We start from the raw sequence: 114,064 nt of genomic DNA on the forward strand, positions 1-114,064 counted from the left end.
GTATCAGCGCCGCTTGGCAATTACTCGGTGGCGATCCAGCATGTCACCGCGATCGCGCGCGCCGTCGATCTCTCCGCGCGCGTGCTGATCCTGGACGAGCCGACCGCGAGCCTCGACCGCCATGAGGTCGAGATCCTCTTTCGCATCATGCGTCAGCTTGCCAAGCGCGGCATTGGCATCGTCTTCGTCAGCCATTTCCTCGACCAGGTCTACGAGATCTCCGATCGAATCACCGTTTTGCGAAATGGTCGCCTTGTCGGCGAGCGCGAGACCGCGTCGCTGTCGCGGCTCGAGCTGATCCGGATGATGCTCGGCCGCGAACTGGCCGAGACCACCAGCGCGCGGGCCGCGACGCGCGACCATCAGGCCCGCGAAGTCTGCGCAAGCTTCGAGAATTATGGCAAATCAGGCTATGTCGCGCCGTTCAATCTCCAGCTGCGCCATGGCGAGGTCGTCGGCCTCGCCGGCCTGCTCGGTTCGGGCCGGACCGAGACGGCGCGGCTGGTGTTCGGCGCCGAGCGCGCCGATGGCGGGCAGGCGAGGGTGGAAGGCGCGCCTGTCCGGCTTCACTCGCCGCGCGACGGCGTGCGCCACGGCTTTGGCTATTGCCCTGAGGAGCGCAAGACCGACGGCATCGTCGCCGAGCTCACCGTGCGCGAGAACATCGTGCTCGCGCTCCAGGCCAAGCGCGGTCTACATCGGCCGCTGTCGCGACGCGAGCAGGACGAGATCGCAAGCCGTTACGTCAAGATGCTCGACGTTCGCCCGCCCGATCCGGAGCGTCCCGTTGGCCTGCTGTCCGGCGGCAATCAGCAGAAGGTCCTGCTGGCACGGTGGCTTGCGACCTCGCCACGGCTGCTCGTGCTGGACGAGCCGACCCGCGGCATCGACGTCGGCGCGCATGCCGAGATCATCCGCCTGATACGCGAGCTCTGCGACGACGGACTTGCGCTGCTCGTGATTTCCTCCGAGCTCGACGAGATCGTGACCTATTCCGACCGCGTGGTGGTGCTGCGCGACCGCGCTCATGTCGAGGAGCTCGCCGGCGAGGCCATCGACGTCGGCAGCATTCTCGCCGCGATCGCCGCCGATGGGGCCAGTGTCGCGCATGAGGGCAGGGCATGACCGCGCTGTTGCCGCGCCGCGGCCTTGCCCAGATCCTCGCGTTGATCGTCATCCTGGCGGTCGATCGCGTGGTATCGCCGCAATTCTTCGATCTGCGCCTCCAGGACGGCCGGCTGTTCGGCAGCCTGATCGACGTGCTCAACCGCGGCACGCCGGTGGCGCTGCTCTCGCTCGGCATGGTCCTGGTGATCGCGACGCGCGGCATCGATCTGTCAGTTGGCGCTGTGATGGCGATCTCGGGCGCGATCGCGGCGAGCCTCGCCGACAACCACAGTCTGGTCGTGGTGCTGGCGGCTGCGCTCGGCACCGGCCTGATCTGCGGGTTGTGGAACGGATTTCTCGTCGCGGTGCTCGGCATGCAGCCGATCGTGGCGACCCTTATCCTGATGGTTGCGGGGCGCGGCATCGCCCAGCTCATTACCGAGGGCCGCATCGTGACCTTCTCCTCGCCCGATCTGGTCTGGCTCGGCAACGGCTCCATCCTCGGCGTGCCGGTGCCGGTCGCGATTGCGCTGGGCATGCTGATCCTCACCGGCGCGGTGGTGCGCGGCTCGGCACTCGGATTGCTGATCGAGGCCACGGGCGGCAATGCGCGGGCAAGCGAACTCGCCGGCGTCGGCACGCGCGCGATGATTTTGGCGGTCTATGTCTGGTGCGGCGTTTGCGCTGCGCTTGCCGGCGTCATCGCGGCGGCCGACATCATGGGGGCGGATGCCAACAATGCCGGCCTCTGGCTCGAGCTCGACGCCATCCTCGCGGTGGTGATCGGCGGCACCTCGCTGTTCGGCGGCCGCTTCAGTCTCGTGCTGGCCGTACTTGGCGCGCTGATCATCCAGACCATGAACACCGGCATTCTGCTGTCGGGCTATCCGCCGGAGTTCAATTTGCTGGTCAAGGCGGTGGTGGTGCTCGCCGTGCTGCTGCTGCAATCGCCGAAGCTGTCCGGCTTTGCCGGCGTCGTGACGCGGCTGCGGAGGACCAAGGCATGAAAGGCCTGCCGCCCGTCCTCATTACCGCGGTCGTGCTCGTCGCGGGATTTGCGCTCTGCGCGATGCAGTTTCCCAACATCGCTTCCACTCGCGTGGTCGGCAATCTCCTGACCGACAATGCCTTCCTCGGCATCGTCGCGACCGGTATGACCTTCGTCATCATTTCCGGTGGCATCGATCTCTCCGTCGGCTCGGTAATCGGCTTCACCACGGTGTTCGTCGCGCTGGCGATCGAGCGCTGGGGAATGCCGCCCCTGGTCGCCTTCGTCGCCATTCTCGCGCTCTCGGCCGCCTTCGGAGCGGCGATGGGCGCGGTGATCCATGTCTTCGATTTGCCGCCTTTCATCGTGACGCTCGCCGGCATGTTCTTGGCCCGGGGTGCCAGCTTCCTGCTCTCGACGGAATCGGTGCCGATCACAGCACCTGTCTATTCCACCGTGTCGGACTTCGCACTGCGACTACCCGGCGGTGGACGGCTGACGGCGGTCGCGATCATCATGCTTGCGATCGTGATCGGCGGCGCATTGCTGCTGCAGCTCACCCGGTTCGGCGCCAATGTCTATGCGCTCGGCGGCAGCCGGGCGACCGCTAGCCTGATGGGGGTCGCCGTCGGCAAGATGACGGTGAAGATCTACATGCTGTCGAGCCTGCTCGCCGGCATCGCCGGCATCGTCTTCTCCTTCTACACCAGCGCCGGCTATTCGCTGTCCGCCGTCGGCGTCGAGCTTGACAGCATCGCGGCCGTCGTGATCGGCGGCACGCTGCTCACGGGCGGGCAGGGCTCGGTGATCGGCACCTTCCTGGGCGTGCTGATCCAGGGCATGATTCAGACCTATATCAATTTCGACGGAACACTGTCGAGCTGGTGGACCAAGATCGCGACCGGCGTGCTGCTGTTCGCCTTCATCGCCTTGCAACAGGGGTTGGTCGCGCTCGCGCGCCGACCCGTGGCAAAGCGCCTGGGAGCAGTCTCATGATCACCTCGCGCATCCTCGTCATCCCGACGCGCCGGGCGCACTCCAATCACGCGGAGGTGGCCCGCTCGATCGGCGTTGACATCATCGCCGGTCGCTACGCGGAGGGAACGCGCCTGCCTGGCGATGCCGAAATGATCGCGATGTTCGGGGTGTCGCGGCCGGTACTACGGGAGAGCGTCAAGACGCTGGTCGCCAAGGGCCTGCTCACCACCAAGGCCCGCGTCGGCACCGTCGTGCGCGAACGCGTCGCCTGGAATATGTTCGACGCCGACGTGCTGGCCTGGCACCTGGACGCCGGGATCGACAAGCGTTTCCTCAACGACCTGGCCGAGATCCGCCTCGCGGTCGAGCCGCGCGCGGCGATGTTGGCGGCGGCGCAGCGGTCGGAGCAGGATCTATCCGAGCTTCGGCGCTGCATGGAGCGGATGCGACTTGAAGCCTCCGACTCCGTTGGCTTCGCCGATGCCGACCTCGCGCTCCACGTCGCCGTAGCGCGCGCCTCCGGAAATCTGTTCATGCGCTCGATCGGGCACGTCATCGAGGCTGCGTTGCGCGCCTCATTCCTGCTCAGCGCACCGGTCGAACCGGAGGACCGCGACACCGTTCTGCTCTGGCATCAGAAGATCGTCGATGCCATCGCCGCCGGTGATGCCACGACTGCGTCGGAGGCGATGGTCTACGTCATTCACAACGGCATGCGCCGCCACGAGGGTACAGTGATCGAGACTGTACCGGCCGAAGCGCTGCCGTCCGCGGAAGCTGGAGAAACATCGTGACTGAACTTCGCATCGCCATCGTCGGCTTCGGCAAGATCGCGCGCGACCAGCATGTCGGCGCCATTGCAGCGGTTCCCGGCGCGACGCTGGCCGCCGTCGCCAGCCGCAATGCCTCGTTGCCGGATCTGCCGCATTTCGCGACCATCGAGGAGCTGCTGGAAAAAGGTCCGCCGATCGACGCGGTGTCGCTCTGCACGCCGCCTCAAGTGCGCCGCGCCCAGGCGGTCGCAGCGCTGAGGGCCGGCAAGCACGTCATGCTGGAGAAGCCGCCCGGCGCCGGCGTTGCCGAGCTCGATCCGCTGATCGCGATGGCGGGTGAGACCAAGCGAACGCTGTTTGCGACCTGGCATTCGCGCCATGCGCCGGCAGTCGAGCCGGCGCGCGAGTGGCTCGCCGCGCGCCGCATCCGTTCCGTGCACGTCAACTGGAAAGAGGACGTCCGCGTCTGGCATCCCGGGCAGGCATGGATCTGGGAGCCGGGCGGGCTCGGGGTGTTCGATCCCGGCATCAATGCGCTGTCGATCCTGACCAGGATCCTGCCGAAGCCCGTGTTCGTCAACGCGGCCGAGCTCGCCTTCCCCGCCAATTGCCAGGCGCCGATCGCCGCGAAGCTGACGCTGACCGACATCGACGGCCTACCTGTGACCGCCGAGTTCGACTTCCGCCAGACCGGGCCGCAGAGCTGGGATATCCTCGTCGAAACCGACCAGGGCCGGATGACGCTATCACGCGGCGGCCGGATCATGGCGATCGACGGCAAGACCGTTGCCGAGGCGCCCGATGAGGAATATCGGGAGCTTTACCGGCACTTCGTCGCGCTCGCCGCGACAGGCGCGAGCGACGTCGATTTGGCGCCGCTTCGTCTCGTCGCGGACGCCTTCCTGCTCGGCAGGCGCACGATCGTCGAACCGTTTGTGGGTTGATCATGGCTGGATCGAAAACAGAAAGAGACGTGTTCGGAACGCTGCCGGACGGCCGCAAGGTGGACCGCATCGTGCTGCGCGGCGAGGGCGGGTTCGAGGCGCGCATCATCACCCATGGTGCAGTCTTGCAGGCCTTGATCGCGCCGGACGGCAAGGGCGGCCACGACGACGTCGTGCTCGGCCATGATGGGTTTGCCGGCTATCTCGCCGAACGAAAGTTCTTCGGCGCCACCGTCGGCCGCTACGCCAATCGCATCGCCAACGGACAATTTTCGCTGGACGGCGAGACGGTGCAGCTTCCCGTCAACAACGGTCCGAATGCGCTGCATGGCGGCCTCGACGGCTTCGACCGCAAGCTCTGGGACATTGCGGAGGTCGACGATGGCGCCGAGCCCGCGGTCACGCTGACCTACACGAGCTCGCATGGCGAGGAAAACTATCCCGGTCGGCTCGATGTGCGCCTGACCTATCGTGTTACCGGCCCGGCTGAGCTATCCCTGATCATGGAGGCGCGGACCGACCGGCCGACCATCGTCAACCTGACCAACCACAGCTTCTTCAATCTGGAGGGCGCGACATCAGGCACGCCCATACTCGATCACAAGCTGACGGTCGCGGCCGGGCATTTCCTCGCGATCGACCCCACGGCCATTCCGTTGCCGGAGCCGCCGCGCAGCGTTGCCGGCACGCCGTTCGATTTCCGGGAGCCTCGGCCGATCGGCGAGCGCGTCCGCGAGAGCGACCAGCAATTGCGCAACGGCAGGGGCTACGACCATACCTACTGTCTCGCGCGCGACGGTAAGCTCAGTCTCGCGGCGCGACTGGAGGCGCCGCGCTCGGGGCGCATCATGGAGCTGTTCACCGATCAGCCCGGTCTGCAGGTCTATTCGGGCAATTATCTCGACGGCACGATTTCGGGCAAGGGCGGCAAGCTCTACCGGCAGTCGGACGCGATGTGCCTGGAGCCGCATATCTGGCCGGACGCACCGAACCGGCCGGATTTCCCGAGCCCGCGCCTAGCGCCCGGCGAGGTCTATCGCCATCATACGGTCTATCGCTTTGCGGTGAGGACGTCCTGATGGAACAGGTGCCGACCTCGGTTCTTTCGGACGATCCTTGCCATCTCGGCGAGGGGCCGACCTATGACGTGACCACGGACACCGCCTGGTGGTTCGATATCCGGGAGGGGCGACTGTTCGAGGCGCAGCTCGGCAGCGGCAGCATTCGCGTTCATGCGCTGGGCCGGATGGCGAGCGCGCTTGGGCGGATCGATGCCGAAAGGCAGTTGATCGTCGCGGAAGACGGCCTCTATATCCGCAAAATTGCCGACGGCGCGATGAGGCTGCTCTGTCCGCTTGAAGCCGACAATCCCGCGACCCGCTCCAACGATGCCCGCGTGCATCCCTCCGGCACGTTCTGGATCGGCACTATGGGCCGGAAGGCGGAAGCAGGGGCAGGCGCGATCTACGCGTTCCATCACGGCGAGATATCGATGCTGTTTCCGCGCATCAGCATTCCCAACTCGATCTGCTTCTCGCCCGATGGCGCCACGGGCTACTTCGCCGACACGGCGCGCGCGGTGCTCTACGCGGTGCCGCTCAATCCCGTCACCGGCCTGCCGCGCGGCGAGCCGGAGGTGCTGCTGCGCCACACCGGCGTTGGCGGCCTCGACGGTTCGGTGTGCGATGCCGACGGGCAGATTTGGAACGCGTGCTGGGGCGCGAGCCGCATCGACGTCTACTCTCCGCAAGGCGAACGCCTGCGTTCGCTGAGCGTGCCGGCAAAGCAGGCGAGCTGCCCCGCTTTTGTCGGTCCTGGTCTGTCGCGTCTCCTCGTCACCTCGGCCTGGCAGGACATGGATGCGGCGGCGCGTGCCGCCGATCCGCAAGCCGGCTACACCTTCCTGTTGGAGGCCACCGCGCGCGGTCGCGCGGAGCCTGACGTCAAGCTCGCATAGGAGGCTAGAAGCCGCACACCAAATTTCTCGACGACACGAAAAAACAGTCTGACATCCAAGGGAGTGAAACATGTTGAAACTGAAGACCACCTTCCTCGCGCTGGCGCTGGCCGGCGCTGCGACGATGGCCGCGGGCGTCACCGCCTCGGCCCAGGACAAAGCAACAGTCGGCATCGCCATGCCGACCAAATCGTCGGCGCGCTGGATCGACGATGGCAACAATATGGTGAAGGTGCTGAAGGAGCGCGGCTACAACACCGACCTGCAATATGCCGAGGACGACATTCCGAACCAGCTCTCGCAGGTCGAGAACATGGTGACCAAAGGCGCGAAAGCGCTGGTAATCGCCGCGATCGACGGCACCACGCTCTCCGACGTGCTCAAGCAGGCGAAAGCAAAAGGCATCACCGTGATCGCCTATGACCGCCTGATCCGCGGCACGCCGAACGTCGACTATTACGCCACCTTCGACAATTTCCAGGTTGGCGTGCTCCAGGCCGAATCGATCGTGCAGGGCCTCGGTCTTAAGGACGGCAAGGGCCCGTTCAACATCGAGCTGTTCGGCGGCTCGCCCGACGACAACAACGCCTACTTCTTCTACAACGGCGCGATGAGCGTGCTGAAGCCGTACATCGACAGCGGCAAGCTCGTCGTCGTCTCCGGCCAGACGGGCATGGATAAGGTCGCGACCTTGCGCTGGGACGGCGCCACCGCGCAGGCCCGCATGGACAATCTGCTCAGTGCCTACTACGGCAACAAGAAGGTCAACGCGGTGCTGTCGCCGTATGACGGCCTGTCGATCGGCATCATCTCCTCACTGAAGGGCGTCGGTTATGGCAGCGCCGGCCAGCCGATGCCTATCATCTCGGGCCAGGATGCCGAGGTGCCCTCGATCAAGGCGATGCTGCGCGGCGACCAGTATTCGACCATCTTCAAGGACACCCGCGATCTCGCCAAGGTGACCGCCGACATGGTCGACGCTGCGCTTGCCGGCAAGCAGGTCACCGTGAACGACACCAAGACCTACGAGAACGGCGCCAAGACCGTGCCGTCCTATCTGCTCAAGCCGGTCGTGGTCTACAAGGACAATTGGGAGAAGGTCCTGGTCGACAGCGGCTACTACAAGAAGTCGCAGTTCCAGTAGGCTTCTTTTCTTTTCCCTCTCCCCGCTTGCGGGGAGAGGGTTAGGGTGAGGGGAAGCCTCCGCGAGGAAGGAAGCAGTGCGTCTCGCGGAGACTCCCCCTCACCGGATCGCATCGAACGATGCGATCCGACCTCTCGCCGCGAGCGGGGAGAGGTGATCTAACACTGATTGAGGGACGTGAAATCATGACCGCAATGCTGGAGATGCGTAACGTCAGCAAGAGCTTTTCCGGTGTGCAGGCGCTGCGTGATGTCAACTTCTCGGTTGAAGCCGGGCAGATCCACGCCCTCGTCGGCGAGAACGGTGCCGGCAAGTCCACGCTGATGAAGGTCCTCAGCGGCGTCTACCCGGCCGGCAGCTACGAGGGCACCATCATCTTCGATGGCGAGGAGCGCCGCTTCCGCGACATCAACGATTCCGAGGCGCTCGGCATCATCATCATTCATCAGGAGCTCGCGCTGATCCCGCTGATGTCGATTGCCGAAAACATCTTCCTGTCGCATCCGCCGTCAAAGCTTGGCGTCATCGACCGCGACGAGGTGTATCGGCGCACGCGCGACCTGCTCGCGCAGGTCGGCCTCAAGGAATCGCCGGATACGCTGATCACCGATCTCGGCGTCGGCAAGCAACAGCTGGTCGAGATCGCCAAGGCGCTGTCCAAGCGGGTGCGGATGCTGATCCTGGACGAGCCGACCGCGAGCCTCAACGAGGCCGACAGCGCCGCACTGCTGGAGCGGCTGATGGCGTTCCGCGCGCAGGGTATCGGCTCGATCCTGATCTCGCACAAGCTCAACGAGGTCGCCAAGGTCGCTGACCACATCACGGTGCTGCGCGACGGCCGCACCGTCGACAGCATCGATTGCCACGCCGAGCCGATCCAGGAAGACCGCATCATCCGCAGCATGGTCAACCGCGATCTCGCCCACCGCTTTCCGGAGCGCAGCGCAAAGATCGGCGAGCCCGTTCTCACCGTCGAGAGCTGGTCGGTCTACCATCCCATCCATCCCGAGCGGCAGGTGATCAAGAACGTCGATTTCAGCGTGAAGCGCGGCGAAGTCGTCGGTATTGCCGGATTGATGGGCGCCGGCCGCACCGAATTCGCCATGAGCCTGTTTGGCCGGTCGTGGGGCACCACGATCAGCGGTCGCATCCGGCTCGAGGATCATGAGATCGTGCTGCCCAACGTGGCGGCCGCGATCGACGCCGGCCTTGCCTATGTCACGGAGGACCGCAAGCAGCTGGGACTGATCCTCGCCGACGACGTCCGCAAGAACATCACGCTCGCAAGCCTCGACCAGGTCGCTCCTCGCCACGTCATCGACGACATCGCCGAGCTGAAGGTCGCCAGCGACTACCGCAACCGGATGCGCATCCGCTGCTCCGACGTCTATCAGGAGACCAGCCAGCTCTCCGGCGGCAACCAGCAAAAGGTCGTGCTGTCGAAATGGCTGATGACCGACCCCAAGGTCTTGATCCTGGACGAGCCGACCCGGGGCATCGACGTCGGTGCCAAATACGAGATCTACTGTATCATCAACGAGCTTGCAGAAGCCGGCCGTGGCGTGGTGGTGATCTCCTCGGAGATGCCCGAGCTACTCGGCATCTGCGACCGCATCTGTGTCATGAACGACGGCGCCTTCGTCGGCGAGTTCAAGGGACGTGATGCGACGCAGGAAAAGATCATGCGCGCCATCATGCGCAACGACAGAAATTATGGAAGCAGCGCCCTTGCGGGTGCGGAGATGGGAGGATCACAGCCATGACCGACAAGACGGTTTCGCTGCCCGAGGAGGGTCGGCACGGCAGCTTCATCAAGAACAATCTGCGCAATTACGGCATGCTGATGTCGCTGATCGCGATCATGCTGTTCTTTCAGGTCATGACTGGCGGCACGCTACTGCAGCCGCTCAACCTGACCAATCTGGTGCTCCAGAACAGCTACATCGTTATCATGGCGCTCGGCATGCTGCTCGTCATCGTCACCGGCCATATCGACCTCTCGGTCGGCTCGGTCGCGGGCTTCGTCGGCGCGGTGGCTGCCGTGCTCATGGTGACCTACAAGGTCGACTACACGCTCGCCTTTATCGCCTGCCTGCTGCTGGGCGCGGCAATCGGCGCCGCGCAGGGCTATTGGGTGGCCTATTTCAAGATACCGTCCTTCATCGTGACGCTGGCCGGCATGCTGGTGTTCAAGGGCCTCGCGCTTGCGGTATTGCAAGGCCAGTCACTAGGACCGTTCCCGGCCACCTTCCAGAAGCTGTCCTCCGGCTTCATTCCGGAGATGCTGCCCGAGGCCGGCACGCTGCATCCGACGTCGATGCTGGTCGGTGCGGTGCTCGCGCTCGGCCTCGTCTACGCCAGCTCCAAGGGGCGCTCGCGCGAGCAGCTGCACGGCATCGAGGTCGAGCCTTACGCGTTCTTCCTCGGCAAGAGCATTCTCCTGGCTTGCGCTGTGCTCTATTTCACCTATCTGATCGCCTCGCATCGCGGTCTGCCGAACGTGCTGGTCATCATGACCGCGCTGATCGCGCTGTACGGTTTCGTCACCCGCCGCACCGTCATCGGTCGGCAGGTCTACGCGGTTGGCGGCAATGCGAAAGCGGCAAGCCTGTCGGGCATCAAGACGGAACGGTTGACCTTCCTCACCTTCGTCAACATGGGCGTGCTCGCTGCGCTCGCCGGCCTCGTTTTCGCCGCGCGCCTCAACACAGCAACGCCGAAGGCGGGCCTCGGCTTCGAGCTCGACGTCATCGCGGCCTGCTTCATCGGCGGCGCCTCGGCCTATGGCGGTGTCGGCCGCGTCGGTGGCGCCGTGGTCGGCGCCATGATCATGGGCGTGATGAACAACGGCATGTCCATCCTCGGCATCGGCATCGACTATCAGCAGGTCATCAAGGGCCTGGTCCTGCTCGGGGCGGTGTGCATCGACGTTTATAATCAGCGGAGATGAGGCCGCCGACTACGATCGGCTTCAGTGAGCTATTGCTCAACAGGTGAGCATATGATCGAATGGCCGGATGGATCCTGGTCAGTTCGATCTCATTATCTTCGATTGCGACGGTGTGCTCGTCGACAGCGAGCTGTTGAGCTGTCAATGCCTGTCGGACGAGCTGTCCGAATCCGGGATATCGCTGACACTTGCACAAGCGCTGGAGCTGTTCCTTGGACGAAGCACGAGCGCAATTACTCGGCATTATCGCGAGCTCGGCCACGCAATGCCGGTCGATTTTCCGTCCCGGCTGAAGTCGCGCGTGTTGATGGCGTTCGAAAAGGCGCTTCATCCGGTTTCTGATGTCGATATGATCTTGTCGGGCCTGCGGGCACCATTCTGCGTGGCTTCCTCCAGCGACATCGACCGTGTCGCGCTCTCCCTTGACGTCACCGGCCTGCGGGCGCATTTCGGCGACCGGATCTACACCGCGCAGATGGTCAGGCACGGCAAGCCGGCGCCCGATCTCTTTCTCTACGCGGCCGAGCAGATGGGCGCGAAACCTGCGCGCACGCTGGTGATCGAGGATAGTGCGAGCGGCGTGCAGGCGGGCAAGGCGGCCGGCATGACGGTCTGGGGATTTGCCGGCGGCAGCCATTATCGCGGACGCGACGGGCAGGCTATATTGTCGGGTGCGGGGGCCGACCGGGTCTTCGCGCGCATGATCGATTTCTGGAAGGATGACTGACGCCTGCCATGGCCGCCGAGAACGAAAAGTCCAGGCTCGACGACGCCGCGCGTGCCGGCTGGCTCTATTTCATTGCCGGTCACACCCAGGACGAGATCGCGAAGATGCTCCAGGTGTCGCGCGCGTCGGCGCAGCGGCTGGTGTCGCTATGTCTCGCCGAACGGCTCATCACCTTCCGGCTCGAACACCCCATCGCCGCGTGCATGGAATTGGCGGCGCGTCTGAAGGAGCGTTTCGAGCTTACCTATTGCGAGGTGGTGCCGGCTGATCCCGCCGCGCCGCAGGCCACAGCGGGCATAGCCGAACGCTGCGCCAACCTGCTCGATTCCACTCTGCGTTCGGAAACCCCCGTCATCGTCGCGCTCGGGACGGGACGCGCCGTGCGCGCCGCGGTCGAGCGCGTCACGCCGATCGACCGGCCCAATCACCAGATCGTCTCGCTCGTCGGCAACATCTCCGCCGACGGTTCTGCGAGCTTCTACGATACCGTCGGCCGGCTCGCCGATCGCACCGGCGCACGGCATTACCCGATGCCGCTACCGTTCCTGATGTCGTCCGAGGACGAGCGCAACAAGATGGTCCGGATCGAGCCGATCGCGAAGGTGAAGGCCGTCGCGGCCAAGGCGGATTTGCGCCTCGTCGGCATCGGCCAGATGGACCAGAAGGCGCAGGTCCATGTCGACGGCTTCGTCACCCGCGACGAATTGTTCGAGATGATGCGGCAAGGGGCGATCGGCGAGATCACGGGCTGGGCCTATGATTCCAAGGGCCGCCTGCTGAAGGCCGGCACCAACAAACGGTTGACCAGCATTCCGCCGGAGGTCCCGGCGAAGACCACGACGATCGGCGCCGCCGTCGGCGCAGCCAAGGTGCCGGCGATCGCGGCGGCGCTGAATGGGCGGCTGATCAACGGTCTGATTACGGACGAGGCGACCGCAAGGGCGATTCTGGAGCGCTGAGGCGGTTCGTCGTTTCCGCGCGGGGCGCGAGGCAGGGATTTCGCCACCCACGCCGCTGTCGTCGTCCGCGACCCGGCTACGCCAAGGCTTCGCCGGGGTTGAGGTCTGGGGGCGCCGAAGGTTTAGCGAAGGCGGCAGGCGGACGATCCAGGACGCCGCAGCGCCGCTGAGGCAAACCGACAGACGGCACGGAGTACTGGATGCCCCTTCGCGGGGCATGACGGGGAGGGCGACGCACGAGCTCCCCCGCGTCGCAGCACTCATAAGTTGCCGAAACGTCCGCGCGCCTGCTTGACAACGGCCCGCCCTCAGCCGAACATACGCCCAACGCGTGGGCATATGCTCAAAAGCGCGAGCTTAGGGAGGTCACCGTGAAACACGTCCTCGGCGCCGTCTGTGGCGCGTCTGTCCTGCTGGCTGTCCCCGCGATGGCCGAAACGACCCTGACGATTGCCACCGTGAACAACGGCGACATGATCCGCATGCAGGGGCTGACGGGTGAATTCACCAAGAAGAACCCCGATATCAGCGTCAAATGGGTGACGCTGGAAGAGAACGTGCTGCGCCAGCGCGTCACAACCGACATCGCCACCAAGGGCGGCCAGTTCGACGTCCTCACCATCGGCACCTACGAGGTGCCGATCTGGGCCAAGAAGGGTTGGCTGGTGCCGCTCGCCAATCTCGGCGCCGACTACGACGTCGCCGACCTCCTGCCCAAGATCAAGGATGCGGTCTCGGTCGACGGCAAGCTCTACGCCGCGCCATTCTACGGCGAGAGCTCGATGGTGATGTACCGCACCGACCTGTTCGACAAGGCCGGCCTCAAGATGCCGGAAAGCCCCACCTGGGATTTCGTCGTCGACGCCGCCAAGAAGCTCACCGACAAGAGCGCCGGCGTCTACGGCATCTGCCTGCGCGGCAAGGCCGGCTGGGGCGAGAACATGGCGTTCCTCTCCGCCATGGCCAATTCCTACGGCGCGCGCTGGTTCGACGAGAAGTGGCAGCCGCAGTTCAACACGCCGGAATGGAAGGCGACGCTCACGACCTATGTCGACCTGATGAAGCAGGCCGGCCCTCCCGGTGCGAGCTCGAACGGCTTCAACGAGAACCTCGCGCTGTTCAATGCCGGCAAGTGCGCAATGTGGATCGATGCCACCGTCGCGGCGTCGTTCGTCACCAACCCGAAGGACTCCAAGGTCGCCGACAAGGTCGGCTTCGCGCTGGCGCCCAACACCGGGCTCGGCAAGAACGCCAACTGGCTGTGGGCCTGGAGCCTCGCAATTCCCGCCGGCTCGAAGAAGGCCGAAGCCGCCGAGAAGTTCATCGCCTGGGCCACCAGCAAGGATTACACCAAGGTCGTGGCTGCGAAGGAGGGCTGGGCGAACGTGCCGCCGGGCACCCGAACCTCGCTCTACCAAAACCCTGATTATCTGAAGGTCGCCCCGTTCGCCAAGCTGACGCTGGCCTCGATCGATGCCGCCGATCCGAACAAGCCGACGGTGAAGCCGGTGCCCTACGTCGGCGTGCAATATGCGGCCATCCCCGAATTCCAGGGCATCGGTACGCAGGTGGGCCAGCAATTCTCGGCCGCGCTTGCGGGATCGATGACGGTCGATGCCGCGCTCACCGCGGCGCAATCTTCAACCGAGCGCGAGATGAAGCGCGCGGGTTACATCAAGTGAGCTCGAGCTCTCCCTCCTGAGCTCAGACTTGCGGCCATCCACCGCTCCAGGTGGATGGCCGCCTTCTTCCCGCAAGCGGAGAAGCCAAGAATGGCAACCCGGCAGACGCAGCTTCTCGCACGGACGCTCCTGACGCCGGCCGTCGGGCTGCTGTTCATCTGGATGATCGTCCCGCTCGCGTTGACGATCTATTTCTCGACGCTGCATTACAGCTTACTCGATCCCGGCTCGGAAGCGTTCGTCGGGCTGGAAAACTTCCGCTACTTCCTCACCGACCCCGCGTTCCTCGCCTCGCTACAGAACACGCTGGTGCTGGTCGGCTCGGTGCTGGCGCTGACCGTCCTGCTCGGAATTCCGCTGGCGCTATTGCTCGACCAGCCGGTGATCGGCCTCAACATCGTGCGGTTGATGGTGATCGCGCCGTTCTTCGTGATGCCGACGGTGAGCGCGCTGGTCTGGAAGAACCTGCTGATGCATCCTGTGTCCGGGCTGTTTGCCTGGATCGCCTCGCTGTTCGGGTTGACGCCGATTGACTGGTTTACCGACGCGCCGCTGCTCGCCGTGATCCTGATCGTGTCCTGGCAATGGCTGCCGTTCGCGACCCTGATTTTGCTCACCGCGATGCAGTCGCTCGACGAGGAGCAGAAGGAAGCCGCTGAAATGGACGGTGCCAGCGCGGTCTCGACCTTCATCTACATCACGCTGCCGCACCTCGCGCGCCCCATCACGGTGGTGATCCTGATCGAGACGATCTTCCTGCTCACCGTCTTTGCCGAGATCTACGTCACCACGGGCGGCGGCCCGGGACTCTCGACCACCAACATCGCCTTCCTGATCTATTCGCAGGCACTGATCCAGTACGATGTCGGTACTGCCTCGGCAGGCGGCCTCGTCGCTGTCGTGATCGCCAACGTTGTTGCCTTTTTCCTCGTCCGTATCGTCGGTCGCAACCTGGAGGCATAAGACATGGCGCGTACGGCGACGAGGCAGCGGGTGGTGGTCTCGACCATCGGGGCGTGGTTCTTCGGCTTCCTGATCTTCTTCCCGATCCTCTGGATGGTATTGGCGAGCTTCAAGACCGAGCTCGAGGCTTTCGCGATCCCGCCGTCCTTCCTGTTCTTCCACTGGACCACGGAAAACTACGCGACGGTGCAGGAGCGCAGCGATTATGTCCTCCACGCGATGAACTCGATCATCATCGCGGGCGGCTCGACCTTGATCGCGCTTTTGATCGCGATCCCCGCGGCCTGGTCGATGGCGTTCTCGCCGACCAAGCGCACCAAGGACATCCTGCTCTGGATGCTCTCGACCAAGATGATGCCGCCGGTCGGCGTGCTGGTGCCGATCTACCTGATCTACAAGTCATTCGGCCTGCTCGATTCCCGCATCGGCCTCGTCTTCATCCTGTGTCTCGGAAACTTGCCGATCGTGATCTGGATGCTGTTCACATATTTCAAGGAGATTCCGCGCGACATCCTGGAAGCCGCGCGCATGGACGGCGCCACCATCGGCCGCGAGCTGATCTACGTGCTGACGCCGATGGCGATCCCGGGGCTCGCATCGACCATGCTGCTGAACCTGATCCTGGCCTGGAACGAGGCGTTCTGGACGCTCAATCTGTCGACCTCGAACGCTGCGCCGCTCACCACGTTCATCGCGTCCTATTCGAGCCCGGAAGGGCTGTTCTGGGCAAAGCTGTCGGCGGCTTCCACGTTGGCGATCGCGCCCATTCTCGTCCTCGGTTGGTTCAGCCAGAAGCAGCTCGTGCGCGGGCTCACCTTTGGCGCGGTAAAGTAGGAAGGGCTGCCGGATCATGGGTCAGATCACACTTCAGGACGTGCAGAAATCCTTCGGCCCCGTGCACATCATCAAGGGCGCGGACCTGGAGATCGCCGATGGGTCGTTCGTGGTGTTCGTGGGGCCGTCGGGCTGCGGCAAGACCACGCTCTTGCGGCTGATCGCGGGGCTCGAGGACGTCTCCGGCGGCAAGATCCTGATCGACGGCAAGAACGTGGTCGACACGCCGCCGGCCAAGCGCGGGCTCTCGATGGTGTTCCAGTCCTATGCGCTCTATCCGCATATGAGCGTGCGCGGCAACATCGGCTTCGGCCTGAAGATGGCGGGGCTGGCCAAGGACGAGATCAACCGTAAGGTCGAGGCCGCCGCCGCAACGCTGAACCTCACGCCCTATCTCGATCGCAAGCCGCGCGAGCTCTCCGGCGGCCAGCGCCAGCGCGTCGCGATCGGGCGTGCCATCGTCCGCGAGCCCAAGGCGTTTTTGTTCGACGAGCCGCTCTCCAACCTCGACGCGGCGCTGCGCGTGCAGATGCGGATCGAGGTGACGCGGCTCCAGAAGCAGCTCGGCACCACCGCGATCTATGTCACCCACGACCAGGTCGAGGCCATGACCATGGCCGACAAGATCGTGGTGCTCAACGGCGGCAAGATCGAGCAATACGGCTCGCCGCTGGAGCTCTACGAGAAGCCGGCCAACCTCTTCGTCGCCGGCTTCATCGGCTCGCCCAAGATGAACTTCGTGACCGGCGAGCACGCCTTGCAGAAGAGCGCAGCAACGATCGGCGTACGGCCTGAGCATCTCAAGATCGAGCGCGACGGTGCCGGCGGCTGGCAGGGAACGATCGCGGTGGCCGAGCACCTCGGCAGCGACACCTTCCTTTATGTCGATGCCGGTCAGCTCGGCATGCTGACGGCGCGCTACATCGGTGAGTTGAGCCTGCACGCCGGCGACCATGTATCGCTGCTGCCGGAGCCCGCGCGCATCCATCGCTTCGACGCAAGCGGCAGCGCCATCCGGGGCTGACAAGAAACGGCAAGAATCGGAAAAAGCAACATGTACCTGGAAAAATTCAAGCTGAACGGCAAGACCGCTTTCATCACCGGCGGCGGGCAAGGCATCGGCTTCGCCTGCGCCGAAGCGCTGGCTGAAGCCGGCGCCAGGGTCGTCATCGGCGATCGCGACAGTAAGGTCGCCGACAGTGCAAAAGCCAGCCTGAAGGCGAAGGGGTATGACGCCGAGACGGCGATCATGGACGTCACCGATACCAAGCGCGTGGCGGAAGTGGCCAACGACGTCGTTGCCCGGCACGGCAAGGTGGACATCCTCGTCAACAACGCCGGCATCGCCCGCAGCGAGACGCCGGCGGAGACCGTGACCGACGAGCACTGGCTCAATGTGATCGACGTCAATCTCAACGGCACCTTCTGGTGCTGCCGCGAGTTCGGCAAGCACATGCTCAAGGCGAAGAGCGGCGCCATCGTCAATGTCGGCTCGATGTCCGGCTTCATCGTCAACAAGCCGCAGGAGCAGTGCTTCTACAATGCGTCCAAGGCCGGCGTGCACCATCTGACGAAATCGCTCGCCGCCGAATGGGGCGCGCGCGGCATCCGCGTCAACGCGGTGGCGCCGACCTATATCGAGACGCCGCTCAACGCCTTCGTGAAGAGCAATCCGAGAATGTACGACGCCTGGATCGGTGGAACCCCGATGGCGCGGATGGGGCAGGTCGAGGAGATCGCCTCCGTGGTGCTCTTTCTCTCGTCCGAGGCCGCGAGCCTGATGACCGGCAGCATCGTGCTGGTGGATGGCGGCTACACTTGCTGGTAGGCTTGCGTCAAAACTGACGAGAGCTTCCGGGGGCGACAATGCCGCGAGCGTATATCGGCGTCGATGTAGGGACCACAAGCACGCGGGCAGGGGTGTTCGACGAGGCGGGCACCTTGCTGGCTATCGCACGGCATCCGATCAGGATATGGCCCGAGGCCGGTGACATCGTCGAACAGTCGTCCCAGGATATCTGGGACGCTTGCACGGCGTCGGTGCGGGCCGTGATGGCGGAAGCTGCAATCGCGCCCGACAGCGTCGGCGGTATCGGTTTCGACGCCACCTGCTCCCTCGTGGTGCTCGACCGGCAAGGCGAGCCGCTCACCATCAGCGCCTCCGGCGACCGGCAGCGCAACGTCATCGTCTGGATGGATCACCGCGCCACGGCCGAGGCGCGGCTGATCAACGAAACCGGTGATGCCGTGCTGCGCTATGTCGGCGGCTCGATCTCGCCCGAGATGGAGATGCCGAAACTGCTGTGGCTGAAGCGGCACATGCGCACGAGCTTCGACGCCGCAGGGCACTTCTTCGATCTGGCGGATTACCTGACCTGGCGCGCCACCGGCTCGTTGCAACGCTCGACCTGCACGGTCACTTGCAAATGGAACTACCTCGCGCATGACGGCGGTGGCTGGAGCGCGCCATTCTTCAAGCGCATCGGCCTGTCGGACTTCGTCAACGAGAAATACGCCCGCATCGGCACCGAGATCGTCGCGCCTGGCACGCGGCTCGGCGCCGGTCTAACCGGTACGGCAGCTGCCGATCTCGGCTTGTCACCGGGCACGCCGGTCGGAGCGTCCCTGATCGATGCCCATGCCGGCGGCATCGGCGCCATCGGCGGCCGCGATGAATCGGAGGGCGCGACAGATGTCTGCGACCGCCTCGCCTACATCATGGGAACGTCGGCCTGCATCATGGCGACGACGAAAGAACCGTGCTTCGTACCGGGCGTGTGGGGTCCTTACTATTCGGGCATGGTACCAAATTTCTGGCTCAACGAGGGCGGGCAGTCGGCTGCGGGCGCTGCGATCGACCATCTTCTCAAGTCGCATCCCGGCCACGCCGAGGCGAGCGTGGCGGCGCGCAGCGAGGGCCTCGACCTCATCGAGTTTCTCGAGCGCCGCATCATCGCGCGCGCAGGCGGCGCCAGCCGCGCCGTGCTGCTGGCCCGCAACGTCCATGTGCTTCCTGAGTTCATCGGCAACCGCTCGCCCTATGCCGACCCTGACACGCGCGCGGTGATCGCGGGCCTCGATCTCGACACCGACATCGCCTCGATGGAACGGCTGTTCGTCGCCGGTCTGTGCGGGCTCGCCTATGGGCTTGCCGAGGTGATCGAGGCCTTTACCGCGCATGGCGTCCATTCCAGCATCATGATCATGGGCGGCGGCGCCAGCCGCAGTCCGCTGGTGCGGCAGATCATGGCGGATACGACTGGCCTCACCGTGGCGCTGCCGCAGACCAGGGAGCCCGTGCTGCTCGGCGCCGCGATGCTCGGCGCAGTCGCCGGCGGCGCCTATGCCTCGATCGGCGAAACCATGGCCAAGATGTCGGCGTTGGGACGGAAGAGCGAGCCCACTACGCCCGACATTGCCGCCTTTCACGCCCGCAAGCGCGAGGTCTACAAGTTGCTGCGCGAGGTCGATCGCGGCAGCCGCGCGGCGATGCGTGGAATGGCCGGAGGTTGAAACGGATGTTGATTTCCTGCGGCGACGCGCTGATCGATTTTGTCCCGACGCGAAATACCGACGGGCGCGAAGCGGTGATGCCGGCGGTCGGCGGCTCCTGCCTCAACGTCGCAATCGGCATGGCGCGGCTCGGCGCGCCGACCGGCTTTGTCGGCGGGATCTCGACGGACATGTTCGGGCGCATGATCGCCGACCACGCCGCTGTATCCAATGTCGAGCTCGGTCTCGCCACAAGCAGCGATCACCAGACCACGCTCGCCTTCGTGCGTATCGTTGCGGGAGAGTCGCATTATGCTTTCTACGACGCCGAGACCGCGACGCGGAATTGGACCTACCGGCGCGGCTCTATTCCCTTCGATACGGTCGAAGTTCTCCATGTCGGCTCGACCACGCTGGTCAATGACCAGGGCGCGAGCGAGACCATGGCCCTGATCGTGGACGCACGAGCGTCCTCGACAATCTCCTTTGATCCGAACTGCCGGCCCAACCTCGTGAAGGACAAGCCGGCTTATCTCGCCCGCATGGCCGAGTTTGCCGGCTGTGCCGATCTCATCAAGATGTCAGACGTCGATTTTACCTATCTGTTCGCCGACGAGCCGTATCACCAGCGTGCGAGCACGCTGCTTGCACGCGGCGCGAGCCTCGTCGTCATCACCCGTGGCGACAACGGTGCGATCGCGTGGCATGCGGGGGCAGGACAGATCGAGGTCGCCGCCCCCAAGGTCGTGGTCGCCGACACCATCGGCGCGGGTGACAGTTTTCAGGCGGCGTTGTTGTTCGCCCTGCACAAGCAGGGACGCCTCGCCCGACAGCAACTGAAGGATATCGGCGCGGACGAGCTTCGCGGTGCACTATCCTTTGCTGCCAATTGCGCCGGTCTCACCTGCACCCGTCCCGGTGCCGATCCGCCGTGGAGTCACGAGATTATCTGGAGCTTGTAGCGTCGCGTCACAGCGGTGCCACGACCTTCTCGGCGCATTTGAGGAAGGTCCGGATCAGCGGGCTGTGAGAATCCCGCCGCCAGCAGACCGCGATGTCGATGGAATCGGTCGCATCCCGCAACGGCCGGAACACGATGCCGCGCGGCGCCCCGAGCTGGGCGCAGGCGGGCAGGATGGCGAGGCCTTCACCGGCGAGAACCAGGTTCATCGCCGAATGCACTGTCTCTACCCGGCTCGCAATCGGCATCACGATCTGATGCCGCCGCAGCAGGGCCGCGACCGCGGAGGAGGAGGGGTCGCGCTCCGGCGGCGGCAACGCGATCAGCGGACGGCCTTGTAGTCGTGTCATTGACACCGCGCTCAGGCGCGCAAGCGGCGAACGGTTTCGCACGGCCAGCACGAACGGCTGCGCGCCGATTCGGGCCACCTGGATCTCGGGATGGTGGATCGCCGGCATGCACAGCGCGACCGTGACGCTACGGTCGAGCAGACGCGGCTCGCGCGTCGTGGCACTGAGCTCGGCGAAATCGAGATCGACGCCGGGAACGGATCGCCGCAACTCGGGGATGAGACGCGGCAGCATCGCGTTCGCCAGTACGAACATGTAGCCGACGGACAGCCGACCACGGCTGCCGGCCGCGACCGCGCGCGCGGCCTCGATGCCGTCGGCCGCCAGCGCCAGCGCCTCGCCGGCGCGCGCCAGCAGCGCCTGGCCCGCTTCGGTCAAATCCATGCCGCGCGTGCCGCGGCGGAACAGCGGCGCGCCGACCTCGGCCTCCAGCTTGCGGATTTGGACCGAGAGCGGCGGCTGCGCCATCCGCAGCCGCTCGGCCGCCTTGCCGACGCTGCGCGCCTCGGCGACGGCAACGAAATAGCGGAGCCGGCGAAGATCCATTGGCATACCGAAATCGTATGGGTTGGTGCTCAAAATCGTATTGGACGGCGAGTTAACAAAACTGTCATCCTGGCTGTCAATGCTATCGGCCAACGGCGGCCCGCTTCGGAGCGATGTGACGATGAACGGCGATCCTTGCCTGCTATCCGCAACCGTGCTGCGCGGTCTCATCGCGACAAAGCAGATCTCGCCCGTCGAGCTCACCCGCGCGGTGCTCGCCCGCGCCGAAGCGCTCCAGCCTGAGCTGAACTGCTTCATCACGATCTGCGGCGACGAGGCGCTTGCCGCCGCGCGCGAAGCCGAGCGCAAGCTGATGGCGGGCGAGCCGCTCGGCCTGCTGCACGGCATCCCCGCAACCGTCAAGGACATCGTCAACACCAGGGGTGTCACGACCAGTTTCGGCGCCATTCCCTACAAGGATAATGTTCCGAACGAGGATGCCGTCGCGGTTGCAAGGCTGCGTGCGGAAGGCGCCATTCTGATCGGCAAGACCACGACGCCCGAATTCGGCAGCAAATGCCTGACCGACTCGCCGCTGTTCGGCCGCACCCGCAATGCGTGGAGCGCCGAGCGCTCGTCGGGCGGCTCCAGTGGCGGCGCGGCGGTGGCGGTGGCGAGCGGCATCGCGCCGCTTGCGATCGCAACCGATGGCGGCGGCTCGACGCGGATTCCCGCCGCTTGCAACGGCGTGGTCGGGCTGAAGCAGAGCAATGGCGTCATCCCGCATAGCCAGGCGCTGGACGTGTTCGGCAACCAGACCTATGTCACGCCGATGACGCGGTCCGTCCCCGACACCGCGCTGATGATGCAGGCGATGGCCGGCGAGGATTCTTGCGATCCCTGGTCGATCGGCGTTCCCGTGCCCGACTTCATCGGCACGGCCGCCCCGCGTGGCGATCTGCGTGGGCAGAAAATCCTGTATTGCCTGTCGCCACCCGGACGCCCGGTATCTGTCGACGTCGAGGCCGGCTTCAAGGCGAGCCTCGATCGACTTGCGGGCCTAGGTGCCGAGCTCGAGGAGTTTTCGGGCGAGGGGTTCGACATCGAGCCGATCTGGCGCGCCATCAATCACACGGTCTGGCGGACGCGCTTTGCAAAATTCGCGGCCGAGCATGGGGACGCGCTGAGCGAGGCCTTCCTCAGGCAGCTTGCGCTCGCCACCGACTTCAGTGGCGTTGCCTATCAGGAGGCGATGTTCGCGCGCACGGCGCTGTTCCGCCGGGTGCAGTCCCTGCTTGCGCATGGGCATCTGCTGGCGATGCCGACCCTCACCCGCACCGCCCTGCCGATCGATCAGGACCTGTTCGGCACCATCGAGATCGACGGCAAGCAGTTTGACAGCGTCCGGCCGCACTGGTTCCCCTGGACCATGCCGTTCAACATGACCGGACACCCCGCGCTCAGTCTGCCCTGCGGCTTCGGCCGCGACGGCCTGCCGATCGGCTTGCAACTCGTCGGCCGCTTCCGCGCTGATGCGGACTTGCTGCGCGTGAGCGCGCTGTTCGAGGCGTCGCATGACCTCCTGTCCCGCTGGCCCGGCTGAGGTGAGGCACATGCCGCAAGGGACTTGTTCGCAAAGCACTTGCCTCCGATGCTCGGACATGTTGATCGTGCTGCGGATGAGCCCTGAATCCGAGCGCGCATGAGCGTATTTGTCCTCCGACGTGTGCTGACCCTGCTGGCGACGCTGGTCGGCGCGTCCGTGATCATTTTCCTGGTGCTGGATGCGCTTCCGGGCAACGCCGCGCAGATGCTGATGGGCGCCGACGCCTCGCCAGATGCGGTCCGCGCGCTCACCGTCAAGCTCGGGCTCGACCAGCCGCTGGCGGTTCGCTATCTGCATTGGATCAAAGGGCTGCTCGTCGGCGATCTCGGCAACTCCTATGTCTACGGCACACCGGTCGCCAGCCTGATCGTGGAGCGGCTGGTGTTGACCATTCCGCTCGCGATGATGTCCATGCTGATCACGGTGACGCTGGCGCTCTCGGCCGGCATCTACACCGCCGCCAACCACAACAAGCTCGGCGACGTCGGCGTGATGTCGCTGACGCAGATCGGCATCGCGCTGCCGAATTTCTGGTTCGCAATCCTGCTGGTGCTACTGTTCTCGGTACGGCTGCAATGGCTCTCCGCGGGCGGCTTTCCCGGTTGGGAGGACGGCGTCTGGCTCGGCATCAAGTCGCTGCTGCTGCCGGCGGTGTCGCTTGCGGTCGTGCAGGCCGCGATCCTCGCACGCGTCACGCGCTCGGCTGTGCTGGAAGTGCTGCGCGAAGACTTCGTCCGCACGGCGCGCGCGAAGGGCCTCGGCAAGCGCGAGGTACTGTGGAGTCATGTGCTGCGCAACGCCATGATCCCTGTGATGACGGTCATGGGCCTGCAATTCGCCAATCTGCTCGCCGGCACCATCGTGATCGAGAACGTGTTCTATCTGCCGGGGCTCGGCCGCCTGATCTTTCAGTCGATCGCCAACCGCGACCTCATCGTGGTGCGCAACTGCGTGATGCTGCTCGCGACCATGGTGGTCATCGTCAATTTCGTGGTCGACGTGCTCTATGCCTTCGTCGATCCCCGCATCAAGGTCCACGATCTGTGAGCGCGCCGTTGACCACCCTCGTCGACGCGCCGGCCGTAGCGCGCCCTCTGCCGGCCCGGACCTTCTGGCGCCGCGCGCTGCGTCATCGCAGCTTCGTGCTCGGCGGCGCGCTGAGCCTGCTGGTTCTCGCCTCGGCGCTGCTGTCGCTGGTGTGGACGCCCTGGTCGCCCTATGAGATCGACATCGCGTCAAAGCTCCGGCCGCCCTCGGCCGCGCACTGGCTCGGCACCGACGTCTTCGGCCGCGACATCGTTTCGCTGCTGCTCGCCGGCGCCCGCTCCACCATCATGGTCGGCATCATCGCGGTCAGCATCGGCCTCACCTTCGGCGTCTGTCTCGGCCTCATCGCGTCGGCCAGGCGCGGCTGGACCGAAGAGATCATCATGCGCTTCTCCGATTTCACCTTCGCCTTTCCGGCCGTGCTCTCGGCGATCATGCTCGCCGCGGTCGTCGGGCCCGGCATGGTGACCTCGATCGTCGCCATCGGCATCTTCCAGATCCCGACGCTGATCCGGCTGACGCGCGGCTCGGCCAACGCGATCTGGGCGCGCGAATTCGTGCTGGCCGCGCGCGCCGCGGGGAAAGGGCGCTTTCGCATCACCATCGAGCACGTGCTGCCCAACATCATGTCGATTCTGATCGTACAGGCGACGATCCAGTTTGCGCTCGCGATCCTTGCCGAAGCCGCCTTGTCGTATCTCGGTCTCGGCACGCAGCCGCCGCAGCCGTCCTGGGGACGGATGCTGAACGACGCGCAGTCGCTGCTGTTCCAGTCGCCGATGCTCGCCGTCTACCCGGGTGCTGCGATTGCAATCGCGGTGCTCGGCCTCAATCTGCTCGGCGACGGACTGCGCGATCTGCTCGACCCTCGACTGGCGCGGGAGCGATGATGATGAGCGAGCGCTCGTCCATGCCGTTGATCGAGGTTGTCAATCTCGGCGTGCGCCTCAACACCAGCCGCGGGCCGGCGCAGGCCGTGCGCGGCGTCAGCTTTGCGCTGAAGCGCGGCGAGACGCTCGGGCTCGTCGGCGAATCCGGCTGCGGCAAGTCGGTCACCGCGTTGTCGCTGATGGGGCTGCTGCCGGATAGCGCGTCCGTCACCGGCAGCATCAAGCTGGATGGCGGCGAACTCGCTGGTTTGTCGGACGCGGAATATTGTCGGCTGCGCGGCAATCGCATCAGCATGATCTTCCAGGAGCCGATGACCGCGCTCAATCCGATGCACACGATCGGCAACCAGGTCGCCGAGCCGCTGCGGCGTCACAGGAAATTTTCGGCATCGCAGGCGCGGCGAGAGGCGATCGCCTTGCTCGACCGCGTCGGGTTGCCTGATCCGGCCAGGCGCGTCGACGCTTATCCGCACCAGTTTTCCGGCGGCCAGCGTCAGCGCGTCACGATCGCGATGGCGCTCGCCTGCGAGCCCGACCTTCTGATCGCGGACGAGCCGACCACGGCGCTCGACGTCACCATCCAGGGCCAGATCCTCGACCTCATCGCCGATCTCGTCGAGGAGCGCGGCATGTCGATGATCCTGATCTCGCACGATCTCGGCGTCATCGCCGAGAACGTGCAGCGCATGATGGCGATGTACGGCGGCACGATCATCGAGAGCGGACCGACCGACGAGGTGTTCCGCCGGATGGGCCATCCCTACACGCAGGGCCTGTTCCGCGCCCGACCGAAACTCGGCGCACGCAAGGGGACGCGGCTGACGACGATATCGGGCACGGTGCCGGAGCTCGCCGATCTGCCTTCCGGTTGCACCTTCGCCGATCGGTGTCCGCTCGTGATCGAGCAGTGCCGGGCTGCGCTTCCAGCAATGGTGGACGTCGGACCGGGCCATTTCGTGCGCTGCATCCGGACGGACGTGTCGATGGCCGAACGCGTCGGAGCGCTGACCGTATGAGCACGGCGCCTCTTCTCGACGTGAAGGATCTCGAGCAGCGCTACACGTTGCCGCGCGAAAGCGTGTTCCGCCCGCCCGGGCAGGTGCGCGCGCTCAACGGTGTCAGCGTGCGGGTCGACGCCGGCAAGAGCCTCGGCATCGTCGGCGAATCCGGCTCCGGGAAGTCGACATTCGCGCGGGTGGTGATGGCGCTGGAGCGGCCGACATCGGGGCAGGTCGCGCTGCTCGGCCGCGACCTCAACCGCATCTCCGCCGACGAGTTGCGCCGCGCCCGCCGCGATTTCCAGATGGTGTTCCAGGATCCCTACGGATCGCTCGACCCGCGCCAGACCATCGCGCGCATCGTCGCCGAACCGCTCACCGTGCTGGAGGGGATTGATCGCACGACGCTACGTGCCCGCGTCTCCGCAGTGCTACGGCAGGTGGGTCTGCGCGATGCCGACATGGAGAAATATCCACACGAGTTCTCCGGCGGCCAGCGCCAGCGCATCGCCATTGCGCGCGCGCTGATCACCCAGCCGAAGCTGATCGTCGCCGACGAGCCGGTCTCCGCGCTCGACGTTTCCGTGCAGGCGCAAGTCTTGAACCTGATGCAGGACCTCCAGGAGCAGTTCGGCCTCAGTTACGTCCTGATCAGCCACGACCTGGCCGTCGTCGACTATCTCTGCGACGAGGTCGCGGTGATGTATCTGGGCCGGATCGTCGAACAGGGCAGGCCTGAGGATTTGTTCGAGCGTTGCGCCCATCCCTATACGCGAGCGCTGCTGGAGGCCGTGCCGCGGGTGCGCGCCGGCGGAGGCCGGCGGCGGCGCGGAGCCCAGGCGATCGCCTCGCAATCGGCGGCCGCGACCGGCTGCCCCTATGTCTCGCGGTGCGCGCTAGCCGACCAGCATTGCCGCGAGGTTCTGCCTGAGCTACGCAAGGTGGGCGAGACGCATCTGGCCGCTTGCCACAAGGCGGAAGCCGTGATGGCGTTGCCGCAATTGCCCGTGGAAGGTTAGCGTCCGCGGCAGGATTGGCGTAGGCTTGAGACAAGACAAGGCCGGGGAGTTACGCATGTTCAGGAAACTATCGATCGTCGCATTCGCCGCCGCACTTGCCGCTGCTCCGTTGCCGGTGCTGGCTCAGAGCAAGAAGGACAGCGTCGTCATGGCGATGGCGCTGGAACCGCCGGGGCTCGATCCCACCAACGCCGCCGCCGCCGCGATCGCCGAGGTCACGCTCTACAACATCTATGAGACCCTGACCAAGATCAACGAGGACGGCACCACCTCGCCCCTGCTGGCGGAGAGCTGGACTGCAGCGCCCGATCTGAAGACCTATACGTTCAAGCTGCGCAAGGGCGTCAAGTTCCACAACGGCGAGCCGTTTGACTCCGCAGCCGTGAAGTTCTCGTTCGAGCGCAACGCGGTCCCCACCAGCACCAACAAGGACAAGAGCCTGTTCCAGAGCTTCGAGAAGGTCGATGCGCCCGACGCCGACACGGTCGTGATCAGCCTGAAAAATTCCGAGCCGAACCTGCCGTTCCTGCTGGGGCAGGCGAGCGGCTCGATCGTCGAGCCGAAGAGCGCTGCCACCAATATCACGCAGCCGGTCGGGACCGGGCCCTATCAGCTGGGCGCCTGGGCCAAGGGCTCCTCGATGACCCTGACCAAATGGGCTGACTATCGCAACGCCGCCGCGATCAAGCTCGCGAAGGTGACGATCCGCTTCATCTCCGATCCGTCCGCACAGACGGCGGCGCTGCTGTCGGGCGACGTCGACGCGTTTCCCCGGGTGTCGGCCCAGCGCACCATCGCGCAGTTCAAGGCGGATCCGCGCTTCAACGTTATGGTCGGCGGCTCCAGGGCCAAGACCATCGTCGGTATCAACCATCGCAAAAAGCCGCTCGACGATGTTCGCGTGCGCCGTGCCATCCTCGCCGCGATCGATCGCAAGGCGATGATCGACGGTGCGGTCGACGGTTTCGGCACGCCGATCGGAAGCTTCTACGTGCCGGGCGCGCTCGGCTATGTCGACACGACAGGCATCAACCCCTACGATCCCGAGAAGGCCAAGAAGCTGCTGGCCGAAGCCGGCGTTACCACCCCGCTCGAGCTGTCGTTGAAGCTGCCGCCGCCGTCCTATGCGCGCCAGGGCGGCGAGGTCCTCGCGGCCCAGCTTGCCAAGGTCGGCATCATCGCCAAGATCGAGAACGTCGAATGGGCGCAATGGCTGTCGCAGGTGTTTGCCGGCAATGGTCCGCATAATTTCGACCTCACCATCGTCAGCCATGTCGAGCCGTTCGATCTCGTCAAGATCACCGAGCCGGACTACTATCTCGGCTACAACAACGACGCCTTCAATGCGCTCTACAAGCAGATCGTGTCGACGCCGGATGAAGCCGCCCGTGCCAAGCTTCTCGGCGACGCCCAGCGCATGCTGGCCACCGATGCAGTCTCGGGCTATTTGTACCAGCCGCAGCTGATCACCATCACCAACAAGAAGCTGAAGGGCGTCTGGAAGGACGTACCCCAATACGAGAACGATTTCTCGACATGGGCGTGGGAGTAGGGCGCGCATGTCGATTGCGCGATGTCGGTGACGATCTCTCCCAACGGAAGAGATCGTCACGAGACCGGTCCAAACAAAAAACCTGAAGAACAACCCCATGCACAGTAGCCGAGGGTAGTGATTTCAATGACTTGCGCGCGACGCGATTGATGAGTTGCGCGTCGCGCGATGCCGTTGACGCGTCGGGCAAAACACTGGCATGATGGCATCATCGAAGAAGGCCGCGCCCGCTTGGTTTGATTGGGCCGCTCGATGCTCCCCCGACTTTTGAACGTTCGGAACCCTCATGCGTTAGCTCGGCGCAGGATGGCCGCAGGCCGTGCGATCCGGCGCGAGGGTATGCGGAGTTCGGTTCTTGCTCAAACTATACAGGTGGCCATCCGACGACTGGCAGAAGATCGGCGCGGAGATGCCCTCCGAGATCATCTGGGCTGATCTATTGGACGCAACCGCGGAGGAAAAGCAGTTCGTCGAACGATTGCTCGGGATACGCGTTCCGTCCGAGGATTCGCTCAGCGAGATCGAAGCGTCGAGCCGCCTGATCCTCGACAACGGCACGCTCTATCTCAGCTCGCCGGCGGTCCGGCTCAACGAGAACAACGAGGCCGAGATCACGCCGGTGGGATTCGTCATCGGACCGCACGTGCTGGTGACGGTGCGTTTCGCGCAGCTGCCGATCTTCGAGGACATCGGCAAGCGCATCGGTTCCGATGACAGCCTGGAGAACGGCATGTGCGTGTTCACCAGCCTGATCGAGGCCATGGTCGACCGCGGCGCCGATGTCCTTGAGCATCTCGGCGCGAAGGTCGACAGGCTCTCGCGGGACGTCTTCAAGGGCGGGCTCGTTCGCAGCAAGCGGCCGGTCCGCTCCAGCCGGCGGATGCGCGAGGCGCTGGAAAACATCGGCGAGTTGGCGGATCGGCTCGCCAAGGCGCGCGATGTCCTGCTTGGCGTTGGCCGCATCGCTTCATTCGCCGGCGATGTCGGGGGTGAATGGATCACCGCCGCGTCGAAGAAGCGGCTCGAAGCCGTCTCCAAGGATGTCGCTTCGCTCGGCGATTACGAGACGCGATTGTCGGACAAGGTCCAGCTTCTGCTCGATGCCGTGCTCGGCTTCATCAACATCCAGCAGAACGAGCTGTTCAAGATCTTGACGATCGTCTCGGTCGTCGGCGTGCCGCCCACGATTCTGGTCGGCATCTGGGGCATGAACTTCAAGCACATGCCGGAGCTGGACTGGACCTTCGGCTATCCGCTGGCGTGGCTCGCCATCATTGCCAGCGGCGTGCTGCCGCTGATTTGGTTCAAGCGGCGTGGCTGGTTCGAATGAAGCCGCGGCGCACCGTTCGAAATCGATGCGCCGCTTCTTCTGTCAGGCGACTTCGGCGGCGAATTTGCCGATCCAGTCGCGGGCAAGCGTCAAATCGGCCTGCGATAATTGATGGCCCGCCGGCAGGACCTTGTGACCGACCTGCGCGCCCGCTTCGGAAAGCAGTGATGCGAGCCGGGCCGAATTGCTCGCCGGCACGATCGGATCAGCCTGCCCGGACAACAGCAGGATCGGCTTGCCTGCGAGGTTGACCTTGGGCGGATCCGACAGCGGCACCATGGCGCGGAGCAGGATCGCACCAGCAAGCGCGTCCGGCTTCAGCAACAACAGCGCGGCTGCGATGTTGGCGCCGTTGGAGAAGCCGACCGCGACCGGCGCGGCGAGGCCATATCGCTGCCGCGCTTCCGCAACGAAGTCGCCGAGCTCAAGGGCGCGGCGGCGCACGTCGTCCTCGTCGAACACGCCCTCAGTGAGGCGGCGGAAGAAGCGCGGCATGCCGTGTTCGAGCACGCGGCCGCGCGGCGATAGCAGGGCCGAGCCGGGCGAGATCATCTTGCCGAGCCCGAGCAGGTCGTTCTCGTCGCCGCCGGTGCCGTGCAGCAGCAGGAGAGGAGGAGAGCCCGCGTCACGCGCGGGCTCGAAACGATGGATGAATGAACTCTCGGTCACGACACCCTCTCTTCCAGGTTCGGCAACACGCCCTCGATCTGCTTGCGCTGTGCTTCGAGGAAGCTCGGCAGCTTCAGGTCGTGTCCCAGCGTTGCCACGGGCTCGTCGACGGCGAAGCCTGGGATGTCGGTCGCGATCTCGAACAGCACGCCGCCGGGCTCGCGGAAGTAGATCGAGCGGAAGTAGTTGCGGTCGCGCTGTTCGGTCGGGTGCAGGCCGTGATTGCTCACGAGCCTTTGCGCCATCTTGCCCTGCTCGGCGTCATCGGCCGCGCGGAAGGCGATGTGATGCACGGAGCCGCCACCTTGGTGTCCGCGCAGGAAGCCCTTGGCTTCGTAGATGTCGACGACGCTGCCTTCGGCATCGCCCGGTGCCTTGAAGCGGATCACCGAGCCTTCGCGCGCCGTCTCCTTGAAGCCGAACACGTCGGTGAGGACGGCAGCCGTTTTTGCCGCGCTGTCGAGCAGCAAGGTCACGCCATGGAAGCCGCGGATCGCATGCTCGGCCGGCACCTCGCCATTGCTCCAGCCGGGCTCGCTCTCGGCGCCGGGGATACCGACGAGCGCGAGCGCCATGCCATCAGGGTCTGTGAACGGCAGCACGGACTCGCCAAAACGCTTCTCCAGCGCCTCATAAGCGATGCCCTTCTCGACGAAGCGTTGCGTCCAATAGCCGAGCGAGCTTTGCGGCACGCGGAAGGCGGTCTGGTGCGTCTCGCCGACGCCGCGGCGCCCGGCCGGCACGCCGGCCCAAGGAAAGAACGTCAGGATGGTGCCGGGGCGGCCGGTCTCGTCGCCATAATAGAAGTGATAGGTGCCGGGATCGTCGAAATTGACCGTCTTCTTGACGAAGCGCAGACCGAGATCACGGGTGTAAAAGCCGAAATTCCTGATGGGGTCGCCCGCGATCGCGGTCACATGGTGCAGTCCAGACATTGTCGGTCCTCCAAAGCTCGGGGAGCGGTCTTGCTCTGCAGGGAAATATCGTTCCGCTTTGGATTGGAGACAATCCATGCAAATATGACGGCTATGTCTACGATTTGGAAACAATCGCCGGCGCCAGCCCGTGGATAAGGTCGCCAGCCTGCGAGCCTTCGTAAAGGTGGTCGAAAGCGGCAGTTTTGCCGAGGCGGGCCGGCAGTTGCGGCTGTCACGCTCGGCGATCAGCAAATACATCGCCGACCTCGAAGAAAGCCTCGGCGTGCAGCTCCTGAACCGGACCACGCGCCATGCGAGCCCGACCGAGAACGGCCAGCGCTATTTCGAGCGCGCGGTCGTGATCCTGTCGGAGATCGAGGCGGCCGACCAGGCCGTGGCGCAAGCGCAATCGGCGCCGCGCGGCCTGTTGCGCGTCAACGCGCCGATGTCGTTCGGCACCCTGCGGCTCGGGCCGGTGCTTGCCGATTTCATGGCGCGATATCCGGAGCTGCAGCTCCAGCTCGTGCTCAGCGACGACCTGCTCGATCCCGTGCAGGACGGTTTTGACGTGACCTTGCGCATCGCGGAATTGGAATCGTCGAGTTTGATCGCGCGAAAGATCATCCCGGTGGCGCGCATGATCTGCGCTTCGCCCGATTATCTGGCGCGTCACGGCACCCCAAAACATCCGCAGGATCTGCGCGAACATGTCTCGCTGACCTACGGCTTCCTGCTCACTGGCAATCAGTGGAAGCTCACGGGAGCGGGCGGCGACCACTGGATCCAGCCGGCCTGGTCGCTCTGCGTCAACAATGCCGAGGTGCTGCGCGATGTCGCGATCAAGGGCAGGGGGCTCGCGCTGCTCCCGGAGTTCATCGCCGCCGACGCCTTGAGGACAGGCGAGCTGCGGACGGTGCTGGACAAGTATTCTGCGCCGCCGCTTGCGCTCTATGCGGTGTATCCGCCGACCCGACATCTGTCGGTGAAAGTGCGGCTGTTCATTGATTTCCTGGTCGAGCGCTTTGGCCGGGAGGGCGAGGCGTCAACCCGATCAAAATGACCCGCGCGGAAGGGCTGAGCCGAGATATGTCGGCTCCGCGCGGCTCGCTGCTCTATTTTTTGGTATCGAGGAATTGGCGTAACGCCTTCACGGTCACCGCCGGTTGCTCTTCCATCAGCCAATGACCGGCGTCCGGAATGACCAATTCGGTGACGTCAGTCGCGGCGTTTCGCATCACGACGGCCTCTGTCGCACCGAAGGATTTTTCGCCCCCGACAGCCAGCACGGGAATGGTCAACTTGGTCGCGATCGCCTTCTTGTTGTCCTCGGCGTCGGTTCGGATCGACCTGAACTGGGCGAACGCAGCACGCATGGCGCCCGGCCGCGCATAGAGCGCTGCGTAATGACGGCGTGTTGCGTCCGCGATCCTGGAAGGCGTCCCCGCGAAGTCATTCCAGAAGCGGTCGAGGTAGATGCGCTCGCGGCCCTTGACCAGCCGCTCCATGTCCGGGCCTCCGAGATCAAAATGCCAAAGCTGCGGGCTGCGAACCACCTCGTCCCATGGCGGCACCCCAGGCACCGGGGCATCCATCACGATCAGCTTCTCGGCCAGGTCGCGATAACGGGCCGCGTAGGCATAGGCCACCATGGTTCCGATGTCGTGGCCGACGACGACGGCCTTTTCGATGCCGAGCGCTGCGAGAACGGCCCGCATGTCGGCAGCCTGGGTCCATTTGTCGTAGCCATTGTCGGGCTTGCTCGAGAGGCCCATACCGCGAAGATCGGGCACGACAACGGTGTGGTCGCGCGCGATATCAGCGGCGAGCTTGACCCACATGTCGCCGGTATCACCAAAACCGTGGATCAGGATCACGACAGGCCCCTGACCGCCGACGCGAACATGAATCTGCGTGCCGTTGGCCGCGATGGTTTTGGTCTTGAAGCCGGACGGAAACTGTTCGACCTCGGCGCGCGCGGCAGGGGCGAGCAGCATGAGAAGAATGGCGAGACATCTTGCGCGCACCGGCGCCTCCGATCATCTTGTATTTCAGTCCAGTGACCGAACGCTGTTAGGCCGGCCGGAGCAGATCGTCCAGCGCGCTCATCGAGGCCTCTCGAAGCGCGGCGAGTTCGCGGGCGGCTCTCTCGCATTCGGGCCGGGACATCGTGACTGCCGCCAGCTCGACCTCACGGCAGAATTCGAAAAGGCGGACGAGGCCGAGCGCACTCGCGCCGCTGCCGAGCTGGTGCGCGCAGCGCGCGAGCTGCGCGGGATCGTCAGTCGCCGCAGCCTTGGCAATCTCCTCGACCAGCTTTTCGCTCGTCAGTTCCAGCAGGTCGTGGAGTTTTGCGATCTGCGCCGCGCCCAGCAGCTCCTTCTGGTCATCAAGGAAATGCCGGTCGATCAATGCGCCTGCGGCGAGTTGCGGCGCGGCCGGCTGGTTCTGGGCATCGTCCTCGATCGCCTCGCGCAGCGCATTGATCAGGATCGGCTTGCTGACGATCCTGGCAATGCCTGCCCCCGCGAGCCGCTCGCGGGCGCGGCCCGACATGTCCGCGGTTACCGCGATGATGCGCGGCATGGTCGGCAGACCGAGCTTGCGGATCCGCGATGCCGCCTCGACGCCGTCCATGTCGGGCATGTGCAGATCCATCAGGATGATGTCGAACGCCTGATCGCGGGGGAGCGCGACGGCCGACGCGCCGTTCGTGGCGATGGTGGCGCGGTGGCCGAGCCTCTTCAACATCGCTTCACCGACCTCGCAATTGACGGGGTCGTCGTCGACCAGCAGCACGCGAAGCTGCCGCGATGGCGGCTGAACCGCGCCTTGCGCGATGTCGGTGGTGGCGAGGCCAAGCGGTACCTCAAGCATGAAGGAGCTGCCCGTACCCGGCGTGCTCGCCACCGTCAGCTCGCCGCGCATCAGGCGGGTGAGGCGCCGCGCGATCGCCAGTCCAAGGCCGGTGCCGCCGAACCGCCGCGCGATACTGTCGTCAGCCTGGACGAAATCCTCGAAAATCCGCTCGTGCATGTCGGGCGCGATGCCGATGCCGGTATCGCGCACGGTGATGCGCAGCAGGACATGATCGTCATGTCTCTCGGCGGCCGCGCTCAAGCCGATGCCGCCGCGCGGGGTGAACTTGATCGCGTTGCCGATCAGATTGAGCAGGATGCGATTGAGCCGCACCGGATCGCCGTGCACGGAGGTATTGACCGTCGCATCGCAGGCGAGATCGAAAGTCAGGCCCTTGTCAGAGGCCTGCGGACGCATCAGATCGGCGGCCGTCTCGATGAGCTGGTCGAGGCGGAAATCGCGGGTCTCCAGAGTCTCGGCGCTGGCCTCCAGGCGCGCATATTCGAGGATGCCGTCGACCAGCGCGATCAGCGTTTCGCCCGACGCGGCCGCGGTCGTGAGGTGGCGCCGCTGCGCTTCGCCGAGACTGCCGTCGTCGAGCAGTTGCAGCACGCCCATGACGCCGTTCAGCGGCGTGCGCAGCTCGTGGCTGACGACCGCGAGAAAGCGCGATTTGGTCTCGTTGGCCGCGACCGCCGCGCTGCGCGCACGCTCGGCGGCATCGTGCTCGGCAAGGGCCTGGTCGCGGGTCTTTTCCAGTTCGGAGGTGCGCTCGATCACCTTGCGCTCGAGCGTCGCATAGGATTCGCGCAAGTGAGCGGCCATCCGGTTGAATTGATCGCCGAGCGCCTCCAGCTCGTCGCCGGTCTTGATCGCGAGCCGCAGGCTGAGGTCGCCGCTGCCGATCCGCCGCGCGCCCTGCGTCAGGATCTGGATCGGCACGGTCATGCGCCGGCTCAGAAAGAGAGAGACCAGCACCGCACATGCCAGCAGGATGACCAGGAGAAAAGTCGAGCGCCCGATCGACGCATAGATCGGCGCATAGGCCTCGGTGAGCGGCAGCTCGACGAACACCAGCCAGCCCAACGAGGGGACCGTCGCATAGGTCGACAGCACGCGTTGACCGGACAGATCCTCCTTGACCAGGCCGCCGGAGGGCGGCCCGATGCCATCGAGCGCGGCCCGGACGTCGGGATGGCCGGAGAGATCGCTGCGGCGCAGCGCCCGCCACAAATCGGGATGCGCGATCAGGATACCCATGCGATCGACCACATAGGCCTTTCCGGTGTTGCCGACCCTGATTCCGGCGACGAGGTCCCAGATGAAGCGAAGATTGACCTCGGCGACAATCACATCCGGCGCCAGGCCCGTTCCGCGCGTGGCGAGTGTCATGAACGGCTCGGTGTCGCCGAGGAAGTAGACCGGCCCGTAATATGCGCGGCTTTCGTTGGCGCCGCGGAAGGCCTGCGAGGCGGAGAGGTCGGTCTTGCTGCCGATCCTGTCCGCGACACGGCGCGACACGCGCACCTGCTCGCGGCCTTGGGCGTCGAGCTCGGCGATGTCCGCAATCGCAGGCGAGAGGCGCAGGAGGCGGATGGCGTTCAGGCGCTGGTCCTCGTTCGTGGACAGCTCCGGGGGCAGGCGCGAGAGCCATCTGATCTGGTTTTCGATCTGGCCAATGAACTGGCCGATCTGGACGGCGGCGCTTGCTGCCTGCTCGCGCTGGGTCGCCGCCAGGAGTTGCTTCTGCTCGCGATAGGAGAACCAGACGTCGAAGCCGGTGTTGATGGCGAGCGCGGCGAAAGCGAGCGCGACGATCGAGTAGAGGTATTTGCGGAACAGCCGGCCGGGAGGTGGCCGCAAATCTCCCTGGTCGATCGTCTCGTTCACTCGCGGATCTCGTCGGCGCGCGCCAGCAGCGTGAATGGTATCGTCAAATCCAGCGTGCGGGCGACCGTGCGGTTGATCAGGAGTTCGTATTTCCGTGGCGATTGCACCGGCAGATCGCCGGCCTTGGTGCCGCGCAGGATGAGATCGACATAGTCGGCCGAGCGCACTTCGAGCGTCGGCCCGTAGCTCATCAGCCCGCCCGCATCCATGAAATAATAGAACGGGTAAATCGCAGGGACGCGATATTTGGCCGCCGCCGCCACCGCCGCCTGCCGGTGGACCACCAGGAAGCTGTCGACCAGCGCAATCATTGCCGCCTTGGGGGGAGCGGAAAAGGGCCTGACGGCTTCGTCGATCTCCGTTGGCGCGCTGACGGGGGCGGGGATCACGGACACGCCGGCCAGTGCTGCCTCTTGCTCGATGGAATCGAGGAAGAAACGGCCGCCGCGAGGAGTGGTCGCCGGGTTGTACAGGATACCGACGCGCGCAAGATCCGGCACGGCCTCGCGGATGAGCTGAAGCCATTTGCCGCCCATCTCGGCGCTGCTGTTGGTGAAGCCGGTCACGTTGCCGCCGGGATGGGCGAGGCTTTCGACGAAGCCATTGCCGACGGGATCGTTGGCCGTCGCGAATACGATCGGAATGGTTTTGGTGGCTTCCAGGACTGCTGCGGTTTCTATCGTCGAGCCGGTCAGGATCACATCCGGCTTGAGCGCCAGCAATTCCTGAACCGCGGTCTTCAGTCTATCCGGCGCGCCGAAGGTCGAACGGAGCTCAAGGCGGAAATTGACGCCTTCGACCCAGCCTCGCTGCCTCAAGCCCACGATGAGGCCACCCAGGCGGGAGGTCGGGCTGTCGATCATGCTCCTTCTGGTCAGTTCGTCGTCGAGCGGCAATGCCGTCAGCGATCCCACGACCCGTACGCGATCAGATGTTGCGCCGAGCGCCAGCCACCCCGCGGCGGTCGTGCTGGCAAGGCGAATGAACCCGCGGCGATCGACCGCGAGAGCGGAAGGCCGTTCGGTCATGACATTCTTTGCATGGTGGCTAGCCCCAGGCGCATGCTTAGCGCGAACGGCCGGCATCCACAATTGACGAAAAAATGCGTTTGTGACTGCTCATTCGCAGCGTTTGGCAGTCCGATACCGTATTCCTACGTCGGCAGTCGCTCGCAACACAGAAGATGGATCTCCGGCGTGGCCTGATTAACGCTGCAGCGTGAATTCCTCTGCCCCCCGCCGCTGCTCCCACTTCGCCTGTTCCAGCTCGGGCCGGTCGCATTCGACTTCCGGATAGCCGATACAGAGATAGGCGATGAATTTCCAGGTGTCGGGCACGTCGAGAATGGCGTGGATGCGATCCGGATGGAGGATCGATACCCAGCCAAGCCCGATGCCCTCGGCGCGCGCGGCCAGCCACATCGCGGTGATCGCCGCAACCACGGAATATTCCGTCGTCTCCGGCATCGTCGCGCGGCCGAGGCCGTGACCGGTGTCGCTGGCCTTGTCCGCGAACACGGCGAGGTGGCCGGGGGCCTGTTCGAGACCCGACAGTTTCAGCGTGGCATAGCGTGCTGCGCGCTCACCGGCATAGGAATTCAGCGCGTCCGCGTTGCACGCTTTGAAGTCGTCGATCACGGCGCGACGCCGTGCGGCGTCATCGACGATGACGAAGCGCCAGGGCTGGCTGAGGCCGACCGAGGGCGAGAGACAGGCCGTCTCGATCAGGCGATCGATGGCGCCGTCCGGCAACGGATCGGCGCGAAAGCGGCGCACGTCGCGGCGCCACACGAACAGCTCGCGCAAGTGCTGGCGAAAGGTGTCGTCGAACTCGACCATCACGTCAGCCTCCGATCTGGACAGCTGCGGCAACCAGCAGGATCAGGATCTCGCCGGTCTGCTCGAACGCGCCAAGGATGTCGCCGGTCTGCCCGCCGATCTGGCGGATGGCAAGTCGCGCCAGCATCAGGCCGGAGAGGGCGAGCAGGATCAGGCTCACCAGCGCCTTGCCCGGCCCAAGCGCGAGCACGAGCGCGAGGATTCCAACAGCGAATGCGATCGCAACGCTTCGACTCGGCGGTGATCCGGCGCTCGCCGACAGGCCGTCAGGTCGCGCAGGCGCGACCTGCGACATGAAGGCCGGCAAGCCCGCGCGGGCCGCAGTGTGCGCAGCGCACAGTGCGAGCGCGACGGCCCACGGATTGGCGATCGTCGCGAGCGCGCTCCAGCGCAGGCCGAACGACAGGATCAGCGCGCAGACGCCATAGGTGCCGATCCGGCTGTCGCGCATGATCTCGAGCTTGCGCTCGCGGGTGCGGCCGCCGCCGAGCCCGTCGGCGGTATCGGCAAGGCCGTCCTCGTGCAGCGCGCCGGTGACGAGGGCGGTCGCGGCCAGCGCGAGCAGGGCGGCAAGGTTCGGCGACAGACCCAACAGGCTCGCGACCTTGTAGACCAAGGCGCCGGCAAGGCCGACCAGCAGTCCCGCGACTGGAAGAGCCCAGGTCGCGCGTGCGACGGCGCCGTCAGCTGCGGGCTTCGACAATGCGACGGGGAGGATTGTCACGAACGATGCCGCCATCCTGAGATCGGCGATGACGTCTCGCAAAAATTGGTCGCGCGGCATCATTTCAGTTTCATCGGCAGGCCGGCGACGACGAACTCGGCCTCGTCCGCAACGGCGGCGATGGCCTGGTTCATGAAGCCGGCGGCGTCGCGGAAGCTCCGCGCCAGCGCATTGTCGGGGACGATGCCGAGGCCGACTTCGTTGGTGACGAAGACGACGGGGCTCTTCTGGCCGCGCAGGAAGAGGGCGAGCTTCATGACTTCGTGATCCCAGTTGCGCTGCGCAAGCATCATGTTGGAGAGCCACAGGGTCAGGCAGTCCACCAGTCTAGGCCCGCCGCCATCGGTCTCGATCAGCGCCTGCAGAAGATCGAGCGGTACCTCCCGCTCGATCCAATCGGTTGAGCGGCGTCTGCGATGCTTTTCGATGCGTGCTTCCATTTCCGCGTCGAGCGCCTCGGCCGTAGCGATGTAGACGGGTCGGCCCGGAAAGCTGCGTGCGCGTTTTTCCGCATGGGCGCTCTTGCCCGATCGCGCTCCGCCCGTGATCAAGATGACGGCCATAAAAATCTCCTGTGGGTCTGACTAATCACCAAACGCGGCCAAAAACAAAGCCGAAATCCGCCAGCCGGGGGCTTGCGCTCCGGCCGTCGTTTGCGCAACAGGGGCGGGACAGGAGGCGGGTGTGGGTTTTGCGGGTGCGATGGCGGTGGCGATGGTGGTGGATGCCCTGTTGGGCTGGCCGTTGTGGTTGTTCGCGCGGATCGGCCATCCCGTCACCTGGCTGGGCGGGCTGATCTCTGCCATCGACACCTCGTGGAATCGACCGTCCGATCCGCCGGCATTTCGCCGCGCCGCGGGTCTTGCCGGAGCACTCGTCGTGATCGCGCTCGCTGTCGCGCTCGGCTGGGTGCTGCAGTCTCTGCTTCCCTTGGGATTGATCCAGCTCGTGCTGGTCGGGGTTCTGGCCTGGCCGCTGATCGCCTTGCGCTCGTTGCACGACCACGTTGCTGCCGTCGCAAATCCCATGCGGGCCGGTGATATCGCCGCCGCACGCGAGGCGGTCTCGCGCATCGTCGGCCGCGATCCCGCCGCGCTTGACGAGGCCGGGATCGCGCGCGCTGCGATCGAGAGCCTCGCCGAGAATGCGTCCGACGGCATCGTCGCACCGGTGTTCTGGGGCGCGCTGTTCGGTCTGCCCGGCATTTTGGGCTACAAGGCGATCAACACGCTGGACTCCATGATCGGCCATCGCTCTGAACGCCACGAAGCCTTCGGCTGGGCCGCGGCGCGCATCGACGATGTCGCCAATTTCATTCCGGCGCGGCTGACCGGACTTCTGTTCGTGCTGCTGGCGCCACGGCGATCAGAGGCGCTGTCGTGCATGACGCGGGATGCACGCCGTCACCGTTCGCCCAATGCCGGCTGGCCGGAAGCGGCCATGGCGGGCGCGCTTAGTGTGCGGCTCAGCGGTCCGCGGATCTATCACGGCAGCATCACGAACGAGCCATGGCTGAATGAAGCTGCGCGCGATCCGCTTGCCGCCGACATCGATCGAGGCTTGACGGTTTACCGCCGCACCATGCTGCTGCTCGCCGGCATCCTTGCGATCCTGGCCTTCGCGTGAAAGAACAGCGCATGCGCGAGCACGGTGGAAATCTCGATCAGGCCCAGCAGCGCTTCGGCGGTCGCGCGGAGGACTGGATCGATCTGTCGACCGGTATCAACCGCCTGCCTTATCCCGTGGGCGAGGTGAGTTCGCGCGCGTGGAGCGCGTTGCCGTCGCGCGCCGAGATCGAGGCGCTGCATCAGGCGGCGCGGCACGCTTACCGCACGAGCGCGGCGGTTGTCGCGCTTGGCGGCGCACAGGCGGCGATTCAACTGCTGCCGCAACTTGCGCCGCCCGGCCGCGCGCGCATCCTCGCGCCGACCTACAACGAATATGCGGGTGTGCTCTCGGCCGCGGGCTGGGAGGTGGAAGAGGTCAGCGCGCTCGACGCGCTCGCGGGCGCCGACCTCGCCATTGTCGTCAATCCCAACAATCCCGACGGCCGATGTCATACGCCAAAGGATTTGCTGGCGCTGCTGCCGCGCGTCGGCCGTCTCGTCGTCGACGAGAGTTTTGCCGATGTGGCCCCGCAGCTATCGCTTGCATCCGAGGATCGGCCGGGGCTGCTGATCCTGCGCTCCTTCGGAAAGTTTTACGGCCTTGCCGGCCTGCGGCTCGGTTTCGCGCTCGGCAATTCGTCCGATATCGCTAGGCTTGCGGCGATGTCGGGACCTTGGCCGGTCTCGGGAGCGGCAATCGCGATCGGTTGCCGCGCTTTGGGTGACGATGCCTGGGCCGAGGCCACCTCCGCGCGGCTCGCGCGAGACTGCGGTCGCCTCGATCGCATTGTTCAGTCGCAAGGCTGGACGCTCGTTGGCGGGACGCAGCTGTTTCGTCTCTACGAGACGCCCGACGCCCTTGCCGCGCAGGAGAAGCTGGCGCGTCGCCATATCTGGTCGCGCGTATTCGCGCGGGAGCCGACATGGCTGCGCCTCGGGCTTCCGGGCGGCGAACCCGAATGGTCGCGCCTGGCCGAGGCTCTAGCGCGCTAGCGCGAGCAGGCCGCCGACGTCGAGATGTCGCTCGATGTGATCGGCGAGCGCGTCGAGCGCACTCTCGACCCTGGCGTGATAGGGCTCGTCGCCGGCGGGAATGTCGAGCTTCGCCAAAAAGGCCTTGCGGAAATCATCCGACGTGAACAGGCCGTGCAGATAGCTGCCCTGCACGCGTCCGTCGCGCGAGATCGCGCCTTCCGGTTCGCCATTCAGCCTTGCGAATGGCCGCGCGCGATCCGGCCCATCAGTGCGGCCGATGTGGATTTCATAAGCCTCGATCGGCTGATTGGTGGCGGCATGCAGCGCCGCGACGCGTGTCAACGTCTTCTCCGAGCTCATCACCGTTTCCACATCCAGAAGTCCGAGACCCGGTGTGTCGCCGGCGGGGCCCTCGATCCCCTCGGGATCAGCGACGCTGCGTCCGAGCATCTGATAGCCGCCGCAGAGGCCGAGCACATGGCCGCCTCTGCGGTAATGCGCCAGGAGATCGATGTCCCAGCCCTGCGCGCGCAGAAAGGCGAGGTCGCCGCGGGTGGATTTCGAGCCGGGAATGATGACGAGGCGCACGTCGCCGGGAATGGCCTCGCCCGGCCGCACCATCACGAGATCGACGCCAGGCTCGAGCTTGAGCGGATCGAGATCGTCGAAATTGGCGATTCGCGACAGCGCGAGACAGGCGATCTTGCATTGGCCCGGTTTGCGCGCATCGCTCAGGCCCAGCGCATCCTCGGCCGGCAGCTCGCCGGCGCGCGCGAACCAGGGCAGCACGCCGAGGCCGCGCCAGGCGGTCTTTTCTTCGATCAGTCTGTAGCCGTCGTCGAACAATGTGGGATCGCCGCGGAACTTGTTGATGACAAATCCCTGGATCATCGCGGCATCGTCCGGGTCGATCACCGTCTTGATGCCGACGAGTTGCGCGATGACCCCGCCGCGGTCGATGTCGCCAACCAGCACGACCGGCACATCGGCCTTGCGCGCAAAACCCATATTGGCGATGTCGGCCTTGCGCAGGTTCACTTCGGCCGGACTGCCGGCACCCTCCACCAGAACGAGATCGGCGCGCGCCTTCAGCCGCTCGAAGCTCTCCAGCACGGCGCCCATCAATGACGGTTTCATCGCCGCATATTCACGCGCGCGCGCGGTCGCGATGCGTTTTCCTTGCACGATCACCTGCGCGCCGACATCGGTCTCGGGCTTGAGCAGCACCGGGTTCATGTCGGTGTGCGGCTCGACGCCGGCGGCGAGCGCCTGGAGTGCCTGGGCGCGGCCGATCTCGCCGCCGTCAACGGTGACGGCTGCATTGTTCGACATGTTCTGCGGCTTGAACGGGACCACGCGCAGGCCGCGTCGCACAAAGGCGCGTGCGAGGCCGGCAACGATGAGCGACTTGCCCACGTCCGAGCCGGCTCCCTGGATCATCAATGCGCGCGCCATCGCGAGTTTCTTAGAACTCGACGCCGGCTTGCGCCTTGATGCCCGAGCGGAAGGGATGCTTGACCAGCGTCATCTCGGTGACGAGATCGGCGATCTCGATCAGCTCGTCCTTGGCGTTGCGGCCGGTGAGCACGACATGCGTCATCGGCGGCTTCTGCGTCGTGAGGAATTCGACGACCTCCGCGATGTCAAGATAGTCGTAGCGCAGCGCGATGTTGATCTCGTCGAGCACGACCATGCGGAGATTCTGGTCGAGGATCAGCTCCTTGGCCTTCTCCCAGCCGGCGCGCGCGGCGGCGATGTCGCGGGCGCGGTCCTGCGTCTCCCAGGTAAAACCCTCGCCCATGGCGTGGAATTGGCAGAGGTCGCCGAAATGGCCGGTCAGCATGCGGCGCTCGCCGGTGTCCCAGGCGCCCTTGATGAACTGCACGACCGCGCAGGGGAAGCCATGGGCGACGCAGCGGACGATCATGCCGAAGGCCGAAGAGGACTTGCCCTTGCCGGCCCCGGTGTGGATGATGATCAGGCCCTTTTCGCCGCTCTTGGTCGCCATGATCTTGTCGCGAGCGACCTTCTTCTTCGCCATTTTTGAGGCGTGGCGGGCGTCGGTTTCGTCGGCCGTCTGGGTATCCGGTTCTGACGTCATCGGACGGGGTCCTTCGGCTTGACAAGAGGCGGTCGGGGGCAAATGGTGGCCCGGCGTTGGTTCCTGTCCTACGACAGGCGAAGAGGGAATGCGATAGGGTCCGAATCGGCAAGATTTGGTTCCAAAATGCAGCCGCCCCCGCGACCGTGACCGGAGAGATGCCCGAAGCCACTGATCCCCTGGGGATCGGGAAGGCGGGGATCGAAGGGGAAACCCTGCTCCGCAAGCCGGGAGACCTGCCAACGCGGACGATTTTGGACCGGCGGACGGGGTGTTCCGCGACGGGGAAACGGGCCTTCGCAAGAACGGTTCGTGGGCCTCATCGCTTCCCGCTGTTTATTCTGGAAGAAGCGATGACCGTCACACTTCATGTCTGCATTACCTGCCGCGCCGGCGAGACACTTGGCGAAGGCGAGACGACGCCCGGCAAGCGCCTGCATGGCGCGATCCTCGAGGCCGGCGTGCCCGACGGCGTCAGCGTGGTTCCCGTCGAATGCCTGTCTGCATGCAACCAGGGTTGCTCCGTCGCGCTCAGCGCGCCCGGCCGCTGGTCCTATGTCTATGGCCGTCTGTCGGATGCGAATGCGAGCGATGTGGTCGCGGGCGCCGCGGCCTATGCGGCCGCGCCCGACGGCCTCGTGCCCTGGCGCAGCCGCCCGGAGATATTCCGCAAGCAATCGCTTGCCCGCATTCCCCCCATTTCCCCCTTGGCCGTCGTGCCGGAGGCCGCCGAATGAATTCGCTCGCAAAAGTCCCGGTCACGGTCGTCACGGGCTTTCTCGGCTCCGGCAAGACCACGCTGATCCAGCATCTGCTTGCCAATGCCAATGGCAAGAAGCTCGCGGTGCTCGTCAACGAGTTCGGCAGCGAGGGCGTCGATGGCGAGATTCTGAAATCCTGCGCCGATGCGAATTGCCCGGAAGAGAACATCATCGAGCTCGCCAATGGCTGCATCTGCTGCACCGTCGCCGACGATTTTATTCCGACCATGGAGAAGCTGCTGTCGCGGGCCGTCAAGCCCGATCACATCCTGATCGAGACCTCGGGCCTGGCGCTGCCCAAGCCGTTGCTCAAGGCGTTCGATTGGCCGGAGATCCGTTCGCGCATCACGGTCGACGGCGTGATCGCGCTGGCCGACGCCGAAGCTGTCGCCGCCGGCCGTTTTGCGCCCGACCCTGACGCCGTCGAAGCGCAGCGCGCGGCGGACGGCAATCTCGACCATGAGACGCCGCTGTCCGAAGTGTTCGAAGACCAGATCGCCTGCGCCGACATCGTGCTGCTGACCAAGGCCGATCTTGCGGGCGCGGCAGGCCTCGAAGCAGCCAAGGCGGCGATCACCGCCGAGATGTCGCGCCGCGTGCCGATGCTGGCGATCACCGACGGCGCGATCGACGCGCGCCTCATCCTCGGCCTCGGTGCTGCCGCCGAGAACGATCTCGCCGCGCGTCCCTCGCATCACGACGGCGAAGAGGATCACGAGCACGACGATTTTGCGTCCGTCGTGATCGATCTTCCTGAGGTCACCGATATCGAAGCGCTGGTTGCATCCGTTCAGCGTCTGGCGCGCGAGCAGAATGTGCTGCGCGTCAAGGGTTACATCGCGGTGCAAGGCAAGCCGATGCGCCTCTTGCTGCAAGCGGTGGGCGAGCGCGTGCGCCACCAGTTCGACAAGCCCTGGGGCGCGGGCGCGAGGCAGTCAAAGCTGGTCGTGATCGGCGAGCACGGCGATATCGACGAGGCCGCGATCAAGGCGGGACTCGGTCTTTCAGGATCCGGTATCTGATGCACGTCGTCTTCCGCGAGAGCCGCGGTCTCGAGGAGACCGCGATACCAAGGGACATTGGCCAGGACCCGGCCGATCTCGTGGTGCTCTCGTATTCGGATTCCGATCTTGCCGCGTTCGCGGCCGGCTGGCGCCGTGGCCGCGACAGCCTGCCGTCGCTGCGGCTCGTCAATCTCGCAGAACTTCGTCATCCGCTCTCGGTCGACACCTATGTCGAACGCACGCTTGCGCACGCGCGCGGCATTCTCGTGCGTTTGATCGGCGGGGAATCCTATTGGCCGTATGGGCTCGCGGCCCTGCAGCAGCTGGCGAAGGAGCGCGGCATCGTGCTGGCCGTGCTGCCGGCCGACGGCCGCGACGATACGCGGCTGGACGCGTATTCGACCCTGCCGGTCTCGACGTTGCGGCGGCTCAAGGTGCTCTGCGACACCGGCGGCCCCGTCGCGGCGCAAGCCGCGATCGCGCAGCTTGCGCTGGCCTCCGGACTCTATGCGGGGCCAGTTATCGGCGAGATGACAGTGCCCGAGATGGGCTTTTACGACCCCGCGCGCGGCGTCGTCGCCGCGCCGACGTCGGGTGAGGGCAGGCCGCGCGCGCTCGTGACCTTCTATCGCTCCTATCTCACCGCTGCCGACACCGGCCCGGTCGATGCCCTGATCGCCGCATTGCGCGAGAAGGGATTCGACGTGTTTGGTGTGTTCGTCACCTCGCTGAAAGCCGCGGGGGTCGCGGATTGGTTGCGGGTGCATCTTGCGCAAAATCCTCCGGCCGCGATCGTCAATGCGACGGCGTTCTCGGCGATGGGCGACGACGGCACGACGCCGTTCGATGCCGCATCCTGCCCCGTGTTCCAGGTCGCGCTCTCCACGGCCCGCCGCGAGGACTGGGCGAGCTCGCTCCGCGGCCTGTCGCCCGGCGACCTCGCGATGCATGTGGTGCTGCCCGAGGTCGACGGCCGCCTGTTCGCGGGCGTGGTGAGCTTCAAGTCTGCCGCGATGCGCGATCCCGATTTGCAATTTTCGCATCTGGCACACAAGCCCGACGAGGAGCGCGTGAAGGCCGTGGCCGCGCGCGTTGCGGCCTGGCGGCGTCTTGCGGAGACGCCGGCCGCTGACAAGCGGATGGCACTCGTGCTCTCCAACTATCCGGGCCGTCCGCATCAGATCGCGCACGCGGTGGGTCTCGATGCGCTGGCGTCGGTCGAGGCCCTGGTGTCCGATCTCGCGGAGGCCGGCTTCGATCTCGATCCGGTCCATGCGCTCGGTGAGACGCTGCTCAAGCAGACCTTGAGCTGGAGCGTCGCCGATTACCGTGCTGCACTGTCGCGCCTTCCGCAAGTGTTGCAGGATGATCTCGCGCAAGCCTGGGGCGCGCTGGAGACCGATCCGGGTTGTCGCGACGGCGCGTTCCATTTCGCTGCGATTCAATGCGGCCGGTCGATCATCGCGGTTCAGCCGGAGCGTGGCGATGCGACCGCGCGCGATGCCGACTATCACGATCTCGCCCGCACGCCGCGCCATGCCTATGTCGCGTTCTATCTCTGGCTCCGCGAGCAGGGCTGTGATGCCGTCGTGCACATGGGCGCGCACGGCACGCTGGAATGGCTGCCCGGAAAATCCGTGGCGCTGTCGCAGGCGTGCTGGCCGGAAGCCCTGGTCGGCGATTTGCCCGTCATCTATCCCTTCATCGTCAACGATCCCGGCGAGGCCGCGCAGGCCAAGCGGCGCCTGGGTGCCGTCACGATCGGCCATCTGCCGCCGCAACTCGCCGCATCAGCGGTGCCGGACGGGCTGCGCAGGCTCGAACAGCTCCTCGACGAGTACTCGACGGCCGATGGCCTCGATCCCGCCCGCCGCCAGCGTCTGATCGCCGCGATCCGCGATGAGGCACGCGCGGCCGGCCTCGAAGACGATCTTGGCCTCGATGCAGCGGCCGCGCCGGCCGAAGCGATCCCGCGGATCGACCGTTTCGTTTGCGATCTCAAGGAAAGCCAGTTCGGCGACGGCCTGCACGTGTTCGGCCGCGGCGCCTGCGGCGACGCGGAACGCGACGCTTTGCGGGCCGCGCTTGCGGGCCGGCGCGTCGCGCCGGGGCCGTCAGGCTCACCCTATCGCGGCCGTCAGGACGTGCTGCCGACGGGTCGCAATCTCTTTGCCGTCGATCCACGCGCGGTGCCGACGCCGTCGGCGCACGTGCAAGGCATCAAGCTCGCCGAAGAACTGCTACGTCGCCATTTGCAGGATCATGGCGACTGGCCAAAGGGCCTTGTCGTCGATCTCTGGGGCTCGGCGACGATGCGCACCGCGGGCGAAGAGTTTGCCATGGCGCTGCATCTGGCTGGCCTCGCACCGCGCTGGGATCATGCTTCCGGCCGTGTGACCGGCTACGACATCATCGCGCCTGCGGAGCTTGGCCGGCCCCGCATCGACGTCACGCTGCGCGTCTCGGGCCTGTTCCGCGACGTCTTCTCAGGCCTTGCGCAATTGTTCGAGGCGGCAGCCGCGGCGCTGTCGGTCCGCGAGGACGAGGGCGACGAAAATCCATATCGCCATCGCACATCGCGCGTGTTCGCGCCGCGTCCCGGACAATACGGCGTGGGTCTCTCGGCAATCCCGGACGCCTTCACGCCCGAGACGCGCGAAGCCGCCGGCGAAGCGTGGCTCTCGGCATCGTCATGGGCGTTCTCGGCCGATGGCGAAATCAAGCTCGATCGTGCCGGTATCGAGAAGCGGATCGTATCGGCCGATGCTTTTGTTCACATGCAGGATTTGCCGGAAACCGATCTTCTGCTCGCGGCCGACTATGCCGCGCATGAGGCCGGCATTGCGGCTGCCGCGGCCCATCTCGGCGCGGCGGGACCATCGCTCTATCATCTCGATGCGACGCGCCCCGAGCAGCCGCATGCGCGTACGCTGACCGAGGAAATCTCCCGTGTCGTCCGCGCGCGCGCGGCCAACCCGGCCTGGATCGCGGGCATGATGCGCCACGGTTTTCGCGGGGCGGCCGAGATCACCGCGACGCTCGAGCACATGGCCGCCTTCGCGCATCTGGCCGGCGCCGTGCCGCCGCATCTGTTCGACCTCTACTACGATGCGACGCTCGGCCATGACGACGTCCACGCCTTCATGGCCCGCGAAAATCCGGCGGCACTCGCCGCGATGGAAACGTGTTTCACGCGCCTGCATGAAGCCTCGCTCTGGCGAACGCGCCGCAACTCGATTGCGGCTGCGCTGCGGGAGGCCTCATGAGTGCTTCCGTGGTCAAGGGCTGGTGTCCCGGCGCGCTGCGCCCGATGCAATCGGGCGACGGGCTGGTGGCCCGCGTGCGTCCGTTCGGCGGACGGCTCGACGCGGCGCAGATCTCCGGACTGGCTCATCTCGCCGAACGCCATGGCAATGGCCTGATCGACGTGACCAGCCGGGCCAATCTCCAGATCAGGGGCGTCAACGAGACCAGCCACAGGCTGCTGCTCGATGGCCTTTCCCAACTGGCGCTGCTCGACCCGGATGCGGAGACCGAATCCCGTCGCAACATTCTTGTGACGCCGTTCTGGCGTAGCGGGGACGAGACCCAATCGCTCGCCGCCGAGCTCGAGGAGGCGCTCGCCGACAGCCAGCTCGAACTTCCAACCAAGTTCGGCTTCGCCATCGACGACGGCACCTCACGCGTGCTTGCGGGCGATTCCGCCGACGTGCGGATCGAGCGCGATGGTTCCGGCGGACTGCTGGTACGGGCTGATGGCGACAAACTCGGCCGCTCGGTCCCACGTGGCGAGGCCGTGACCACCGCGCTCGCATTCGCCGGCTGGTTCGTGACCTCCGGCGGCGCGAGAGGCGGGCGAGGGCGGATGGCGGCGCATCTTGCAGCCGGTGCAATCTTGCCGGCGGCATTGCGCGGCGAGGCCGAGCCGGCGCCGATCATGGCCGCGGCGCGTCCCGGCCTCTATGCGCAAGGTGCGATGGTCGGGGTCGCCTTCGGACAGATGGCGCATGCAACGCTCAACCAGTTCGCCGGTTGCGGACATGCGCTGCGCATGACGCCGTGGCGGATGGTTTTGAGCGAAGCCAAGCGCGTGATGCCGAACGCGACCGGCCTGATCACCGAGGCCTACGACCCTGCGCTGCGCGTCATCGCCTGTAGCGGTGCGCCACGCTGTCGCGAGGCGCATGCCGATACCCGTGGCCTTGCCGCGGCCCTGGCGCCGAACATCGGCGCGGCCGCACGGCTACACGTCTCCGGCTGTGCCAAGGGCTGCGCCCATTCTGGTCCCGCCGCCATCACTCTGGTCGCGACCGGCGCAGGCTTCGATCTCGTGCGCGCCGGGTCGACGCGCGATGAGCCCATCCTGCGCGGGCTGAATCGCGACGACATCGTCAAAGATCCCTCCATCCTGATGGGAGGGCACTGATGCCGCACACGTACGAGACCGACGGCGCTGCGATCTACCGGCAGTCCTTTGCCACCATCCGGGCCGAAGCCGATCTTGCGCGCTTCACGCCGGACGAGGAGCAGGTGGTGGTGCGGATGATCCATGCCGCCGGCATGGTGGGCCTCGAAGCGCATATCCGCTTCACATCAGGCATGGCGGTCGCCGCACGCGCGGCCTTGCAGAAGGGCGCACCGATCCTGTGCGACGCGCGCATGGTCTCTGAAGGAATTACGCGGGCGCGGCTTCCCGCCGCCAACGCCGTCATCTGCACGCTGGGCGACGAGACCGTTCCCGCGCTCGCGCAGTCCATGCGCAACACCCGTTCGGCCGCGGCCCTGGAGCTGTGGCGGCCGCATCTCGACGGCGCGATCGTGGCGATCGGCAATGCGCCGACCGCGCTGTTCCATCTCCTCAACATGCTGGAGGACCGGGACTGCCCACGGCCCGCGGCAATCATCGGCTGTCCGGTCGGCTTCGTCGGCGCGGCCGAATCCAAGGCTGCGCTGATGGCCGTTTCCCCGGTGCCGGCGCTGACGGTCGAGGGCCGCCTTGGCGGTTCCGCGATCACGGTCGCCGCCGTGAACGCGCTGGCGAGCCGGAGCGAATAGCGATGGGACGCATCATCTGCTGCGGTCTCGGCCCCGGTGACCCTGATATGATGAGCGTGCGCGCCGATCGCACGGTGCGCGGCGCGAGGCATGTCGCCTATTTCCGCAAAAAGGGCCGGCCCGGCCAGGCGCGCCGCATCGTCGAGGGCATGCTGGCTGCCGACGTCACCGAATATCCGATGGAATATCCTGTTACGACCGAGATCGCCTTCGACACGCCTGAATATGTCCAGTTGCTTGCCGGCTTCTACGACGAATGGGCGGAGCGACTGGCGCGGCTGGCGCGCGCGGTCGACGTCGTCGTGCTCTGCGAGGGCGATCCTTACTTCTACGGCTCCTTCATGCATCTGCACATGCGCCTGCAGGGCCGCGTCGAGATCGAGGTGATCGCCGGCATTCCCGGCATGGTCGGCTGCTGGAATGGCGTGGGACAGCCGATTGCGCTCGGCGACGACGTGACGACGGTGCTCATGGGCACGCTCGCCGAGGACGAGCTCGAACGCCGCATGCGCGATTCCGATGCGCTCGTGATCATGAAGACTGGGCGCAATCTCGCGAAAGTGCGCCGCGCGCTCGCTGCCGCCGGACGGCTGGACGATGCGTGGCTGGTCGAGCGCGGCACCATGCCGGGCGAGCGCGTGGTGCGGCTTGCGGAGATCGACGCCGCCGACTGCCCCTATTTTGCGATCGTGCTCGTGCACGGCAAGGGCCGGCATCCGGACGCCGCCGAATGACGGGCACGCTGACCATCGCTGGCCTCGGCCCGGGCAGCGCTGCGCTGGTGACGCCCGAGGTCTCCGCCGCGCTTGCCGCCGCGACCGACATTCTGGGCTACGCGCCCTATGTCGCGCGCGTGCCAGCGCGGGCAGGGCTCACTTTGCATCCTTCCGACAATCGCGAAGAGCTGCAGCGCGCGAGCGAGGCGCTGCGGCTCGCGGCCGAAGGCGGCCAAGTCGTCATCGTGTCCTCCGGCGACCCCGGCGTCTTCGCGATGGCGTCCGCCGTGTTCGAGGCGCTCGAACAGGCGCCGCAATGGCAGGAGCTGCCGATCCGCGTGCTGCCCGGCGTCACTGCGATGCTGGCGGCTGCCGCGCGCGCCGGCGCACCGCTCGGCCATGATTTCTGCGCGATCAATCTCTCCGATAATCTCAAGCCGTGGGCGGTGATCGAGAAGCGCCTGCGGCTCGCCGCGGAAGCCGATTTTGCCATCGCGATGTACAATCCGCGCTCGGCGAGCCGGCCGGAAGGATTTGGCCGTGCGCTCGCGGTGCTGAACGAGGCCGGCTGTGGCGACCGTCTTGTGATTTTCGCGCGCGCGATCAGCGCCGCCGACGAAAAGATCGAGACCGTCAGGCTGAACGAAGCCCGGCCCGAGATGGCCGACATGCGCACGCTGGTGATCGTCGGCAACTCGCAGACACGCCGCGTCGGCCGCTGGGTCTATGCGCCGAGGCAGGCCCGATGACCGAGCCACTGCATGATCTCGGCCACGCTCTCGACCCGCAAGCGTTCCGGCAGTTGCGGCCGCGAGATCATGATCACGGGCAGGCCGAGCCTGCGGGCGGCGTCGATCTTGGCGCGCGCGCCGTCGCCGCCGGAATTGCGGGCGACGATCCGGGTGATGCCTCGCGCGCGCAGCATCTCCAGTTCGCCCTCAAGCGTAAACGGCCCACGCGACACGATGACGTCCGCGGCGAAGGGCAGCGGCGCATCGGGCGGATCGACGAATCTCAGCGTGTAGGCGTGCTGCGGCTTGGTCGCGAACGGCGCGATGTGCTGGCGGCCGATGGCGAGGAACACATTTGCCGGCACTTCAGGCAGTGCGGTGACCGCGGCGTCGACATCAGGTATTTCGATCCAGTTGTCGCCGGGCGCTTTGGTCCACGGCGCTCGCTCGAGAGCGATCAGCGGCGTGCCGGTTTCCGCACATGCCGCGACCGCATTGCGGCTCATCTCGGCGGCAAAGGGATGCGTCGCGTCGATTACATGCGTGATGTGTTCCCGACCAATGTAATCGACAAGTCCGCTTGCGCCGCCAAAACCGCCGATCCGCGTCGGCAACGGCTGACCGGCGGGCGCGCGGGTGCGGCCGCCATAGGAATACACGGCATCGACGCCGGCGCGCGCGATCTCCGCCGCGAGCAGGCTCGCGTCGGCCGTTCCGCCCAGAATGAGGGCGCGCGTCATGGCTGATCCCTGGCTGACCATCATCGGTATCGGCGAAGATGGCCTTGCCGGGCTGTCCGAGGCAAGCCGAAAGGCGCTCGATGATGCCGAAACTGTCTTTGGCGGTGAACGGCATCTTGCACTCGCCGGCATAACCGGGCGCGGCCGTCCATGGCCGGTGCCGTTCGATGCAGAAATCGTGTTGAGCTGCCGTGGTCGCCCGACGGCGGTGCTCGCCTCCGGCGATCCGTTCTGGCACGGGGCCGGCGCGAGCCTCGCCGAGAAGCTCCATGGCGACGAATGGATCGCGTATGCGGCTCCCTCGACATTCTCGCTCGTTGCTGCGCGGCTTGGCTGGCGTCTGGAATCCGTTGCCTGTCTCGGTCTCCACGCCGCGCCATTCGAGCGTCTCGTGCCACACCTGGCGCGAGGGGCACGCATCATTTGTCTCGTGCGCGACGCAAAGGCGGCAGGCGATCTCGCGAAATGGCTGACGGCGCGCGGATGGGGTGCCTCGGCATTCTGGACACTCGCTGCGCTTGGCGGGCCGCGCGAAAGGATCAACGCGCATCGCGCCGACAGCTTCGCAGGCGATCTTGCCGGAAATCTGGTCGCGGTAGCCGTTGAGGCGGCGGGCGCGCAGGGCATCCCCCACAGCTCGGGACTATCGGACGAACTCTTCGTCCATGACGGCCAGATCACCAAGCGTCCGGTCCGTGCGCTCGCGCTTTCGGCGCTGGCGCCGCGTCCCGGTGAACGGCTATGGGACATCGGTGCGGGCTCGGGCTCGATCTCGGTCGAGTGGACGCTGTGCGGGGGCACCGCGATCGCCGTCGAGGCGCGCGAGGATCGCGCAGCGAACATTCGCAGCAATGCGACGGCGTTCGGGTTGGCACATCGGATCACAGTCATCGCGGGAAAAGCGCCTGAAACCCTTGCTACGCTGGACGGGCCTGACGCCGTGTTCATCGGCGGCGGTCTCGACATCGCGATGTTCGACGCCATCTGGCCGCGGCTCTCGCCCGGTACGCGGCTGGTCGCGCATTCAGTAACGTTGGAGACGGAAGCGTTGCTCGGTGAGCTGCACCAGCGCCAGGGCGGCGAATTGATGCGGGTCGAGATTGCGCATGCCGCTTCGCTCGGCCGCTACCGGTCCTGGGAGGCCGTGCGGCCCGTGGTGCAATGGAGCGCGGTCCGATGAAGGTCGCCGGGCTCGGATTCAAGCGGGACGTCACGCTGGCCTCGCTGCGTGAGGCGCTTCTGGCGGCCGGTGGTCCCGAAGGCCTCGCAGCAGTGGCGACGGTCAGCGATAAGGCCGACGAGGAGGTGTTGAAGCAGCTCGCGCGCGAATGCGGCTTGCCGATCAAGGCGGTTGCCGCCGAAATGCTTGTTGGCATCGACACGCCGACGCAGTCAAAGCTCGTCGTGGAAAAGTTCGGGACGGGATCGGTTGCCGAGGCGGCGGCGCTCGCAGCGGCCGGACCTCGCGCGCGATTGATTGCGACGCGGGTGGTCTCGCAGGATCGCACCGCGACCGCGGCGATCGCGGAAGGAGACGGCGCATGACGGTGCATTTCATCGGGGCAGGGCCAGGCGCTCCTGACTTGCTGACGTTGCGCGGCCGCGATCTCATCGCCGCCTGTCCGGTCTGCCTCTATGCTGGCTCACTTGTGCCCGAGGGCGTCTTGGCGCATTGCCCGCCCGGGGCGCGGATCGTCAACACCGCGCCGCTGTCGCTCGATGAGATCGTCGCGGAGATCGCCGCCGCCCATGCCGATGGCAAGGACGTTGCGCGGCTGCATTCCGGTGATCTCTCGATCTGGTCGGCGATGGGCGAACAGCTCCGCCGCCTGCGCACGCTCGACATTCCCTACACGGTCACGCCCGGCGTTCCCTCTTTCTCGGCCGCCGCGGCTGCGCTGGAGGCCGAGCTAACGCTGCCCGGCCTTGCCCAGACCGTGGTGCTGACGCGCACGCCGGGCCGCGCCAGCGCGATGCCCGAAGGCGAGAAGCTTGCCGCCTTCGCCGCCACCGGCGCGGTGCTCGCCATCCATCTGTCGATTCATCTGCTCGACAAGGTCGTCGCTGAGCTGACGCCGCATTATGGCGCGGATTGCCCGGTCGCGATCGTCTGGCGTGCGAGCTGGCCCGAGCAGCGCATCATCCGCGCCACGCTCGCAACACTCGACGCTGCTGTCGGGGGCGAGATGGAGCGCACCGCGTTGATCCTGGTCGGCAAGACGCTGGACTCGGCGGATTTTTCCGAGAGCCGTCTCTATGCTGCCGACTATGACCGCCGCTATCGGCCGGTCGGCGCCGAGCCGCGCTTTCCGGAGGTGTCGTGATGGCGGCAGGGCTCGTTATCTCCGCGCCGGCCTCCGGCGTCGGCAAGACCACACTGACGCTGGCGCTTGCCCGCGCCTGGCGCAACAGCGGATTGCGGGTGCAGTGCTTCAAGAGCGGCCCCGATTACATCGATCCCGCGTTTCATGCCGCCGCGACGGGACGCGCCTCGGTCAATGTCGACAGTTGGGCGATGGATCGCGGGACAATCTCGCATCTCGTCAGTCGCGGCATTGACGCCGATGTCGTGCTGGCCGAAGGCTCGATGGGTCTGTTCGACGGCGTCGCCGCGCGTGGCGTCTGCGGCACCGGGGCGACCGCCGACATCGCGGAGATGCTGGACTGGCCGGTGCTGCTGGTGATCGATCCCTCAGGACAGGCACAAACGGCGGCCGCGATCGCGGCGGGCCTTCGCGACTACCGCCCCGGTGTGCGCCTTGCAGGCGTCGTGCTCAATCGCGTTGCCAGCCCGCGCCACGAAGCCCTCGTGCGGCGCGCGCTGCTGGATGCCGGCATCGCCGTATTCGGCGCGCTGCCGCGCCATGCCGAGATCAGCCTGCCGAAGCGGCATCTCGGACTGGTGCAGGCCGAGGAGCAGGCGGAAATCGGCAAGCTGATCGACGAGGCCGCGCGCTTCGTTGCCGAGCATGTCGACCTCGACGCGGTGCTGCGTTCGGCGGCCACCTGGTCGCCGCAACCTGCCGCAAGCGGCGTCAACGTGACGCCGCCCGGCCAGCGCATTGCGCTTGCCCGTGATGCCGCGTTCTCCTTCGTCTATCCGCACATGCTGGAAGCGTGGCGCGCGGCGGGTGCGGAGATCTCGACATTCTCGCCGCTCGCCGATGAAGCCCCTGATCCGGTCGCCGATGTGTGCTGGCTGCCTGGCGGCTATCCCGAGCTTCACGCCGGCAAGATCGCGGCCAATGCGCGCTTCCGCGGCGGATTGCGCGCCTTCGCCGAGACGCGCCCGGTGCACGGCGAATGCGGGGGCTATATGGTGCTGGGCAGCGCTTTGACCGACGCCGACGGCATCCGCCACGAGATGACGGGCCTGCTCGGCCTGGAGACGAGTTTTGCCAAGCGCCGCATGCATCTGGGCTATCGTCTGGCCGAGCTCGCCGCGCCGATGCCGGGTCATCAGGCGGGTGCACGCCTGCGTGGCCACGAATTCCACTATTCGACGATCCTCGCGCAGCCCGACACGCCACTGGCGGTCGTGCACGACGCGACAGGTGCGGTCATTGCCGAGACCGGCTCGCGGCGGGGACAAGCCACCGGCACGTTCTTCCACCTGATTGCGGAGGACCGGTGAGCGGTTTTGTCTCCTTCGTCTCCGCCGGGCCCGGCGATCCCGAGCTGCTCACGCTCAAGGGTGCAGCGCGGCTGCGCGAGGCCGACGTTGTGCTCTATGACGATCTTGCTTCAGGCGCGATCCTCGATCTGGCCCGGCCCGGCACCAATCTCGTCGCGGTGGGAAAGCGGGCAGGGCGGGCCTCGACCAAGCAGCACCATGTCAACCGCCTGCTGGTCGACTATGCCGTGACAGGCGCGCGCGTGGTCCGGTTGAAGTCGGGCGATGCCGGCATCTTTGGCCGGCTCGAGGAGGAGCTCGAGACGCTGCGTGAAGCGGGCATCGGCTACGAGATCATTCCCGGCGTCACCTCGGCCTGTGTCGCCGCCGCGCAAGCCGGCATTCCGCTGACCCGGCGTCACACCTCGCGCCGCGTGCAGTTCGTGACCGGGGCGGACGTCACCGGCGAGCTGCCGCCAGATCTCAATTGGGCGGCGCTGGCCGATCCGGAGGCGACGACCGTGGTCTATATGGGCCGGCGGACGTTTCCGGCGTTGGTCGTCAAATTGATCGAGCACGGGCTCGCCCCAACCACGCCGGCGTTGTTTGCCGAATCGCTCGGCCGTCCCGATGAGCGGCTGGTCCGCACCACCATTTCGGAACTTGCCGAGCAGCTTGCGCGGGGCGGGGCGGCCTCCACGGCGGCCGTCATCCTGTTCGGCGCGCTGGCGGGGGATTATCCGTCATGACGCTCTCGACCGCCCTTCGCCCCTTGACGCCCGGCCGGCGAAAGAGGCACACAGGAGACGCATGGTGCTCGACGCGGCTCAAAGCGCCGGAGCATAATCGGGAATGGGGATGGGCGGACCCAGTTGCGGCGCCCAAAACCCCAGCCGCCCCCGCGACTGTAAGCGGTGAGGGACTTCGATCAGCCACTGGGCCGCGAGGCCCGGGAAGGCCGGAGACTCCCAGTGAACCGCGAGCCAGGAGACCGGCCGTGCACGTTTTGAGGCCAAGGCCGTCGGGTGTGACGGCAAGAAGGATCTGAGCCATGCATATCGAACCCGGACTAGTCTCGGACGCCAAGCTCGTATTGAGTTACGCAACCGGCATCGCTGTCGGCGGTGTTGCCCTGAAGCTCGCGGTTGAGACCGTGCGCGAGCAGGGCATCACGTCGTTCGCGGCGCGGACGCTCGCCACCACGGGACTTGTGTTTATCTTCTTCGAGATCCTGCCGCACTTCCCGGTCGGCGTCTCCGAAGTGCACTTCATCCTCGGCTCGACCTTGTTCCTGCTGTTTGGCGCGGCGCCTGCGGCCTTCGGCCTCGCGTTTGGCCTGCTGTTCCAGGGCATCTTCTTCGAGCCGCCCGACCTGCCGCAATATGGCATGAACGTCACCACGCTATTGGTGCCGCTGTTCGGAATCCAGGCGATCGCCACGCGGATCATTTCAAGCAACACGGCCTATGTCGATCTGAAGTACCGCCAGGCGCTGGCGCTTTCGACGACCTATCAGGCGGGCGTCATCGCCTGGGTGGCGTTCTGGGCGATTTATGGCTCCGGCTTCGGCGCGACCAACCTCGCCAACATCGCGACCTTCGCGGCGTCCTATGCGCTGGTCATCGTGATTGAGCCGCTCGCCGATCTCGGCGTGCTGGCGCTGGCAAAGTCGCTGCGCGGCGTCACCGCGCCCGGCCTCGTCACGCCGCGTTTGCACAACGCGGCCTAGAGACAAGCGAACGGGCGGCCATGATGGCCGCCCTTCGCAGCCACGATGCTCACGCTCTCTCTGATAGGCATCGGTTGCGGCGATCCCGAGCAGCTCACGCGTGCCGCGATTACTGCCATCAACGCGGCCGATCTCGTCCTGATCCCCCGCAAGGGGACGGCCAAGTCCGACCTCGCCGATCTCAGGCGGACGATCTGCGCCGATGTGCTCACCAGCGACACGACCCGCATTGCCGAGTTCGATCTGCCCGTGCGGGACGCCGCTGAAGCGGACTATCGCAAGGGCGTGGACGATTGGCATGATGCCGTGGCCGCCGTCTGGTCGCAGACGATCGGGGATCATCTCGAAGGAGAGGGCAAGGTCGCGCTGTTGATCTGGGGCGATCCCTCGCTTTACGATTCCTCGCTGCGTATCGCGCGGCGGCTCGATCCCTTGCCGACAATCGAAGTCGTGCCCGGCATCACCTCGATCCAGACGCTGTGTGCGGCGCATGCGTTGCCGCTCAACGACATCGGCGAGCCCTTTCTAGTTTCGACCGGACGCCGCTTGCGCGATGGCGGCTGGCCGCAAGGTGTCGATACCGTGGTGGTGATGCTCGACGGCGGCACGGCATTCGAGTCGCTTGATCCGGCGGGCCTGCACATCTGGTGGGGGGCCTATCTCGGCATGCCCGATCAGATCGTCATGTCCGGCGCGCTGGCCGAGATCGGCCCGCGCATCGTCGCCGTGCGGCAAGAGGCGCGCGAACGGCACGGCTGGATCATGGACAGTTACATCCTCAAGCGCAGGCTGTGAGGCAAGCGAGGCAGCATGCTCCCCGAATGGGTCACCCAACAATGCCCCGACATCTCCGCAGTCCACCGCGAGGCGGCGGTGGCGCGGCAGGCGCAACTGACGAAACCGACCGGCGCGCTCGGCCGGCTCGAGCAGCTCGCGATCGAGCTTGCGGGCCTGCAAGCAACCGAGCAGCCGCGCGCGGCGCGGGTGCCGATCATCATCTTCGCCGGCGATCACGGCATCGTCGCGCAGGGCGTCTCGGCCTATCCGCAGGAAGTGACGATCGCGATGCTGGCGAACTTCGCCTCCGGCGGTGCCGCAATCTCGGTGCTGGCGCGTGAGCTGGGCTCCAGCCTGGAGGTCGTCGACGCCGGCACGCTGGCGCAGGAGGAGATGGCTGGAATCGTGACCGACAAGCCGCGCAGCGGTACGCGCGATTTCAGCGTCGAAGCTGCGCTCACCCCCACGGAGCTGGCATTTGCGTTCGAAGCCGGCCGACGTGCGGTGACGCGCGCACAGGCCGGGCAGCCCGATCTTCTGATCTTCGGCGAGATGGGCATCGGCAACACCACGACATCGGCGGCGATCGCGGCCGGCTTGCTCGGCGTGAGCGCCGCGGAGATCGCGGGCAGCGGTACCGGCATCGACGCGGCCGGCCGTGCGCACAAGGCGGGGGTGATCGACGCTGCAATCGCACGCCATGACATTGTGGGCGCTGCGCCCGAAAAGATCCTGTGCGCCGTCGGCGGTCTCGAGATCGCCGCCATCTGCGGTGCCGTTATCGCGGCTGCACAGCACCGCATCCCCGTGTTGATCGACGGCTTCATCGTGTCGGTCGCGGCGCTGGCGGCGGTGCGGCTCAACCCTTCGTGCCAGCTGTTCCTGCTGGCCTCGCACCAGTCGGCGGAGCAGGGGCATCGGCTGGTGCTCCGCGCGCTGAACGTGCAGCCGCTGATCAGCCTGGATCTCAGGCTCGGCGAAGGGTCGGGCGCGGCCATCGCGCTGCCGCTTGTGCGGTCGGCCTGCGCGCTCCACAACGGCATGGCGACCTTTGCGCAGGCCAATGTGCCTGATCGTCCGGCCTGATCAAATCGTCCGCTGATTGACGGAGACGACGCGCCAGCCGGTCGCGAGCCGGTCAATCCTGGTCAGCGACAGCGGATCGATCATGAAGCGCAGGGCCGCTTGTGGCGTCAGGTCGAGCGCGATGCACAGCGCCGCCCGGATCGTGCCGGAATGCACGACGAGCGTTGCGGCCCCGGTGCCGATCTTCGACAAACCCAGGCGGACCCGCGCGACCTGTTCCTCAAAGCTTTCGCCGCCGGACGGCCGTCCGCGCGCCGGATCGCTCCAGAACCGTGCATAGGCCTCGCCACCGGTCGCGGCGAGTTCGTCATGCCGACGGCCGGTCCAGTCGCCAAAGTCTTGCTCGCTGAATTCGTCCAGCTGCAGCGGCTCGAGCCCCAGCGCGCGGGCCGTTTCGACGGTGCGCCGCGACGGGCTCGCATAGCTCGCGGCGTCCCGCGGCAGGCGCTGCCGCAGTGCCTCCAGCTGCGCCCGAGCGCCGAGATCGGCCGGTGCGTCGGCCGCATGGATCGTCCCCGCGACGCCATCGACGGGCGCGTGCCGTATCAGCCAGAGGAAGGTCTCGCCTCCCATGCTTATCTCCAAGGAAACTGGTCGTTGTGGCAATAGCGCCGCAACTGGCACATTGACTCTGTCTGGATCGTAATCCTAGATGCTCGCGACGGTTTCCCCGAGAGGGGATGAAAAGGGAATGCGGTGCGGGGAGTTTGTCCCCAATGCCGTGGCTGCCCCCGCAACTGTAAGCGGCGAATCTTGCGTCACGAGCCACTGGGTATCTCGGTCCCGGGAAGGCGATGCAAGGTACTGACCCGCGAGCCAGGAGACCTGCCGTCAGCCGTGGTCACACGCGAAGATGTCGGTCGGGGAGTACAGACATTCGGCTTCATCGGAAGGCTGGGAGCCGGACGATGGGACCCTGGTTCGCGGTGACGTGCCACTGACGTCGCTCCGAGGTCCAAGACCGTGTATTCCCTTCGTATCGTACGACCACGCCGTTTCCTACTGGCATCCGCCGCTCTCACATCTTTCGTCGCCATCGACATGCCAGCGGCCTTGGCGCAGCAGGCCCGCGAGCCATTGCCGCCCGTCGAGGTGTCGGCGCCACAATCCCGCAGGCAGGCCAAGCCGGCCGGACGGGACGCGCAGCGCTCACGCCGCGCAGCAGCGCGCCGGCCGGAGACTGCATCCGCAGTGCCCAAGCCCGTCGTGCCGACCACGGCGGCACAGACGCCGCTCAACACCAATGCCGTCGCCGAAAGCGCTTCGCGCCTCGGCCTGACCGTGCGAGAAACGCCCGCGACCGTGGAGGTGATCTCGGCCGCAACCATGCGCGAGCAGGGCTACCGCACCGTGTCCGACGTCGCGCAGGGAGCGGTGGGCGTCACAGCCGGCGACAATCCGGCCGAGCCTTCGGCTTTCTCCATGCGCGGCTTCACCAACAGCCAGATCAACACGCTCTATAACGGCATCAAGATCGGTCCGCAGAACATGACCTCGCGGATCGTGGACACGGCCAATCTGGAGGCTGTCGAATTCCTCAAGGGTCCGGCATCACTGATGTCAGGCGAGGGCGCCGCCGGCGGCGCGATCAACTTCGTCACCAAGCAGCCGCACACCGGTCCGATCCGGAACGAGGCGGATTTCTCCTGGGACTCGCTGAACTCGTTCCGGGCGCATTACGGCTCGGGCGGCAGCACCAATGTGCAGGGGCTGGACTACCGCTTCGACGTCAGCCGTTCCTCGCTCAACGGCTTTGCCGACGACACCAACACCAAGACGCTCGATGTCTCCGGCCAGCTCAACTACCGCATCTCCGACAGCCTCAAGGTCTGGGGCGCGATCGAGTATCGCGAAGATCGCTCGAAAGCCTATTGGGGTGCGCCGCTGGTGCCGATTGCCTTCAGCGGCTCGCATGCGACGACGGGGATCGTTTCCGGCAATTACGTCTCGAACTACAACAAAACCGATCTCGGTGCGGTCACGATCGACGACCGCACCTTCAATACCAACTACAACGTCCTCGACAACAGGAACGTGGCGAAGGAGGTGTGGCTGCGCGGCGGTTTCGAGCTGAATCTGGCGCCCGACCTGACGCTGAAAAGTCAAGCCTATGCTTACGGAGCTGAGCGCACATGGTTCAACAATGAGATCGAGGCGTTCAATTCCGGGACCAACATGGTCGATCGTGAGCGCTTCTATGTCGCGCACAGCCAACGCTTGGTCGGCAACGTCACCGATTTGATCTGGGATGCGAATATCGCCGGCTTTGACAACCGTTTGGTCACGACGCTTTCCTCAAGCTACCTTGATTTCGTGAGGCCGGGGGCCGCAAATTTCCCCGGCGATTCCGTTCCGCTGGTCGATCCGCCTCGCGGCTACTACGGCCTGCTCACCATCCAGCAGCAGATCGCGCGCATCGACAATGAGGCGCTGTCGTTCGAGGACCGGTTGAAGTTAACACGGACCTTTGCGCTGGTCGGCGGCCTGCGCGTCGAGCATATCGGGCTCGACCGCAATTCGACCGACAAGTTCGGTCTGGAGAAGGCGAACTTCCCGTTCTCGCAATCCTGGGTCCCGACCACGGGCCGTATCGGCTACACTTGGGAAGCCGTACCGGGCCTGACCTTTTTCAGCCAATACGCCACCGGCGCCGACATCTCGGCCAACAACATCTTCCTGCTCAATCCGACCGATCCGCTGAACCTGACCACCGCGCGCACCTACGAGACCGGCGTCAAGCACCTGTTCTGGGACAACCGGGCGGAGTGGTCGTTCTCGGCCTACGACATCCTGCGCAAGAACGTCTATGCCGCGGCCGGCGGCATGCAGCTCAACCTTGCCGGACGGCAGGAATCGAAGGGCGTCGAGCTTGCCGCGTCCGTGCGTCCGATCGATCCCCTGCGTCTCTGGGGCAACATCGCCTATGTCGATGCGCGCTACGCCGACTTTAATTTTGTCGGCGGCTCGTTCTCCGGCAACACGCCGCCGAACGTGCCGCGCGTCGTGGCGAATGCCGGAGCGTCGTATCGGTTCTTCACGCCGTGGCCCGTGGAAGTCGGCGTCACCGGCCGTCACGTCGGCGACCGCTACAACACCGATGCGAATGTCGTGACGATGAAGGCCTACACTGTCGCGGACGTCTATGCCTTCGTCGACATCCCGAAGACGGTGTTCAACGCGGTCGACCAGGCTCGCCTGACTTTCCGGGTGCGCAACATCGCCGACAAGCGCTATGCGATCTGGGGCGATCCGTTCTATCCCGACCAGATCCTCTTGGGTGCACCGCGCACCTATGAACTCTCGGCCGCATTCAAATGGTAGGATGCTGATCGATGATGCGCGCGATCGTCCTGCTGCATCGATGGCTCGGGATCGCGTTCTGCCTGCTGTTCGCGATGTGGTTCGCGACGGGAATCGTGATGCACTTCGTTCCGTTTCCGTCTCTGACGGAAGCGGAACGCTTCGCCGGGCTCGGGCCGCTGGCGAGTGCTGGGACGAGGATTGCAGTCGCCGATGCCGTAGCCGCGAGCGGCATCGCGGATGCGACGCGCGTTCGCCTGATCCAGCGCAGCGACGGCCCGGTCTATGTCGTCTCGGGGCCATCGCGCGCAGGCGCAATCCGCGCCTCCGATGGGGGCGACGCGTCGGTCGCGTCTTCCGACGTCGCATTGGCCATCGCGCGAGATCACGCCCGCAGCCGCGGGCTGGATGCCGGACCAACCGAGATCGTTGCGCGCTCGGACTACGACCAATGGAGCGTGCCGAACGGCTTTGACCGCCATCGGCCCTTGTTTCGGGTTGCCCTCGGTGATGCCGAGGGGAGGGAAGTCTATGTCTCCTCGCTCACCGGCGAGATCGTCCTGGATACGACGCGCAACGAGCGGACCTGGAATCTGGTCGGGAGTGTGCTGCACTGGATCTATCCAACGGTCCTGCGAAGCAACTGGTCGCTGTGGGATCGCGTGGTCTGGACCTTGTCGCTGCTGGCCCTGATCGCGGCTTTGCTTGGCTCTGTGCTCGGGCTTGCGCGGATCAAACCTCGCAGCGGTCTGATCGGCTCGCCCTATCGCGGCTGGCATGCGCTGCATCATCTCATCGGCCTCGCGGCGATGGTGTTCGTGCTGACCTGGATTTTCAGCGGCTGGCTCTCCATGGATCACGGGCGGCTGTTCTCGCGTGGGCAATTGATCTCCGCTGAATCACGCGTGATGAACGCCTCACCGAACTGGACGACGGCTCCATCGTTCGATCGGCAGCCTGTATCGCCGTCGGCCCGTGAGATCGAATGGTTTGCCTTCAACGGCAATCTCTATCGGCGGGATCGGATCGCCCTTGCCGGTCAGACCTTGATCGAGGCAGGGGATGCGCTCCGCGATGGACCTACGGGATCTCTGGATGTGCACGAGGTCCAGGGGCTGACCGCGCGCCTCGCGGCCGGCTGCGGCGGTCCGTCTGTACTTGCCGAGGACGACAACTATCCCGCGCGGTCCACTGTCCCGGGCGCCCCGGTCTACCGCTCGTATTGCGGTGACCTCTGGTTCGACATCGACGGCGCCGACGGCAATTTGCTGCAAAGGCTGGATTCATCGCGGCGGGCTTATCGCTGGTTCTACGGCGCGCTGCATACGTTGGATTTTCCGGTTCTCGTCGCGCATCCGTTGCTGCGCGACGGCTTGGTCGTCGGGCTCTGCTCCCTTGGCTTTCTCTTCTCCATCACGGGCATCATCATCGGCTGGCACCGCCTGCGTCCGTCCTTCGCGGCCTGAGAGCCGGAGCGGGCAAAACCACCGCTTACTGATCGTACAATAAAGAGAGGCTGAGCCGACTGCCATGCATAGCTCATAAGCAATCGCATGGTCCGTAGGGCCGGTCGATCGCCTGCAAATTAGACAGTGCGTGCGGGGCGCGTGGATTGCGCTGCAGCGGATGTGGTGTTTCGTCCGGGAAAATTCGTGGTGCGCCGCACTTATGTCGCGTCGAACGATCCACACCGACGTGCTCTCCATGCGGGCAGGGCTGCACTAAAATGTGCCTCGCCGCGCCGCGCCGGTCGCGGGCTGGTCCAGTGCATTGCGACAACTCTGGCCCTATCCCGAGGCCATCGCTCTGTCGCACGCTCGCAAGCGGTGGCATGACAGGGGATGATGATGAGCGCTCTCGGTTTGCGATTGAACCTCGCGAAGGACGGTAACCACCCGGCGTCCGGTTCGAATGTCGTCCGCAGCTGACCCACACATGAGCACTGACGAAAACCACTGGGAAGTCGGCACCGATATCGGCGGTACCTTCACCGACATCATCGCGATCCGACACTCCCCCGCGGAGGCACGGATCGCGAAGGTGCCGTCGCGACCTCAAGCTCCGGTTCAGGCGATGCTGGAGGCGATCGAGGCGGTGGGCCTGCGCAAGAGCGAGGTCAAGCGCTTCGTCCACGGCACCACGCGCGTGACCAACGCCATCGTGGAAGGACGGCTGCCGAAAGTGGCGCTGGTGGCGACCCAAGGCTTTGCCGACGTGCTGGAGATCGCGCGCTATCGCCGCCGCGATCTCTATCGTCTCGACGTTCCGCCGAAATCGCCGCCGCTGGTGCCACCCGAACGATGTTTTGGCCTTGCTGAGCGCCTCGATCACGAGGGAGCGGTGCTGAAGGCGCTGGATGAAGCGGAGATCGAGCGCCTGGTAGCGTGGCTGAAAACGACCGGCGTTCAGAGTGTCGCGGTCGCGCTGCTGCATGCCTATGCCAATCCGGTGCACGAGAAGATGCTCGGTGAGCGGCTCAAGGGCGTCGTTGCCCACGTCTCGCTGTCGCACGAGGTCAATCCCGAGGCGCGCGAATACGAGCGGACTTCGGCGACCGTGTTCAACGCGGCCGCCATGCCGATCGCGGTGGAATATCTCAGCGAGCTGGAGCAGCGGCTGCCGATCGGTCCCGGCCTGCAGGTGTTTCATTCGGCCGGCGCCATGGTGCCGATCTCGGCCGTGAAGCGGCGGCCGCTGGTGATGGCGATGTCGGGCCCCGCGGCCGGCGTCTCCGCATCGGTCAGCATCGCGCGCCAGCTCGGCACGTCCCGGATGCTGACGTTCGATATGGGCGGCACCACGACCGACGTGTGCCTGATCGTCGACGGTCAGGCCGAGATGACCGACGGTCGCATGCTCGGCGACAAGCCGCTGCGCCAGCCGATGCTCGCGGTGCACTCGATCGGGGCGGGCGGCGGCTCGATCGTGCGCAACGGCTCCGGTGGCCTGACGGTCGGACCGGAAAGCGCCGGCTCCGAGCCTGGACCGGCCTGCTACGGCCGCGGCGGTACCGAGCCGACCATCACCGATGCCAACGCCGTGCTCGGCTATCTCAATCCCGAAACCAAACTCGGCGACCGGATCGGAATCGATATCAAGGCAGCGACTGATGTCATCGCACCGATCGCGCGCACTCTGGGGCTGAGCCTGACCGAAACCGCGCTCGGCATCATCAAGGTCGCGAACGCGACAATGGCGCGCGCCCTCCGCCGCGTCACCGTCGAGCGCGGCATCGACGGGCGCGACTGCACGCTGCTCGCCTTTGGCGGTGGCGGCCCGATGCACGCCGCGGGCCTAGCCGATCTCTACGGGATTGCCGAGGTCGTCGTTCCCAGTGCATCGAGCGCGTTCTCGGCGCTGGGCTGTCTCACCGCCGATTTCAGCTTCCTCCAGCAGCAAACCCTGCGCGCGGCTCTTGACGGCATCGACCTCGCCCGTGTGTCGGAGCGGATCGGGGTGCTGATCGACGATGCCTCGGCGCCGCTGATCGCCAACGGGGTTGCCGCGACCGAGATTCAGATCGAGCTGGTGGCCTTGATGCGCTACGCGGCGCAGAACGACGCCATTCCGGTGCCGTTCGCGCGACCGCTCGACGTCATCAGGCTGAAGAAGGATTTTCTGGCCCGGCACCACGAGCTGTTCGGCTATGCGACGGGCGAGAGCTGCGTCATCGAGTCCGTGCGGGTGCAGGCGCGCCGTCCATCGACGACCGTCGTGAGCCGGCCGGCCATCGCGGTCAGAACGGTCTCCAAAGGCGAGCGCATCTGCTCGTTCGATGGCGTTCACGACATCGCCACCAGCATCATCGATCGAGCCTCGCTGACCGAAATCGTCAGCGGCCCGGCCATCATTGAAGACGCATGGTCGACCGTGGTGGTCCCGCCCGGTTGGCAGGCGCGGCCCGATGTTTCAGGCAATCTGTTCCTGACGCGGGGGGCCGCATGAAGCTCGATCCGTTCGTCGTCGAGGTCATCAGGCACGGGCTGTCGGCCGCGGCAGAGGAGATGAGCCTGGTGATGACGCGCTCGGCGCGCTCGCCGCTGCTGCGTGAAGCCGGCGACCTGTCATCGGCGATCACGGACGGCCGCGGCGGCCTGGTCGGGCAGGGCCGCGACATTCCGATCCATCTCGGCGCGATGACCTACACGGTTCTCGAATTGCTGAAGGTGGTGGCGCGCGACAGCCTGAACGACGGCGACGCACTGATCTACAATGTCGGCCCGCTCGGCGGCAATCATCTCAATGACGTCAAGGTCGTGCGGCCGGTCTTCATCGACGGCCATCGTGGCGTTCGCGGTCAGCCTCGCGCATTGGCCCGATATCGGCGGCACCTGGCCCGGCAGCTATTTTGCGAAAGCCATCGACACCTTCCAGGAGGCGATGCGCATTCCGCCGGTGCTGATCGCCACGGCGGCCGGCCTCAATACGCCGATCGTGCATCTGCTCAAGGCCAATGTTCGCGATCCCGACTCCTGCGAGGGCGATCTTCTCGCCCAGATCGCGGCGACGAAAGCCGGCGAGAAGCGCATCGTCGAGCTTTGCCGCGAGCACGGCACGGCGGTCTTCACGGCGGCGCAGTCGCGCCTGCACGATCTTTCCGAAATCGAGATGCGCGAGGCGCTCCGCGATCTGCCTGACGGCGTCTACGAGGGCGAGGATTATCTGGACGACGGCGGCGTCGACGACGCGCCCGCGCGCATTCATGTCAAGATCACCATTGCAGGCGACGAAGCGACCTTCGATCTCTCGGGAAGCTGCGACCGCGTCTCGAATTTCTGCAACACGACACCGTTCATGGCGCGCTCTGCGGTGGCCTATGCCGCGCGCATCATGAGCGGGCGCGACATGAACCAGAACGCGGGCGCGCTGCGGCCGCTGACCATCATCACGCGCCCGGGCTCCATTCTCGAGCCGGGGTGGAATGCCTCGGTTGCGGCCGGCAATCACGAGACCTCGATGCGCATCGCGACCACGGCAGGCGTCCTCTTCTTCGCCGAGCCGCGGCAAAACGGTTCGTGGAAGATGCTCTACGAGGTCCACGGTGGTGGCGAGGGTGCGCGGCATGATCGGGACGGCATCTCCGCGACGCGGGTGCATCTGTCCAACACTTCGAACACGCCAATCGAGGTGATCGAGGCGAATTACGCGATCCAAGTCGAGCAGCAGGCCATTCGTCGGAATTCCGGCGGCACGGGAGTCCATCGCGGCGGGGACGGCGTCATCCGTACCTATCGTATCCTGGCACCGTCGATGCATCTGACCACCTGCATCGAGCGCATGGTGGTCGCGCCGTTCGGCATGCAAGGCGGCGAACCCGGCAAGGCCTGCCGCATCTCGCTGATCAGGCAGGGCGCGAACGTCGCGATCGACGGCAAGTCGAACCTGGTGCTGCAGCAAGGCGATCTCGTCACGATCGAGACCTGTGGTGGCGGTGGCTACGGCGCCGAGGCCGCGGAATGAAGGGATTGCGATGAGCAGATTGTTGCGAACCGGGCTGAATGCCGGCGACAGCGCGCCCATGGCCGTGGTCGGCGGCGAGGGCGTCTATTTTCATCTCTCGGATGGTCGCAAGCTCATCGACGGCAGCAACACCGGCGGCGGTCTCGGACATCGTCATCCCGCGATGGTGGAGGCGATCCGCCGCGCCGCGGATACGCCCGTCGTGAACGAGGGCTGGACCTGGGTCGGCCGCGAGCAGGCGGCTGACGACTTGATGGCCACCGCGTTCAAGGGCGAAGACGATTGGGTTGGCGCGGTGCGCTTCTGCATCAGCGGCAGCGAGGCCAATGACATGGCGCTGTCGCTCTGTCAGGCCCTGACGCAGCGGTCTGCGCTGGCGACGCGCGAACGCGCCTATCACGGCATTACGGGCCTCTCGCGCAGCATGACCGTGCAGCCGCAATGGCATGGCGGCCTCGCGGTGCATTCAGGCGGTTCGCGGCTGCCCGCGCGGATGGCGCCGGTGCGGATATTGCCGGCACCGCACGGCGCGATCTACGGCGCGCCGGCCAACAATGTTCCGCCCAGCGAATATCTGGCCGATGCCACGCGCCTGCTTTCGGATACGGCAGCGACGATCATCGACTACACGCAAGGCGGCATCTACTACGATGGCGCCTATCAGGACGAGGTGGCGCGGTGCGCGCGGCAGGCCGCCTCCTACTGGATCGCCGATGAAGTGGTAACTGGTGCGGGCCGTGCCGGGCGCTGGTTCGCGTTCCAGGGAGCCGAAAGTCGTCCCGATATCGTGACGCTCGGAAAATCGCTCGGCGGTGGCGCGGCGGCGGTTGCCGCGGTCGTGGTGTCGAAAGACATCGTCGAGCGGCTCAAGGGCACGAGCTGGCAGAATTACGGCACGTTGCGCGGGCATCCCATCAGCATGGCTGCCGTCAGCGCCTATCTGAAAGTCATCAGCGATGACGAGATTTTGGAGCACGTCAGGGGTCTCGAAAAGCTGTTCACCCGCCGCCTTCTGGCCATCGCGCAGAAACATCCAAGCGTGCAGCGCCTGGCGGGGCAGGGGCTGCACTGGACCGTGGAGTTGCACGGGCCGGACTGGCGCTCCTGGCATGCCGACACCACCGAGGTGCCGATTGCCTCGCGCGTCGCGGAGCGGGCGCTGGAGGCGGGCGCCGTGATCGGGACCAGCGGCGAGCAGACTTCCCTGTTCCTCGCGCCGCCACTCGTGATTTCCGAGCATGAGGCCGGGCAGCTTCTGGACGCGCTGGACCACGGTCTCGATATTGCGGATGAGGAGCAGACATGAGGATGGAGCGTGCAGCGCACACGATGCCGATGTGCAGGCGCCGGCTGGCAAGTCCGGGCGATGCTGCGTTATGCTGCGCGCGCCGGCACGTGCTTGAAACTGTAGCTTAGCTCAAAGACATCACCAGGAAATCGCTGATGCGTATCGTCAATGTTGCCGCCGCCCAGATGGGCCCGATCCAGAAAGCGGACAGCCGCGAGGCCGTGGTCAAGCGCATGATCGCGCTGATGGATGAGGCCAAGAGCAAGGGCGCCGACCTAATCGTCTATCCGGAACTGGCGCTCACGACCTTCTTTCCGCGTTGGTACGTGGAGGACCGGGCCGAGTTCGACAATTGGTTCGAGCGCGAGATGCCGAACGCGGCGACGAAACCGTTGTTCGAGCGCGCGGCGCAGCACCAGATGGCGATGAATTTCGGCTATGCGGAGCTGACGCCGGACGGGCATCATTTCAACACTGCTGTTCTCACCGACAAATCCGGCAAGATCGTCGGCAAATATCGCAAGATCCATCTGCCGGGCCATGTGGAATACGACACCAAGCGCTCGCACCAGCATCTGGAGAAGCGCTATTTCGAGCCGGGCGATCTCGGCTTCAATGTCTGGCGCGAGCTGGGCGGCATCATCGGCATGGCCATCTGCAACGACCGGCGCTGGCCCGAGACCTATCGCGTGATGGGCCTGCAGGGCGTCGAGATGGTGCTGATCGGCTACAACACGCCGTCGGTGAATGCGGAGAGGAGCGATGAAGGCGTCGAGAAACGGTTGTTCCATAACCGCCTCTCGGCGCAGGCCGGCGCCTATCAGAACGCGACCTGGGTTGTCGCGGTGGCCAAGGCCGGTAACGAGGACGGACACCCGCTGTTCGGCGGCAGCCTGATCGTCGATCCCAACGGCGAGATCGTCGCCGAAGCGAAGACGGAGGAGGACGAACTGCTGGTCCATCCTTGCGACCTCGATGCCACCACCTTCGGCAAGACCACGATCTTCAATTTCGCGCAGCACCGCCGCATCGAGCATTACGGCCTGATCACCAGCCGTACCGGCGCGGTGCCGCCGCCGGAGACGTGACGTCGATGACTGGCCAGAGCACATCCGGCATATCCTTGCGCGAGCTCGATCCGCGCGACCGCTACAAGCTGCTCTGCGGCGTGGTGGTGCCGCGGCCGATTGCGCTGGTGACGACGCTCGATGCCAACGGGGCGGTCAACGCCGCGCCGTTCAGCTTCTTCAACGTGTTTTCGGAGACTCCGGCGCTGATCGTGCTCGGGCTTCAGCACAAGCCGGATCACAGCCCGAAGGACACCACCCGCAACATCCATCGCGACGGCGAGTTCGTCGTTCACATGGTTGATGAGGCGCTCTCCGCGGCGATGAATGACTGCGCGGTCGATTTCCCGTCCGGTGACAGCGAGGTCGCCGCGGCAGGGCTGGCGACGCTTCCCTCTGTAGACGTGAAGGTGCCGCGCCTCGCCGCGGCACCCTTTGCGCTCGAATGCCGGCGCCATGTCGCCCTAAATTTTTCGCCCGATCGCGAACTGCTGGTCGGCGAGGTGCTCCGGGTTCACGCCCGCGAGGGCCTCGTCGACGAGGCCAACATGTATGTCGATCTCGACGCCTACCGGCCGATCGGCCGCATGTTCGGCAATCTCTACACGACGCAGCGGGATACGTTCGCGCTTGTCCGGGAGAGCCACGCGCAATGGCTCGCGCGGCAGGACGCCAAAGAGCTGAAGGACGCCTAGTGGTTCGAGAACTGCACCGTACCCAGCGCCATGGTGACGGCCGCCTGTGTCGGGTCGATCACGGCAATGCCGAGCGCCTCTTCCAGCGGGCGGCGGTGCCGTGCCATGCCGGCGCAGCCCATCACGATGGCACGGGCGCCGTCCTCGTCGCGCAGCGCGCGGCCGATTTCGATCATTTTGGCCAGCGTGCCTTCGCCCGAGGCGGTTTCCGCGACGCTCATGTTGAGCGGCCGCTCGCCGGCAAGACGTTCGGTCAGTCCCATCTGCCTGAGATAGCGCATGTGACGCGGGATCGAGCGCTGGGCGATCGCGATGACGCCAAAGGTCTCGGCGCGGGCCATCGCGGTCAGCACGCCGCACTCGGCAATGCCGAACACGGGCCGGTCGGTGCCTTCGCGACAGACCTGAAGCCCGGGATCGCTGTAGCAGGCGATGACAAAGGCCGCCGAGCTGTTGTCGCCCTCGACCAGCCGGCGCAGCGGCATGGCGACGCCATCGACATCGGCCTGGCTTTCGATGCCGAAGGGACCCTCGGCCAGCGTCTGGCAGACCAGTTCCGGCCCGCCCTCGAAACCGAGCGGCTTCAGCGCGTCCTCCAGCCCTCGCGTGACCGCAGGGTTGGAATTTGGATTGATGACGAGAATGCGCGGTCGGGACATGCTGGTCTTCCTGCAAAATTTCGATCACTTAACTTGAGCCTATCATGGAGTGCCTCATGACTGAACCCGCTTACGACCTGATCATTCGCGGTGGGCGCGTCGCGACGACGACCGACGTCTTTGAAGCCGATGTCGCCATCTCCGGTGAGACCATCGCCGCTATCGGCCGCGGGCTTCCGGCTGCGAAGCGCGAGATCGACGCGCGCGGGAAACTCGTTCTACCCGGCGGCGTCGACAGCCACGCCCATATCGAGCAATTGTCCGCTGCCGGCATCATGAACGCCGACACCTTCGAGAGCGCGACCGTCTCGGCGGCCTTCGGCGGCACGACCACGGTGATCCCGTTTGCGGCCCAGCATGTCGGCATGAAGCTGCCGCAGGTGGTGGAGGATTATCACGCCCTCGCCAAGAAGGGCGCAGTGATCGACTACGCCTTTCACATGATCATTGCGGATGCGACCCGGGAAACGGTCGAGGAGCACATTCCGGCGCTGGTGAAGCAGGGCCACGCCTCGATCAAGATTTTCATGACCTACGACCGGCTCAAGGTGGATGATGAGCCGCTGCTGGACATCCTTCTTGCCGCGCGCCAGTCCGGCGCGATGTTGTGCGCCCATGCCGAAAACCACGGTATCATCGCCTGGATGGTGAAGCGCCTGCTCGCGCGCGGCTACACAATGCCGAAATATCACGCCGTCAGCCACGCCCGCGTGTCGGAGGCGGAAGCCTTTACCCGGTTGATCGGCATGGCTGCGCTGATCGACCAGCCCATCATGATCTTCCACGTCTCCACCGCCGAAGGCGCCAAGGTGATCCGCGATTCGCGCGGGCAGGGGTTGAAGGTGTTTGCCGAGACCTGTCCGCAATACCTGTTCTTCACCGCAGCCGATCTCGACAAGCCCGAGGTGGAAGGAGCCAAGTGGATGTGCAGCCCGCCGCCGCGGACGCATTCAGACCAGGAGGCGCTGTGGCAGGCGCTGTCGCTCGGCGATCTCCAGACCATCTCGTCGGATCACGCGCCGTATCGCTATGACGAGACCGGCAAGCTGCGCGCCGGCCCCAATCCGAACTTCAAGCAGGTCGCGAATGGCCTGCCGGGATTGGAGCTGCGCCTGCCGCTGCTGTTCGACGCGATGGTGTCGAACGGGCGGCTGGGCCTGGAAAAGTTCGTCGAACTGACGTCGACGGCGCCGGCCAAGATTTACAATCTGCATCCGCGCAAGGGCTCGATCGCGGTCGGCGCCGATGCCGATATTGCAATCTGGGATCCTAATCGCGAGGTCGAGATCGCCGATGAGATGATGCACGACCTTGCCGGCTACACGCCGTTTGCAGGCCGCAAGCTGAAGGGCTGGCCGGTGTCGGTGCTGTCGCGTGGCCGAGTGATCATCGATGGCAACAAGTGCCTCGCGAGCGCAGGCAGCGGCCAGTTCCTGGCACGCAGCGGCGGCGAGGCGGCCATGCCGACGGGGCGGCTCGTGGCCGACATGGATCCCGAGCGCAATTTCGGAGCGAAGCTACTGTGACGGTGGATCGCGCGCGATGAAGATCGTCATCTTCGGCGGCACCGGCTTTGTCGGGCTCAATGTTGCGGAGGCGCTGCTCGCGCGCGGCCATGACGTGACGCTGTACGACCGTGCAGAGTTGCCGCCATCCGCGCGGCGGTCTCTTGCCGACTACGGCGCACGGCTCAAAGCGGTGCAGGGCGATATCACCGACGCAGATGCCATCGATGCCCTCATCGCCGAAGGAGTTGATGCGATCGTGCTCGGCGCGGCCATCACCGCCGGTGATGAACTGGAGAGGGCATCGACCGCGCGCGTTCTCGAGATCAACGTGATGGCGCAGATCCCGATCCTGCTCTCCGCGATCCGGCATGGCGTGCGCCGGGTCGTCAATCTCTCCTCGGCATCGGCCTATGGCGCCGCGGGCGCGCGGGTCGAGATTCTGGACGAGGACACGCCTTGCGATCCGGTCTCGTTCTACGCGATCAGCAAGTTCACATCGGAGCGATCGGTTGCGCGTCACGCCGAGCTCTTCGGCGGTGATTTCCTAAATGTGCGGCTGAGCGCGCTATTCGGACCGTGGGAGCGACCGAGTTCCGTGCGCGACACGCCAAGCCTCCAGTTCCAGATCTTGGCCGCGTTCGCGCGCGGCGAGCCGGCGATCATGCCTGAAGCGGGCATGCGGGACTGGATCTACGCGCCGGATGCGGCCGAGGCCGTCGCACTGCTGATCGAAGCCGAGCGGCCGCGCCACCGGCTCTACAACATCTCCCGCGGAGAACTTTGGCCTGCGCTGCAATGGGGCGAGGCCTTTGCGGCGTTGCATCCCGGCCTGGAGTGCCGGGTCGCGGCGCCCGGCGAGAAAACCGTCATCAAGCTGCATGGGCCCTATCGCGCGCCGCTGTCGGTGAACCGGATGGCGGATGAATTCGGCTGGCGCGCGCAGTTCGGCTGCGCCGAGTCGGCGGCCGCGATGAGCGCCTGGTTGACGCAGCATAAGGAGTGGATCTGAGATGCGGCTGCAGGGGCGCACGGCCATCATCACGGGCGCAGGCTCCGGCATCGGCCGCGCCAGTGCAAAGCTGTTCGCGGAAGAGGGCGCACGTCTTGCTCTGGTCGATCGCGATCCAGCCGGACTTCAGGAAACGTTGAGCTTGGTCGGCGAGGCCATGACGCATATTGGCGACGTCGGCGATGCCGATTTCGCCGAGGCGGTGGCAAATGATGTGGTAGCACGGCACGGCCAGCTCGATATCCTGATGACTGCCGCTGGCTTCTCCTGTGGCGGCACCGTGTTGACAACGGACCCCGCCGATTGGGATGCGGTGTTCCGCACCAATGTCGGCGGCACCTGGCTGTGGGCGAGGGCAGCCGTGCCGCAGATGCAGCGGCAGAACAGCGGTTCGATCATCACGCTGGCGTCGCAGCTTGCGATTGCCGGCGGCAAGGGCAACAGTGCCTATATCGCCGCCAAGGGCGCGATTGTCAGCCTGACCCGGACGATGGCGGTGGATTTCGCGGCGGACGGCATTCGCGTCAACGCCATCGCGCCCGGTGCGATCGACACGCCGATGCTTCGCCGCAGCTTTGCCCGCCACGCCAATGCGGACGAGGTGCGCGAAGCCTCCCGCGACCGCCATGCCATGAAGCGGTTCGGCCAGGCCGATGAGATCGCGCAGGCCGCGCTCCACCTCGCAAGCGATGCCTCCTCATTTACGACCGGCACCGTGATGGTGGTCGACGGAGGCTGGCTTGCGGCATGAGTGATGCGCTGACAGAGCTCGAAATGGACGTTCGCGCCGATCTCGCGCGGATCGCGCATCCCGGTGCCGCCTGGCTCGAACCGAAGACGGGACCGGATGGCAAGCCGGCGCTGGATGTGCTCGTGATCGGCGCCGGCCAATCCGGCATCGCCATCGGCTTCGGCCTGCTGCGCTCCCGCGTCAGCAACATCCTGCTGCTGGACAAGGCCGAGGAGGGGAAGGAGGGGCCATGGCTCGCCTATGCCCGCATGCCGACGCTGCGCAGCCCGAAGGACTATACGGGACCTGACCTCGACATCCCCAGCCTGACCTATCAATCCTGGCATGAGGCCCGCTTCGGCACGGAGAGCTGGCAGACACTCGACCTGATCCCGCGCGGCCACTGGGCTGAGTATCTGCTCTGGCTGCGGCGCACAGTCGGCTTGCCGGTGCGCAACGGGAGCGAGCTTCTGGAAATCCGGCCGGCGCGGGATGGTTTGCTGGCCGCACGCGTGAAACGTGGCGATGGCGTCGAGACACTCCATGCGCGCAAGATCGTGCTTGCGACGGGGCAGGAGGGGATGGGGAACTGGATGATCCCCGAGCCGCTGAGCCATCTGCCCATGAGCTCGGTCGCAACCGTCGCCGACGACATCGACTTCGAAAACCTTCGCGGCAAGCGCGTCGCCGTGATCGGTGCCGGCGCATCTGCCTTCGACAACGCAGCAACCGCGCTGGAAGCGGGCGCGGCGGAGGTGCACCTGCTGTGTCGTCGTGCGCAGATCCAGCTGATCCAGCCCTATCGCTGGCTGACTTTCCGCGGCTTCCTCCGCCATCTCAGCGATCTCGACGATGCCTGGCGGTGGCGCTTCATGCGCACCATCCTCGACATGCGCGAAGGCTTTCCGCAGGCAACTTACGATCGCTGCGCAAATCACGCCAATTTCACATTGCACGAGGGCGCCCCGATCGAGGCGGCCCGCGAGACCGATCGTGGTGTGGAATTGCAGACACCGCGCGGCGCCATACCTGCGGATTTCGTCATCTGCGGCACCGGCATCGACATGGATTTTTCCGGCCGTGGCGAGTTGCGCGCATTTGCCGGCAATATCGCAACCTGGGCCGACCGCTACCAGCCCCCGGAGAGCGAGCGCAGCGCGCGGCTCGGTCGCTTTCCCTATCTCGCCGACGATTATGCCTTCACCGAGCGTGTCGCGGGCGATACGCCGTGGATCTCGAATATCCATCTCTTCGCCATCGCCTCCACCATGAGTTTCGGTCCGTCGGGATCGTCGATCAACGCGATGACGACCGCGGCGCCGAAGCTGGTGAATGGCCTGACGCGCGGCCTGTTTCGTGCCGATGTCGAACGGCATTGGGCCTCGCTTCGCGCCTATGACGTGCCGCAGGCCGTGGTGACGCGGCCAGCGCGAAACTTGGAGGAATCGCGATGATCGTCCATGCGCCGCCGCGACAAAGCGTCCACAAGAGCGCATCAAGAGACTGGCGCGCAACTTGCTTCTTTCTTAACCTGTCCTGTCGGCGTTCTTGTCGAAAATTTTGGGGAAAACGAATGCGTTTTGTGTCTTTCAGGATGGCATCCTCCGTGCTCGCCACCACTGCGCTTCTGCTTGTCGCCGCTGCGCCTGCGCAAGCGCAAACCAGGGCGGAGACGCTGCGCTATGTCACCGGTGCATCGGTCAACACGCTCGATCCCAACATCCCGGGCTCGACGCGGGAATCCTTCGCACTGAGCATGAGCACTTACGACCGCCTTGTGGCGTTCGGCCGCAAGCAGCTCAACGGCAAATGGGTGTTCGATCTCGACAAGATCACCGGCGAGCTCGCCGAATCCTACGACGTCAGTCCGGACGGACTGAAGCTGACGTTCCGTCTGCGCAAGGATGCTAAGTTCCAGGACGGCTCGCCCGTGACCGCCGAGGACGTCAAATGGTCGCTGGATCGCTGCGTCACCGCGCCGATCCTCGGCAAGGCACAATTGCTGACGGGATCATTGACGTCGGCTGACCAGTTCAAGGTGATTGATCCCCTCACAATCGAAGTGACGCTGCCGAAACCCGACAAGCTCGCGCTGCCGAATCTCGCGACCGTCTACCCGCTGATCATCAACTCGAAAGTCGCCAAGGAGCATGCGACACCAGAGGATCCATGGGCCACGGCCTGGCTGAAGGAGCACACCGCCGGCAGCGGTGCTTATGTCATCGAGAGCTTCAAGCCCGGCGAGCAAGTGATCATCAAGCGCAACGAGGATTGGAACCGCGGCTCGCCCGACAAGCCGGCGTTCTTCAAGCGCGTAATCGTGCAGTCCGTGCCGGAGCCCGCGACCCGCGCCAATCTTGTCGAGCGTGGCGATGCCGATCTCGTCGTTGATCTCCAGGCCAGCGACGTGCAATCGCTCGAAGCCAAGGGCAAGCTCAAGGTGATCTCGACGCCGCAATACAATTCGATCACCTTCGTCTCGATGAACAACCAGATCCCGCCTTTCGACAACGTCAACGTCCGCCGCGCCGTCGCCTTCGCGCTGCCCTATGAGGACATGTTCAAGGCTGCCCTGTTCGGTCGCGGAGCCCCGCTGTTCGGTGCGACTTGGCCGGATGGCAAGCCGTTGAACGGCATCTATCCGTTCCAGGCGCCGGTGAAGACCGATCTCGACAAGGCGAGGGAGTATCTGAAAGCTGCTGGACTCCCGGAGGGTTTTTCGACCACCTTCAGCTTCAACGTCGGCCAGGCCTCGACCGCCGAGCCGATGGCGGCCCTCGTGAAGGAATCGCTTGCCAAGATCGGGATCAAGGTCGACATCCAGAAGCTGCCGGACGCGCAGATGTCGACGCAGATCAACGAGAAGAAGCTGCCCTTGTTCACGGAAGGCATCGTCGCCTGGCTGCCCTCGACCGATTACTTCTACCGCAACTTCTACACGGGCAATCAGCGCTGGAATTACAGCTCGATCAACAATCCGGAGCTGGCGACGATCGCGCAGGAAGCGCGCTTCGAGCCCGACAAGGCCAAGTACGAGGAGGATGGCCGCAAGCTCAACGCGATCCATTTCAGCGAGATGCCGCAGATCCCGCTGTGGCAGCCGAACCAGGACGCCGTGATGGCCTCGTCGATCGAGGGCTATACCTACGAGTTCCATCGCCAAGTGGATTATCGGGACGTCAGCCGCAAGTGATCTCGACATGCAAGGGCTCTGAATGGTGATGACAGGTCTTGGTGCGACGGTGGCGCGGGCGGGGAGGCGGCTTCTGTCGTCGCTGCCGGCGTTGTTCGGCGTGCTGGTCTTCACCTTTCTACTGATGCGGGTCCTCCCCGGAGATCCCGCGGTGTTCTTCGCCTCGGGGCCCAATGCCGGCAAGGAAGAGATCGAGCAGATCCGCAAGCAGATGGGGCTCGACAAGTCGGTGCCGGAGCAGCTCGTGTTCTATCTGTCCGATGTCGGGCACGGCAATCTCGGCCGCTCCATGATGACCGGCCAGCCGGTCCTGAAGGACCTTCGCGAACGGCTGCCGGCCTCGCTGGAGCTCACCTTCACGGCGCTGCTGATCGCGCTGATCGCGGCGGTCCCGCTCGGCGTGGTCGCAGCCTTGAAACCGGGATCGCTGGTCGATCACGGCGTGCGGCTGTTCTGTGCGCTCGGCGTCTGCGTGCCGACCTTCGTCTCGGGCCTGCTGCTGATCTATGTGTTCTACTATCTGCTCGGTCTTGCGCCTGATCCGACCGGGCGGATCGACGTCTTCACCTCACTGCCGCCGCAGCGCACTGGGTTCCTGTCGATCGATTTCCTGCTCGGGGGGGACATCGAAGGCTGGTGGGCGGCCTGCAAGCAGTTGATCCTGCCGGCGCTGAGCATGGCCCTGTTCGTCATCGCGCCGCTGGCGCGGATCACACGTGCCTCGATGCTGGTCTCGCTCGGTAGCGATTTCGTGCGCACCGCGCGCTCCGTCGGATTGTCCTGGCAGAAGGTCGTCGTCACCTATGCGCTGCGCAATGCGATCCTTCCCGTCATCACCATTGCCGGCATCGTGTTCTCGACGATGCTTGGCGCCAATGTCCTGGTGGAGAAGGTGTTCTCTTGGCCGGGCGTTGCCTCCTACGCGCTCGATGCGCTGCTGTCGTCCGACTATGCGCCGGTGCAGGGATTTGTGCTGCTGATGGCTGGCATCTTCGTGCTGGTCAATCTGGTCGTCGATATCTGCTACGGCATCGCCGATCCCAGGGTGTCGATCGGATGACCAGCGCAACCCTCCGCCATTCGGTCTGGATTTTGCGCGGCAACCCGCTGACCGGCGTCGCCGCGGCCGGTGTCCTGCTGTTCGTCCTGGTCGCGATCTTCGGACCGTGGCTCGTGCCCTATGATCCCATCGTCTCCAATGTCTCGGAGGCCTTGCAGCCGCCGAGCGCGGCGCACCTTGCCGGCACCGACCAGCTCGGGCGCGACGTGTTCAGCCGCCTCGTCGTTGCGGCACGGCTCGACCTGGCCATCGCGGTCTCGGCGGTCGGCATCTCCTTCGTGATCGGCGCCGTCGTGGGCTCGTTCTGCGGCTATGCCGGCGGCAGGCTCGACCGCTCGGTCGGCCGCTTCGTCGATGTCATGATGGCCTTTCCGCTGTTTGTGCTGGCGATGGCGATGGTTGCGGCGCTCGGCAACCGGATCGAGAACATCGTCATTGCGACCGCGATCATCAATCTGCCCTTCTACATCCGCTTCGCCCGTGCCGAGGTCAACGTCCGGCGCAATGTCGGCTGGGTGGAGGCGGCGCGTTCCTGCGGCGAGAGTCATTTCTCGGTGGTGCTGCGCTTCCTGTTGCCGAACATCCTGCCGGCGATGGCGGTGCAAATCTCACTCAACCTCGGCTGGGCGATCCTGAACGCCGCCGGTCTTTCCTTCATCGGCCTTGGCGTCAAGCCGCCGACCCCGGAATGGGGCATCATGGTCGCGGAGGGGGCGCGCTTCATCTCGACGGGGCGGTGGTGGCTGGTGGCCTTTCCGGGCCTCGCGTTGATGATGGCCGTGCTGTGCTTTAACCTCCTCGGTGACGGGATGCGGGACATTCTCGATCCGCGCATGCGCACATGAGCGAGGAATTGCTCAGGATCGACGACCTCCACGTCGAATTCTCGACGCGACGAGGGATGGTCGAGGCCGTGCGCGGTGTGACGCTCACGGTCGAAGCCGGCGAGATGCTTGGCCTCGTCGGCGAAAGCGGCTCTGGCAAGTCGGTCACCGGTTTTGCCACGACGCGGCTGCTCGATGCGGCCGGCCGCGTCACCGCAGGCAAGATACTGTTTCGCGGGCAGGACGTCACAAAACTCAGGGGTGACGATCTCCGGCAGCTCCAGGGCGCCGCGATGTCGATGATCTTCCAGAACCCGCGGGCGGCGCTCAATCCGATCCGCGCGATCGGTTTGCAGATCGCGGACGCGATCCTCACGCACAAGCGGATATCGAAGGATGCCGCCCGCGCCGAAGCGCTGGAGCTGTTGCGCGCCGTCCAGATCCGCGACCCCGAGACGCGGATGAACGCCTATCCGCACGAACTCTCGGGCGGCATGTGCCAGCGTGTCATGATCGCGATCGCGATTTCCTGCAATCCCGCGCTGTTGATCGCCGATGAGCCGACGACCGGACTCGATGTCACCACGCAGAAAGTGGTGATGGACCTCCTGGCGGAGATTGCCGCCGCGCGCGGCATGGCGACGATCCTGATCACGCACGATCTCGGGTTAGCGGCGCGATATTGCCGCCGTATCGCGGTGATGGAACGCGGCCGCATCGTCGAAGAGGCAAGCCCCAGGACGCTCTTCGGCGCGCCGCAGCACGCCTATACCAGGCGTCTGGTGGCGGCGTCGCCAACCGCGACCTCCCGGATTGAGGATCTCGTGACGGAAGAGGAGCGGGAAGGCTACGCGGCTGTCATCGGCAGGCCCAGACGGGAGCCCGTCCACGGGACTCCGCCGCTGCTGGAAGTGCGCAAGCTCGCAAAACGCTTCGACGAGGGCGCTGCGGCGGTGGCGGACTTCTCGATGACGATGGCCGGCGGCGAGAGCGTCGGCCTCGTCGGTGAATCCGGCTCCGGCAAGAGCACGACGTCGCGCATGATCTGCCGCCTGATCGACCCGAGCGAGGGCGAGATCGTGTTCGACGGCCAGGCGATCGGCCATGTGGCGTCGCGCGACTTTCACCGCTCGCAGTTCCGCAAAGATATCCAGATGGTGTTCCAGGACCCGAACGAGAGCCTCAATCCGCGCTTCACCGCCTTCGACTGCATCGCCCATCCCCTGATGCGGCTCGATCGTATGCGTGGGGGCGATGCGCTGCGCAACCGGGTGGAAGACTGCGCCGATCGCGTGGGGCTGCCGCTGGATCTGTTGCCGCGCTTTCCGCATCAGCTCTCCGGCGGCCAGAAGGCGCGCGTCGGCATCGCCCGTGCCATCGCCTGCCGGCCGCGCCTTCTGGTGCTGGACGAGCCGACCGCTGCGCTCGACGTCTCCGTTCAGGCCGTGGTGCTGCAACTGCTCGACCGCCTGCGGCGCGAGAACGACATCGCGCTGCTGTTCGTCAGCCACGATCTCAACGTGGTGCGGATGCTCTGCGACCGCACCATCGTGCTGCGCAATGGCGGCATCGTGGAGCAGGGCGAGAGCCGGGCGTTGTTCGACAATCCCAAGACCGACTACACGCGCAAGCTGGTCGAGGCGATCCCGCATATCGAGACCGGCCCGGTGCTGGCGGCCGCGCTTTGAGGTCTCGACTGGCCCAGCTAGTGCGGATATCGCGCTGGCGAAGGTCTGGTTAGTGGCATACCATTTGCACGCCAATGAGCTCTGGTTTCACCTGTTCTTGGCCAACGATGGCCGGCATCACGGCACTATTGGGAGGATTTCATGGATCGCAGGACCGTATTGAAGGGACTGGCCGGCGCGGGCGGTCTGGCATTGAGCGGCCTCTCGGCCCCGGCGATCGCACAAGGCGCCTCCGCGCGCACCCTGCGCTTCGTGCCGCAAGCAAACCTTGCCAATTTCGACCCGATCTGGGGCACGCAATATGTCGTGCGCAATGCCGCCGCGCTGGTCTGGGATACGCTCTACGGCGTCGATTCCGCGCTGCAGCCGCAGCGGCAGATGGTCGAGGCCGAGGAAGTGACCGACGACGGCACCACCTGGACGTTCAAATTGCGGCCGGGGCTCAAATTCCATGACGGCGAGCCGGTGCTGAGCAAGGACGTCGTTGCGAGTCTCACTCGCTGGGCGGCACGCGATCCGATGGGGCTGATGCTCAAGGCGCTGCAGCAGGAACTCACCGCTGTCGACGACCGCACCTTCAAATGGGTGCTGAAGCAGCCGTTCCCGAAGATGCTCTATGCGCTCGGCAAGAACAACTCGCCTTGCGCCTTCATCATGCCGGAGCGCATCGCGCAGACCGACCCGTTCAAGCAGATCGGCGATTATGTCGGCTCGGGGCCGATGAAGTTCGCCAAGGGTGAGTGGGTCCCGGGCGCCAAAGCCGTGTTCGAAAAATTCGCCGACTATGTGCCGCGGCAGGAGAAGGCATCGTGGCTCGCCGGCGGCAAGCAGATGCTGCTCGACCGCGTCGAATGGATCGTGATGCCGGATCCGGCGACCGCCGCGGCCGCGTTGCAAAACGGCGAGATCGACTGGTGGGAGAACCCCATCGCGGACCTCGTCCCGGTCCTGAAGAAGAACAAGAACATCAGCGTCGACATCGGCGATCCCCTCGGCAATGTCGGCTCGTTCCGCATGAACTTCCTGTATCCGCCCTTCAACGACGTGCGGGCGCGGCGCGCAGTGCTGATGGCGATGAGCCAGGAAGACTATATGCGTGCGCTCGTCGGCGACGACAATTCGCTGTGGAAGTCGCTGCCGGGCTTCTTCACGCCCGATACGCCGCTCTACACCGAGGCGGGCGGCGAAGTCTTGAAGGGCAAGCGCGATCTCGACGCCGCCAAGAAGCTGCTCGCGGAGAGCGGCTATTCCGGCCAACCGGTGACGTGCCTGGTGGCGCAGGACCAGCCGATCACCAAGGCGTTCGGCGATGTGACCGCCGATCTCTTGAAGCAGCTCGGCATGAATGTCGATTTCGTCGCGACCGATTGGGGCACGGTCGGCTCCCGCCGCGCGCAGAAGACGCCGCCCGGACAGGGCGGCTGGAACATGTTCCACACCTGGCATGCGGGCTCGGACTGCATCAATCCGGCGCCCTACACCGCCATTCGCGCCAACGGCGACAAGGCGTGGTTCGGCTGGCCGAGCAGCCCCGGCACCGAGAAGGAGGTCACGTCCTGGTTCGAGGCCAAGAACCTCGACGAGGAGAAGGCCGCGGTCGCTCGCCTCAACAAGGTCGCGCTCGAGGACGTCGTCTACGCGCCGACCGGCTTCTTCCTCAGCTACACGGCCTGGCGCAAGAACGTCTCCGGCATCACGAAAGGGCCGCTGCCGTTCTTCTGGGGCGTGTCGAAATCCGCATGACCCTGCGCTGAAGCCAGATGCTCTCCTACATCCTCCGGCGTATCGCCTCGACCTTGCCCGTGATGGCGATCGTCGCGCTGTTCGTGTTCAGCCTGCTCTACATCGCGCCGGGGGATCCCGCCGTGGTGATCGCGGGCGATCAGGCAAGTCCGGAGGATGTGGAGCGCATCCGTCAGAGCCTCGGGCTCGACCGACCCTTCCTGATCCAGTTCGGCAGCTGGGTCTGGCGCATTCTGCACGGCGATCTCGGCACCTCGATCTTCACCAATCTGCCGGTCTCGACCATGATCGGCCAGCGTCTCGGGCCGACGCTGTCGCTGATGATGGTCACGCTCCTGCTCACGATCGTGGTCGCGGTGCCGCTCGGCGTGCTGGCGGCCTGGAAGGCGGGAAGCCTGATCGACCGGGCCATCATGGCCTTTGCCGTGTTCGGCTTCTCCCTGCCGGTCTTCGTCGTCGGCTATGTCCTCGCCTACGTCTTTGCGCTGGAGCTCGAATGGCTTCCCGTGCAGGGCTATACGCCGCTCGCCCAGGGCCTCTGGCCCTGGCTGCAAAACCTGATCCTGCCGTCGATCGCACTCGGCTGTGTCTACATCGCGCTGATCGCGCGTATCACGCGCGCCACCATGCTCGAAGTGCTGCAACAGGATTATATCCGCACCGCGCGCGCCAAGGGCCTCGGGCAGGGCGGCATCCTGTTCGTCCACGCGCTGAAGAACGCGGCAGTGCCGATCGTCACGGTGATCGGGATCGGCATTGCGCTTCTGATCGGCGGCGCGGTCGTCACGGAAAGCGTGTTCGCGATTCCCGGCCTCGGCCGGCTCACGATCGACGCGATCCTGCGCCGCGATTATCCCGTCATCCAGGGCATCGTGCTGCTGTTCAGCTTCGTCTACGTCCTCGTCAATCTGATGATCGACGTCGTTTATACGCTCGTTGACCCGAGGATCCGCTATTGACCGACACGACCGTCAATCCGCAAGCGCTGCCGGCGGGCTTCGTCCTCGCGCCGCAACTGCCGGAGATTCTTCGGCCCGTCGTGATCCGGCGCGGCTTCATCGGCCTGCTGCGGGGCCATCCCACCGTCGCCATCGGTGGCACGTTGCTGCTGATACTCGTCCTGATCGCGATTTTTGCGCCTTATCTTGGCACGGTGGATCCGACCGCACTTGCGCCGGCCAAGCGCACCCGCGCGCCGTCGGCGCTTTACTGGTTTGGCTCCGACGTGCTCGGTCGCGACATCTATTCACGCGTGCTGTTCGGCGCGCGCGTCTCGCTCACGGTCGGCTTGTCCGTTGCGATCTTCGCCTCCGCGGCCGGTCTCGCCATCGGCATCGTCTCCGGCTTCATCCGCTGGGCCGACGGCATCTTGATGCGCTTCATGGACGGCCTGATGTCGATCCCGCCGATCCTGCTGGCGATCGCGCTGATGGCGCTGACACGCGGCAGCGTCGGCAACGTCATTCTGGCGATTACGGTTGCCGAAATCCCGCGGGTTTCCCGCCTTGTCCGTAGTGTGGTGCTGTCGCTGCGCGAACAGCCTTACGTGGATGCGGCGGTCGCCTGCGGTACGCGCACACCGATGATCATCCTGCGCCACATCCTGCCCAACACGCTGGCGCCGATGCTGATCCAGGCGACTTACATTTGCGCCAGTGCGATGATCACGGAAGCGATCCTGTCCTTCATCGGCGCGGGAACGCCGCCGACCATTCCGTCCTGGGGCAACATCATGGCCGAGGGGCGGGCGCTGTGGCAGGTCAAGCCCTACATCGTGTTCTTTCCGGCGGCGTTCCTGTCGGTCACCGTGCTCGCCGTCAATCTGCTCGGCGATGGCCTTCGCGATGCGCTCGATCCGCGCATGGCCAAGAGCCTTTGATGGCGAGGGGCTGATCGCGATGGCACTGCTTGAAGTCGAAAACCTCCAGACCCACTTCCGCACGCCCAGCGGCATCAACCGCGCGGTGGAAGGCGTGTCGTTCCATGTCAACGAGGGCGAGACGCTCGCCATCGTCGGTGAGTCCGGTTGCGGCAAGTCGGTGACCTCGATGTCGCTGATGCGGCTGATCCCGGAACCGCCCGGCAGGATCGCCGGCAGCATCCGCTTCGCGGGCAAGGACCTGCTGCAAATGTCGGATCGCGAGATGCGCGCGATCCGCGGCAACGACATCTCGATGATCTTCCAGGAACCGATGACCAGCCTCAACCCGGTCCTGACCGTCGGCCGTCAGATCCGCGAAACGCTGATGATTCACCAGGGGCTGGACAAGCAGGCCGCCGAGGCGCACGCGATCGAGATGCTGATTCTGGTCGGCATTCCCGAGCCGAAGCGGCGCGTGCGGGAATATCCGCATCAGCTCTCCGGCGGCATGCGCCAGCGCGTCATGATCGCCATTGCACTCGCCTGCAATCCAAAGCTTCTCATTGCCGACGAGCCGACCACAGCCCTCGACGTGACGATCCAGGCGCAGATCCTGAAATTGATGCTGGATCTCAAGCACCGGGTTGGCGCGGCGATCATCCTGATCACCCACGATCTCGGTGTCGTCGCCGAGATCGCCGAGCGCGTCATGGTCATGTATGCCGGGCGCAAGGTCGAGGAGGCGCCGGTGGCGGACCTGTTCCGGTCGCCGCGTCATCCCTACACGCAGGGCCTGCTCGGCGCAGTGCCGCGGCTCGGCTCGTCGCTGACCGGCACCGCGAGGCGGCTTGCAGAGATTCCGGGGCAGGTGCCTGATCTGCGCAAGCCCATCGTCGGCTGCGTCTTCGCCGGACGTTGTGCGCTCGCGACCGATCTCTGCCGGCAGTATGCGCCGGGGCTCGAAGAGAAGGGGCCACGTCACGTTGCGGCCTGCCACTATGCGGCCAAGGGAGCGGTCGCGGCATGAGTCCCCCGCTGCTCCAGGTCAACGACCTCAAGAAGCACTTCCCGGTCAAAAAAGGCTTGTTCAGCCGCAAGTCCGAATGGGTCTATGCGGTGGATGGCGTGTCGTTCGAGATCGCGCGCGGCGAGACGCTGTCGCTGGTCGGCGAGTCCGGTTGCGGTAAATCGACGGTCGGCCGCGCGATCCTGCGCCTGTTCGACATCACGGCGGGGCAGGTCATCCTCGACGGCCAGCGAATCGACGACGCCCATCCGAGCACGATGCGCCAGATGCGCCGCCGCGTGCAGGTGGTGTTCCAGGACCCGTTCTCGAGCCTCAATCCGCGCATGCGCGTGCGCGACATCCTGGCCGAGCCGATCCGCAATTTCGGCCTCGCCAAATCCGCGATCGATCTCGAGACACGCGTGACGGCGCTGATGGACACCGTGCGCCTGCCGCGCGAGGCGCTGAACCGCAGGCCGCACGAATTCTCCGGGGGCCAGCGCCAGCGCATCGGCATCGCGCGTGCGCTCGCCGCCGAGCCCGAGCTGATCGTCTGCGACGAGGCGGTGTCGGCGCTCGACGTCTCCGTAAAGGCCCAGATCGTCAATCTGCTGCAGGATCTGCAGCGCGAGTTCGGCCTGGCGCTGCTGTTCATCAGCCATGACCTCGCGATCGTCGAGCACATGACCCATCGCGTCGCGGTGATGTATCTCGGCAAGATCGTCGAGGTGGCGCCGCGCTACGAGATCTTCGCCGCGCCAAAGCATCCTTACACCAAGGCGCTGCTCTCGGCGGTGCCGCTGCCCGAGCCTGGCGCTCAGCGCAATCCCATCATCCTCAAGGGAGACGTGCCGAGTCCGATCAACCCGCCGAGCGGGTGCCGCTTCCACACCCGTTGCCCATACGTATTCGATCGCTGCCGGACCGAGGAGCCGACATTGCGCGCGGCTGGACCCGAGCAGTGGGTGGCCTGTCATCTCGAAGAAGGTGCGACGGTGACGAGCGGCTAGCCGTCTGGGCGGTCGCAAAGCTCTGGATCGAGGCGCAGGGGCGTCAATCGGGCGAGGATGACACTCTGCTCCTGTTTTGCCCGACGAGTCAAAAACGTTTGCGACGAAAATTCATGTGTAAAAACAACCTCATTCTACTGTGCATGGGGTTGTTTTCGCGTTTTTTGTTTTAGCCGCCTTCAACCCTGGCGGCGCAGGAAGCCCGTGATCGTGACCTTTTCCCAGATGTCGGCCGCGGCAAACGGATCGGCTTGGTTGAAAGCCTCGACCTCGCTGCGGCCGGGCGCCTCGATCAGGAACAGGCTGCCAATCATCCTCTCGCCGTCGTCGGAGACCAGCGGCCCTGACATCACGATCTTGACGCCGAAGCGCGAGGTGTCGCTCAGGAAAGCCTTGTGGGCGTCGTAATTGGCGAGCCGGATCGGCAGCGCGCCGGCGCGGTCGAGGGCGTGAATGGCGAACAGCATGATGGTCTCCGTTTATATCACGTTTTCTTGGGACGGCCGCGGCTGCGGCCGTCCGGGCTTGTCGTGATGGCGGCGGTTGGTTACTTGCCGCCGAGCTTGCTGGCTTCTTCGAAAGTCGGGCAGCTCCGTTGCTCCAGCGGCACGTCGAACGGCTGGTAATTGTCCTTGGTGATCACGGTCGGCTTCAGCACGATCTCAGCAATGACGGGCTGGTTGCGCAAGGAGCGGATCGCCATCATGGTGCCGAGGCAGCCTTGAAAGAATCCGTTGTAATCGCCGCTCGCGAGCAGCTTGCCGGACTTGATCGCGTCGATCGCTTCCTTGGTGCCGTTGATGCCGATCACCTGCGCCTTGCGGTTGGCGCCGTCGAGGGCCTCGATCGCGCCGACCGCCATGGCGTCGTTGGCGGCGAGCACGCCGTCGATCTGCGCGTTCGACTGCATCAGATTCTCCATCACCTGGAGCGCCTGGAGCCGCTGGTAATTGCCGGGCTGCGAGGCCAGCAGTTTCGCACCGGCGTTTTCCTTCAACGCGTCGTTGAAGCCGCGGACGCGGTCGACATTGGTCAGCGAGCCCTTGACGCCCTCGATGATGACGATGTTGCCCTTGCCGCCGAGCGTCTTGAGCAGGAAGCGCGCGGTCTCGAGCCCGAGGCTGTAATCGTCGGCGCCGACGAAGGACAGGAACTTGCCGCCGGCCGAGCGGTCGGTGATGTTGACGACGGGGATCTTGGCGTCGTTGATCTTCTCGACGCCCGGCACCATCGCCTTGTAGTCGACCGGCGTGAAGACGATGGCGCTCGGCTTCTTCACCACGACGTCTTCGATCTGGCTGAGCTGCTCCGGAATGCTGTCGGGCTTGGTCGGGATGTACTGCAGCGTCTTGGCGTTCAGCGTCTTCGCCATGTTGTCCGCGCCGACTCGCACCGTCTGGAAGAACGGGTTGGTCTGGTTCTTGGTGAAGACGGCGATGGTCTCGCCGTCGGCTCGCGCTTGCGTGGTGAGCGCAGCCGCCATCAGCAGCGGCAGCGCCAAATAGCCCAGTGTCTGTTTCATGTTGCCTCCATCCCTCGTTTTGCTTGTTGGTCGTTCAAGAACTCATTGCGCGCGGCGGCGGGTCTTCATGTCGAGCCAGACCGCGAGAATGACGATGATGCCGGTGACGATCGGCTGCCAGTTGGCGCTGACCGACAAGAGGTTCATGCCGTTCAGCACCAGCGTCAGGATCAGTGCGCCGATGAAGGTGCCGAACACGGTACCGACGCCGCCAAACAGCGAGGTGCCGCCGATCAGCACCGCGGCGATCGCGGGCAGCGTCAGGCTTTCGCCGATGTCGGCCTCGGCCGAATTGAGCCGCGACAGGAAGATGATCGAGGCGAGCCCCGCCATGGTGCCGGAGACGGCGTAGACCAGCAGCAGGCGTCGGGCGACCGGAATGCCGGAGAGCCGCGCCGCGACCGGATTGGCGCCGATCGCGTAGATCTCCTGGCCCCAGATCGTTCGCTGCGCAAACAGCGTTCCGATCCCGAGGAACACCAGCAGCAGATAGACCGGGATCGGCAGGCCGAATAGATAGCCGCTGCCGATCTGGCGGAAGCCGGCCGGGAAGCCGTGAAGGGTTTCGCCCGCCATGTACCAATAGGTGAGGCCGTTCAGCACCCAGAGCATGCCGTAAGTGGCGATGAAGGAGGGGATGCGCAGCGCGGTGACCATGACGCCGTTGAGGAGCCCAACGATGCCGCCGCAGGCAAGCCCCGTGAGTATGCCGAGCGCCGGCGAGCCGGTCTTGTGGATCACGGTCCCGGCGATGCAGGCGGACAGCGCCACATTGGCGCCGACGGAGAGATCGAGGCCCGCGGTCAGCACCACCAGGGTCAGGCCGGAGGCGATGAAGAAGGTCAGGCTCGCCTGCCTGAGCACATTGAGAATGTTGCCGAGGCTCAGGAAGGAATCGCTGAGCACGGCGAGCACCGCACAGATCAGCAGCGCCGCAAGCAGGCGATAGAACATTTGGATCGCGTCCTGCGACAGGAACGAGCGGGGCGGCGCGATGGCGTCTTTGCTGATGTCGGTCATGCGCGGCTCCGCAGGCCGTCAAGGAAGAGGGCAACGATGACGAGGACGCCGACGCTTGCGACCTGCACCGAGGACGGCAGCGAGATCAGGTTCAGCCCGTTGCGCAGCACGCCGACCGAGAGCACCCCGAGCAGCGTGCCGAGCAGCCAGCCATTGCCGCGCTCGAACGACGTGCCGCCGACGGCGACGGCCGCGATCGCATCGAATTCGAGACCGAGGCCCGCGGTTGGATGCCCGGAATTCATCCGCGCAGTCATCAAGAGGCCGGCGATGCCGGCCATGGCGCCGCCGATCGCATAGACCGCGATCAGCAGCTTATTCGGTGAGAGGCCGGCGTAGCGCAGCGCCTCGCGGTTGCCGCCGAGCGCGAAGATGTAGGTGCCGAAGCGGGTGTGATAGAGCAGGCCGTGGAAGACCGCGTAGGTCACGAGTGCCATCACGATCGGCACGGGAATTCCCAAAAGCGTCGCCGAATAGATGTCGCGCACGCTGTGGGGGATGCCGACCACGCTCTGGCCGTCGCTGACGATCAGCGATAGGCCCTGCGCCATGCCGAGCGTGCCCAAGGTCGCAACGAAGGGCGGGATGCCCACGATGGCGACCAGCCAGCCATTGGCGAAGCCGAAGGCCGCGCCGACGAGGAGCCCGGCACCGAGGCCGAGCAACATCGAGTGGGTGGTGAGCGAGACGATGGCGACGCAGAGCGAGGTCAGCGTCAGCACCGCGCCCATCGACAGGTCCAGCCCCTCGGTCATGATGATCAAGGTCATCGGCAGCGCGAGCATGGTCAGGATCGTCGACTGCACCAGCACGTTGGAGAGGTTGGCGACCGACAGGAAGCCGGGCGCGATCGTGCTGAACAGCGCGATCAGCAGCACCAGCACGATGGCAACGCCGGGAATCCGTTGCAGCGGATTCGGTTGAGAGACGACCGCGGCCTCACGCATGATGCATCCCCAGTCGCACGATGTTCTCCTCGGTCAGCTCGCTACGCGCGAGATGCCCGGCGATGCGCCCTTCGCGCATCACATAGGCGCGGTCGCAGACGTGGCAGATCTCGACCTGTTCGGACGAGATCATCAGCGCCGCCGCGCCTTCCGCGACAAGGCGGTCGATCAGGGCGAAGATTTCGGCCTTGGCGCCGATGTCGATGCCCCGGGTCGGCTCGTCGAAGATGAAAAGCTTTGAGCCGGCGGCGAGCCACTTGCCGATCACGACCTTCTGCTGATTGCCGCCTGAAAGCAGGCCGACGGTCTGCCGTGCGCTAGGCGTCGCAATGCGTAGCTGACGGATCAGGCCGTCGGCAGTGCGCTGCGCACTGCGCTGGTCGAACAACCCGCTCGGGAACAGTTTTCGCAGCGCCGACACTACCAGATTGTCGCTCACCGATCGCAGCAGCGCGAGACCTTCGCTCTTGCGGCTCTCCGGGATCAGCGCAATGCCGCGGCGGGCGGCGAGGTCGGGCTCACCGGAAATGACTTTGCCGTCGAACACGATCTCGCCTGATGTCACGGGATCGGCACCGAAGATCGCGCGCGCGACTTCGCTGCGACCGGAGCCGACCAGGCCACACAGGCCGACAATCTCACCGCGGCGCACCTCGATGTTGATGTCGGCGATCCCCGTCGATGAACTCAAGGCCTTGACCTCGAGCAGCAGCTCGCCGGGCTTGTCGGCAAAATTGCGCGGGTAGGTCATGTCAACGTTGCGACCGACCATCATGCGGACGAGCTGGTCCGGCGTGACGTCAGCAGGTTTGACGCCGTCGATGCGGCGGCCGTCACGCAGCACGGTGATGCGGTCGCCGAGCGCGAACACCTCCGCCATGCGGTGCGAGATGTAGACGATCGAGACGCCGTCGGCCTTCAGCCGCGCGATCAGCGCGAACAGCAGCTCGGTCTCGCGATCGGATAGCGCCGCAGTCGGCTCGTCCATCACCAGGATGCGGGCGTTCTGGCTGATCGCCTTCGCGATCTCGACCATCTGCTGCTGCGCCACCCCCAGCTTGTCAACGATGGTGGAGGGATCGATGTCAAAGCCGATCGTGCCGAGCACGCGCGCCGCGTCGGCCAAAATCTTGCGGCGATCGATCGTGCCGGGGATGCGGCCCTTCGGCTCGCGGCCGAGAAAAATGTTCTGGGCGATATCGAGATGGGGGACGAGGGAGAATTCCTGGAAGATCACGGCAATGCCGAGCTTCTGCGCGTCCGCGGCCGAGTGGATCGCGACCGGCTCGCCTCTGTAGTAGAACTCGCCGGCATCGGCGCGATAGGCGCCGCACAGCACCTTCATCAGGCTCGACTTGCCGGCGCCGTTCTCGCCCAGCAGCATGTGGACTTCGCCGGGGAAGACGGCAAAGGAGACGTCGTCCAGCGCCTTGACGCCGGGAAACTCCTTACTGATGCCGCGCAGCTCAAGGAGCGGGACAGGTGAGGCGGGCTCGACGGCTAATGCGGCGGTGCTCATGCCTGCGCTCCGCCTGCAAAGATCTTTCCGGGGTTCATCAGTCCGTCAGGGTCGAGCGCGCTCTTGATCGACCGCATCACATCGACGGCCTCGCCGAGCTCGTCGGTGAGATAATCGATCTTGCCGAGCCCAATGCCGTGCTCGCCGGTGCAGGTGCCGTCCATGGCAATCGCGCGGGCGACCATGCGGGCCTGCAGCGCCTTGGCGCCTTCGGCTTCCTCGGGCCTGGCCGGGTCGACCAGGATCAGCATGTGAAAGTTGCCGTCGCCGACATGGCCGACGATCGGCGCGGTGAAGCCGTGCGCGTCCGCGTCGCGCCGCGTTTCGGTCAAGCATTCGGCGAGCCGCGAGATCGGCACGCAGACATCGGTGATCACTGCGCGCGCGCCGGGTCGCAGGCCCAGGCCGGCATAGAGCGTATTGTCGCGGGCGTGCCAGAGCCGACTGCGATCCTCCGGCGCCTTGGCCCAGGCAAAACCGTGGCCGCCATGGTCGGCGGCGATCGCCTCTGCGGCCTCGGCCTGTTCGGCAACAGAGGCCTCGGAGCCGTGGAATTCGAAGAACAGCGTCGGGGCTTCGCGATAGCCGAGCTTCGCATAGGCGTTGATGCCGCGCATCATGACGTCGTCGAGCAGCTCGATACGCGCCACGGGGATCGCGGACTGGATCATCGAGATCGCGCTGTCCACGGCGTTGGGCAGGGTGTCGAAGCTGCAAACCGCGGCCGAGATCGCCTGCGGCACGGGATGCACCTTCAGCGTGATTTCGGTGATTAAACCGAGCGTGCCCTCGGCGCCGACGAACATGCGCGTCAGGTCGTAACCGGCGGCTGACTTGCGCGCGCGTCTGGCGGTCCGGATCACGCGGCCGTCGGCCAGAACCACCTCCAGCGCCATGACGTTGTCCTTCATGGTGCCGTAGCGCACCGCCATCGTGCCGGAAGCTCGCGTGGACGTCATGCCGCCGATCGAGGCGTCGGCGCCGGGATCGATCGGAAAGAAAAGCCCAGTGCCGCGCAGCTCCGCATTGAGCTGCTTTCGGGTGATGCCGGGCTGCACGACGACGTCCATGTCGCTATCGTGCACCGTCAGCACCTTGTTCATGCGTGCGAAGTCGAAGCAGACGCCGCCCGCGACCGCGGCCGCATTGCCTTCGAGCGAGGTCCCGGCGCCGAACGGTACGATGGGCATATTCGCGCCAGCGCACAGCTTGACGATCTCCGCGACTTCCTGCGTGGTTTCAGGGAAGACGACGATGTCGGGCGGCAGGTTGCGATAATGCGGCTCGCTCTGCCCATGCTGATCGAGCACGCCACGCGCGACGCTCGCGCGCGGGCCGATCATGCCTGTGAGGCGATCGGCCAATATGCTCGTGCTGACTCGCGGTCCCATTCTTACTCCCTGTCTGGCCCTGTTGTCGGACTCTTGTCTGGTCCGCCGTCGTTCAGCTTAAGCGGCTCTTGCGCTGCTAGCGACCTGCTTCAGGCCGAAATCATAGTTGAGGTGAAAATACTCGATGTCTACCATGCGACCATCGGGCGCACGGCCGGGCGGGCACTGCACAAATTCGCGGATCAGGCTGTCCTTGACGCCGAACACCACGTCGCTGTCGAGATACTGGTCGCCGGCCACGAACACATGGGTCACGAGTTGCTCGAAGCCGGGCGCCGAGATCATGAAATGCACGTGCGCCGGGCGCCAGGGATGGCGGCCCTGGACCGCCAGCATGTCCCCAACTGTGCCGTCATGTGGGATCGGATAGGCAGCCGGCTTGATCGACCAGAAATTGAAGCGGCCGTTCTGGTCGGTGTGGAAGCGCGCCCGCATCGCAAGGTCGCCGATCTTGTCGAGCTGCTGCACGTCGTAATAGCCATCATCGTCGGAATGCCAGACATCCACGACGGCGCCGGCAAGCGGCCGTCCGTCGACGGTCGACACCGAGCCGGTGACGAGCATCGGATCGCCTTCCATCGGGCCGGAGATGTCAGCGCCGTTGTCTTTCTCGGGCGACGCCTGCACGAAGAACGGACCGAGCACCGTGGTTTCGGTGGCGCCTTCCGGCACGGGATGATTGATCGCGTCGACCAGCATGGAGACGCCGAGCGCGTCCGACAGCAGGATGAACTCCTGGCGCTTGTCGTCGCACATGTGGCCGGTGCGGGTCAGGAACTCGATGCCGTATTCCCATTCCTTCTGGGTCGGTCGCACCTCGCGGACGAAGGCATGAAGGTGGCGCACCAGCGCTTCGCTGACCTGCTTGATCCGCGGATCGGTCGCGCCTGCGATCCGATCCAGCACCGCGTCCGTGATCGTGTTCTCGTTGAAATTTCGCATAGGTGCCTCCGTGAATCAGAGTTTGGGCTCGCCAAGGCCGGACAGCCGCTCGAGGTGCTTGACGGTCGCGATGAAGTCGGCGTCGCCGTCGCCCTGCGCGACCAGCGAGCCATAGGTCTCGCGCACCTGGGCCGCGAGCTGAAGCGGCACGCCGACGGCGTGGCCGGCACCGAGGATCAGATCGAGATCCTTGGCCATCTGCCTGCAGGAGAAAGTCGAGTCGAAATCGCGGCTGCGCAGCGGCGCGGTCTTGTATTTCACCATCGGCGAGGCGACCGCGCTGTCGTCGAGGACTTTCAGAATGTCCTGCCAGCCGATGCCGCCCTTGCGCGCCAGCGCCAGACTCTCCGCCATCATCGCGGCCGACACCGCGATCATCAGATTGACCGCAAGCTTCGCATATCGCGCTTCCTCGCCGGGCCCAAGATAGGTCTGGGCGCGGGTGAAGGCGGCAAGCAGCGGCTTTGCGTTTTCGTAGGCGTCCTCCGGGCCCGAGACGAAGCAGCTCAGCGCGCCGGTGTGGACGATACTGGCATTGCCCGAGACCGGCGCCCGCAGGTAGAAGACACCGCGCGCCTGGGCGGCGGCGTCGACCTCTGCGGACGCCTCGACGCTCACGGTGCTGGTCTCGATCACAACAGATCCAGCCGCCATCGCGGCGATGAGGCCGGTTGGGCCGAGCAATGCGCCGCGCAAGGCAGCGTCATCGGGCAAGGACGTGACGATCGCGGCCTTGCCGTCCACGGCCTCGGCCGGTGAAGCGGCAATCGAAATGCCTTGCGTGCGAGCCTCCTCGAGCCGTGCGGCGCTCCGGTCGAACGCGGTCACCGCATAACCGGCCTTGGCGACGAGCACCGACATCGGCAAGCCCATCTTGCCGATCCCGATGAAAGCGATGTGTTTCGAAGCGTCCGTCATTGTTGTTGTCCTTGACGCCCTCAGGCGGCGTGTCCCTGTCGTTCGATGTCGTGCACCAGTCGCCGGCCGGATTGCACGAGCAGTTCCTTCTTCGCCCCCAGGCCCTCGGCCAGCAGCCGACCATTCCGCTTCTTCCACACGCCGCCGATCATCACGGCCTCGATATTGGCAAGGCTCGTCTGCATCACCACGGTGGAAACGGGATCGTGCACCGGGACGAGGTTGAGATCGGAGCAATTGATGATGACGAGGTCGGCGAGCTTGCCCGGTGTCAGCGAGCCGATCTGGTCCTCGCGGCCGAGCATGCGGGCGCCTTCCGTCGTGATCCAGCGCAGCGCCTCGCGGACGGGGATCGTGGTCGTCGCCGGAATGGTGCCGCTGGCCTTGCGCGACTCGGCGTTGTCGAGCGCCCGCTGCATCGAGAGCGCAACGCGCGCGGCGGAGAAGAGGTCGCCCGCGAGTACGGATTCCAGATCGATGCCGATGGTCGGCCGCACGCCGCGCTTGAGCAGCCGTCCGGTGATCGGAAAGCCGTGGCCCTGGATCATTTCGTTCTCCGGCGTCACCGAGAAGGAGACGCCGAGATCGACCATCCGGTCCAGCAGTTCGTCAGGCAGGTCATTGCCATGGACGATGTTGATTCCGGCGCCCACGAGACCCGCCTCGATCAGCTTCTCCCAGCCACCGGGCGTCTTCGCAGGACCACCGCCCTGATGCATCGATGCGATCAGCTTGAGTTCCCGCGCCATGCGAAAATCGTGCATGGCGACGTCCAGCGTCGAATAGTGCGGGCCGAGGATCGCGAGTCCAAGCGTGACGAGGCCGTCGCGGTCGGCGAGGGGCCCCGCCAGCAGTCGCTCGACCTCACGGCGTGGATGCGGGATCTCCGAGAAATGCGGTTCGCCCGGTTTCGGTTCGGGCTTGGGCGAGCCGTGGAAGAAGGCCGCCCGGATACCGCATTCGATCAGGCCACGCACCGCGGCGTCGGTATGATCGGGCGTCGGATTGTTGTGGCACCAGTCGACCAGCGTGGTGGTGCCGTGATTGATCTGGTTCAGCACACCCACCAAGGTCGCGATATAAATGTCCTCGGGCCTGAAGACCGTAGCGAGACCAGCATGCATGCGGCGGAAATATTCCAGCAGCGTCCAGTTGGCGGCATAACCGCGCAAGCCCGTCTGCCAGGTGTGCATATGGGCGTTGATCAGGCCGGGGATGACGATGCGGCCGGTGCCATCGACGATCTCGGTCTCGGTCGCGCCGCCGACGTCGATCGATGGACGCACATCAACGATGCGGCTGCCCTCGATCAGCACGTCGCCGCCAGGTAAATCGCCGATCGTGTCATCCATGCTGATGATGACGGCGGATTTGATGAGCGTGCGCCGCATCGAATCAAACTGCCGTTTTGATGGCGCCGGGCGGCTCGCCGGCCCAGGCGCGCGCGATCAGGTCGCGAATGGCGTCGCGTTCGAGCGGGCGCGGGTTCCAGTAGGCGTTGGTGACCGCGAGGTCGGCAGCCTTGTCGATGCCGCCTTCGGGCATGCCGATGTCGCGCAATGCGACCTTCGCACCCAGCCGCTTCGCGAGCTCGAAAAGTCCTTGCGGTGCATCGGCGGCGCCGATTGCGCGTGAGATCCGCGCCATCGCATCGGGCACGGCCGGCGCGTTATAGGCCAGCGCGTGCGGCAGCACGATGGTGTGGGTCTCGGCATGCGGCAGGTCGAAGGTGCCGCCGAGCGTGTGGCAGAGCTTGTGATGCAGCGCCATGCCGACGGTGCCGAGGCAGACGCCGCACAGCCAGGCGCCATAGAGCGCTTCGGTGCGAGCCTCGCGATCGTCGCCCTTGGCGGCGATGGCGGGCAGGGCACGCGCCAAGGCGCGAATGCCTTCTTCTGCCGTCAGCGAGGTGACGGGATTGGTGTCGCGCGCGTAGAGCGCTTCTACCGCATGTGCGATGGCGTTGATGCCTGATGTCGCGGTCAGGCTCGCCGGCAGCGTCAAAGTGAGATCGACATCGTAGATCACGGTCTCCGGCAGGATGGCGGCGTCGCGGACCGTGGTCTTCAGGCCATTCTCGGTCTGGCCGACGATCGGCGTCATCTCCGAGCCGGCATAGGTCGTGGGAATGCAAAGCTGGTTGATGCCGGTGCGCAAGGCCAGCGCCTTGCCGAGGCCGGTCGTGGATCCGCCACCGAGGGAAATGACGCAGTCGGCCTCGCACGCCTTCATCGCCGCGAGCGCCCGCTCCGTGACCTCGACCGGCGTGTGCATGGTCGCGCCCGGAAAGATGCCGCCGTAGAGCGGACCGAGCGCCGCGCCCAAACTTTTGCCTTGCGCCTCCTGCTGCGGCGTCGTCAGCACCAGGGCGCGCTTGCCACCGAGCCGCTCGACCTCGGCCTTGGCCGAGGCCAAAGCTCCGCTGCCGAACACGACGCGGCAGGGCAGGTTTTCAAAGGTGAACGTACCGATCATGCGCCGGTCTCTTTGATGGGATAATCGACCTGGAAGCGTCCGATCCGCAAGTCGCCCAGCGCCTCGCGCACGCGCAGATGTTCCGGGTGGGTGGCATAGGCCGCGAGCGCAGCGTGGTCGGTGAATTCGGAGAACAGAACGACGTCGCAGGCGTAGTCGACATCGCTGACATCGAGACCGACTTCGATATGGGTGAGGCCGTCGATCCGGCCGCGCAGCCCCTCGAACAGGGTCTTGACCTTGACCCGGGCGGCAGAACGCTCCGCCGGCGTCTCGCCGCGCAGCCGCCACATCACGATGTGCCTGATCGGGCCCGACATTTCCCTGTTTCCTCGCCTGCTATCTTGCTTGTGTTTAGGCCATTTTGACTTGCGGGATACGGAAATAAAGCTCAATAATCGTAAGTCTCTTTTCCTGTTTGCGAAAAAATGGACCGCCTGCTCCAGTTGGAAGTATTCGCCAAGACGGCCGAGCTCGGCAGCATGTCCAAAGCTGCCGAAGCCCTACGGATGTCGAATGCTGCCGCGAGCCGCCATCTCAGCGCTCTCGAGGAGCGCCTTGCAGTCCGGCTGATCGAGCGCAACACCCGTCGGCTGTGGTTGACTGAGGCGGGGCAGGAGCTGCTGGAGCGCTCGAGCCGGGTTTTGAGCGAGTTGGCCGAGGCCGAGGACATCGTCAGCGATCGGGCGCTGTCGCCGCAAGGCATGCTGCGGGTCACGAGCTCGCTGTCCTTTGCGGTGATCTATCTGGCGCCGATGCTGCCAGCCTTCCGCGCGCGCTATCCGAAGCTCAACATGCAGATCACCACCGCCAACCGGTACTCCGATTTCATCGAGGCCGGCATCGACGTGGCGATCAGGACGCGCGAGCAGGAGCCGGATTCCAACATCATCGTCCGCCGCATCGGCCAGATGCGGCGGGTGCTCGCTGCTGCGCCGTCCTACCTCGCAAGCTGCGGCGAGCCGGAGCAGCCCGCCGATCTCGCGCGCCACAACATGCTGATCTACAATCTCGCCAACGATCCCTATTCGCTGCGCCTGCGCAAGGGCAATGGCGCGCAGACTGTTCGCATCACGTCGACGCTCGACAGCAATGACGGCCAGGTCATCCGCGGCGCCGCGCTGGCGGGGCTCGGCATCCTCATCCAGCCGCTCTATATCGTGCAAAGCGATATCGCTGCGGGCCGCCTCGTCCCCGTTCTGATGGACTGGGAGCTGCCGCTGCTCACGATGAACATCGCCTACCAGAACCGTGCCGGACTGCCTGCCAAGATCAGGGTCTTTTCCGACTTCCTGGTCACCCACATCCGCGAGCATTCGCAGCCGGGGATCTGGATCGACGCGGCGAAGTGAGCGACATTTTCGAATTCAGGCGGCTTTGTAGAAGGCACATCCATTGAAAGCCAGGACATCCGGCACCGCATGGCGGCATGCCAACATCGGTCGGCTGCTCAACAACGCGGTGCGGCGCTTCGAAGGTCGTGTGCTCGAACTGATGAGCGAGAAGGGGCATGGCGAAACGAGGATCGCGCATGTCGGCCTCACACGTAATCTCGACGTGGAGGGGACCAGACTGACGGAGCTCGCCCGCCGCGCCTCCATGAGCAAGCAGGCGATGGGCGAGCTGGTCGATCAATGCGCCGAGCTCGGCTTGGTCGATCGGATCGCCGATCCGACCGATCGCCGCGCGCGCATCGTCATGTTCACGCCGGCCGGGCGCAAATGGCTCGATGCGTTCCGCGACGCGGTCGACGTCGCCGAGCAGGAGATGCGCGCCGAACTCGGCAAGGCCACGATGGATGCAATCCTGAAGGGACTGGCGGTCTATGGCGCGACGTTCGATACGCTCGATGACGCCAAGTAGTCAGGCTACTTGACGATATCGTCAGGCGACCTTACCATGCGGAATAATGCTGGTTGGGAGAAGCGCCTTGGAAACATGTCTGACGGCCTCGGTGCTCATCGTGGGTGGGGGGCCCTGCGGCCTGATGCTCGCCAACGAGCTCGGCCGGCGCGGCGTGTCCGCGATCCTGGTCGATGAAAAGCCGGGCACGGCATTCAATCCGCAAGCCAATGCGACGCAAGCGCGCTCAATGGAGCACTATCGGCGGCTGGGTTTTGCCGACGAGATCCGACGCGAAGGTCTGCCTGCGGATTATCCGACCGACGTTGCGTATTTCACGCGCTACACCGGTTACGAGCTGGCCCGATTTCAATTGCCGTCATCGTCACGCGCGGGCGAGCTCGTCAAGGGCATGTCGGGCTCCTGGAGCGCCGCCGAGCTGCCGCATCGGGTCTCGCAAAAATACGTCGAGGCGGTGCTGCGCCGCCACGCCGAACGGCTTCCCGGAATACGGCTCAGCTACGGTCATCGTCTGATCAGCTACGTCGAGAGCGGTGACGGCGTTATCGCCGAGATCGAATGTCTCGATGACAACAGCCGCTTTCAGGTCCGGGCCGACTTCCTGGTCGGAGCCGACGGGCCGCGCTCGATGGTCCGGCAATCGCTCGAGATCGTCTACGGCGGCGAAACCGGAACGCAGCGCGATTTCATGGGCGGCCGCATGCTGGCGGTCTATCTCCGTTCGCCTGGCTTCTACGCGAGCATCCCGCATGCCAAGGCGTGGATGTACAATTGCTTCAACGGCGACCGCCGCGCCTTCATGGCATCCGTGAATGGTCGCGACGAATTTGCGTTTCACACGCAGCTTCGGCCCGGGGAAGACGAGATTGCGATCACAATCAACGAGGCCAAAGCAGCGTTCCAGCGCGCTTGCGACGCGCCGATTGACTGCGAAGTGCTGTCATTCGTGACCTGGACCGCCGGCCACGCGCTGGTCGCGAACGGAATGCAGCGGGGCAGAGTGTTCCTCGGCGGCGACGCGGCGCATCTGTTCACGCCGACCGGAGGCCTTGGCTACAACACCGCGATCGAGGATGCGGTCAACCTCGGCTGGAAGCTCGCAAGCGTCGTCAAGGGTGTGAGCCCGGCGGGGCTGCTCGACAGCTATGAGGTCGAGCGGCGTCCGGTGGCGCTGCGCAACACCGATTATGCGCGTCGCTTTGCCGACTCGCTCGGTCTGTTCGCTCCCGCGCCTGACATCGAGGACGCCACCGAGGCCGGCGACGAGGCGCGGCGGACGGCGGGCGTCTATCTCGAACAGCACGCCCGCGCGGAATTCAACATTCCCGGCGTCACCTTCGGTGGGCGCTACGACGGCTCGCCGATCATCGTCTCCGACGGCAGCCAGCCGCCGCCCGATGCCGCGAACGTCTACGTTCCGAGCGCCTGTCCCGGCGGCCGCGCCCCGCATACGTGGTTGGAGGACGGCGTCTCGCTGTACGACCTGTTCGGGTTCGAGTGGACGCTGCTCCAGTTCGGCGAGGTCATGACCTCTCAAGCGTCAGTCGTCGAGACCATCCGTGCGATCGGGGTTGATGTGAAACTCGTCACGCTGCCGAAATCCCTGCGCGATCTCTATGAGGCGGATCTGGCTTTGATACGCCCCGACCAGATCGTGGCTTGGCGCGGCAGCGCGTCACAGGCTGGTACGATCGGGCGCGTCCTTGCCCGAGCACTCGGACACAACGCGAGCGACGGCGCACGGCTGGCAAGCTGATCGACTCTCGCCGTTGCATCCGACCAGCGGCTGCGGCGGCCAATAACAACAAGACAACAAAACGACAAATGACACCGGAGGAGGAAACCGTGACGACAAGAGCATTGGAGCACTACGACGACCATGCCGCCGCCGGCGCCACTGCCGAGCAGACGGCGAGCAGCCGCCGGCGTATCCTGATCGCCGGCACCATCGGCACCGCGATCGAATGGTACGACTTCTTCATCTACGGCCTGATCGCGCCGCTGGTGTTCGATCAATTGTTCTTTCCGAAGTTCGACCAGCTCACGGCGACGATTGCGGTGTTCGCGACGTTTGCCGTCGGATTTTTGGCGCGTCCGCTCGGCGGGCTTGTATTCGGCCATTTCGGTGACCGTCTCGGCCGAAAGTCCGTCTTGCTGTGTACGCTGCTCATGATGGGACTTGCGACCATGTCGATCGGATTGTTGCCGACCTACGCCAGTGCAGGCGTGGCTGCGACCGTCGCGCTCGTGGCGTTGCGCTTCGTTCAGGGGTTTGCGCTCGGCGGCGAATCGACTGCGGCGATCCTTATGGCGATCGAGACGGCGCCCGGGCACCGGCGCGGCTTCTCGGCCGCGGTGATCCAGGCCGCAGGACCCGTCGGTGTCGTGCTCGCCTCGTTTGCGGCGCTCACGATCGCGCGGCTGCCGGAAGCGGACCTGCTGTCATGGGGCTGGCGCGTGCCGTTCCTGATCAGCGCGGTTCTGGTCGCGCTCGGCGTCTATATGCGCCTGCGCATCGAGGAGAGCGCGACATTCCGAAAGGCGAAGGTGACGGAAGTAGCGCCTGTGGTCGAAGCGCTGCGGGAACATTGGCGGCCGATCCTCATCGTATTCTTCGCCGAGATGGCGCAGACGTCCTATTTCTATCTGACAGCCATCTTCACCATCTCCTTCGCGACCCGTCAGCTCGGCGTCCAGAAAGACGTCATCACGCAGGCCGTGCTGTTCGCCAATCTCGTCGGGCTCGTTGCGATGCCACTCATCGGAGCCTGGTCCGACCGTATCGGACGAAAGCGTCTGTTCTTGGCCGGCGTGGTGCTTGCAGCCATCTCGATGTTTGCATTCTACGGTGTGGTCGCGAGCCGCGACACGGTGCTGGTGACGGGCGCGGTGATCCTCGCCGCGGGGGTGATCCATCCGCTGATGTTCGGCAGCGAAGGAAGCTATTTTCCGGAATTGTTTCCGACCCGCATTCGCTTCACCGGCGTGTCGATCGGAAAGCAGCTCGGGACGGTGCTCGGCGGCGGCATTGCGCCGCTGGTCGCCACCAGCCTGTTTGCGCAGACGGGCTCCACCTACGCGATCACAGGATACTACGTTGCGCTCGCGCTCGCGGCGATGATTGCGCTCGGCTTTGCGCGTGAAACCGGAAAATCGCGGCTGCTCGGCTAGAGCGAGCGCCATTATCAACCCCAGGGAGGTTTTTCATGGACGTCAGTCTTCTCATCAACGGGCAGGATCAGGCCGCTTCCAGCGGCAAGGTGTTCGAGCGGCGCAATCCGCTGTCGCAGGAGGTCGCAAGCCGCGCGGCCGCCGCGACCGCTTCCGATGCCGACGCCGCGGTGGCGGCGGCCTCCGCCGCGTTTGCCGCATGGTCGGCGCTCGGCCCGAATGCGAGGCGAGCCCTGTTGCTGAAGGCCGCAGATGCGCTTGAGGCCAAGCGCGACGCCTTCGTCCGGATCATGATGGCCGAGATCGGCACGACGGAGATCTGGTCGGCCTTCAACGTCAAGCTCGCGACCGGCATGCTGCGCGAAGCGGCGTCGCTCACCACGCAGATCGCCGGCGAGGTGATCCCGTCGGACAAGCCGGGATGCCTCGCGATCTCCATTCGACAGCCCGCCGGCGTGTGCCTCGGCATCGCCCCGTGGAATGCGCCGATCATTCTCGGCGTTCGCGCCGTGGCGACGGCGCTCGCCTGCGGCAATTCCGTCGTGCTCAAGGCCTCCGAGATATGCCCGGGGACGCACCGGTTGATCGGCGAGGTCTTCAAGGACGCAGGCTTTCCGCCCGGTGTCGTAAATGTTCTGACCAACGCACCGGCCGATGCGCCCGCTCTGGTCGAGCGCCTGATCGCCAATCCGGCCGTGCGGCGGATCAATTTCACCGGCTCGACCCGCGTCGGTCGCGTCATCGCCGAGCTGGCCGGGCGCCAGCTCAAGCCAGTGCTGCTCGAACTAGGGGGCAAGGCGCCTCTGGTCGTGCTCGACGATGCCGACGTCGATGCCGCCGTCGCGGCCGTGGCGTTTGGCGCCTTCATCAATCAGGGCCAGGTCTGCATGTCGACCGAACGGGTGATCGTCGACGAGGCGGTAGCGGCGTCCTTTGTCGACAAGCTCGCGAAGAAAACGGCTGCGCTTCCGGCCGGCGCCCCGCGCTCCGGTCCCGTTGTCGTCGGCTCGATGATCGACGAGGCGCCGGCCAAGCATGTCGTTGCGTTGATCGACGACGCGGTCGCCAAAGGCGCCGTCAAGCTCGCGGGCGGCGACCGGGTTGGCACGGTCGTCCCGGCCACCGTGCTCGACCGCGTGGTGCCCGGCATGCGCATCTATACCGAGGAGAGCTTTGGTCCCGTCGTCTCGGTGATCCGGGCAAGTGGCGTGGATGACGCGGTGCGGCTTGCCAACGATACCGAGTACGGCCTCTCGGCCGCCGTGTTCGGCCGCGACGTCGCGCGTGCGCTGACGGTGGCGCAGCGGATCGAAAGCGGCATCTGCCACGTCAACGGCTCGACCGTGCATGACGAGGCGCAGATGCCGTTCGGCGGCATGAAGGGATCGGGCTACGGCCGCTTCGGAGGTCAGGCCGGGATCGCCGAGTTCACCGATCTGCGCTGGATCACCATCGAGACCCAGCCGCAGCACTATCCCTTCTGACCGCGCAACAAGCGAAGCCCATCAGGACGCTATTCATGAATTCGAAAGTTCTCACGGTTCGGGAAGCGACCCTCGGTGTGCTTCGCTCCTTTGGCGTCGATCGCGTTTTCGGCAACCCCGGCTCGACCGAGCTTGCCTTCCTTGGCGACTGGCCCGACGACATCGACTACGTGCTCGGATTGCAGGAAGCCTGCGTCGTCGGCATGGCAGACGGCTATGCGCAGGCCACGGGACGAGCGGCGTTCGTCAATCTGCACTCGGCGGCTGGGCTCGGTCATGCCCTCGGCAATCTCTTCACCGCATTCCGCAACAAGACACCGATGGTCGTGACAGCCGGGCAGCAGGCGCGCAGCCTATTGCGGATGCGACCCTATCTCTTCTCCGAGGACGCCGCACAGTTTCCAAAGCCCTATGTGAAATGGAGCGCCGAACCGGCGCGCGCCGAAGATGTTCCAGCGGCGATCGCGCAGGCCTTCCTCACCGCCATGCAGCATCCCCGCGGTCCGACATTCGTGTCGGTCCCGTCGGATGATTGGGCGCGGCCCGCAACCGCTCCACCGGTCCGCTGCATCGCGACGGAGTTTGCGCCCGATCCGGCGGCGATCGTTCGGCTCGGCGCGGCGATCCGAGCCGCCAAAAAACCTATCTTCGTTGTCGGACCCGAGATCGATCGCAGCGGCTGCGTCGACGCGATGGTCGCTGTGGCCGAGCAGGCGAGCGCGGCCGTTTGGGCAAGCCCGATGTCGAGCCGTTCGAGCTTTCCGGAATTGCATCCGCTGTTCGCCGGCTTCCTTCCGGCAGCACCGGGAGGGCTCGCCCGCGCATTGCGCGGCGCCGATCTGATCGTCGTGGTCGGCGCGCCGGTGTTTACTTTCCATGTCGAAGGACAATGCGAATTGCTCGACGATGGAACGCCGGTCTGGCAGATCACGGATGATCCGACGGAAGCCGCATCCGCTTCTGTCGGTGACACCATCATCAGCACGCTCCCGAAGGCGCTGGCTGGGCTGCTGTCGGTGATGCCTGACATCGCGGAGCGCGAGGTGCCGGCCGCGCGGTTGCGGCCTGCCGCTCCTGCCGCGCAAAATCCGATTCCGCCGGGCTATGCGCTCGCCCGGCTCTCGGCGTTGATGCCGGGCGATGCGATCGTGGTCGAGGAGGCGCCGTCGCATCGCCCCGCCATTCAGCAATTCCTGCCTCGGCCCGGCGCGGACAGCTTCTACACGATGGCGAGCGGCGGACTTGGTTATAGCCTGCCGGCCTCGGTCGGCGTGGCGCTGGCGCGGCCGGGCCGCCGCATCGTCGCCCTGATCGGTGACGGATCGGCGATGTATTGCATCCAGGCAATCTGGACCGCGGTGCAACGCCGCCTGCCGATCACTTTCGTGATCATGAACAATTCAGGCTATGGCGCGATGCGCGCCTTCAGCCAGCTGATGCAGGCGCATCGCCCGCCCGGGATCGACCTGCCCGGGCTCGACTTCGTGGCGCTCGCAAGGGGAATGGGTTGTCCGGGGCAGCGCATGACCGATGTCGGCGACGTCGACGCCATCTTGACCGAAGCGTTGGCATCAAGCGGTCCCGCGCTGGTCGATATCGCCGTCGACGACGCCACGACGGACCTGTTCAGCCATCCGCGCTAGCTGGCGGCAGAGGGGCTGGTCCGCGGCGACAAGACAGCCGATGGAAATTTGCCTCCGAAGGCACGGGTCTTCGGTTGGACACGCGACCCGTCGATCACCTCGAGTTGTCCGCAGCGATTCAAGGTATGCAACTTCCTGCCGGGCCATGCTGGCCCTGGCCGCAGAGAGTGGCGGATAATCTGCTTGAACGTCGTCGGCGACAGTTCGACGATTTCCGCCAGGGCGAGCGCTGCCCCATATCCGCCGGCACAATCCTGGACCGGGCGCCACAATTTGTCATTGATGGTGACGAAATTCCCCGCAGGCCGCGTGCTCGCGCGGTCGATCAGGACCGGGTTGCTGGCATGCGGCAACCACGGGCCCATGAGGTGCTCGGCGTGATAGATCGCCAACGAATCCGAATACCCGCCAGTTCCATCGCGCCAGGCTCCGAACAGATAGTGCAGGCCGTTGTGCCGCGTGATCGTCACATCGGCGAGTTCAAGTCCTGAAAGCAGCGTCGCGTGGCGCTCCCATTTGTCCGGGAACCGAACGCATTTATAGATGGCGACGTCCCCATTGGTCGAGCTCTCCGGGATCATCCACAATGCGCCATCGTCCTCGATCAGGAACGGATAGGAGAGGTGCCAGGGCTCGTCCAATACGGGCACGACCGCTCCGACCGGGCCCTTATCGTCGAACTCGATCGCGGAAATGATTCCTTTTCCAATCCGGTGATCGAGATCCTCAAAGAAGACGAATGTTCTTCCCTGCCACGTGATGGGGAAAGGATCGGCGTAGAAGTGGTTTCCGGGATCGGCAAGGACGTTCCAGCGAGGCCCTGACAGGTCTCCGGTCTGCCAGACGCCTGCGCCCTTGTTGATGCGCCATCCGACATGCCAATGCGGGGCATAGCAGCAGAGGCGATAGATCTCCTTGGCGATCGATATGGTGAGGCCGCGCGCGACATAAGCCGTTGGCGGGCGGCCGTTGTCCGCTCGGGCCGGTCGTGCCAGCTGCGGCACGATGCGCGGTCGTCCCGACAGGATGGCGGCCACCATGGTCAGGGTTCGCGCCATGACCGTTTCCAGGCCCCCGCTCAGACCGGCCGCGATTTCGGCGGAGGGATGGCCACGATCGAGGACTGCACCGTCGACCTCGTCGACGATTTCGATCACCGGCAGATCGCCGGCGAGAATGGCGGCAAGAGCTGCGTTTTCGCCTGCCACTCCATTGAACAGCGGGCGGAGATACTGCCGGGCGGAGCAGTTCGGATCCCGCGCGCCACCGGTGAAATCGACGACGACGTCTGCCGTGCCGGCGCGAGCCTGCATCCGGTCCGGACTGATCTTCAGCCTTTCGGTGCCGCTGTGTTTGCCCTTGTGCAACACCAAACGTTCGAGCTCGAACAGCATGTCGAGACCCGCCGGCCGCGGCTCCGCCGTTGCCGTCCACGCGATCTGGACCGGTACATCCCGCCCGTCGATCGACAGCGTCTCGCGGCCCATCCACCGCCGCGCATTCTCAATTTCACAGCGAAACTCGATGGTCATGTCGAGCCGATCCGTTTCCATGCGCCCCGATCAAATGACCTGGCCGAGAATTCGAACGTATTCCTCCACCATGGCGTCCACTGAATAGCGCAGCTTCAGGCCTTTGGCGTTTTGCCGCAGTTCGTCGCTCAGTCTTTGGTCCGTCAGGAGCCTCGAGACGGCCGCTGACAGCTTGGCGTGATCGGAGGTATCGACGAACAGCGCTGTCGGCTTCCCTTCGACGGACAACACTTCGCGCAAGACCGGAAGATCGGTGACGACCGAGGGAACGCCGGCGTTTGCAGCCTCCACAGCGGCGAGGCCGAAGGTCTCCGCCTGCGTCGGAAATACGAACACGTCGAGAGCGGCGAGAAACTCCGCCATCTGGCGCGGGGTGATTTCGCCGAGCAGATGCAGCCTGTCCGATACTCTCAGCTCATCCGCCAACTGCCGCAGCCGGGCCTCGTCGGCTCCCTGGCCGGCCAGCGCGAGATGCCAGGATGGTTGATCCGGCAACAGACGTATCGCCGCGTCGAGCCGCTTGTGCGGGTGCAATCTTGCTGCGCAGCCGAGCAGGGGGCTATCCGGCGGGAGATTGAACTTCTGTCGCGCAGCTTGCTTCGACAGGGTGAGCGCCTTGTCGTCGAAGCCGTGCGGGACATGCACCATGCGCGCGCGATAAGCCCTGGGGTAGCGCGAATACTCGCGCTGCATGTCCAGCGAGTTGAGCGTGATGCGGTCGAAGAAGCCGAGGCTGCCCATGACGATGTCGGCCGTACGGACCGGCCAGCTCATCGACAGCGCGGATGAAACCTGATTGGCGATGACAGGTGCGCGGCAGATCAGGCGCGCCACACCGGCGCCGATGACATTGCCGAAGTGCTGAAAGGTCAGAACGGCGTCAGGCCTGGTGGCCCTGATATGGCGGCCGAGCGTCCACAGCATTTGCAGCAGCGCCAGCGGATTTCCCGGCCGGCTCGACGCGCAATAGACCGTGTGGGGCGGCTCATCGAACGAATCCGACTTGCGGAAGAAGAAAAGATTGGTGACGCGATAGCCGCGGGCGGTCAGCCCGGCGCCAAGCAGGCGCGAGATCTCCTGCGCACCGGCGTTCTCAGCCTGGGTCTGTACGAGCAGCACGTGCGGCTTGCGTCCGCCACCGTTGGGCGACGGGAGTGCTGTCGCAGTCGTCTCGCCCAACGCCTTGTTTGGCTGGTAATGCAGCACGGATCCCGACCCATTAGAGAAGCGAATTTTTCACCTTCTTAACTCCGTATCTACCATGCGGGCATCGCGCGGACACCGACTAGCAATAAACGGAGTTAATGCGCCCTGCCGCAAGGGCATGAGGGAATTCCGCTGGTTCCGACGAAGTGCAGAGGACGCGGGCAACCGCCGATTAACCATCGATATTTGGGTTGGAGCGGGCCCACTAAAGCATATGAAAACGACGCACATTCCGCCGGTGCGCCGACGGCTGCTGGTGCGCTCTCCTTCATGCGGGACACGCGCGACATATGCTGACGCTCTATTCGCCGGAGTCCGCGCCACGGACCGCGTAGGCGCTGGGCTTCGATGCGGAGAAGCGCAGAAGCCCTAGAATCGAAGGATCGACGCCGGTTCGCCGGCGACAGAGGATGTTGAGGACGATGGTCGCTAACGCGAGCGACACAGTGGCCGAGATCGCTGCGCCAAGAACGCCGAGCCAGGGAATGAGGACGAGAAATCCAACCAGCCGTAGCGCTACGTTCCCGGCAATCACGGGGACATACTCGCGCTCATGGCCGGTCAGTTGCAATATCGCCGCAGACGGACCGCCCGCCGCCTGGACCGCCGTTCCGATCGCGAGCACGATCAGGACCCAGTGCTGCGCAGCGAAATGTGGCCCGAACAAGTTGAGTAGATGGGGACCTCCAACCCAGATCAGGAGGAGTCCGCTGACCACGCACACCGCGGTCACTTCCGCCATGAGCCGCAACGTTCGCTCGAATTCCTGATGGTTCTTGCTGAAGTACAGCGAGGGGAGCCGACGTGCGCCAAAGCTGTACAATGCGGCCGACAGCATGGCGAAGATGTTGGCCAGGCGCGAAGCGGCAAAATAAATTCCGGCGGTTGCCGGGTCCAGCATCCAGTAGACCAGAATGACGTCGAAATACTGGTTCGCGGCTTCGAGAATGGATGCGACCCAGAAATGAAGCGCGCTCGATCTCCAGCGCGACGGCTCGGAACGCACCGCCGTGCCGCGGAAATCCGGTAGAACTCGCGCAATCGCGATGATCTGTGCGACCAGTCCGACCGACATGGCAATCGTCATCACGGCGATCAATTCGGCGGGATCAAGCTGCCGATGGCCGAACATGATTGCGAGCAGAAACAGCACCACGCTGACTCGCCAGAAGAACTCCCTGTTTCCTTCCCCCATGAGAATGCTGACCAGCGAGCGTGCGATCTGGCTGCCAAGCATCAGTCCGGCATTCACGGCTGTGTAGGCCGACACCGCGACAACCAGCAGCCACGAGGCGCCTTTGATGTTCGCGCCGATCGCGATTGCGCCGATCGCAATCAGCATCGCGACGGAGGAAATCTTGAAGCTCGATAGCAGCACGCCCTTGGTGAGATCAGGCTGATTTCCCACCCGATACTCGTTCAGAAATCGCACCAGCAGCGATTCCTGGCCCACCAGACCGACGACCGCTGCCATCTGGGCGACCGAAAGCCAGGTCGCAAAGATGCCAAACCCATCGGGCGACATCGTTCGTGCCGCAAGCGAGAACAACGCGAACGCAAGCGCGCCGCTACCAACCTTGAGAAGGATGGTTCCGGCAACACCGCGCGTCACGTCGCGCCGCATGAACTGGACGATGGATTCGATCATGGAGATTTAAGGGGCAACTTCCCCTGAAGAGACATTTTCCGATTACCTGCGACAGCCTAGCATGCCGAAAAACCGCGAGTGTTAATGGACGGCCTCCATGATCCCGCCGGCCGCGGCGACGTCGCGGCCATGCCTGTTGCTTCACTATGGAACATCGCTGACCCCATTGTCCCAGATAGAGCAAAGTGCGGCCCGGTCGCGTGGCGGCAGAGCGCCGCATCGACGGCCGATGAGGCGAGATGAGCCGTTGGAATGCGGACCGGCTCGGCGGGAATGGCCATCCCGAGCAAGGCGCGTGCCGGATCTCATCGGGCCGGGCAGGTCTCCGCTGCGTTAACCGAGATATCGAGAAATGATCGCGTTTGGTCCTGCGATGCGACATCAGGCGAGAGAATTGCACGGGCAACCATCGTTGACCGTGGGAGCCTGGACCATGACGGCGGATAGCAACGTGACCGAGCCGAGCGCTGGATCTGCGACCGCGGCGATCGTCGTCGACATCGCGATCGTCGGCGGCGGCCTTGCGGGCTCGCTCGCGGCGGCCGTGCTCGCGCGGGCAGGGCATCGTGTCGCTCTCGTCGACAAGCGCGCGGTCCATCCGGACGAGTTTCGGGTCGAAAAAATAGGCGGCCGTCAGCTGGAGATGTTGCGCAAGCTGGGCTTCCTCGATGCGCTCGACAACGTGGCCTGTCGATATGATCAGGTGCTCAACATCAGGGAAGGCAAGGTGGTCGATGTCAGCGTCGGCCGGGCTTACGGGCTTCCATATGCCGATCTCGTCGCCATGGCGCGCAGCCAGCTGCCTGATCCGTCCAGCCTCATTGTCGATGAGGTCACTGCGGTCAATTGTCGCGACGATCTCCAACATGTCGAGCTCGCGTCAGGGGGGCGCATAACTGCGCGCCTCGTCGTGCTGGCCACGGGCATGGCGGGCGTGCTCGGCTACAAGCTCGGCATCAAGCGGCGCGTGCTGGCCGAGCGCCATTCGGTTTCGTTCGGCTTCACGATCGCCCGCCGCGACCACGCGCCGTTCGATTTCGAGGCGTTGACCTGTTATGGGGAGCGCACAGCGGACGGCATCGATTATCTCAGCCTGTTTCCCGTGCGTGCCGGCATGCGGGCAAATCTCTTCATGTTCCGAGACCCGACCGATCCGATCATGCGCGAGCTGCGCCGTGAACCGGAGGCGACGGTCTTGCGCCTGCTTCCGGGATTGCGGCCCTACCTTGGCGACTTCCACGTGATCGACCGGGTGCAGAATTGGGTGATGCACCTGTCCGTCGTGGAAGGACATCTCCAGCCCGGAGTCGTGCTCATCGGTGATGCGTTCCAAACGAATTGTCCGGCCGCCGGCACGGGCGTCGCCCGTCTGCTGGTCGACGTCGAGCGCCTCTGCACCGAATATGCGCCGCGTTGGCTCGGGACCGAGGGCATGGGTCGGGAGAAGATTTCTGAATTCTATTCCGATCCCGACAAGGTCGCGGCGGACCAGCAGTCACTGAAGATGGCGCGCTTCCGGCAGGCCCTGACGTCCCGCAACGATATTGGCTGGGACGTGCGGCGGCGGCTGCACTTCCTGCGACGCAGTATCACCCACCGGCTCGATCAGATGCGGCCCGGCTGGCTCGCGCAGGTTCGAAGCGCGCTACGCGCCTGAGAGCGGCACCCGGTCGGCCCCTCGCACCGGTCAGCGCGTCGGCGTTGAGGTCCGGGTCGGCAGGAACCTGAACTCCGACATCCGCTTGGCGGCCAGCTTGAGCCAAGGCGCCTGTTTCAGTGCGAACAAGGAGATGGCGCCCGTGGTGCTGCCCGCCTGCGTGACCGTCCACATCGGTGAAGGCTGAGCGCCGAACTGCTTCTTGTAGGGCTCGTCGCCGATGGTGAAATCGAGCATCTGATCCCCGCGCTCGATGCAATCCTTCGCCACCTGCTCGAACATCAGCGCGCCCAAGGACTGGCTTTTGTATCCGGCAATGTCGAAGGCGCCCATGATCACGAGGAAGCTGCCGTGATGGCTGAGTCCGAGCACGGCTGCGATGACCTCGCCGTTCATCTTCATCGCATAGAGCCGGACAAAGGAGCCGAGGCCGCGCTGCGCCACGTCGGAATAGAAGCCGTAATATTCGGGGCGCTGGAGCAGATCTCCGTCGCCGTGTGCCTGAAAGCGCGGCCCGCGAAATTTCTTCATCACGTCCAGCACCTCCAAGACAGCGGCACTGTCGCGGCAGCATGAAAAACTCAAGTCCCCCTTCTTCTGGAGCTGCCGGGCTTTCTTTGCGAGCTCCTTCTGGTAGGAACGGTCCAGCGCACTGGCGCGCCATTGCTCGAACGGCGCGACCAGAACGGTCGCATAGGCATTGGTGTCCATCGCTATGCGGCGGGGCGCAGCCAGCAGGTTCTCGATCGGAAGCCGTCCATCCGGCAGCTTGGTCATCCGGAGCAGATCGAACGGGCGGACGAGGCACCGGATTTCTGCGCAGGCACTCTCGTCCTTGAGCAGCTCGGAAAATACCTGCGGGCTGCATACGGGCGCGAGGTAGTCGGAAACGCGGAGGTCGGCGAATTCGACGGTCCGTATCGGGCCGCGCCGGATCCGCAGCAAGGGCAACACCATCGCAAGGGCGCCCGTCGCGCGGTGGCGGACCACGACAACCAGAGGAGTTGCGCTCACATGAGACGCGAGCCTGGTGTAGAGGGTGTCGAGCCAGAGCGGATGCTGGAACGCGGTGGCGGCCGAGTTGTCGAACAGCTCCGCGTAGTCCGGCGACAGGAAGTCGAATCCCTGCTCGATGGCGATGTCGAATGTGTTGCTAGGTCTGTTCATACGCAACCAAGAAAGCAGATGGCTCGGGACGATTGATGGAGCCGGATCTACGCTCTATAGCAGGGTCGTTACGGGGGAGACACCGGCGGCGTATGATTTGCATTAATCCTTCGAGCGAGGCGCGTATGGTTACCAAACCGCTAATTCCTCATCGAGCGGCCTCGCAGCCGAAACAGCCACGACCGCGTCAACCCCCCTCGTCAGAAATATTCCACTTTACCGAAATTCGGTTTTAGCGTATGTGTCGTCCATCCCGGCTCATCCTTGAGGGGCGATCTTGTGGTCGTCATGTTCGCGAGCCGGGCTTGCGGTGGACGCGGCAGCGTTCGGGT

General features: G+C 65.3%; 99 protein-coding genes, 1 pseudogene and 3 riboswitches (1 of these 103 only partly in view). Of the genes and pseudogenes, 71 read left to right on the top strand and 29 right to left on the bottom strand.

Annotation, left to right across the window (positions count from 1 at the left end):
- The 19 genes from AC0L3B_RS02575 to AC0L3B_RS02665 all read left to right on the top strand — a co-directional run.
- Window positions 1-1,125 carry the 3' portion of a sugar ABC transporter ATP-binding protein gene (locus AC0L3B_RS02575; protein WP_085352337.1) on the top strand. The gene continues 420 nt to the left of window position 1, outside the view, so 1,125 of the gene's 1,545 nt are visible here — the last part of the coding sequence; its start codon lies beyond the left edge, outside the window; it ends in the stop codon at window positions 1,123-1,125.
- Window positions 1,122-2,114, top strand: coding sequence for an ABC transporter permease (locus AC0L3B_RS02580; RefSeq protein WP_018458619.1), 993 nt, complete (start codon window positions 1,122-1,124; stop codon window positions 2,112-2,114). Before AC0L3B_RS02575 ends, AC0L3B_RS02580 begins: the two co-directional genes overlap by 4 nt.
- The gene (gene yjfF / locus AC0L3B_RS02585) at window positions 2,111-3,091 is read left to right on the top strand and encodes a galactofuranose ABC transporter, permease protein YjfF (protein ID WP_247300160.1); all 981 of its coding nucleotides are present in this window, start codon (window positions 2,111-2,113) and stop codon (window positions 3,089-3,091) included. Before AC0L3B_RS02580 ends, yjfF begins: the two co-directional genes overlap by 4 nt.
- On the top strand, window positions 3,088-3,867 hold the full coding sequence (locus tag AC0L3B_RS02590) for a FadR/GntR family transcriptional regulator (RefSeq protein ID WP_473379962.1): 780 nt from the start codon (window positions 3,088-3,090) through the stop codon (window positions 3,865-3,867). Before yjfF ends, AC0L3B_RS02590 begins: the two co-directional genes overlap by 4 nt.
- Complete coding sequence (locus AC0L3B_RS02595; protein ID WP_018458622.1) at window positions 3,864-4,790, top strand: Gfo/Idh/MocA family protein; 927 nt, start codon at window positions 3,864-3,866, stop codon at window positions 4,788-4,790. The genes AC0L3B_RS02590 and AC0L3B_RS02595 overlap by 4 nt, the downstream gene beginning before the upstream one ends.
- A 2-nt stretch (window positions 4,791-4,792) precedes the next feature.
- Window positions 4,793-5,869 carry an aldose epimerase family protein gene (locus tag AC0L3B_RS02600; protein ID WP_026233622.1) on the top strand — a complete coding sequence of 359 codons (1,077 nt, stop codon included), beginning with the start codon at window positions 4,793-4,795 and terminating at the stop codon, window positions 5,867-5,869.
- On the top strand, window positions 5,869-6,747 hold the full coding sequence (locus tag AC0L3B_RS02605; RefSeq protein ID WP_018458624.1) for an SMP-30/gluconolactonase/LRE family protein: 879 nt from the start codon (window positions 5,869-5,871) through the stop codon (window positions 6,745-6,747). The genes AC0L3B_RS02600 and AC0L3B_RS02605 overlap by 1 nt, the downstream gene beginning before the upstream one ends.
- A 70-nt stretch (window positions 6,748-6,817) precedes the next feature.
- Window positions 6,818-7,891, top strand: a complete 1,074-nt coding sequence (gene chvE, locus AC0L3B_RS02610) for a multiple monosaccharide ABC transporter substrate-binding protein (RefSeq protein ID WP_018458625.1) — start codon at window positions 6,818-6,820, stop codon at window positions 7,889-7,891.
- A gap of 185 nt (window positions 7,892-8,076) precedes the next feature.
- Window positions 8,077-9,654: a multiple monosaccharide ABC transporter ATP-binding protein gene (gene mmsA, locus AC0L3B_RS02615; protein ID WP_018458626.1), complete on the top strand. Its 1,578-nt coding sequence runs from the start codon at window positions 8,077-8,079 to the stop codon at window positions 9,652-9,654.
- Window positions 9,651-10,841, top strand: coding sequence for a multiple monosaccharide ABC transporter permease (gene mmsB / locus AC0L3B_RS02620; RefSeq protein ID WP_018458627.1), 1,191 nt, complete (start codon window positions 9,651-9,653; stop codon window positions 10,839-10,841). The genes mmsA and mmsB overlap by 4 nt, the downstream gene beginning before the upstream one ends.
- Window positions 10,842-10,908: 67 nt before the next feature.
- Window positions 10,909-11,568 carry an HAD family hydrolase gene (locus AC0L3B_RS02625; protein WP_018458628.1) on the top strand — a complete coding sequence of 220 codons (660 nt, stop codon included), beginning with the start codon at window positions 10,909-10,911 and terminating at the stop codon, window positions 11,566-11,568.
- Window positions 11,569-11,576: 8 nt separating this feature from the next.
- Window positions 11,577-12,527: a sugar-binding transcriptional regulator gene (locus AC0L3B_RS02630; RefSeq protein ID WP_247300158.1), complete on the top strand. Its 951-nt coding sequence runs from the start codon at window positions 11,577-11,579 to the stop codon at window positions 12,525-12,527.
- Window positions 12,528-12,955: 428 nt separating this feature from the next.
- Window positions 12,956-14,209 carry an ABC transporter substrate-binding protein gene (locus tag AC0L3B_RS02635; RefSeq protein ID WP_018458630.1) on the top strand — a complete coding sequence of 418 codons (1,254 nt, stop codon included), beginning with the start codon at window positions 12,956-12,958 and terminating at the stop codon, window positions 14,207-14,209.
- Between the two features lie 90 nt (window positions 14,210-14,299).
- Entirely contained in the window at window positions 14,300-15,172 is an 873-nt protein-coding gene (locus tag AC0L3B_RS02640; RefSeq protein WP_026233624.1) for a carbohydrate ABC transporter permease, read from the top strand.
- A gap of 3 nt (window positions 15,173-15,175) precedes the next feature.
- On the top strand, window positions 15,176-16,006 hold the full coding sequence (locus AC0L3B_RS02645) for a carbohydrate ABC transporter permease (protein WP_026233625.1): 831 nt from the start codon (window positions 15,176-15,178) through the stop codon (window positions 16,004-16,006).
- A gap of 16 nt (window positions 16,007-16,022) precedes the next feature.
- Window positions 16,023-17,030, top strand: a complete 1,008-nt coding sequence (locus AC0L3B_RS02650) for an ABC transporter ATP-binding protein (protein ID WP_018458633.1) — start codon at window positions 16,023-16,025, stop codon at window positions 17,028-17,030.
- Window positions 17,031-17,060: 30 nt separating this feature from the next.
- Window positions 17,061-17,834 (top strand): SDR family NAD(P)-dependent oxidoreductase, encoded by a 774-nt coding sequence (locus tag AC0L3B_RS02655; protein WP_018458634.1) that lies wholly within the window; start codon window positions 17,061-17,063, stop codon window positions 17,832-17,834.
- A 38-nt stretch (window positions 17,835-17,872) separates the two neighbouring features.
- The gene (locus tag AC0L3B_RS02660) at window positions 17,873-19,519 is read left to right on the top strand and encodes an FGGY-family carbohydrate kinase (RefSeq protein WP_026233626.1); all 1,647 of its coding nucleotides are present in this window, start codon (window positions 17,873-17,875) and stop codon (window positions 19,517-19,519) included.
- Between the two features lie 5 nt (window positions 19,520-19,524).
- Entirely contained in the window at window positions 19,525-20,460 is a 936-nt protein-coding gene (locus AC0L3B_RS02665) for a carbohydrate kinase family protein (protein WP_018458636.1), read from the top strand.
- A gap of 7 nt (window positions 20,461-20,467) precedes the next feature.
- On the opposite strand, the gene AC0L3B_RS02670 is transcribed toward AC0L3B_RS02665, so the two are convergent.
- The gene (locus AC0L3B_RS02670) at window positions 20,468-21,355 is read right to left on the bottom strand and encodes a LysR family transcriptional regulator (protein ID WP_018458637.1); all 888 of its coding nucleotides are present in this window, start codon (window positions 21,353-21,355) and stop codon (window positions 20,468-20,470) included.
- Between the two features lie 121 nt (window positions 21,356-21,476).
- On the opposite strand from AC0L3B_RS02670, the gene AC0L3B_RS02675 reads away from it, so the two are divergent.
- The 7 genes from AC0L3B_RS02675 (at window position 21,477) to AC0L3B_RS02705 (ending at window position 29,737) form a co-directional block, all read left to right on the top strand.
- Window positions 21,477-22,898: an amidase gene (locus AC0L3B_RS02675; protein ID WP_026233627.1), complete on the top strand. Its 1,422-nt coding sequence runs from the start codon at window positions 21,477-21,479 to the stop codon at window positions 22,896-22,898.
- A 99-nt stretch (window positions 22,899-22,997) separates the two neighbouring features.
- A complete protein-coding gene (locus AC0L3B_RS02680; protein ID WP_026233628.1) occupies window positions 22,998-23,948 on the top strand; it encodes an ABC transporter permease in 951 nt (316 codons plus the stop codon).
- Entirely contained in the window at window positions 23,945-24,838 is an 894-nt protein-coding gene (locus AC0L3B_RS02685) for an ABC transporter permease (RefSeq protein ID WP_018458640.1), read from the top strand. Before AC0L3B_RS02680 ends, AC0L3B_RS02685 begins: the two co-directional genes overlap by 4 nt.
- 2 nt (window positions 24,839-24,840) lie before the next feature.
- The gene (locus AC0L3B_RS02690) at window positions 24,841-25,854 is read left to right on the top strand and encodes an ABC transporter ATP-binding protein (RefSeq protein WP_473379963.1); all 1,014 of its coding nucleotides are present in this window, start codon (window positions 24,841-24,843) and stop codon (window positions 25,852-25,854) included.
- On the top strand, window positions 25,851-26,855 hold the full coding sequence (locus tag AC0L3B_RS02695; RefSeq protein WP_018458642.1) for an ABC transporter ATP-binding protein: 1,005 nt from the start codon (window positions 25,851-25,853) through the stop codon (window positions 26,853-26,855). The genes AC0L3B_RS02690 and AC0L3B_RS02695 overlap by 4 nt, the downstream gene beginning before the upstream one ends.
- A 55-nt stretch (window positions 26,856-26,910) precedes the next feature.
- The gene (locus AC0L3B_RS02700) at window positions 26,911-28,407 is read left to right on the top strand and encodes an ABC transporter substrate-binding protein (protein ID WP_018458643.1); all 1,497 of its coding nucleotides are present in this window, start codon (window positions 26,911-26,913) and stop codon (window positions 28,405-28,407) included.
- A gap of 355 nt (window positions 28,408-28,762) precedes the next feature.
- Window positions 28,763-29,737, top strand: coding sequence for a magnesium transporter CorA family protein (locus tag AC0L3B_RS02705; RefSeq protein WP_473379964.1), 975 nt, complete (start codon window positions 28,763-28,765; stop codon window positions 29,735-29,737).
- A 42-nt stretch (window positions 29,738-29,779) separates the two neighbouring features.
- Here the strand turns inward: AC0L3B_RS02705 and AC0L3B_RS02710 are convergent, their stop codons facing one another.
- Complete coding sequence (locus AC0L3B_RS02710) at window positions 29,780-30,406, bottom strand: alpha/beta hydrolase (protein WP_018458645.1); 627 nt, start codon at window positions 30,404-30,406, stop codon at window positions 29,780-29,782.
- A complete protein-coding gene (locus AC0L3B_RS02715; protein ID WP_018458646.1) occupies window positions 30,403-31,341 on the bottom strand; it encodes a ring-cleaving dioxygenase in 939 nt (312 codons plus the stop codon). The genes AC0L3B_RS02710 and AC0L3B_RS02715 overlap by 4 nt, the downstream gene beginning before the upstream one ends.
- A gap of 130 nt (window positions 31,342-31,471) precedes the next feature.
- Between AC0L3B_RS02715 and AC0L3B_RS02720 the strand changes: the two genes are divergently transcribed.
- Window positions 31,472-32,383, top strand: a complete 912-nt coding sequence (locus AC0L3B_RS02720) for a LysR family transcriptional regulator (protein ID WP_018458647.1) — start codon at window positions 31,472-31,474, stop codon at window positions 32,381-32,383.
- 52 nt (window positions 32,384-32,435) lie between these two features.
- On the opposite strand, the gene AC0L3B_RS02725 is transcribed toward AC0L3B_RS02720, so the two are convergent.
- The 6 genes from AC0L3B_RS02725 to cobU form a co-directional block, all read right to left on the bottom strand.
- Window positions 32,436-33,317: an alpha/beta fold hydrolase gene (locus tag AC0L3B_RS02725; protein WP_018458648.1), complete on the bottom strand. Its 882-nt coding sequence runs from the start codon at window positions 33,315-33,317 to the stop codon at window positions 32,436-32,438.
- Window positions 33,318-33,393: 76 nt separating this feature from the next.
- Window positions 33,394-36,069: a hybrid sensor histidine kinase/response regulator gene (locus tag AC0L3B_RS02730; protein ID WP_473379965.1), complete on the bottom strand. Its 2,676-nt coding sequence runs from the start codon at window positions 36,067-36,069 to the stop codon at window positions 33,394-33,396.
- A complete protein-coding gene (locus AC0L3B_RS02735) occupies window positions 36,066-37,097 on the bottom strand; it encodes an ABC transporter substrate-binding protein (RefSeq protein WP_018458650.1) in 1,032 nt (343 codons plus the stop codon). The genes AC0L3B_RS02730 and AC0L3B_RS02735 overlap by 4 nt, the downstream gene beginning before the upstream one ends.
- Before the next feature lie 177 nt (window positions 37,098-37,274).
- On the bottom strand, window positions 37,275-37,907 hold the full coding sequence (gene bluB / locus AC0L3B_RS02740; RefSeq protein ID WP_026233630.1) for a 5,6-dimethylbenzimidazole synthase: 633 nt from the start codon (window positions 37,905-37,907) through the stop codon (window positions 37,275-37,277).
- 4 nt (window positions 37,908-37,911) lie between these two features.
- Window positions 37,912-38,694, bottom strand: coding sequence for an adenosylcobinamide-GDP ribazoletransferase (cobS, locus tag AC0L3B_RS02745; RefSeq protein WP_018458652.1), 783 nt, complete (start codon window positions 38,692-38,694; stop codon window positions 37,912-37,914).
- Window positions 38,691-39,194, bottom strand: a complete 504-nt coding sequence (cobU, locus tag AC0L3B_RS02750; RefSeq protein ID WP_018458653.1) for a bifunctional adenosylcobinamide kinase/adenosylcobinamide-phosphate guanylyltransferase — start codon at window positions 39,192-39,194, stop codon at window positions 38,691-38,693. Before cobU ends, cobS begins: the two co-directional genes overlap by 4 nt.
- A gap of 121 nt (window positions 39,195-39,315) precedes the next feature.
- On the opposite strand from cobU, the gene cbiB reads away from it, so the two are divergent.
- Together cbiB and cobD are read left to right on the top strand one after the other, a co-directional pair.
- A complete protein-coding gene (gene cbiB / locus AC0L3B_RS02755; RefSeq protein ID WP_026233631.1) occupies window positions 39,316-40,257 on the top strand; it encodes an adenosylcobinamide-phosphate synthase CbiB in 942 nt (313 codons plus the stop codon).
- Window positions 40,258-40,268: 11 nt separating this feature from the next.
- Window positions 40,269-41,231, top strand: a complete 963-nt coding sequence (cobD, locus tag AC0L3B_RS02760; RefSeq protein ID WP_018458655.1) for a threonine-phosphate decarboxylase CobD — start codon at window positions 40,269-40,271, stop codon at window positions 41,229-41,231.
- Here cobD and AC0L3B_RS02765 read toward each other — a convergent pair.
- Both AC0L3B_RS02765 and cobO read right to left on the bottom strand, forming a co-directional pair.
- On the bottom strand, window positions 41,220-42,668 hold the full coding sequence (locus tag AC0L3B_RS02765) for a cobyric acid synthase (protein ID WP_018458656.1): 1,449 nt from the start codon (window positions 42,666-42,668) through the stop codon (window positions 41,220-41,222). The two genes, cobD and AC0L3B_RS02765, sit on opposite strands and share 12 nt — an antisense overlap.
- A gap of 10 nt (window positions 42,669-42,678) precedes the next feature.
- The gene (gene cobO, locus AC0L3B_RS02770; protein ID WP_026233632.1) at window positions 42,679-43,314 is read right to left on the bottom strand and encodes a cob(I)yrinic acid a,c-diamide adenosyltransferase; all 636 of its coding nucleotides are present in this window, start codon (window positions 43,312-43,314) and stop codon (window positions 42,679-42,681) included.
- Window positions 43,315-43,354: 40 nt separating this feature from the next.
- A riboswitch (cobalamin riboswitch) is annotated at window positions 43,355-43,572 on the top strand.
- Between the two features lie 95 nt (window positions 43,573-43,667).
- On the opposite strand from cobO, the gene AC0L3B_RS02775 reads away from it, so the two are divergent.
- The 7 genes from AC0L3B_RS02775 to cobJ are packed head-to-tail and all read left to right on the top strand — an operon-like array spanning window position 43,668 to window position 51,599.
- A complete protein-coding gene (locus AC0L3B_RS02775) occupies window positions 43,668-44,051 on the top strand; it encodes a DUF1636 family protein (protein WP_018458658.1) in 384 nt (127 codons plus the stop codon).
- Window positions 44,048-45,097 (top strand): cobalamin biosynthesis protein CobW, encoded by a 1,050-nt coding sequence (cobW, locus tag AC0L3B_RS02780; protein ID WP_018458659.1) that lies wholly within the window; start codon window positions 44,048-44,050, stop codon window positions 45,095-45,097. The genes AC0L3B_RS02775 and cobW overlap by 4 nt, the downstream gene beginning before the upstream one ends.
- On the top strand, window positions 45,097-48,345 hold the full coding sequence (cobN, locus tag AC0L3B_RS02785; protein ID WP_018458660.1) for a cobaltochelatase subunit CobN: 3,249 nt from the start codon (window positions 45,097-45,099) through the stop codon (window positions 48,343-48,345). Before cobW ends, cobN begins: the two co-directional genes overlap by 1 nt.
- A complete protein-coding gene (gene cobG / locus AC0L3B_RS02790) occupies window positions 48,342-49,505 on the top strand; it encodes a precorrin-3B synthase (protein ID WP_018458661.1) in 1,164 nt (387 codons plus the stop codon). Before cobN ends, cobG begins: the two co-directional genes overlap by 4 nt.
- Entirely contained in the window at window positions 49,505-50,134 is a 630-nt protein-coding gene (locus AC0L3B_RS02795) for a precorrin-8X methylmutase (protein ID WP_018458662.1), read from the top strand. The genes cobG and AC0L3B_RS02795 overlap by 1 nt, the downstream gene beginning before the upstream one ends.
- A 2-nt stretch (window positions 50,135-50,136) precedes the next feature.
- Complete coding sequence (locus tag AC0L3B_RS02800; protein ID WP_026233633.1) at window positions 50,137-50,868, top strand: precorrin-2 C(20)-methyltransferase; 732 nt, start codon at window positions 50,137-50,139, stop codon at window positions 50,866-50,868.
- On the top strand, window positions 50,865-51,599 hold the full coding sequence (gene cobJ / locus AC0L3B_RS02805) for a precorrin-3B C(17)-methyltransferase (RefSeq protein WP_018458664.1): 735 nt from the start codon (window positions 50,865-50,867) through the stop codon (window positions 51,597-51,599). The genes AC0L3B_RS02800 and cobJ overlap by 4 nt, the downstream gene beginning before the upstream one ends.
- Here the strand turns inward: cobJ and AC0L3B_RS02810 are convergent.
- On the bottom strand, window positions 51,575-52,321 hold the full coding sequence (locus AC0L3B_RS02810) for a cobalt-precorrin-6A reductase (RefSeq protein ID WP_018458665.1): 747 nt from the start codon (window positions 52,319-52,321) through the stop codon (window positions 51,575-51,577). The genes cobJ and AC0L3B_RS02810 overlap by 25 nt on opposite strands.
- On the opposite strand from AC0L3B_RS02810, the gene AC0L3B_RS02815 reads away from it, so the two are divergent.
- The 8 genes from AC0L3B_RS02815 (at window position 52,320) to cobT (ending at window position 59,526) form a co-directional block, all read left to right on the top strand.
- On the top strand, window positions 52,320-53,501 hold the full coding sequence (locus tag AC0L3B_RS02815; protein WP_018458666.1) for a bifunctional cobalt-precorrin-7 (C(5))-methyltransferase/cobalt-precorrin-6B (C(15))-methyltransferase: 1,182 nt from the start codon (window positions 52,320-52,322) through the stop codon (window positions 53,499-53,501). The two genes, AC0L3B_RS02810 and AC0L3B_RS02815, sit on opposite strands and share 2 nt — an antisense overlap.
- The gene (locus tag AC0L3B_RS02820; protein ID WP_018458667.1) at window positions 53,498-53,866 is read left to right on the top strand and encodes a cobalamin biosynthesis protein; all 369 of its coding nucleotides are present in this window, start codon (window positions 53,498-53,500) and stop codon (window positions 53,864-53,866) included. Before AC0L3B_RS02815 ends, AC0L3B_RS02820 begins: the two co-directional genes overlap by 4 nt.
- Window positions 53,863-54,645, top strand: a complete 783-nt coding sequence (cobM, locus tag AC0L3B_RS02825) for a precorrin-4 C(11)-methyltransferase (RefSeq protein WP_085352374.1) — start codon at window positions 53,863-53,865, stop codon at window positions 54,643-54,645. Before AC0L3B_RS02820 ends, cobM begins: the two co-directional genes overlap by 4 nt.
- Window positions 54,645-55,955 carry a cobyrinate a,c-diamide synthase gene (locus AC0L3B_RS02830; RefSeq protein WP_473379966.1) on the top strand — a complete coding sequence of 437 codons (1,311 nt, stop codon included), beginning with the start codon at window positions 54,645-54,647 and terminating at the stop codon, window positions 55,953-55,955. The genes cobM and AC0L3B_RS02830 overlap by 1 nt, the downstream gene beginning before the upstream one ends.
- Entirely contained in the window at window positions 55,952-56,683 is a 732-nt protein-coding gene (cobA, locus tag AC0L3B_RS02835; RefSeq protein ID WP_247474371.1) for a uroporphyrinogen-III C-methyltransferase, read from the top strand. Before AC0L3B_RS02830 ends, cobA begins: the two co-directional genes overlap by 4 nt.
- Before the next feature lie 45 nt (window positions 56,684-56,728).
- A riboswitch (cobalamin riboswitch) is annotated at window positions 56,729-56,948 on the top strand.
- Window positions 56,949-56,985: 37 nt separating this feature from the next.
- Window positions 56,986-57,663 (top strand): energy-coupling factor ABC transporter permease, encoded by a 678-nt coding sequence (locus tag AC0L3B_RS02840; protein WP_085395464.1) that lies wholly within the window; start codon window positions 56,986-56,988, stop codon window positions 57,661-57,663.
- Between the two features lie 45 nt (window positions 57,664-57,708).
- Entirely contained in the window at window positions 57,709-58,458 is a 750-nt protein-coding gene (gene cobF, locus AC0L3B_RS02845; protein ID WP_247404365.1) for a precorrin-6A synthase (deacetylating), read from the top strand.
- A gap of 15 nt (window positions 58,459-58,473) precedes the next feature.
- Window positions 58,474-59,526 (top strand): nicotinate-nucleotide--dimethylbenzimidazole phosphoribosyltransferase, encoded by a 1,053-nt coding sequence (gene cobT / locus AC0L3B_RS02850; protein WP_247404362.1) that lies wholly within the window; start codon window positions 58,474-58,476, stop codon window positions 59,524-59,526.
- Here cobT and AC0L3B_RS02855 read toward each other — a convergent pair whose 3' ends face one another.
- On the bottom strand, window positions 59,527-60,099 hold the full coding sequence (locus AC0L3B_RS02855) for a histidine phosphatase family protein (RefSeq protein ID WP_456652396.1): 573 nt from the start codon (window positions 60,097-60,099) through the stop codon (window positions 59,527-59,529). It abuts the gene before it with no gap.
- 72 nt (window positions 60,100-60,171) lie between these two features.
- Window positions 60,172-60,373: riboswitch (cobalamin riboswitch) on the top strand.
- A gap of 116 nt (window positions 60,374-60,489) precedes the next feature.
- On the opposite strand from AC0L3B_RS02855, the gene AC0L3B_RS02860 reads away from it, so the two are divergent.
- From AC0L3B_RS02860 to AC0L3B_RS02890, 7 genes and pseudogenes are all read left to right on the top strand, one after another.
- Window positions 60,490-62,847, top strand: coding sequence for a TonB-dependent receptor (locus tag AC0L3B_RS02860; RefSeq protein ID WP_473379967.1), 2,358 nt, complete (start codon window positions 60,490-60,492; stop codon window positions 62,845-62,847).
- A gap of 11 nt (window positions 62,848-62,858) precedes the next feature.
- The gene (locus AC0L3B_RS02865) at window positions 62,859-64,292 is read left to right on the top strand and encodes a PepSY domain-containing protein (RefSeq protein ID WP_473379968.1); all 1,434 of its coding nucleotides are present in this window, start codon (window positions 62,859-62,861) and stop codon (window positions 64,290-64,292) included.
- A gap of 469 nt (window positions 64,293-64,761) precedes the next feature.
- Entirely contained in the window at window positions 64,762-66,771 is a 2,010-nt protein-coding gene (locus AC0L3B_RS02870) for a hydantoinase/oxoprolinase family protein (protein WP_473379969.1), read from the top strand.
- A pseudogene (locus AC0L3B_RS02875) lies at window positions 66,768-68,286 on the top strand (hydantoinase B/oxoprolinase family protein). Before AC0L3B_RS02870 ends, AC0L3B_RS02875 begins: the two are co-directional and overlap by 4 nt.
- Before the next feature lie 10 nt (window positions 68,287-68,296).
- Window positions 68,297-69,592, top strand: a complete 1,296-nt coding sequence (locus AC0L3B_RS02880; protein WP_473379970.1) for an aminotransferase class III-fold pyridoxal phosphate-dependent enzyme — start codon at window positions 68,297-68,299, stop codon at window positions 69,590-69,592.
- A gap of 137 nt (window positions 69,593-69,729) precedes the next feature.
- Window positions 69,730-70,662 carry an N-carbamoyl-D-amino-acid hydrolase gene (locus AC0L3B_RS02885; RefSeq protein ID WP_018458680.1) on the top strand — a complete coding sequence of 311 codons (933 nt, stop codon included), beginning with the start codon at window positions 69,730-69,732 and terminating at the stop codon, window positions 70,660-70,662.
- A gap of 5 nt (window positions 70,663-70,667) precedes the next feature.
- Window positions 70,668-71,336, top strand: a complete 669-nt coding sequence (locus tag AC0L3B_RS02890; protein ID WP_026233636.1) for a flavin reductase family protein — start codon at window positions 70,668-70,670, stop codon at window positions 71,334-71,336.
- Here the strand turns inward: AC0L3B_RS02890 and AC0L3B_RS02895 are convergent.
- The gene (locus tag AC0L3B_RS02895; protein WP_094183570.1) at window positions 71,333-71,995 is read right to left on the bottom strand and encodes an aspartate/glutamate racemase family protein; all 663 of its coding nucleotides are present in this window, start codon (window positions 71,993-71,995) and stop codon (window positions 71,333-71,335) included. The genes AC0L3B_RS02890 and AC0L3B_RS02895 overlap by 4 nt on opposite strands.
- Before the next feature lie 56 nt (window positions 71,996-72,051).
- Here AC0L3B_RS02895 and hydA point away from each other — a divergent pair, with 56 nt between their 5' ends.
- From hydA to AC0L3B_RS02960, 13 genes are all read left to right on the top strand, one after another.
- Complete coding sequence (gene hydA / locus AC0L3B_RS02900; protein ID WP_026233637.1) at window positions 72,052-73,521, top strand: dihydropyrimidinase; 1,470 nt, start codon at window positions 72,052-72,054, stop codon at window positions 73,519-73,521.
- 16 nt (window positions 73,522-73,537) lie between these two features.
- Window positions 73,538-74,512 (top strand): NAD-dependent epimerase/dehydratase family protein, encoded by a 975-nt coding sequence (locus AC0L3B_RS02905; protein WP_018458684.1) that lies wholly within the window; start codon window positions 73,538-73,540, stop codon window positions 74,510-74,512.
- A 1-nt stretch (window position 74,513) separates the two neighbouring features.
- Window positions 74,514-75,263, top strand: coding sequence for an SDR family oxidoreductase (locus AC0L3B_RS02910; protein WP_018458685.1), 750 nt, complete (start codon window positions 74,514-74,516; stop codon window positions 75,261-75,263).
- The gene (locus AC0L3B_RS02915; protein WP_085352388.1) at window positions 75,260-76,696 is read left to right on the top strand and encodes an NAD(P)-binding domain-containing protein; all 1,437 of its coding nucleotides are present in this window, start codon (window positions 75,260-75,262) and stop codon (window positions 76,694-76,696) included. Before AC0L3B_RS02910 ends, AC0L3B_RS02915 begins: the two co-directional genes overlap by 4 nt.
- Window positions 76,697-76,815: 119 nt before the next feature.
- Window positions 76,816-78,435: an ABC transporter substrate-binding protein gene (locus AC0L3B_RS02920; RefSeq protein WP_085352389.1), complete on the top strand. Its 1,620-nt coding sequence runs from the start codon at window positions 76,816-76,818 to the stop codon at window positions 78,433-78,435.
- Between the two features lie 25 nt (window positions 78,436-78,460).
- A complete protein-coding gene (locus tag AC0L3B_RS02925) occupies window positions 78,461-79,495 on the top strand; it encodes an ABC transporter permease (protein WP_085352448.1) in 1,035 nt (344 codons plus the stop codon).
- Window positions 79,492-80,340: an ABC transporter permease gene (locus tag AC0L3B_RS02930; RefSeq protein ID WP_027569265.1), complete on the top strand. Its 849-nt coding sequence runs from the start codon at window positions 79,492-79,494 to the stop codon at window positions 80,338-80,340. The genes AC0L3B_RS02925 and AC0L3B_RS02930 overlap by 4 nt, the downstream gene beginning before the upstream one ends.
- Window positions 80,337-82,007 carry a nickel ABC transporter ATP-binding protein NikE gene (gene nikE / locus AC0L3B_RS02935; protein ID WP_473379971.1) on the top strand — a complete coding sequence of 557 codons (1,671 nt, stop codon included), beginning with the start codon at window positions 80,337-80,339 and terminating at the stop codon, window positions 82,005-82,007. The genes AC0L3B_RS02930 and nikE overlap by 4 nt, the downstream gene beginning before the upstream one ends.
- 141 nt (window positions 82,008-82,148) lie before the next feature.
- Entirely contained in the window at window positions 82,149-83,750 is a 1,602-nt protein-coding gene (locus AC0L3B_RS02940; RefSeq protein ID WP_085352391.1) for an ABC transporter substrate-binding protein, read from the top strand.
- 17 nt (window positions 83,751-83,767) lie between these two features.
- Complete coding sequence (locus AC0L3B_RS02945; RefSeq protein WP_085352392.1) at window positions 83,768-84,709, top strand: ABC transporter permease; 942 nt, start codon at window positions 83,768-83,770, stop codon at window positions 84,707-84,709.
- Complete coding sequence (locus AC0L3B_RS02950) at window positions 84,706-85,629, top strand: ABC transporter permease (protein ID WP_018458693.1); 924 nt, start codon at window positions 84,706-84,708, stop codon at window positions 85,627-85,629. Before AC0L3B_RS02945 ends, AC0L3B_RS02950 begins: the two co-directional genes overlap by 4 nt.
- A 19-nt stretch (window positions 85,630-85,648) precedes the next feature.
- The gene (locus AC0L3B_RS02955; RefSeq protein WP_027517118.1) at window positions 85,649-86,638 is read left to right on the top strand and encodes an ABC transporter ATP-binding protein; all 990 of its coding nucleotides are present in this window, start codon (window positions 85,649-85,651) and stop codon (window positions 86,636-86,638) included.
- A complete protein-coding gene (locus tag AC0L3B_RS02960; protein ID WP_018458695.1) occupies window positions 86,635-87,627 on the top strand; it encodes an ABC transporter ATP-binding protein in 993 nt (330 codons plus the stop codon). Before AC0L3B_RS02955 ends, AC0L3B_RS02960 begins: the two co-directional genes overlap by 4 nt.
- A 179-nt stretch (window positions 87,628-87,806) precedes the next feature.
- On the opposite strand, the gene AC0L3B_RS02965 is transcribed toward AC0L3B_RS02960, so the two are convergent.
- From AC0L3B_RS02965 to AC0L3B_RS03015, 11 genes are all read right to left on the bottom strand, one after another.
- Entirely contained in the window at window positions 87,807-88,094 is a 288-nt protein-coding gene (locus AC0L3B_RS02965) for a YciI family protein (protein WP_018458696.1), read from the bottom strand.
- 80 nt (window positions 88,095-88,174) lie between these two features.
- Complete coding sequence (locus tag AC0L3B_RS02970) at window positions 88,175-89,149, bottom strand: sugar ABC transporter substrate-binding protein (protein WP_085352393.1); 975 nt, start codon at window positions 89,147-89,149, stop codon at window positions 88,175-88,177.
- Between the two features lie 42 nt (window positions 89,150-89,191).
- On the bottom strand, window positions 89,192-90,169 hold the full coding sequence (locus AC0L3B_RS02975) for an ABC transporter permease (protein ID WP_018458698.1): 978 nt from the start codon (window positions 90,167-90,169) through the stop codon (window positions 89,192-89,194).
- The gene (locus AC0L3B_RS02980; protein WP_018458699.1) at window positions 90,166-91,116 is read right to left on the bottom strand and encodes an ABC transporter permease; all 951 of its coding nucleotides are present in this window, start codon (window positions 91,114-91,116) and stop codon (window positions 90,166-90,168) included. The genes AC0L3B_RS02975 and AC0L3B_RS02980 overlap by 4 nt, the downstream gene beginning before the upstream one ends.
- Window positions 91,109-92,635 (bottom strand): sugar ABC transporter ATP-binding protein, encoded by a 1,527-nt coding sequence (locus tag AC0L3B_RS02985; protein ID WP_018458700.1) that lies wholly within the window; start codon window positions 92,633-92,635, stop codon window positions 91,109-91,111. The genes AC0L3B_RS02980 and AC0L3B_RS02985 overlap by 8 nt, the downstream gene beginning before the upstream one ends.
- Window positions 92,632-94,026: an FAD-linked oxidase C-terminal domain-containing protein gene (locus tag AC0L3B_RS02990; protein WP_473379972.1), complete on the bottom strand. Its 1,395-nt coding sequence runs from the start codon at window positions 94,024-94,026 to the stop codon at window positions 92,632-92,634. Before AC0L3B_RS02990 ends, AC0L3B_RS02985 begins: the two co-directional genes overlap by 4 nt.
- Before the next feature lie 57 nt (window positions 94,027-94,083).
- The gene (locus tag AC0L3B_RS02995; RefSeq protein ID WP_085352397.1) at window positions 94,084-94,968 is read right to left on the bottom strand and encodes an intradiol ring-cleavage dioxygenase; all 885 of its coding nucleotides are present in this window, start codon (window positions 94,966-94,968) and stop codon (window positions 94,084-94,086) included.
- A gap of 15 nt (window positions 94,969-94,983) precedes the next feature.
- Window positions 94,984-95,886 carry an NAD(P)-dependent oxidoreductase gene (locus AC0L3B_RS03000; protein ID WP_018458703.1) on the bottom strand — a complete coding sequence of 301 codons (903 nt, stop codon included), beginning with the start codon at window positions 95,884-95,886 and terminating at the stop codon, window positions 94,984-94,986.
- A 20-nt stretch (window positions 95,887-95,906) separates the two neighbouring features.
- The gene (locus AC0L3B_RS03005; protein WP_018458704.1) at window positions 95,907-97,277 is read right to left on the bottom strand and encodes an amidohydrolase family protein; all 1,371 of its coding nucleotides are present in this window, start codon (window positions 97,275-97,277) and stop codon (window positions 95,907-95,909) included.
- 4 nt (window positions 97,278-97,281) lie between these two features.
- Window positions 97,282-98,361 carry a maleylacetate reductase gene (locus AC0L3B_RS03010; protein ID WP_473379973.1) on the bottom strand — a complete coding sequence of 360 codons (1,080 nt, stop codon included), beginning with the start codon at window positions 98,359-98,361 and terminating at the stop codon, window positions 97,282-97,284.
- The gene (locus tag AC0L3B_RS03015; protein ID WP_018458706.1) at window positions 98,358-98,681 is read right to left on the bottom strand and encodes a Dabb family protein; all 324 of its coding nucleotides are present in this window, start codon (window positions 98,679-98,681) and stop codon (window positions 98,358-98,360) included. Before AC0L3B_RS03015 ends, AC0L3B_RS03010 begins: the two co-directional genes overlap by 4 nt.
- A 108-nt stretch (window positions 98,682-98,789) precedes the next feature.
- Here AC0L3B_RS03015 and AC0L3B_RS03020 point away from each other — a divergent pair, with 108 nt between their 5' ends.
- From AC0L3B_RS03020 to mdlC, 6 genes are all read left to right on the top strand, one after another.
- Entirely contained in the window at window positions 98,790-99,713 is a 924-nt protein-coding gene (locus AC0L3B_RS03020; protein WP_018458707.1) for a LysR family transcriptional regulator, read from the top strand.
- Between the two features lie 43 nt (window positions 99,714-99,756).
- Window positions 99,757-100,224, top strand: a complete 468-nt coding sequence (locus AC0L3B_RS03025; RefSeq protein WP_018458708.1) for a MarR family winged helix-turn-helix transcriptional regulator — start codon at window positions 99,757-99,759, stop codon at window positions 100,222-100,224.
- Window positions 100,225-100,270: 46 nt separating this feature from the next.
- Window positions 100,271-101,980 carry an FAD-dependent oxidoreductase gene (locus tag AC0L3B_RS03030; RefSeq protein ID WP_026233641.1) on the top strand — a complete coding sequence of 570 codons (1,710 nt, stop codon included), beginning with the start codon at window positions 100,271-100,273 and terminating at the stop codon, window positions 101,978-101,980.
- A gap of 89 nt (window positions 101,981-102,069) precedes the next feature.
- Window positions 102,070-103,395, top strand: a complete 1,326-nt coding sequence (locus AC0L3B_RS03035; protein ID WP_026233642.1) for an MFS transporter — start codon at window positions 102,070-102,072, stop codon at window positions 103,393-103,395.
- A 35-nt stretch (window positions 103,396-103,430) separates the two neighbouring features.
- Entirely contained in the window at window positions 103,431-104,879 is a 1,449-nt protein-coding gene (locus AC0L3B_RS03040; protein WP_018458711.1) for an aldehyde dehydrogenase, read from the top strand.
- A gap of 35 nt (window positions 104,880-104,914) precedes the next feature.
- The gene (gene mdlC / locus AC0L3B_RS03045; protein WP_018458712.1) at window positions 104,915-106,522 is read left to right on the top strand and encodes a benzoylformate decarboxylase; all 1,608 of its coding nucleotides are present in this window, start codon (window positions 104,915-104,917) and stop codon (window positions 106,520-106,522) included.
- Here the strand turns inward: mdlC and AC0L3B_RS03050 are convergent.
- From AC0L3B_RS03050 to AC0L3B_RS03060, 3 genes are all read right to left on the bottom strand, one after another.
- Window positions 106,519-108,054: a glucosamine inositolphosphorylceramide transferase family protein gene (locus AC0L3B_RS03050; RefSeq protein ID WP_026233643.1), complete on the bottom strand. Its 1,536-nt coding sequence runs from the start codon at window positions 108,052-108,054 to the stop codon at window positions 106,519-106,521. The two genes, mdlC and AC0L3B_RS03050, sit on opposite strands and share 4 nt — an antisense overlap.
- 30 nt (window positions 108,055-108,084) lie before the next feature.
- Window positions 108,085-109,260: a glycosyltransferase family 4 protein gene (locus AC0L3B_RS03055; RefSeq protein ID WP_018458714.1), complete on the bottom strand. Its 1,176-nt coding sequence runs from the start codon at window positions 109,258-109,260 to the stop codon at window positions 108,085-108,087.
- Window positions 109,261-109,561: 301 nt separating this feature from the next.
- Window positions 109,562-110,908: a lipopolysaccharide biosynthesis protein gene (locus AC0L3B_RS03060; RefSeq protein WP_018458715.1), complete on the bottom strand. Its 1,347-nt coding sequence runs from the start codon at window positions 110,906-110,908 to the stop codon at window positions 109,562-109,564.
- 433 nt (window positions 110,909-111,341) lie between these two features.
- On the opposite strand from AC0L3B_RS03060, the gene AC0L3B_RS03065 reads away from it, so the two are divergent.
- Window positions 111,342-112,565, top strand: a complete 1,224-nt coding sequence (locus tag AC0L3B_RS03065) for an FAD-dependent oxidoreductase (protein WP_018458716.1) — start codon at window positions 111,342-111,344, stop codon at window positions 112,563-112,565.
- A gap of 30 nt (window positions 112,566-112,595) precedes the next feature.
- Here AC0L3B_RS03065 and AC0L3B_RS03070 read toward each other — a convergent pair whose 3' ends face one another.
- Entirely contained in the window at window positions 112,596-113,732 is a 1,137-nt protein-coding gene (locus AC0L3B_RS03070; RefSeq protein ID WP_018458717.1) for a GNAT family N-acetyltransferase, read from the bottom strand.
- Window positions 113,733-114,064: the final 332 nt, after the last annotated feature.

This window comes from Bradyrhizobium sp. Kon56 (genome assembly GCF_055807635.1).

Bases quoted from the DNA above. Each gene is read 5' to 3' on its own strand.
- AC0L3B_RS02580 (WP_018458619.1), top strand. From the start codon at position 1,122: ATGACCGCGCTGTTGCCGCGCCGCGGCCTTGCCCAGATCCTCGCGTTG.
- yjfF (WP_247300160.1), top strand. From the start codon at position 2,111: ATGAAAGGCCTGCCGCCCGTCCTCATTACCGCGGTCGTGCTCGTCGCG.
- AC0L3B_RS02590 (WP_473379962.1), top strand. From the start codon at position 3,088: ATGATCACCTCGCGCATCCTCGTCATCCCGACGCGCCGGGCGCACTCC.
- AC0L3B_RS02600 (WP_026233622.1), top strand. From the start codon at position 4,793: ATGGCTGGATCGAAAACAGAAAGAGACGTGTTCGGAACGCTGCCGGAC.
- AC0L3B_RS02605 (WP_018458624.1), top strand. From the start codon at position 5,869: ATGGAACAGGTGCCGACCTCGGTTCTTTCGGACGATCCTTGCCATCTC.
- chvE (WP_018458625.1), top strand. From the start codon at position 6,818: ATGTTGAAACTGAAGACCACCTTCCTCGCGCTGGCGCTGGCCGGCGCT.
- mmsA (WP_018458626.1), top strand. From the start codon at position 8,077: ATGACCGCAATGCTGGAGATGCGTAACGTCAGCAAGAGCTTTTCCGGT.
- mmsB (WP_018458627.1), top strand. From the start codon at position 9,651: ATGACCGACAAGACGGTTTCGCTGCCCGAGGAGGGTCGGCACGGCAGC.
- AC0L3B_RS02625 (WP_018458628.1), top strand. From the start codon at position 10,909: ATGGATCCTGGTCAGTTCGATCTCATTATCTTCGATTGCGACGGTGTG.
- AC0L3B_RS02630 (WP_247300158.1), top strand. From the start codon at position 11,577: ATGGCCGCCGAGAACGAAAAGTCCAGGCTCGACGACGCCGCGCGTGCC.
- AC0L3B_RS02635 (WP_018458630.1), top strand. From the start codon at position 12,956: ATGGCCGAAACGACCCTGACGATTGCCACCGTGAACAACGGCGACATG.
- AC0L3B_RS02640 (WP_026233624.1), top strand. From the start codon at position 14,300: ATGGCAACCCGGCAGACGCAGCTTCTCGCACGGACGCTCCTGACGCCG.
- AC0L3B_RS02645 (WP_026233625.1), top strand. From the start codon at position 15,176: ATGGCGCGTACGGCGACGAGGCAGCGGGTGGTGGTCTCGACCATCGGG.
- AC0L3B_RS02650 (WP_018458633.1), top strand. From the start codon at position 16,023: ATGGGTCAGATCACACTTCAGGACGTGCAGAAATCCTTCGGCCCCGTG.
- AC0L3B_RS02655 (WP_018458634.1), top strand. From the start codon at position 17,061: ATGTACCTGGAAAAATTCAAGCTGAACGGCAAGACCGCTTTCATCACC.
- AC0L3B_RS02660 (WP_026233626.1), top strand. From the start codon at position 17,873: ATGCCGCGAGCGTATATCGGCGTCGATGTAGGGACCACAAGCACGCGG.
- AC0L3B_RS02665 (WP_018458636.1), top strand. From the start codon at position 19,525: ATGTTGATTTCCTGCGGCGACGCGCTGATCGATTTTGTCCCGACGCGA.
- AC0L3B_RS02670 (WP_018458637.1), bottom strand. From the start codon at position 21,355: ATGGATCTTCGCCGGCTCCGCTATTTCGTTGCCGTCGCCGAGGCGCGC.
- AC0L3B_RS02675 (WP_026233627.1), top strand. From the start codon at position 21,477: ATGAACGGCGATCCTTGCCTGCTATCCGCAACCGTGCTGCGCGGTCTC.
- AC0L3B_RS02680 (WP_026233628.1), top strand. From the start codon at position 22,998: ATGAGCGTATTTGTCCTCCGACGTGTGCTGACCCTGCTGGCGACGCTG.
- AC0L3B_RS02690 (WP_473379963.1), top strand. From the start codon at position 24,841: ATGAGCGAGCGCTCGTCCATGCCGTTGATCGAGGTTGTCAATCTCGGC.
- AC0L3B_RS02695 (WP_018458642.1), top strand. From the start codon at position 25,851: ATGAGCACGGCGCCTCTTCTCGACGTGAAGGATCTCGAGCAGCGCTAC.
- AC0L3B_RS02700 (WP_018458643.1), top strand. From the start codon at position 26,911: ATGTTCAGGAAACTATCGATCGTCGCATTCGCCGCCGCACTTGCCGCT.
- AC0L3B_RS02715 (WP_018458646.1), bottom strand. From the start codon at position 31,341: ATGTCTGGACTGCACCATGTGACCGCGATCGCGGGCGACCCCATCAGG.
- AC0L3B_RS02725 (WP_018458648.1), bottom strand. From the start codon at position 33,317: ATGCTGCTCGCCCCTGCCGCGCGCGCCGAGGTCGAACAGTTTCCGTCC.
- AC0L3B_RS02735 (WP_018458650.1), bottom strand. From the start codon at position 37,097: ATGACCGAACGGCCTTCCGCTCTCGCGGTCGATCGCCGCGGGTTCATT.
- bluB (WP_026233630.1), bottom strand. From the start codon at position 37,907: ATGGTCGAGTTCGACGACACCTTTCGCCAGCACTTGCGCGAGCTGTTC.
- cobS (WP_018458652.1), bottom strand. From the start codon at position 38,694: ATGATGCCGCGCGACCAATTTTTGCGAGACGTCATCGCCGATCTCAGG.
- cobU (WP_018458653.1), bottom strand. From the start codon at position 39,194: ATGGCCGTCATCTTGATCACGGGCGGAGCGCGATCGGGCAAGAGCGCC.
- cobD (WP_018458655.1), top strand. From the start codon at position 40,269: ATGCGCGAGCACGGTGGAAATCTCGATCAGGCCCAGCAGCGCTTCGGC.
- AC0L3B_RS02765 (WP_018458656.1), bottom strand. From the start codon at position 42,668: ATGGCGCGCGCATTGATGATCCAGGGAGCCGGCTCGGACGTGGGCAAG.
- cobO (WP_026233632.1), bottom strand. From the start codon at position 43,314: ATGACGTCAGAACCGGATACCCAGACGGCCGACGAAACCGACGCCCGC.
- AC0L3B_RS02775 (WP_018458658.1), top strand. From the start codon at position 43,668: ATGACCGTCACACTTCATGTCTGCATTACCTGCCGCGCCGGCGAGACA.
- cobW (WP_018458659.1), top strand. From the start codon at position 44,048: ATGAATTCGCTCGCAAAAGTCCCGGTCACGGTCGTCACGGGCTTTCTC.
- cobN (WP_018458660.1), top strand. From the start codon at position 45,097: ATGCACGTCGTCTTCCGCGAGAGCCGCGGTCTCGAGGAGACCGCGATA.
- cobG (WP_018458661.1), top strand. From the start codon at position 48,342: ATGAGTGCTTCCGTGGTCAAGGGCTGGTGTCCCGGCGCGCTGCGCCCG.
- AC0L3B_RS02795 (WP_018458662.1), top strand. From the start codon at position 49,505: ATGCCGCACACGTACGAGACCGACGGCGCTGCGATCTACCGGCAGTCC.
- AC0L3B_RS02800 (WP_026233633.1), top strand. From the start codon at position 50,137: ATGGGACGCATCATCTGCTGCGGTCTCGGCCCCGGTGACCCTGATATG.
- cobJ (WP_018458664.1), top strand. From the start codon at position 50,865: ATGACGGGCACGCTGACCATCGCTGGCCTCGGCCCGGGCAGCGCTGCG.
- AC0L3B_RS02815 (WP_018458666.1), top strand. From the start codon at position 52,320: ATGGCTGATCCCTGGCTGACCATCATCGGTATCGGCGAAGATGGCCTT.
- AC0L3B_RS02810 (WP_018458665.1), bottom strand. From the start codon at position 52,321: ATGACGCGCGCCCTCATTCTGGGCGGAACGGCCGACGCGAGCCTGCTC.
- AC0L3B_RS02820 (WP_018458667.1), top strand. From the start codon at position 53,498: ATGAAGGTCGCCGGGCTCGGATTCAAGCGGGACGTCACGCTGGCCTCG.
- cobM (WP_085352374.1), top strand. From the start codon at position 53,863: ATGACGGTGCATTTCATCGGGGCAGGGCCAGGCGCTCCTGACTTGCTG.
- AC0L3B_RS02830 (WP_473379966.1), top strand. From the start codon at position 54,645: ATGGCGGCAGGGCTCGTTATCTCCGCGCCGGCCTCCGGCGTCGGCAAG.
- AC0L3B_RS02840 (WP_085395464.1), top strand. From the start codon at position 56,986: ATGCATATCGAACCCGGACTAGTCTCGGACGCCAAGCTCGTATTGAGT.
- cobF (WP_247404365.1), top strand. From the start codon at position 57,709: ATGCTCACGCTCTCTCTGATAGGCATCGGTTGCGGCGATCCCGAGCAG.
- cobT (WP_247404362.1), top strand. From the start codon at position 58,474: ATGCTCCCCGAATGGGTCACCCAACAATGCCCCGACATCTCCGCAGTC.
- AC0L3B_RS02855 (WP_456652396.1), bottom strand. From the start codon at position 60,099: ATGGGAGGCGAGACCTTCCTCTGGCTGATACGGCACGCGCCCGTCGAT.
- AC0L3B_RS02865 (WP_473379968.1), top strand. From the start codon at position 62,859: ATGATGCGCGCGATCGTCCTGCTGCATCGATGGCTCGGGATCGCGTTC.
- AC0L3B_RS02870 (WP_473379969.1), top strand. From the start codon at position 64,762: ATGAGCACTGACGAAAACCACTGGGAAGTCGGCACCGATATCGGCGGT.
- AC0L3B_RS02880 (WP_473379970.1), top strand. From the start codon at position 68,297: ATGAGCAGATTGTTGCGAACCGGGCTGAATGCCGGCGACAGCGCGCCC.
- AC0L3B_RS02885 (WP_018458680.1), top strand. From the start codon at position 69,730: ATGCGTATCGTCAATGTTGCCGCCGCCCAGATGGGCCCGATCCAGAAA.
- AC0L3B_RS02890 (WP_026233636.1), top strand. From the start codon at position 70,668: ATGACTGGCCAGAGCACATCCGGCATATCCTTGCGCGAGCTCGATCCG.
- AC0L3B_RS02895 (WP_094183570.1), bottom strand. From the start codon at position 71,995: ATGTCCCGACCGCGCATTCTCGTCATCAATCCAAATTCCAACCCTGCG.
- hydA (WP_026233637.1), top strand. From the start codon at position 72,052: ATGACTGAACCCGCTTACGACCTGATCATTCGCGGTGGGCGCGTCGCG.
- AC0L3B_RS02905 (WP_018458684.1), top strand. From the start codon at position 73,538: ATGAAGATCGTCATCTTCGGCGGCACCGGCTTTGTCGGGCTCAATGTT.
- AC0L3B_RS02910 (WP_018458685.1), top strand. From the start codon at position 74,514: ATGCGGCTGCAGGGGCGCACGGCCATCATCACGGGCGCAGGCTCCGGC.
- AC0L3B_RS02915 (WP_085352388.1), top strand. From the start codon at position 75,260: ATGAGTGATGCGCTGACAGAGCTCGAAATGGACGTTCGCGCCGATCTC.
- AC0L3B_RS02920 (WP_085352389.1), top strand. From the start codon at position 76,816: ATGCGTTTTGTGTCTTTCAGGATGGCATCCTCCGTGCTCGCCACCACT.
- AC0L3B_RS02930 (WP_027569265.1), top strand. From the start codon at position 79,492: ATGACCAGCGCAACCCTCCGCCATTCGGTCTGGATTTTGCGCGGCAAC.
- nikE (WP_473379971.1), top strand. From the start codon at position 80,337: ATGAGCGAGGAATTGCTCAGGATCGACGACCTCCACGTCGAATTCTCG.
- AC0L3B_RS02940 (WP_085352391.1), top strand. From the start codon at position 82,149: ATGGATCGCAGGACCGTATTGAAGGGACTGGCCGGCGCGGGCGGTCTG.
- AC0L3B_RS02945 (WP_085352392.1), top strand. From the start codon at position 83,768: ATGCTCTCCTACATCCTCCGGCGTATCGCCTCGACCTTGCCCGTGATG.
- AC0L3B_RS02955 (WP_027517118.1), top strand. From the start codon at position 85,649: ATGGCACTGCTTGAAGTCGAAAACCTCCAGACCCACTTCCGCACGCCC.
- AC0L3B_RS02960 (WP_018458695.1), top strand. From the start codon at position 86,635: ATGAGTCCCCCGCTGCTCCAGGTCAACGACCTCAAGAAGCACTTCCCG.
- AC0L3B_RS02965 (WP_018458696.1), bottom strand. From the start codon at position 88,094: ATGCTGTTCGCCATTCACGCCCTCGACCGCGCCGGCGCGCTGCCGATC.
- AC0L3B_RS02970 (WP_085352393.1), bottom strand. From the start codon at position 89,149: ATGAAACAGACACTGGGCTATTTGGCGCTGCCGCTGCTGATGGCGGCT.
- AC0L3B_RS02975 (WP_018458698.1), bottom strand. From the start codon at position 90,169: ATGACCGACATCAGCAAAGACGCCATCGCGCCGCCCCGCTCGTTCCTG.
- AC0L3B_RS02980 (WP_018458699.1), bottom strand. From the start codon at position 91,116: ATGCGTGAGGCCGCGGTCGTCTCTCAACCGAATCCGCTGCAACGGATT.
- AC0L3B_RS02985 (WP_018458700.1), bottom strand. From the start codon at position 92,635: ATGAGCACCGCCGCATTAGCCGTCGAGCCCGCCTCACCTGTCCCGCTC.
- AC0L3B_RS02990 (WP_473379972.1), bottom strand. From the start codon at position 94,026: ATGGGACCGCGAGTCAGCACGAGCATATTGGCCGATCGCCTCACAGGC.
- AC0L3B_RS02995 (WP_085352397.1), bottom strand. From the start codon at position 94,968: ATGCGAAATTTCAACGAGAACACGATCACGGACGCGGTGCTGGATCGG.
- AC0L3B_RS03000 (WP_018458703.1), bottom strand. From the start codon at position 95,886: ATGACGGACGCTTCGAAACACATCGCTTTCATCGGGATCGGCAAGATG.
- AC0L3B_RS03005 (WP_018458704.1), bottom strand. From the start codon at position 97,277: ATGCGGCGCACGCTCATCAAATCCGCCGTCATCATCAGCATGGATGAC.
- AC0L3B_RS03010 (WP_473379973.1), bottom strand. From the start codon at position 98,361: ATGATCGGTACGTTCACCTTTGAAAACCTGCCCTGCCGCGTCGTGTTC.
- AC0L3B_RS03015 (WP_018458706.1), bottom strand. From the start codon at position 98,681: ATGTCGGGCCCGATCAGGCACATCGTGATGTGGCGGCTGCGCGGCGAG.
- AC0L3B_RS03020 (WP_018458707.1), top strand. From the start codon at position 98,790: ATGGACCGCCTGCTCCAGTTGGAAGTATTCGCCAAGACGGCCGAGCTC.
- AC0L3B_RS03030 (WP_026233641.1), top strand. From the start codon at position 100,271: ATGCTGGTTGGGAGAAGCGCCTTGGAAACATGTCTGACGGCCTCGGTG.
- AC0L3B_RS03040 (WP_018458711.1), top strand. From the start codon at position 103,431: ATGGACGTCAGTCTTCTCATCAACGGGCAGGATCAGGCCGCTTCCAGC.
- mdlC (WP_018458712.1), top strand. From the start codon at position 104,915: ATGAATTCGAAAGTTCTCACGGTTCGGGAAGCGACCCTCGGTGTGCTT.
- AC0L3B_RS03050 (WP_026233643.1), bottom strand. From the start codon at position 108,054: ATGACCATCGAGTTTCGCTGTGAAATTGAGAATGCGCGGCGGTGGATG.
- AC0L3B_RS03060 (WP_018458715.1), bottom strand. From the start codon at position 110,908: ATGATCGAATCCATCGTCCAGTTCATGCGGCGCGACGTGACGCGCGGT.
- AC0L3B_RS03065 (WP_018458716.1), top strand. From the start codon at position 111,342: ATGACGGCGGATAGCAACGTGACCGAGCCGAGCGCTGGATCTGCGACC.
- AC0L3B_RS03070 (WP_018458717.1), bottom strand. From the start codon at position 113,732: ATGAACAGACCTAGCAACACATTCGACATCGCCATCGAGCAGGGATTC.